The sequence below is a fragment of the Planococcus sp. 11815 genome (assembly GCF_051096385.1).
Classification (GTDB): domain Bacteria; phylum Bacillota; class Bacilli; order Bacillales_A; family Planococcaceae; genus Planococcus; species Planococcus citreus.
Window position 1 is genome coordinate 1050001 of record NZ_CP096991.1, and the last position, 115343, is coordinate 1165343.

Annotated in this window: 107 protein-coding genes, 18 tRNA genes, 2 rRNA genes and 1 other RNA gene (2 of these 128 only partly in view); 97 read left to right on the top strand and 31 right to left on the bottom strand. The window is 49.8% G+C overall.

Going from position 1 to position 115343, the window contains the following annotated elements; genetic code table 11:
• The 21 genes from M1Q06_RS05290 to M1Q06_RS05390 form a co-directional block, all read left to right on the top strand.
• Window positions 1-2703, top strand: a 23S ribosomal RNA gene (locus M1Q06_RS05290) (it extends 229 nt beyond the left edge of the window).
• A gap of 127 nt (window positions 2704-2830) precedes the next feature.
• A 5S ribosomal RNA gene (rrf, locus tag M1Q06_RS05295) occupies window positions 2831-2946 on the top strand.
• 10 nt (window positions 2947-2956) lie between these two features.
• Window positions 2957-3031 (top strand) — tRNA-Asn (locus M1Q06_RS05300).
• A 5-nt stretch (window positions 3032-3036) separates the two neighbouring features.
• Window positions 3037-3126, top strand: a tRNA-Ser gene (locus M1Q06_RS05305).
• Between the two features lie 21 nt (window positions 3127-3147).
• A tRNA-Glu gene (locus tag M1Q06_RS05310) sits at window positions 3148-3222 on the top strand.
• A 6-nt stretch (window positions 3223-3228) separates the two neighbouring features.
• Window positions 3229-3304, top strand: a tRNA-Val gene (locus M1Q06_RS05315).
• 42 nt (window positions 3305-3346) lie between these two features.
• Window positions 3347-3423: transfer RNA gene (locus M1Q06_RS05320), tRNA-Met, on the top strand.
• Window positions 3424-3426: 3 nt separating this feature from the next.
• Window positions 3427-3502 (top strand) — tRNA-Asp (locus M1Q06_RS05325).
• 17 nt (window positions 3503-3519) lie between these two features.
• Window positions 3520-3595: transfer RNA gene (locus tag M1Q06_RS05330), tRNA-Phe, on the top strand.
• Window positions 3596-3609: 14 nt separating this feature from the next.
• Window positions 3610-3685: transfer RNA gene (locus M1Q06_RS05335), tRNA-Thr, on the top strand.
• A gap of 3 nt (window positions 3686-3688) precedes the next feature.
• A tRNA-Tyr gene (locus M1Q06_RS05340) sits at window positions 3689-3772 on the top strand.
• Window positions 3773-3778: 6 nt separating this feature from the next.
• Window positions 3779-3852, top strand: a tRNA-Trp gene (locus M1Q06_RS05345).
• A 20-nt stretch (window positions 3853-3872) separates the two neighbouring features.
• A tRNA-His gene (locus M1Q06_RS05350) sits at window positions 3873-3948 on the top strand.
• A gap of 41 nt (window positions 3949-3989) precedes the next feature.
• A tRNA-His gene (locus tag M1Q06_RS05355) sits at window positions 3990-4065 on the top strand.
• A 7-nt stretch (window positions 4066-4072) separates the two neighbouring features.
• A tRNA-Gln gene (locus M1Q06_RS05360) sits at window positions 4073-4144 on the top strand.
• A gap of 5 nt (window positions 4145-4149) precedes the next feature.
• Window positions 4150-4224: transfer RNA gene (locus tag M1Q06_RS05365), tRNA-Gly, on the top strand.
• A gap of 7 nt (window positions 4225-4231) precedes the next feature.
• A tRNA-Cys gene (locus tag M1Q06_RS05370) sits at window positions 4232-4305 on the top strand.
• A 9-nt stretch (window positions 4306-4314) separates the two neighbouring features.
• A tRNA-Leu gene (locus tag M1Q06_RS05375) sits at window positions 4315-4398 on the top strand.
• Between the two features lie 214 nt (window positions 4399-4612).
• Window positions 4613-4696 (top strand) — tRNA-Leu (locus tag M1Q06_RS05380).
• Window positions 4697-5053: 357 nt separating this feature from the next.
• On the top strand, window positions 5054-7714 hold the full coding sequence (locus M1Q06_RS05385) for a cation-transporting P-type ATPase (protein WP_434402104.1): 2661 nt from the start codon (window positions 5054-5056) through the stop codon (window positions 7712-7714).
• A 28-nt stretch (window positions 7715-7742) separates the two neighbouring features.
• Window positions 7743-8792 (top strand): C45 family autoproteolytic acyltransferase/hydolase, encoded by a 1050-nt coding sequence (locus M1Q06_RS05390; RefSeq protein WP_434402106.1) that lies wholly within the window; start codon window positions 7743-7745, stop codon window positions 8790-8792.
• Window positions 8793-8817: 25 nt separating this feature from the next.
• Here M1Q06_RS05390 and M1Q06_RS05395 read toward each other — a convergent pair whose 3' ends face one another.
• A complete protein-coding gene (locus M1Q06_RS05395) occupies window positions 8818-9888 on the bottom strand; it encodes a C45 family autoproteolytic acyltransferase/hydolase (RefSeq protein WP_434402108.1) in 1071 nt (356 codons plus the stop codon).
• A 92-nt stretch (window positions 9889-9980) separates the two neighbouring features.
• The gene (locus M1Q06_RS05400) at window positions 9981-10643 is read right to left on the bottom strand and encodes a B3/B4 domain-containing protein (protein WP_434402110.1); all 663 of its coding nucleotides are present in this window, start codon (window positions 10641-10643) and stop codon (window positions 9981-9983) included.
• A gap of 65 nt (window positions 10644-10708) precedes the next feature.
• Here M1Q06_RS05400 and queG point away from each other — a divergent pair, with 65 nt between their 5' ends.
• The 3 genes from queG to M1Q06_RS05415 all read left to right on the top strand — a co-directional run bounded on the left by queG (window position 10709) and on the right by M1Q06_RS05415 (window position 12968).
• Window positions 10709-11854, top strand: coding sequence for a tRNA epoxyqueuosine(34) reductase QueG (gene queG / locus M1Q06_RS05405; RefSeq protein ID WP_434402112.1), 1146 nt, complete (start codon window positions 10709-10711; stop codon window positions 11852-11854).
• 10 nt (window positions 11855-11864) lie between these two features.
• Window positions 11865-12338 (top strand): tRNA (uridine(34)/cytosine(34)/5-carboxymethylaminomethyluridine(34)-2'-O)-methyltransferase TrmL, encoded by a 474-nt coding sequence (gene trmL, locus M1Q06_RS05410; protein ID WP_434402114.1) that lies wholly within the window; start codon window positions 11865-11867, stop codon window positions 12336-12338.
• Window positions 12339-12659: 321 nt separating this feature from the next.
• Entirely contained in the window at window positions 12660-12968 is a 309-nt protein-coding gene (locus tag M1Q06_RS05415) for a hypothetical protein (RefSeq protein WP_101189917.1), read from the top strand.
• 127 nt (window positions 12969-13095) lie between these two features.
• On the opposite strand, the gene M1Q06_RS05420 is transcribed toward M1Q06_RS05415, so the two are convergent.
• On the bottom strand, window positions 13096-14397 hold the full coding sequence (locus M1Q06_RS05420) for an NCS2 family permease (RefSeq protein ID WP_121301393.1): 1302 nt from the start codon (window positions 14395-14397) through the stop codon (window positions 13096-13098).
• Window positions 14398-14816: 419 nt separating this feature from the next.
• Here M1Q06_RS05420 and M1Q06_RS05425 point away from each other — a divergent pair, with 419 nt between their 5' ends.
• The gene (locus M1Q06_RS05425) at window positions 14817-15647 is read left to right on the top strand and encodes an aldo/keto reductase (protein WP_434402117.1); all 831 of its coding nucleotides are present in this window, start codon (window positions 14817-14819) and stop codon (window positions 15645-15647) included.
• A 36-nt stretch (window positions 15648-15683) separates the two neighbouring features.
• Here the strand turns inward: M1Q06_RS05425 and M1Q06_RS05430 are convergent, their stop codons facing one another.
• Genes M1Q06_RS05430 through M1Q06_RS05440 form a run of 3 tightly spaced genes read right to left on the bottom strand, consistent with a single transcriptional unit; the run spans window position 15684 to window position 17480 of the window.
• Window positions 15684-16529: an RluA family pseudouridine synthase gene (locus M1Q06_RS05430; protein WP_434402119.1), complete on the bottom strand. Its 846-nt coding sequence runs from the start codon at window positions 16527-16529 to the stop codon at window positions 15684-15686.
• A 53-nt stretch (window positions 16530-16582) separates the two neighbouring features.
• Window positions 16583-17053, bottom strand: coding sequence for a thioredoxin family protein (locus tag M1Q06_RS05435; RefSeq protein WP_058381324.1), 471 nt, complete (start codon window positions 17051-17053; stop codon window positions 16583-16585).
• 1 nt (window position 17054) lies between these two features.
• Complete coding sequence (locus M1Q06_RS05440) at window positions 17055-17480, bottom strand: disulfide oxidoreductase (protein ID WP_434402121.1); 426 nt, start codon at window positions 17478-17480, stop codon at window positions 17055-17057.
• Window positions 17481-17612: 132 nt separating this feature from the next.
• Between M1Q06_RS05440 and M1Q06_RS05445 the strand changes: the two genes are divergently transcribed.
• The 4 genes from M1Q06_RS05445 to M1Q06_RS05460 all read left to right on the top strand — a co-directional run bounded on the left by M1Q06_RS05445 (window position 17613) and on the right by M1Q06_RS05460 (window position 22783).
• The gene (locus tag M1Q06_RS05445) at window positions 17613-19157 is read left to right on the top strand and encodes a carbon-nitrogen hydrolase family protein (protein WP_121301389.1); all 1545 of its coding nucleotides are present in this window, start codon (window positions 17613-17615) and stop codon (window positions 19155-19157) included.
• A 75-nt stretch (window positions 19158-19232) separates the two neighbouring features.
• Window positions 19233-20933: a phospho-sugar mutase gene (locus M1Q06_RS05450; protein ID WP_434402123.1), complete on the top strand. Its 1701-nt coding sequence runs from the start codon at window positions 19233-19235 to the stop codon at window positions 20931-20933.
• Window positions 20934-21025: 92 nt separating this feature from the next.
• Window positions 21026-22135: a GAF domain-containing sensor histidine kinase gene (locus M1Q06_RS05455; RefSeq protein WP_121301387.1), complete on the top strand. Its 1110-nt coding sequence runs from the start codon at window positions 21026-21028 to the stop codon at window positions 22133-22135.
• A gap of 12 nt (window positions 22136-22147) precedes the next feature.
• The gene (locus M1Q06_RS05460) at window positions 22148-22783 is read left to right on the top strand and encodes a response regulator transcription factor (RefSeq protein ID WP_121301386.1); all 636 of its coding nucleotides are present in this window, start codon (window positions 22148-22150) and stop codon (window positions 22781-22783) included.
• A gap of 41 nt (window positions 22784-22824) precedes the next feature.
• On the opposite strand, the gene rsgA is transcribed toward M1Q06_RS05460, so the two are convergent.
• Entirely contained in the window at window positions 22825-23880 is a 1056-nt protein-coding gene (rsgA, locus tag M1Q06_RS05465) for a ribosome small subunit-dependent GTPase A (RefSeq protein WP_434402126.1), read from the bottom strand.
• A gap of 391 nt (window positions 23881-24271) precedes the next feature.
• On the opposite strand from rsgA, the gene M1Q06_RS05470 reads away from it, so the two are divergent.
• Entirely contained in the window at window positions 24272-25582 is a 1311-nt protein-coding gene (locus M1Q06_RS05470; RefSeq protein ID WP_434402128.1) for a DUF2254 domain-containing protein, read from the top strand.
• A gap of 69 nt (window positions 25583-25651) precedes the next feature.
• Window positions 25652-26710 (top strand): mechanosensitive ion channel family protein, encoded by a 1059-nt coding sequence (locus M1Q06_RS05475; RefSeq protein ID WP_121301383.1) that lies wholly within the window; start codon window positions 25652-25654, stop codon window positions 26708-26710.
• A 50-nt stretch (window positions 26711-26760) separates the two neighbouring features.
• Here the strand turns inward: M1Q06_RS05475 and M1Q06_RS05480 are convergent, their stop codons facing one another.
• The 3 genes from M1Q06_RS05480 to M1Q06_RS05490 all read right to left on the bottom strand — a co-directional run bounded on the left by M1Q06_RS05480 (window position 26761) and on the right by M1Q06_RS05490 (window position 29601).
• Window positions 26761-27324, bottom strand: coding sequence for a hypothetical protein (locus tag M1Q06_RS05480; RefSeq protein ID WP_434402130.1), 564 nt, complete (start codon window positions 27322-27324; stop codon window positions 26761-26763).
• Window positions 27317-28210 (bottom strand): cation diffusion facilitator family transporter, encoded by an 894-nt coding sequence (locus M1Q06_RS05485; protein WP_434402132.1) that lies wholly within the window; start codon window positions 28208-28210, stop codon window positions 27317-27319. Before M1Q06_RS05485 ends, M1Q06_RS05480 begins: the two co-directional genes overlap by 8 nt.
• Before the next feature lie 74 nt (window positions 28211-28284).
• A complete protein-coding gene (locus tag M1Q06_RS05490; RefSeq protein WP_434402134.1) occupies window positions 28285-29601 on the bottom strand; it encodes a hemolysin family protein in 1317 nt (438 codons plus the stop codon).
• A 234-nt stretch (window positions 29602-29835) separates the two neighbouring features.
• Here M1Q06_RS05490 and chrA point away from each other — a divergent pair, with 234 nt between their 5' ends.
• The 3 genes from chrA to kynB are packed head-to-tail and all read left to right on the top strand — an operon-like array spanning window position 29836 to window position 32939.
• Entirely contained in the window at window positions 29836-31044 is a 1209-nt protein-coding gene (chrA, locus tag M1Q06_RS05495; RefSeq protein ID WP_434402135.1) for a chromate efflux transporter, read from the top strand.
• 29 nt (window positions 31045-31073) lie between these two features.
• Complete coding sequence (kynU, locus tag M1Q06_RS05500) at window positions 31074-32315, top strand: kynureninase (protein WP_121301115.1); 1242 nt, start codon at window positions 31074-31076, stop codon at window positions 32313-32315.
• Window positions 32316-32939 (top strand): arylformamidase, encoded by a 624-nt coding sequence (gene kynB / locus M1Q06_RS05505; protein ID WP_121301003.1) that lies wholly within the window; start codon window positions 32316-32318, stop codon window positions 32937-32939.
• 49 nt (window positions 32940-32988) lie between these two features.
• On the opposite strand, the gene M1Q06_RS05510 is transcribed toward kynB, so the two are convergent.
• Window positions 32989-33426, bottom strand: coding sequence for a phosphatase (locus tag M1Q06_RS05510; RefSeq protein WP_121301004.1), 438 nt, complete (start codon window positions 33424-33426; stop codon window positions 32989-32991).
• Between the two features lie 172 nt (window positions 33427-33598).
• Entirely contained in the window at window positions 33599-34120 is a 522-nt protein-coding gene (locus M1Q06_RS05515; protein ID WP_121301005.1) for a universal stress protein, read from the bottom strand.
• Window positions 34121-34639: 519 nt separating this feature from the next.
• Between M1Q06_RS05515 and M1Q06_RS05520 the strand changes: the two genes are divergently transcribed.
• Entirely contained in the window at window positions 34640-36379 is a 1740-nt protein-coding gene (locus tag M1Q06_RS05520) for an ABC transporter ATP-binding protein (protein WP_434402138.1), read from the top strand.
• A gap of 1 nt (window position 36380) precedes the next feature.
• Window positions 36381-38132, top strand: coding sequence for an ABC transporter ATP-binding protein (locus M1Q06_RS05525; protein WP_434402140.1), 1752 nt, complete (start codon window positions 36381-36383; stop codon window positions 38130-38132).
• A gap of 123 nt (window positions 38133-38255) precedes the next feature.
• Here M1Q06_RS05525 and M1Q06_RS05530 read toward each other — a convergent pair whose 3' ends face one another.
• Entirely contained in the window at window positions 38256-38459 is a 204-nt protein-coding gene (locus M1Q06_RS05530; protein ID WP_434402142.1) for a YheE family protein, read from the bottom strand.
• Between the two features lie 77 nt (window positions 38460-38536).
• On the opposite strand from M1Q06_RS05530, the gene M1Q06_RS05535 reads away from it, so the two are divergent.
• From M1Q06_RS05535 to M1Q06_RS05545, 3 genes are all read left to right on the top strand, one after another.
• Window positions 38537-39685 (top strand): DUF445 domain-containing protein, encoded by a 1149-nt coding sequence (locus M1Q06_RS05535; protein ID WP_434402144.1) that lies wholly within the window; start codon window positions 38537-38539, stop codon window positions 39683-39685.
• A gap of 13 nt (window positions 39686-39698) precedes the next feature.
• Complete coding sequence (locus M1Q06_RS05540; RefSeq protein WP_121301008.1) at window positions 39699-40046, top strand: YlbF family regulator; 348 nt, start codon at window positions 39699-39701, stop codon at window positions 40044-40046.
• A gap of 87 nt (window positions 40047-40133) precedes the next feature.
• The gene (locus M1Q06_RS05545; RefSeq protein ID WP_434402146.1) at window positions 40134-40913 is read left to right on the top strand and encodes an enoyl-CoA hydratase; all 780 of its coding nucleotides are present in this window, start codon (window positions 40134-40136) and stop codon (window positions 40911-40913) included.
• Between the two features lie 80 nt (window positions 40914-40993).
• On the opposite strand, the gene M1Q06_RS05550 is transcribed toward M1Q06_RS05545, so the two are convergent.
• Entirely contained in the window at window positions 40994-41179 is a 186-nt protein-coding gene (locus M1Q06_RS05550) for a YhzD family protein (RefSeq protein ID WP_121301010.1), read from the bottom strand.
• 124 nt (window positions 41180-41303) lie between these two features.
• On the opposite strand from M1Q06_RS05550, the gene M1Q06_RS05555 reads away from it, so the two are divergent.
• From M1Q06_RS05555 to yhaM, 5 genes are all read left to right on the top strand, one after another.
• The gene (locus M1Q06_RS05555) at window positions 41304-42203 is read left to right on the top strand and encodes an ABC transporter ATP-binding protein (RefSeq protein ID WP_434402832.1); all 900 of its coding nucleotides are present in this window, start codon (window positions 41304-41306) and stop codon (window positions 42201-42203) included.
• Window positions 42196-43446 carry an ABC transporter permease gene (locus M1Q06_RS05560; RefSeq protein ID WP_434402149.1) on the top strand — a complete coding sequence of 417 codons (1251 nt, stop codon included), beginning with the start codon at window positions 42196-42198 and terminating at the stop codon, window positions 43444-43446. Before M1Q06_RS05555 ends, M1Q06_RS05560 begins: the two co-directional genes overlap by 8 nt.
• Before the next feature lie 99 nt (window positions 43447-43545).
• Window positions 43546-44760, top strand: a complete 1215-nt coding sequence (locus tag M1Q06_RS05565; protein ID WP_434402151.1) for a metallophosphoesterase family protein — start codon at window positions 43546-43548, stop codon at window positions 44758-44760.
• Window positions 44757-47594, top strand: coding sequence for an AAA family ATPase (locus M1Q06_RS05570; RefSeq protein WP_434402153.1), 2838 nt, complete (start codon window positions 44757-44759; stop codon window positions 47592-47594). Before M1Q06_RS05565 ends, M1Q06_RS05570 begins: the two co-directional genes overlap by 4 nt.
• Window positions 47591-48529 carry a 3'-5' exoribonuclease YhaM gene (gene yhaM, locus M1Q06_RS05575; RefSeq protein ID WP_112233607.1) on the top strand — a complete coding sequence of 313 codons (939 nt, stop codon included), beginning with the start codon at window positions 47591-47593 and terminating at the stop codon, window positions 48527-48529. Before M1Q06_RS05570 ends, yhaM begins: the two co-directional genes overlap by 4 nt.
• Window positions 48530-48813: 284 nt before the next feature.
• Here the strand turns inward: yhaM and M1Q06_RS05580 are convergent, their stop codons facing one another.
• The 7 genes from M1Q06_RS05580 to M1Q06_RS05610 all read right to left on the bottom strand — a co-directional run bounded on the left by M1Q06_RS05580 (window position 48814) and on the right by M1Q06_RS05610 (window position 53194).
• The gene (locus tag M1Q06_RS05580; protein ID WP_434402155.1) at window positions 48814-49743 is read right to left on the bottom strand and encodes a peptidylprolyl isomerase; all 930 of its coding nucleotides are present in this window, start codon (window positions 49741-49743) and stop codon (window positions 48814-48816) included.
• A 248-nt stretch (window positions 49744-49991) separates the two neighbouring features.
• A complete protein-coding gene (locus M1Q06_RS05585; protein ID WP_068868672.1) occupies window positions 49992-50177 on the bottom strand; it encodes a hypothetical protein in 186 nt (61 codons plus the stop codon).
• 59 nt (window positions 50178-50236) lie between these two features.
• The gene (locus M1Q06_RS05590) at window positions 50237-50782 is read right to left on the bottom strand and encodes a DUF3267 domain-containing protein (protein ID WP_121301016.1); all 546 of its coding nucleotides are present in this window, start codon (window positions 50780-50782) and stop codon (window positions 50237-50239) included.
• Between the two features lie 104 nt (window positions 50783-50886).
• Window positions 50887-51447, bottom strand: a complete 561-nt coding sequence (locus tag M1Q06_RS05595; RefSeq protein ID WP_083509225.1) for an HTH-type transcriptional regulator Hpr — start codon at window positions 51445-51447, stop codon at window positions 50887-50889.
• A 114-nt stretch (window positions 51448-51561) separates the two neighbouring features.
• Window positions 51562-52002 carry a YtxH domain-containing protein gene (locus tag M1Q06_RS05600; RefSeq protein ID WP_434402158.1) on the bottom strand — a complete coding sequence of 147 codons (441 nt, stop codon included), beginning with the start codon at window positions 52000-52002 and terminating at the stop codon, window positions 51562-51564.
• Window positions 52003-52125: 123 nt separating this feature from the next.
• The gene (locus M1Q06_RS05605; protein WP_434402160.1) at window positions 52126-52659 is read right to left on the bottom strand and encodes a tryptophan transporter; all 534 of its coding nucleotides are present in this window, start codon (window positions 52657-52659) and stop codon (window positions 52126-52128) included.
• Window positions 52660-52762: 103 nt separating this feature from the next.
• Window positions 52763-53194 carry an HIT family protein gene (locus tag M1Q06_RS05610; protein ID WP_101189945.1) on the bottom strand — a complete coding sequence of 144 codons (432 nt, stop codon included), beginning with the start codon at window positions 53192-53194 and terminating at the stop codon, window positions 52763-52765.
• 174 nt (window positions 53195-53368) lie between these two features.
• On the opposite strand from M1Q06_RS05610, the gene M1Q06_RS05615 reads away from it, so the two are divergent.
• Together M1Q06_RS05615 and M1Q06_RS05620 are read left to right on the top strand one after the other, a co-directional pair.
• Window positions 53369-54118: an ABC transporter ATP-binding protein gene (locus tag M1Q06_RS05615; protein ID WP_101189946.1), complete on the top strand. Its 750-nt coding sequence runs from the start codon at window positions 53369-53371 to the stop codon at window positions 54116-54118.
• Complete coding sequence (locus tag M1Q06_RS05620; protein ID WP_434402162.1) at window positions 54102-55322, top strand: ABC transporter permease; 1221 nt, start codon at window positions 54102-54104, stop codon at window positions 55320-55322. Before M1Q06_RS05615 ends, M1Q06_RS05620 begins: the two co-directional genes overlap by 17 nt.
• Window positions 55323-55376: 54 nt before the next feature.
• Here the strand turns inward: M1Q06_RS05620 and M1Q06_RS05625 are convergent, their stop codons facing one another.
• The 3 genes from M1Q06_RS05625 to M1Q06_RS05635 all read right to left on the bottom strand — a co-directional run bounded on the left by M1Q06_RS05625 (window position 55377) and on the right by M1Q06_RS05635 (window position 58203).
• Entirely contained in the window at window positions 55377-56543 is a 1167-nt protein-coding gene (locus M1Q06_RS05625) for a M20 metallopeptidase family protein (RefSeq protein ID WP_434402164.1), read from the bottom strand.
• A 78-nt stretch (window positions 56544-56621) separates the two neighbouring features.
• Complete coding sequence (locus M1Q06_RS05630) at window positions 56622-57620, bottom strand: sodium:calcium antiporter (RefSeq protein WP_121301023.1); 999 nt, start codon at window positions 57618-57620, stop codon at window positions 56622-56624.
• Between the two features lie 67 nt (window positions 57621-57687).
• Complete coding sequence (locus M1Q06_RS05635) at window positions 57688-58203, bottom strand: antibiotic biosynthesis monooxygenase family protein (protein WP_434402166.1); 516 nt, start codon at window positions 58201-58203, stop codon at window positions 57688-57690.
• Between the two features lie 221 nt (window positions 58204-58424).
• Here M1Q06_RS05635 and hemE point away from each other — a divergent pair, with 221 nt between their 5' ends.
• The 3 genes from hemE to M1Q06_RS05650 all read left to right on the top strand — a co-directional run bounded on the left by hemE (window position 58425) and on the right by M1Q06_RS05650 (window position 61029).
• Complete coding sequence (gene hemE / locus M1Q06_RS05640) at window positions 58425-59468, top strand: uroporphyrinogen decarboxylase (protein ID WP_434402168.1); 1044 nt, start codon at window positions 58425-58427, stop codon at window positions 59466-59468.
• 21 nt (window positions 59469-59489) lie between these two features.
• The gene (gene hemH, locus M1Q06_RS05645; RefSeq protein ID WP_121301026.1) at window positions 59490-60422 is read left to right on the top strand and encodes a ferrochelatase; all 933 of its coding nucleotides are present in this window, start codon (window positions 59490-59492) and stop codon (window positions 60420-60422) included.
• 151 nt (window positions 60423-60573) lie between these two features.
• Window positions 60574-61029 (top strand): FixH family protein, encoded by a 456-nt coding sequence (locus M1Q06_RS05650; RefSeq protein WP_434402170.1) that lies wholly within the window; start codon window positions 60574-60576, stop codon window positions 61027-61029.
• Between the two features lie 87 nt (window positions 61030-61116).
• Here M1Q06_RS05650 and yhfH read toward each other — a convergent pair whose 3' ends face one another.
• Complete coding sequence (yhfH, locus tag M1Q06_RS05655) at window positions 61117-61242, bottom strand: protein YhfH (protein WP_083509120.1); 126 nt, start codon at window positions 61240-61242, stop codon at window positions 61117-61119.
• 144 nt (window positions 61243-61386) lie between these two features.
• Between yhfH and M1Q06_RS05660 the strand changes: the two genes are divergently transcribed.
• From M1Q06_RS05660 to M1Q06_RS05690, 7 genes are all read left to right on the top strand, one after another.
• Window positions 61387-62379 (top strand): lipoate--protein ligase, encoded by a 993-nt coding sequence (locus M1Q06_RS05660; RefSeq protein WP_121301028.1) that lies wholly within the window; start codon window positions 61387-61389, stop codon window positions 62377-62379.
• Window positions 62380-62450: 71 nt separating this feature from the next.
• Window positions 62451-63155 carry a response regulator transcription factor gene (locus M1Q06_RS05665; RefSeq protein WP_434402173.1) on the top strand — a complete coding sequence of 235 codons (705 nt, stop codon included), beginning with the start codon at window positions 62451-62453 and terminating at the stop codon, window positions 63153-63155.
• A complete protein-coding gene (locus tag M1Q06_RS05670) occupies window positions 63155-64162 on the top strand; it encodes a sensor histidine kinase (RefSeq protein ID WP_434402175.1) in 1008 nt (335 codons plus the stop codon). The genes M1Q06_RS05665 and M1Q06_RS05670 overlap by 1 nt, the downstream gene beginning before the upstream one ends.
• Window positions 64159-64932 carry an ABC transporter ATP-binding protein gene (locus M1Q06_RS05675; protein ID WP_058381282.1) on the top strand — a complete coding sequence of 258 codons (774 nt, stop codon included), beginning with the start codon at window positions 64159-64161 and terminating at the stop codon, window positions 64930-64932. Before M1Q06_RS05670 ends, M1Q06_RS05675 begins: the two co-directional genes overlap by 4 nt.
• A complete protein-coding gene (locus M1Q06_RS05680; protein WP_434402177.1) occupies window positions 64904-66841 on the top strand; it encodes an FtsX-like permease family protein in 1938 nt (645 codons plus the stop codon). Before M1Q06_RS05675 ends, M1Q06_RS05680 begins: the two co-directional genes overlap by 29 nt.
• Window positions 66842-66980: 139 nt before the next feature.
• Window positions 66981-68534, top strand: a complete 1554-nt coding sequence (locus M1Q06_RS05685) for a fatty acid--CoA ligase family protein (protein WP_434402179.1) — start codon at window positions 66981-66983, stop codon at window positions 68532-68534.
• A 164-nt stretch (window positions 68535-68698) separates the two neighbouring features.
• On the top strand, window positions 68699-70678 hold the full coding sequence (locus M1Q06_RS05690; protein WP_434402180.1) for a prolyl oligopeptidase family serine peptidase: 1980 nt from the start codon (window positions 68699-68701) through the stop codon (window positions 70676-70678).
• A 51-nt stretch (window positions 70679-70729) separates the two neighbouring features.
• Here the strand turns inward: M1Q06_RS05690 and M1Q06_RS05695 are convergent, their stop codons facing one another.
• A complete protein-coding gene (locus tag M1Q06_RS05695) occupies window positions 70730-71506 on the bottom strand; it encodes an enoyl-CoA hydratase-related protein (protein ID WP_101189957.1) in 777 nt (258 codons plus the stop codon).
• A 100-nt stretch (window positions 71507-71606) separates the two neighbouring features.
• Here M1Q06_RS05695 and M1Q06_RS05700 point away from each other — a divergent pair, with 100 nt between their 5' ends.
• Window positions 71607-73223, top strand: coding sequence for an ABC1 kinase family protein (locus M1Q06_RS05700; protein ID WP_434402182.1), 1617 nt, complete (start codon window positions 71607-71609; stop codon window positions 73221-73223).
• Between the two features lie 210 nt (window positions 73224-73433).
• Complete coding sequence (locus M1Q06_RS05705) at window positions 73434-73799, top strand: hypothetical protein (protein WP_101805209.1); 366 nt, start codon at window positions 73434-73436, stop codon at window positions 73797-73799.
• On the opposite strand, the gene M1Q06_RS05710 is transcribed toward M1Q06_RS05705, so the two are convergent.
• Window positions 73796-74350, bottom strand: coding sequence for a competence protein ComK (locus M1Q06_RS05710; RefSeq protein ID WP_058381275.1), 555 nt, complete (start codon window positions 74348-74350; stop codon window positions 73796-73798). The genes M1Q06_RS05705 and M1Q06_RS05710 overlap by 4 nt on opposite strands.
• A 176-nt stretch (window positions 74351-74526) precedes the next feature.
• Here M1Q06_RS05710 and M1Q06_RS05715 point away from each other — a divergent pair, with 176 nt between their 5' ends.
• The 4 genes from M1Q06_RS05715 (at window position 74527) to M1Q06_RS05730 (ending at window position 81085) form a co-directional block, all read left to right on the top strand.
• Window positions 74527-74766: an IDEAL domain-containing protein gene (locus tag M1Q06_RS05715; protein WP_058381274.1), complete on the top strand. Its 240-nt coding sequence runs from the start codon at window positions 74527-74529 to the stop codon at window positions 74764-74766.
• 200 nt (window positions 74767-74966) lie between these two features.
• Window positions 74967-76949 carry an excinuclease ABC subunit UvrB gene (gene uvrB / locus M1Q06_RS05720; protein ID WP_434402185.1) on the top strand — a complete coding sequence of 661 codons (1983 nt, stop codon included), beginning with the start codon at window positions 74967-74969 and terminating at the stop codon, window positions 76947-76949.
• A 6-nt stretch (window positions 76950-76955) separates the two neighbouring features.
• Window positions 76956-79838, top strand: a complete 2883-nt coding sequence (gene uvrA / locus M1Q06_RS05725) for an excinuclease ABC subunit UvrA (RefSeq protein ID WP_121301039.1) — start codon at window positions 76956-76958, stop codon at window positions 79836-79838.
• A gap of 83 nt (window positions 79839-79921) precedes the next feature.
• Window positions 79922-81085, top strand: a complete 1164-nt coding sequence (locus tag M1Q06_RS05730) for a DUF4097 family beta strand repeat-containing protein (protein ID WP_434402187.1) — start codon at window positions 79922-79924, stop codon at window positions 81083-81085.
• 50 nt (window positions 81086-81135) lie between these two features.
• On the opposite strand, the gene M1Q06_RS05735 is transcribed toward M1Q06_RS05730, so the two are convergent.
• The gene (locus M1Q06_RS05735) at window positions 81136-81678 is read right to left on the bottom strand and encodes an N-acetylmuramoyl-L-alanine amidase family protein (RefSeq protein ID WP_434402189.1); all 543 of its coding nucleotides are present in this window, start codon (window positions 81676-81678) and stop codon (window positions 81136-81138) included.
• 164 nt (window positions 81679-81842) lie between these two features.
• On the opposite strand from M1Q06_RS05735, the gene hprK reads away from it, so the two are divergent.
• From hprK to M1Q06_RS05835, 20 genes are all read left to right on the top strand, one after another.
• Window positions 81843-82769 (top strand): HPr(Ser) kinase/phosphatase, encoded by a 927-nt coding sequence (gene hprK, locus M1Q06_RS05740; protein WP_121301042.1) that lies wholly within the window; start codon window positions 81843-81845, stop codon window positions 82767-82769.
• Between the two features lie 21 nt (window positions 82770-82790).
• Window positions 82791-83603 carry a prolipoprotein diacylglyceryl transferase gene (gene lgt / locus M1Q06_RS05745; protein WP_121301043.1) on the top strand — a complete coding sequence of 271 codons (813 nt, stop codon included), beginning with the start codon at window positions 82791-82793 and terminating at the stop codon, window positions 83601-83603.
• 19 nt (window positions 83604-83622) lie between these two features.
• A complete protein-coding gene (locus tag M1Q06_RS05750) occupies window positions 83623-84558 on the top strand; it encodes a nucleoside recognition domain-containing protein (protein WP_121301044.1) in 936 nt (311 codons plus the stop codon).
• The gene (ppaX, locus tag M1Q06_RS05755; RefSeq protein WP_434402192.1) at window positions 84555-85208 is read left to right on the top strand and encodes a pyrophosphatase PpaX; all 654 of its coding nucleotides are present in this window, start codon (window positions 84555-84557) and stop codon (window positions 85206-85208) included. Before M1Q06_RS05750 ends, ppaX begins: the two co-directional genes overlap by 4 nt.
• Window positions 85205-85717: an acyltransferase gene (locus M1Q06_RS05760; protein WP_434402194.1), complete on the top strand. Its 513-nt coding sequence runs from the start codon at window positions 85205-85207 to the stop codon at window positions 85715-85717. Before ppaX ends, M1Q06_RS05760 begins: the two co-directional genes overlap by 4 nt.
• A 139-nt stretch (window positions 85718-85856) precedes the next feature.
• On the top strand, window positions 85857-87020 hold the full coding sequence (locus M1Q06_RS05765; protein ID WP_121301047.1) for an ATP phosphoribosyltransferase regulatory subunit: 1164 nt from the start codon (window positions 85857-85859) through the stop codon (window positions 87018-87020).
• The gene (gene hisG, locus M1Q06_RS05770; RefSeq protein ID WP_101189964.1) at window positions 87013-87639 is read left to right on the top strand and encodes an ATP phosphoribosyltransferase; all 627 of its coding nucleotides are present in this window, start codon (window positions 87013-87015) and stop codon (window positions 87637-87639) included. The genes M1Q06_RS05765 and hisG overlap by 8 nt, the downstream gene beginning before the upstream one ends.
• Window positions 87636-88919 (top strand): histidinol dehydrogenase, encoded by a 1284-nt coding sequence (hisD, locus tag M1Q06_RS05775; RefSeq protein ID WP_434402197.1) that lies wholly within the window; start codon window positions 87636-87638, stop codon window positions 88917-88919. Before hisG ends, hisD begins: the two co-directional genes overlap by 4 nt.
• A complete protein-coding gene (hisB, locus tag M1Q06_RS05780) occupies window positions 88916-89503 on the top strand; it encodes an imidazoleglycerol-phosphate dehydratase HisB (protein WP_407951623.1) in 588 nt (195 codons plus the stop codon). The genes hisD and hisB overlap by 4 nt, the downstream gene beginning before the upstream one ends.
• Entirely contained in the window at window positions 89500-90129 is a 630-nt protein-coding gene (gene hisH, locus M1Q06_RS05785; RefSeq protein WP_101189966.1) for an imidazole glycerol phosphate synthase subunit HisH, read from the top strand. Before hisB ends, hisH begins: the two co-directional genes overlap by 4 nt.
• Window positions 90122-90850: a 1-(5-phosphoribosyl)-5-[(5-phosphoribosylamino)methylideneamino]imidazole-4-carboxamide isomerase gene (gene hisA / locus M1Q06_RS05790; protein ID WP_434402200.1), complete on the top strand. Its 729-nt coding sequence runs from the start codon at window positions 90122-90124 to the stop codon at window positions 90848-90850. Before hisH ends, hisA begins: the two co-directional genes overlap by 8 nt.
• Window positions 90844-91596 (top strand): imidazole glycerol phosphate synthase subunit HisF, encoded by a 753-nt coding sequence (gene hisF / locus M1Q06_RS05795; protein WP_434402202.1) that lies wholly within the window; start codon window positions 90844-90846, stop codon window positions 91594-91596. Before hisA ends, hisF begins: the two co-directional genes overlap by 7 nt.
• Window positions 91593-92216, top strand: a complete 624-nt coding sequence (hisIE, locus tag M1Q06_RS05800) for a bifunctional phosphoribosyl-AMP cyclohydrolase/phosphoribosyl-ATP diphosphatase HisIE (RefSeq protein WP_404337148.1) — start codon at window positions 91593-91595, stop codon at window positions 92214-92216. The genes hisF and hisIE overlap by 4 nt, the downstream gene beginning before the upstream one ends.
• A gap of 85 nt (window positions 92217-92301) precedes the next feature.
• On the top strand, window positions 92302-93828 hold the full coding sequence (locus M1Q06_RS05805) for a tetratricopeptide repeat protein (protein WP_434402204.1): 1527 nt from the start codon (window positions 92302-92304) through the stop codon (window positions 93826-93828).
• A 67-nt stretch (window positions 93829-93895) separates the two neighbouring features.
• Window positions 93896-94855, top strand: a complete 960-nt coding sequence (trxB, locus tag M1Q06_RS05810) for a thioredoxin-disulfide reductase (RefSeq protein WP_058381256.1) — start codon at window positions 93896-93898, stop codon at window positions 94853-94855.
• 206 nt (window positions 94856-95061) lie between these two features.
• Window positions 95062-95547 (top strand): NUDIX domain-containing protein, encoded by a 486-nt coding sequence (locus M1Q06_RS05815; protein ID WP_121301054.1) that lies wholly within the window; start codon window positions 95062-95064, stop codon window positions 95545-95547.
• Complete coding sequence (rapZ, locus tag M1Q06_RS05820) at window positions 95540-96421, top strand: RNase adapter RapZ (RefSeq protein ID WP_058381254.1); 882 nt, start codon at window positions 95540-95542, stop codon at window positions 96419-96421. The genes M1Q06_RS05815 and rapZ overlap by 8 nt, the downstream gene beginning before the upstream one ends.
• Window positions 96422-96425: 4 nt before the next feature.
• Window positions 96426-97421: a gluconeogenesis factor YvcK family protein gene (locus M1Q06_RS05825; protein WP_434402206.1), complete on the top strand. Its 996-nt coding sequence runs from the start codon at window positions 96426-96428 to the stop codon at window positions 97419-97421.
• Between the two features lie 21 nt (window positions 97422-97442).
• A complete protein-coding gene (gene whiA, locus M1Q06_RS05830; protein WP_058381252.1) occupies window positions 97443-98393 on the top strand; it encodes a DNA-binding protein WhiA in 951 nt (316 codons plus the stop codon).
• Between the two features lie 57 nt (window positions 98394-98450).
• Window positions 98451-98708, top strand: a complete 258-nt coding sequence (locus M1Q06_RS05835) for an HPr family phosphocarrier protein (RefSeq protein ID WP_434402209.1) — start codon at window positions 98451-98453, stop codon at window positions 98706-98708.
• 60 nt (window positions 98709-98768) lie between these two features.
• On the opposite strand, the gene clpP is transcribed toward M1Q06_RS05835, so the two are convergent.
• A complete protein-coding gene (clpP, locus tag M1Q06_RS05840; protein WP_058381250.1) occupies window positions 98769-99380 on the bottom strand; it encodes an ATP-dependent Clp endopeptidase proteolytic subunit ClpP in 612 nt (203 codons plus the stop codon).
• 166 nt (window positions 99381-99546) lie between these two features.
• On the opposite strand from clpP, the gene M1Q06_RS05845 reads away from it, so the two are divergent.
• The 15 genes from M1Q06_RS05845 to ssrA all read left to right on the top strand — a co-directional run bounded on the left by M1Q06_RS05845 (window position 99547) and on the right by ssrA (window position 113591).
• Window positions 99547-99618 (top strand) — tRNA-Arg (locus M1Q06_RS05845).
• A gap of 156 nt (window positions 99619-99774) precedes the next feature.
• Window positions 99775-100353: a LemA family protein gene (locus tag M1Q06_RS05850; protein WP_434402211.1), complete on the top strand. Its 579-nt coding sequence runs from the start codon at window positions 99775-99777 to the stop codon at window positions 100351-100353.
• Complete coding sequence (locus tag M1Q06_RS05855) at window positions 100350-101138, top strand: TPM domain-containing protein (protein WP_434402213.1); 789 nt, start codon at window positions 100350-100352, stop codon at window positions 101136-101138. The genes M1Q06_RS05850 and M1Q06_RS05855 overlap by 4 nt, the downstream gene beginning before the upstream one ends.
• Window positions 101139-101152: 14 nt before the next feature.
• Window positions 101153-101383: a glutaredoxin family protein gene (locus M1Q06_RS05860; RefSeq protein ID WP_121301059.1), complete on the top strand. Its 231-nt coding sequence runs from the start codon at window positions 101153-101155 to the stop codon at window positions 101381-101383.
• A 104-nt stretch (window positions 101384-101487) separates the two neighbouring features.
• Window positions 101488-102531, top strand: coding sequence for a sugar-binding transcriptional regulator (locus M1Q06_RS05865; RefSeq protein WP_434402215.1), 1044 nt, complete (start codon window positions 101488-101490; stop codon window positions 102529-102531).
• Window positions 102532-103539, top strand: a complete 1008-nt coding sequence (gene gap, locus M1Q06_RS05870; protein ID WP_121301061.1) for a type I glyceraldehyde-3-phosphate dehydrogenase — start codon at window positions 102532-102534, stop codon at window positions 103537-103539. It begins immediately after the preceding gene.
• 110 nt (window positions 103540-103649) lie between these two features.
• Complete coding sequence (locus M1Q06_RS05875) at window positions 103650-104834, top strand: phosphoglycerate kinase (RefSeq protein WP_434402217.1); 1185 nt, start codon at window positions 103650-103652, stop codon at window positions 104832-104834.
• A gap of 13 nt (window positions 104835-104847) precedes the next feature.
• Entirely contained in the window at window positions 104848-105609 is a 762-nt protein-coding gene (gene tpiA, locus M1Q06_RS05880) for a triose-phosphate isomerase (RefSeq protein WP_434402219.1), read from the top strand.
• Window positions 105602-107134: a 2,3-bisphosphoglycerate-independent phosphoglycerate mutase gene (gene gpmI / locus M1Q06_RS05885; protein WP_434402221.1), complete on the top strand. Its 1533-nt coding sequence runs from the start codon at window positions 105602-105604 to the stop codon at window positions 107132-107134. Before tpiA ends, gpmI begins: the two co-directional genes overlap by 8 nt.
• A gap of 317 nt (window positions 107135-107451) precedes the next feature.
• Entirely contained in the window at window positions 107452-108747 is a 1296-nt protein-coding gene (gene eno, locus M1Q06_RS05890; RefSeq protein WP_058381241.1) for a phosphopyruvate hydratase, read from the top strand.
• Between the two features lie 471 nt (window positions 108748-109218).
• Window positions 109219-109446, top strand: coding sequence for a preprotein translocase subunit SecG (gene secG, locus M1Q06_RS05895; RefSeq protein WP_058381240.1), 228 nt, complete (start codon window positions 109219-109221; stop codon window positions 109444-109446).
• A gap of 106 nt (window positions 109447-109552) precedes the next feature.
• Window positions 109553-110299 (top strand): alpha/beta hydrolase, encoded by a 747-nt coding sequence (locus M1Q06_RS05900; RefSeq protein WP_058381239.1) that lies wholly within the window; start codon window positions 109553-109555, stop codon window positions 110297-110299.
• A 26-nt stretch (window positions 110300-110325) separates the two neighbouring features.
• Window positions 110326-112644 (top strand): ribonuclease R, encoded by a 2319-nt coding sequence (rnr, locus tag M1Q06_RS05905; RefSeq protein WP_121301066.1) that lies wholly within the window; start codon window positions 110326-110328, stop codon window positions 112642-112644.
• 48 nt (window positions 112645-112692) lie between these two features.
• Window positions 112693-113157, top strand: coding sequence for an SsrA-binding protein SmpB (gene smpB / locus M1Q06_RS05910; RefSeq protein ID WP_058381238.1), 465 nt, complete (start codon window positions 112693-112695; stop codon window positions 113155-113157).
• A 79-nt stretch (window positions 113158-113236) separates the two neighbouring features.
• Window positions 113237-113591, top strand: a transfer-messenger RNA (tmRNA) gene (gene ssrA / locus M1Q06_RS05915).
• Between the two features lie 204 nt (window positions 113592-113795).
• Here ssrA and M1Q06_RS05920 read toward each other — a convergent pair.
• Together M1Q06_RS05920 and M1Q06_RS05925 are read right to left on the bottom strand one after the other, a co-directional pair.
• A complete protein-coding gene (locus M1Q06_RS05920) occupies window positions 113796-115268 on the bottom strand; it encodes an aldehyde dehydrogenase family protein (RefSeq protein ID WP_121301067.1) in 1473 nt (490 codons plus the stop codon).
• Between the two features lie 23 nt (window positions 115269-115291).
• Window positions 115292-115343 carry the 3' end of an SDR family oxidoreductase gene (locus tag M1Q06_RS05925; protein WP_121301068.1) on the bottom strand. It continues 683 nt past the right edge of the window, so 52 of the gene's 735 nt are visible here — the last part of the coding sequence; its start codon lies beyond the right edge, outside the window; the stop codon is at window positions 115292-115294.

Consider the following 115343-nt stretch of genomic DNA (forward strand, 5'->3'; position numbering starts at 1 on the left):
AATGCGATTCCCCAAGTAGCGGCGAGCGAAACGGGATCAGCCCAAACCAGAAGGCTTGCCTTCTGGGGTTGTAGGACACTCTATACGGAGTTACAAAGGAACGGATTAAGCGAAGCGACCTGGAACGGTCCGCAAGACAGGGTAATAGCCCCGTAGCTGAAAGTTCGTTCCCTCCAGAGTGGATCCTGAGTACGGCGGAACACGAGAAATTCCGTCGGAATCCGGGAGGACCATCTCCCAAGGCTAAATACTCCCTAGTGACCGATAGTGAACCAGTACCGTGAGGGAAAGGTGAAAAGCACCCCGGAAGGGGAGTGAAATAGATCCTGAAACCGTGTGCCTACAAGTAGTTAGAGCCCGTTAATGGGTGATAGCGTGCCTTTTGTAGAATGAACCGGCGAGTTACGATTGCATGCAAGGTTAAGGTGAGAAGCCGGAGCCGCAGCGAAAGCGAGTCTGAATAGGGCGAGTGAGTATGCAGTTGTAGACCCGAAACCAGGTGATCTACCCATGTCCAGGGTGAAGGTAAGGTAACACTTACTGGAGGCCCGAACCCACGCACGTTGAAAAGTGCGGGGATGAGGTGTGGGTAGCGGAGAAATTCCAATCGAACCTGGAGATAGCTGGTTCTCTCCGAAATAGCTTTAGGGCTAGCCTCAAGAAGAGAATCCTGGAGGTAGAGCACTGTTTGGACTAGGGGCCCATCCCGGGTTACCGAATTCAGACAAACTCCGAATGCCAGTGATTTATGCTTGGGAGTCAGACTGCGAGTGATAAGATCCGTAGTCAAGAGGGAAACAGCCCAGACCACCAGCTAAGGTCCCCAAATATCCGTTAAGTGGAAAAGGATGTGGCGTTGCTTAGACAACCAGGATGTTGGCTTAGAAGCAGCCATCATTTAAAGAGTGCGTAATAGCTCACTGGTCGAGTGACACTGCGCCGAAAATGTACCGGGGCTAAACGGATTACCGAAGCTGTGGATGGACATCGTAGATGTCCGTGGTAGGAGAGCGTTCTAAGGGCGTTGAAGTCAGACCGGAAGGACTGGTGGAGCGCTTAGAAGTGAGAATGCCGGTATGAGTAACGAAAGACGGGTGAGAATCCCGTCCACCGAATGCCTAAGGTTTCCTGAGGAAGGCTCGTCCGCTCAGGGTTAGTCGGGACCTAAGTCGAGGCCGATAGGCGTAGACGATGGACAACAGGTTGATATTCCTGTACCACCTCCCCGCCGTTTGAGTAATGGGGGGACGCAGAAGGATAGGGTGAGCGTGCCGTTGGTTGTGCACGTCCAAGTTGTGAGATGAGAAACGAGGCAAATCCCGTTTCTATGTACATCAAGCAGTGATGGCAAGAGGTTTAACCTCAGAGTCCCTGATTTCACACTGCCAAGAAAAGCCTCTAGCGAGGCGGGAGGTGCCCGTACCGCAAACCGACACAGGTAGGCGAGAAGAGAATTCTAAGGTGAGCGAGTGAACTCTCGTTAAGGAACTCGGCAAAATGACCCCGTAACTTCGGGAGAAGGGGTGCTCTGGTAGGGTGAATAGCCCGAGAGAGCCGCAGTGAATAGGCCCAGGCGACTGTTTAGCAAAAACACAGGTCTCTGCAAAACCGTAAGGTGACGTATAGGGGCTGACGCCTGCCCGGTGCTGGAAGGTTAAGGGGAGTGCTTAGCGCAAGCGAAGGTGCGAACCGAAGCCCCAGTAAACGGCGGCCGTAACTATAACGGTCCTAAGGTAGCGAAATTCCTTGTCGGGTAAGTTCCGACCCGCACGAAAGGCGTAACGATCTGGGCACTGTCTCAACGAGAGACTCGGTGAAATTATAGTACCTGTGAAGATGCAGGTTACCCGCGACAGGACGGAAAGACCCCGTGGAGCTTTACTGTAGCCTGATATTGAATTTTGGTGCAACTTGTACAGGATAGGTAGGAGCCAGAGAACCCGGAGCGCCAGCTTCGGGGGAGGCGTCGGTGGGATACTACCCTGGTTGTATTGAACTTCTAACCCACAAGCCTTAGCGGCTTGGGAGACAGTGTCAGGCGGGCAGTTTGACTGGGGCGGTCGCCTCCTAAAGAGTAACGGAGGCGCTCAAAGGTTCCCTCAGAATGGTTGGAAATCATTCGCAGAGTGTAAAGGCACAAGGGAGCTTGACTGCGAGACGGACAGGTCGAGCAGGGTCGAAAGACGGACTTAGTGATCCGGTGGTTCCGCATGGAAGGGCCATCGCTCAACGGATAAAAGCTACCCCGGGGATAACAGGCTTATCTCCCCCAAGAGTCCACATCGACGGGGAGGTTTGGCACCTCGATGTCGGCTCATCGCATCCTGGGGCTGTAGTCGGTCCCAAGGGTTGGGCTGTTCGCCCATTAAAGCGGTACGCGAGCTGGGTTCAGAACGTCGTGAGACAGTTCGGTCCCTATCCGTCGCGGGCGCAGGAAATTTGAGAGGAGCTGTCCTTAGTACGAGAGGACCGGGATGGACACACCGCTGGTGTACCAGTTGTTCTGCCAAGAGCATCGCTGGGTAGCTATGTGTGGCCGGGATAAGTGCTGAAAGCATCTAAGCACGAAGCCCCCCTCAAGATGAGATTTCCCATTGCGCAAGCAAGTAAGATCCCTCAAAGACGATGAGGTAGATAGGTTCGGGGTGGAAGCGTGGTGACACGTGCAGCTGACGAATACTAATCGATCGAGGACTTAACCAACAAACTGAACATGCGTTTCCAATGTCGATTTATCCAGTTTTGAAAGAATAAGATATTATTTTTAAAAAAATACTTGAAATAATCGGTATTATTGATATAATAAATCTTGTCTTTCAAATTAATACAGTCTAGTGATGATGGCAAAGAGGTCACACCCGTTCCCATCCCGAACACGGAAGTTAAGCTCTTTTGCGCCGATGGTAGTTGGGGGTTTCCCCCTGCGAGAGTAGGACGTCGCTAGTCTGGTTATTATTCCGAAGTAGCTCAGTGGTAGAGCACCGCACTGTTAATGCGATGGTCGTAGGTTCGAGTCCTACCTTCGGAGCCAATTATGGAGAGCTGTCCGAGTGGCCGAAGGAGCATGATTGGAAATCATGTAGGCGGGCAACCGTCTCAAGGGTTCGAATCCCTTGCTCTCCGCCAGTATCTTAAGCTCAAAATAAAGGCCCCTTGGTCAAGCGGTTAAGACACCGCCCTTTCACGGCGGTAACACGGGTTCGAATCCCGTAGGGGTCACCATTCAATGGAGGATTAGCTCAGCTGGGAGAGCATCTGCCTTACAAGCAGAGGGTCGGCGGTTCGATCCCGTCATCCTCCACCATTTCTTTCATGCATATAAAATAGAAGGAAACTTTAATATTATCGCGGGGTGGAGCAGTTCGGTAGCTCGTTGGGCTCATAACCCAAAGGTCGCAGGTTCAAATCCTGCCCCCGCAACCAAATGGTCCCGTGGTGTAGCGGTTAACATGCCTGCCTGTCACGCAGGAGATCGCCGGTTCGATCCCGGTCGGGACCGCCATTTTTATTAATTAATATGGGTCAGTAGCTCAGTCGGTAGAGCATTAGATTGAAGCTCTAAGTGTCGGCGGTTCGATTCCGTCCTGACCCACCATATTTTTTCTCCATGCCGGAGTAGCTCAACTGGTAGAGCAACTGACTTGTAATCAGTAGGTTGAGGGTTCAAGTCCTTTCTCCGGCACCATTAGGTGGGGTAGCGAAGTGGCTAAACGCGGCGGACTGTAAATCCGCTCCTTCGGGTTCGGCAGTTCGAATCTGCCCCCCACCACCAGTTTTTAGGGGCATAGTTTAACGGTAGAACAGAGGTCTCCAAAACCTCCGATGTGGGTTCGATTCCTACTGCCCCTGCCATTTTTTTAAATATTATGTTGGCGGTCGTGGCGAAGTGGTTAACGCACCGGATTGTGATTCCGGCACTCGGGGGTTCAATTCCCCTCGTCCGCCCCATGTTTTCTTGAAATTTTAATATCATACATAATAATAGCGTGGCGGTCGTGGCGAAGTGGTTAACGCACCGGATTGTGATTCCGGCACTCGGGGGTTCAATTCCCCTCGTCCGCCCCAGTATTATTGGGGTATAGCCAAGCGGTAAGGCAACGGGTTTTGATCCCGTCATGCCCTGGTTCGAATCCAGGTACCCCAGCTTTAGCGGAAGTAGTTCAGTGGTAGAACGCCACCTTGCCAAGGTGGAGGTCGCGGGTTCGACCCCCGTCTTCCGCTCCATTATCTAGGCGGCATAGCCAAGCGGTAAGGCATGGGTCTGCAACACCCTTACCACCGGTTCGAGTCCGGTTGCCGCCTCCAAACTATTTTGCCGGCGTGGCGGAATTGGCAGACGCGCGGGACTCAAAATCCCGTTCCTTCACGGGAGTGTCGGTTCGACCCCGACCGCCGGTATCAAATGATCATCACTCTGCCAAGTGATGAAAGCTTAAAACTCTGACTTTTATAGTCAGAGTTTTTTTCTTTATTTATACGAATGATTTGCAGTTGTATACAGCAAAGATTTTTTTAAAAAAATAGCTAATAACCCCTTGCAAAATAATCGGTTTACTAATATAATAATAAATGTTCCTGAAAGCAATGAATAATTGTTTCTGGATTCAATTTTGCCGGCGTGGCGGAATTGGCAGACGCGCGGGACTCAAAATCCCGTTCCTTCACGGGAGTGTCGGTTCGACCCCGACCGCCGGTATCATTTTCATTGCTCTGCCAAGCAATGTATTGAAAAGCCCTAACTTCAGTTAGGGCTTTTTTCTTTGTCTTAATTTGGTAACAAGAGTAGCACTATTATTAGAAAAACCACTAATGGAAAACTAGCTGAGGAGTAGCCTGTTATCGAACGAGACGGACGTGGCCGATGCGGTAAGTTGGAAGGGTAGTGATGGAAACATCTTAGGGGATCGGCTCTCTACACCGGTATTTTGAAAAAGACAGCTTCCTTTGAAGACTGTCTTTTTTACGTGTATTGGAATATATAATAGGATGCGGTAGGAGAATGGAGGCTGCGTGTTATAATAATCAAAATTACGATCTTGGCGGGGGTGGCAAGGTGGTTACAGAACAAGGATTTGATCAAGAGTTTACGACTATACTTGATAACCATGAAGTTCTGTTAAAAGAAGGGTTGAGTGAAGTTGAAGTTGTAGAGAGGTTAAAGATTTTTGGCGCCAATGAATTGCCTCAAGGAAAGCGAGAACCTGGAGTTATAAAGTTTTTTAAGCATTTTCATGATGTGCTGATCTATGTATTGTTGGCAGCGGCAGTTATTACAGTCGTACTTGGACATTATATTGATACAAGTGTCATTTTAGCTGTAGTTGTCATCAATGCGGCAATTGGCTATATTCAACAGAGTAAAGCTGAGAAAGCATTGGATAGTATACGTGAAATGCTTTCATTTAAAGCTGGAGTGCTGCGAGAGGGCAAACGAAAAGATATTCTGGCGGCTGATTTGGTGCCTGGGGATCTTGTTTATTTAAGGGCGGGTGATAAGGTGCCCGCAGATATACGGCTTGTAGAAGCGTCGAATCTTCAGGTGGAGGAGTCCTCTTTGACTGGTGAATCAGATGCAGTAAATAAACAGACTGAGAGGCTATCGAGCGATACGGTGCTTGGGGATCGTTCTAATATGGCATTTGCAGGAACTGCTGTTGCAGCCGGATCAGGGTTTGGGGTTGTCATTGCAACAGGAGGGGATACTGAACTCGGAAAAATCAGCAGCGCGATGGAATCGGTCGAGAAATTACAGACACCCTTATTAAAGCAGACCGCTCAATTCGGAAAAGTGATATCAGTGATTATTGTACTGAGTGCAATCGGCATGTTTTTCATTGGTTATTGGGTCCATGACTATGCCACAGCTGAGCTATTATTGGCAATCATCGGCTTGACCGTAGCCGCCATTCCAGAAGGGTTGCCAGCGGTATTATCCATTATTTTAGCTTTGGGTGTCCAAACGATGGCTGGGAAGAATGCTATTGTACGGAACTTGCCATCAGTCGAAACTTTAGGGGCCGTTACGGTAATATGCTCAGACAAAACAGGGACTTTGACGAAAAATGAAATGACGGCGACTTCTGTTATTCTGGCAGATGAAGAAATCAATGTTAGTGGGGTCGGTTATTCACCCGAAGGAATGTTAAAGAAAAACGGAGATGGCATTCGTTTAGCTGATCATCCTCGCTTGGCAAAGTTTTTAGCCTGTGTGAAAACAGTTAATGATGCGCATTTGTTCAAAGGGAAAAAAGGGAAATGGTCAATCAGTGGAGGTGCGACGGAAGGCTGCCTGTTGACGCTTGCAGAGAAAGCGGATGACGAAGTAGAGAAGTTGCCAGTGATTATGAAGATTCCGTTTGATTCTTCTTATAAATACATGGCTGCTTTGGTTGAAGATCGGGGAACTAAATGGATTTATGCAAAGGGGGCCCCTGAAAAGCTACTGGATATAATACAAAGCGAAGAGAGGGATGAATGGGAGGCGAAGATAGCCTCACATGCAAAACGCGGAGAACGCCTTTTAGGAGCTGCTGTTAAGCAAGTCGATTACACAGTGGAAGTCATAAATCACGAAGATATGAAGTGCGGGTTTGAGTTTCTAGGCATGGCTGGCATCATTGATCCTCCGCGGGAAGAAGTGATCGATTCAATTGTACAATGCAAGAAAGCCGGAATTCGTGTCAAGATGATCACTGGAGACCATAAAGACACCGCTGTGGCGATTGGAGCCAAGCTTGGAATCGGTGATGGGGCCAAGGCGCTTGAAGGCAGGGAATTGGATGGTTTAAACGCACAACAGTTAGAGGCTGCAGCCATGGAATATGACATTTTCGCGCGTACCAGCCCGACAAATAAATTGCAATTGGTTGAAGCTCTTCAAGCCAAGGGGCAAGTGTGTGCAATGACCGGTGATGGGGTCAATGATGCACCGGCTTTGAAACGAGCTGATATCGGCATTGCGATGGGAATCAAAGGAACAGAAGTATCAAAAGAAGCGGCAGAGATGGTGCTGGTTGATGATAATTTCAGCACGATTGTCAATGCAGTGAAGGAAGGGCGGCGCGTCTATGACAATTTGAAAAAGACCATCCTGTTCATATTGCCGACAAACGTATCCGAAGGGCTGCTCATTTTTATCAGCATTCTATTTGGCACTACGATTCCGCTCACTGCTGTGCAGATTTTGTGGGTCAACATGATTACCGCTGTGACGATTTCCTTGGCGATTGCATTTGAGAAGCTCGAGCCTGGTACGATGGAGCGGCCACCTAGGAAAGCCAATAGCCCGTTGCTCAGTGGCTATTATGTTTTCCGCATCGCTTTTGCATCGGCGATTATCGGAGGGGGCATTTTATGGATGAACAGCATGCTGGAAGCTAGAGATTATGACCAAGGCATCTTGCAGACCATGACTTTACAAGCCCTGGTCATTTCACAGCTATTTTATTTATTCAATTGCCGGAGTGAGCGGCGTTTTGCACTGAATCGTGATTTCTTTTCCAATAAAGCGGCTTTAATTGTCTCGGCCATATTAATCTTAGTGCAGCTATCGGTGACGTATGTGCCGTTTATGAATACGCTGCTTGGCACGGAACCGATCGGGCTCAGGTATTGGATTTGGCCATTGCTGATCGGGATGAGCGTCTTTATTATTGTGGAGCTTGAAAAATGGGTGGTGCGCTTGATGAGCAGAAATTCAAAACTTGTGAAATAATTATTAAAGCGGGAATGAAGGAGGAGTTATGAGACAGATACATAGTGAAGTCGTCGAATTCAGAGGAAGCCATTATGATTATGGAATGATGCAAGGAAATGCGCTTAAAGAATCGATTACGCTGCACAATCGCCGCGGGCAATGGAAGAGTAAGAGGCCACGTTTTGTCATCGATCCGGCAGAAGCGCAAGCTGCGTTCAACGAATACGCCCCGAAATTATGGGAGGAGTTGAAAGGCCTTGAAGATAGCCTCAAGCTGCCGATTGATGAGGTGCTTCGTGATTTTGGCGGTTACCGTATCGATGCGCCGCCGTCGGGCTGTTCAATCGTCAGCGGCGAAGACTTTTTGGTGCGCAATTATGACTTTCATCCACAGACCTATGAAGGCAGGTTCTGCTTGTTTCAACCTGAGGAAGGAAATGCCATCATTGGTCCGAGCCAGCGCATTTTGGGGCGTATGGATGGGATGAACGAGCATGGCTTGGTGATGGGCTATAATTTTATGCACCGGAAAAACCCGGGTGATGGCTTTGTCTGTTATATGATCGGGCGCATCATTCTCGAGAGCTGCGCGACTATCGATGAAGCTGTTGCTTTGGTCGAAGATATTCCGCATCGCGGGTCATTCAGCTACGTTGTGACCGATAAGAGCGGTGCCACAAAGGTTATGGAGGCAACGCCGCGTAAAGTGGTGGTGCGCGATGCAACGGCTTGTACGAATCATTTTGAAATCCAGCAGCATGAAAACCGCAATTATCTAAAGGATTCCTATGAACGCTTGTCAGTTATCGAACAGAATGCAGAAGATGCAGCGGAAGCGTATCGTGCTTATCGCTTGTTCAATGACACGGACCGCGGCTTGTTTTCGAATCTTTATAAGAGTTGGGCCGGAACAATCCATACATCTGTTTATTTACCGAAAGAGCAGGAAGTGTGGTTTGCGCTTGGGGGCGACCAGGAGCCCGAAGTATTTAAGTTTGGGGAATGGCTTGCAGGAAAGCCTGTCCGCAATACATCCGTCTATGGAAAGGTCGATACCGGCATCGGTTTCGCCCATACCGATGCTTTGTTTAAATAAAAAACGGCTGGAGCATATGAGTGCTCTAGCCGTTTTTTTGTTGCAATGAAGACAGGTCGTCAAGATACGGAAACGGGAAATGGGTGTCGATTTTCCCGTTGATGCGTTTTGCCAGCAAGCGCTCGCCTTGAAGCCATTTTTGGAAATCGAACATGAGCGGCAAGCGGTCAGGACCGATGGCGAAGCCGACTTCCAAGCTGTTTGGGAAATAGGAAGCTGTATGCAAAGTGCCGGAAGCCGTGCTGTATTTTGTTGAAAATACGCCCTGATCCGAGTCGTTCAATAATCGGAACGCTGCGTATGCGTCATTGGACGTTGTGGAATGCGTAAGAAGCGCTTCCTCGCGGCGTTTGGAATCGTCAATCTGGTAACGGTTTTCTTCCGATAACACTTCGAAATGGTTGGTCGAAACTGCCGCTTCCCGGACGATGACATTGCGCGGGGAAGTTTCGGCGACGACTGAACGTCCGCTCTTATCCAACAACACATAGCTGAACGACCGGCGGTGGGGCAATTCTTTCAATAAATCGACCGCTTCTTCGATCGATGCGCAATGCTCAAGGATCAGGCGCCCGATCATATTGCAGATAAACCCGTCCGCTGAATTGCGACGGTTGATGAAATTATAGCCCATTGCAAGCCCTTTTTCGTTTAGCCCGTCGGTTCGTCCGGTAATTTGCATGGACGGTCCGATGGATGCATAGCCCCCGTCAGTCGGCTCGTACAAGGCGAATCGGCCTTCATAGCCTTGCGGTGAGCTGTCATAGTTGCGGACAAGGAAGTCAGAACGGCTCAGGATCGAACAGCCGCTGCGTGTATATTCGATATAATAGCCGCCGAATTCTCGGAGGGCGTCGTAAAATGGCCATTTCAAGGCATCGGCTAAGCCTTCGATTTCTTCCCAAATGCGCGGGGCAAAGCGTTCGAGCATGTCGATGGCTTTTGTTTCGTCCACCAATAATTGCTTGCTATTCTCACTGCGCTGTATTTTTCGGTTCGGCAAAAGCAGTGAATCTCTCAACAATTCCCCTTGATGATAGCCGAAATCATAATGGCTGCCGCGGAATTGGATAACGTCGCTATGGACTTTCTTCATGTGGCATCCCTCTTTTTTATCTCAGTATCAAAAGAATACTAGAGTTTTGGGGAGAATAAAAAGAATATGCCTGAAGCGTATGCTTCAGGCAATTAAAGGACGTAGCTTATCGCTTCGCCGCCATTGATTCCGGTGAACATATTGCCGGCAGCGGTCAATAGCTGAAGGGCATTGTCGCGGTTCATGGACGGGCGGAGGTAAAACACGTGTACTGCGTCTGTTGTTTGCGGTGTCACAGCAGTGCGCTTTGAATCGACGTATGGGCTGCCGAAAGCGCCTTTTGCATCGCGTGTAACGATGATGTTATCGAGCGTATTGTCGCGGTTATTCAAACCTTCATAGCGGTCGTCAGGCTTGCCGAGGGCGATTTCGATATCGCCTTCAATTTGATCTGTATCGTACAAACCGAGTGGAATTTCGTACTGAAGCGATAGAAAACTGTTCATATCGATTGCTGAATTGACAGGGGCCAGATAGTTTTGCTTGCGCACACGGCGGTACAAGGCTTCCGCAGAAGGCCGGTAGCGGTTCGGATCGCTTCCGAGCGCTTTCCAGGCCAGCTTCCATTCGAGAAGGCCAGGGAAATCCGTCAATTCCTTATCGTCCATATCGAAGAACAATTGCTCCTGGAACAGTTGGAGGCGGCCTTTTAACATTTGAGGTGAATCCGAAACGGTGATATTGTTATAATGAATAATGCCGATTTTGAAATCAGGCACAATCTCTGTAATTTCAGGGTTTACGCGAAAGTCCACAGCAATCATCCTTTCCGTGAATAATAGCCTTATCTTACCATAAATTGGAGCAAGGAGTTATCGACATGAACTTGGATCAATTCCAACAACAACTGGTTGCGTATGCCGCGGAAATCGGGATTGATAAAATCGGCTTTGCTTCGGCCGAACCTTTTTTTAGTTTAAAGCATCGTTTGATCCGCCAGCAGCAATTGAATTTCCAGTCCGGTTTTGAGGAATCGGATGTGGAGAAACGCACGCGTCCGGAATTATTGATGGAAGAGCCTGTGAGCATCATTGCCATTGCGATTGCCTATCCTTCCAAAATGGAAGGGGCGACGCCTGGTGTCAAAGGGGCACGGCGTGGTATTTTCTCGCGTTCTTCCTGGGGCAAGGATTACCATGCGGCACTTCGGGACAGGCTGGCGCTGCTGGAATCTTTTATCGCCGCCCATTATCCGGAGGCGCGCATGAAATCAATGGTCGACACTGGCGAATTGTCAGACCGTGCCGTGGCAGAACGGGCCGGTATCGGGTGGAGTGCGAAAAATACCAATATCATCACGCCGGAGTTCGGGTCATATGTCTATTTGGGCGAGATGATCACCAACATCCCTTTTGAATACGACGAGCCGATGGAAGATCAATGCGGCGACTGCCGCTTATGTATCGATACGTGCCCGACCGGTGCGATTGTCGAGGGCGGGCAGCTCAATGCCCAGCGCTGCATTTCGTTTTTGACACAGACGAAAGGCTTCCTGCCGGATGAGTTCCGCTCGAAAATCGGCAACCGGATTTACGGCTGCGACACGTGCCAGACCGTGTGCCCGAAAAATAAGCGCAAGGCCAATCGCATCCATCCGGAATTCGATCCGGACCCGGAAATCGCCAAGCCTTTGCTCGAGCCGTTGTTGACCATTTCCAATCGGGAGTTCAAAGAGAAATTCGGCCATGTATCAGGTTCTTGGCGCGGCAAAAAGCCGATTCAGCGCAACGCCATTTTGGCACTTGCCCATTTCAAGGAGCAGCCGGCAGTGCCTGCATTGATCGAATTGATGAAGACGGATCCGCGCCCAGTCATCCGCGGCACGGCCGCTTGGGCGATTGGCCGCATCGGGACGGACGATGGAAGACAAGCGCTCGAATATGCACAGCAGCAAGAGAAAGATGAAGAGGTGCTGGCGGAGATCGCCAAAGGCCTGGCATTCTTTTCTGCAGAAACGAAAGGATAAGTGAAGAGATTTGGGAATACACATTGTGTTATATCAGCCATTAATTCCGGCGAATACCGGAAATATTGCACGCTCATGTGCGGGAACGGGCGTCAGCCTGCATTTGATCAAGCCGCTCGGATTTTCGACGGACGATAAAATGCTTAAACGGGCGGGGCTCGATTATTGGGAGCACGTGGACATCCATTACCACGATGGACTCGATGAGTTGTTTGCGGCCTATCCTGACGGCAAATACCATTACATCACCAAGTTTGGCACAAAGACATACAGCTCGTTCGATTTTTCGGATGCCGAGGAAGATTATTTCTTCGTCTTCGGTCAGGAAACAAAGGGCTTACCGAGGGAATTGATTGATGCCAACTTAGACCGCTGTTTGCGCATTCCGATGAATGAACATATCCGTTCACTCAATTTGTCGAACACGGCAGCGATCTTGATGTATGAAGCGCTGCGCCAACAGGATTTCCCGAATTTAAAATAAACGACAAAAAAGGACAGCGCGTGGGCGCTGTCCTTTTGCATTTCACATTATTGTCTTTTGTCTGTGCCTGGTTTGTCATCGTATCCAGCAGTGAAGATAGCTACCAAAAACGATACACAAATCCCCAAGATTAAGATCAAGTTCATGAATGACGACCTCCTTGAAATTTGCATCTGTGTTTAGTATAGCGTACCAAAGGGAAAAATGAAATATGGAACCCACTTGAAAATATGGACATTTTCCGTCCATCCGAAAAACCTGAAACTTTTTTGGATGTGATGCGTATATAGGGGTAGGAAGAAAAGGAAGGGATGAACTGATATGAAAATGAAGACATCCGTTGCACTGCTTTGGATTACGGGCCTTGCGGAGGCATTTCTGGCCATTCCGTTCATCGGAGGCGGATTTGTGATTTCTGCAGGCTATGCACCGCTCGGCATCATGTTCGTGCTGCACGCCATTACGTTGTTCTTTTGCTTTAAAGAATATTCACCGAAGTTCGGCTCGATTCTGGGGATCATTACAAGTGCACTCGCTTGGATTCCGTTGATCGGCTGGGCACTGCACTTATTGACAGCAATCGTGCTATTGCTCTCCGCAGCCATGTCCGGGCGTTCAGCTAGAGTCTAACAAGAAAAGCACCGAGAAATCGGTGTTTTTTTGTGGGCAAATGTAAAGACGATGAAAATTGGTTTGTAAGCGTCCCTTTCGATTAAGGTACAAAAAATCCCCTGCATAGAAAAATGCAGGGGATTTTTTAATGCGGTGCAATGAGAATCTGGATCGTGAACAGCACAGCAAAAATATAAAGGATCGGGTGGACGGATTTCCATTTGCCTTTGAAGATCTTCATGAGCGGGTAAGAGATAAACCCAAGTGCGATGCCGGTTGCGATGCTTGAGGTGAGCGGCATGGCCAGAACAATCAGGAACGCTGGGAACGCTTCATCGAATTGATCCCAGTCGATTTGCTTGACGGCGCCGATCATTAAGCTGCCGACAATGATGAGAGCGGGAGCGGTGATGGCGGCGACGCCGGAAAGCGAGCCGACGAGCGGCCCGAAAAAGGCAGCAGCGATGAACAGGATGGCGACGGTCAAAGTCGTGAGCCCTGTCCGTCCGCCTGCAGCGACGCCGGCGGAAGATTCGACATAAGCGCTGGTCGGGCTTGTGCCGACCATGGCGCCTGCACTGGCGGCGACAGAATCAGCGAGGAGCGCCTGGCGCACGCGCGGCATTTTATTGTCTTTCATGAGCCCTGCTTGTTTTGCGACACCGATCATCGTTCCAGTCGTGTCGAACAGCGTGACGAGCAGGAACGAGAACACGACGCCGTAGAGCCCGAATTCGGCGACGAGCAGGAACGCTTCGATGGGATTCCAGACGATGATGCCTTCCGGAAGCGACGGCAACTTCATGAAGCCTTCCGCAAATTTCAATTGCCCGGTGAAGAAGGCAATGATGCCCGTTGCGATCATGCCGAAGAAAATCCCGCCGTGAATGTTCAAGGACATGAAGATAAGCGTGATGGCGAGTCCTGCGAGCGTCAAAGCGACAGGCGGCGAAGTCAGGTCGCCAAGCCCCACGAGATTCGCTTCATTGGCGACGATCAATCCGCTAAGGCGCATGCCGATGAAGGCGATGAACAAGCCGATGCCTGCCGTGATGGCGTGTTTTAAGTTTTCTGGAATGGCTTCAATGAGGATTTTGCGCATTGAAGTCAAAGACAGTGCGACAAAGAGCAATCCGGAAACGAAAACTGCGGCAAAGGCAGTCGTATAATCAATGGCGCCGTCAGAAGCGAGCACCATGGAAGTGAAATATGCGTTAAGCCCCATGCCCGGCGCGATGGCAATCGGGTAATTGGCGAGCAATGCCATCCATAATGTACCGATGACTGCTGCAATGATGGTGGCGAGAAAAACCTGGTCGAACGGAACGCCGGCAGCACCTAAAATCACCGGGTTGACGATGACGATATATGCCATCGTCAGGAACGTTGTCATACCGGCTGTAATCTCGGTTCTGACGTCAGTTCCGTGTTCTTTTAACTGAAACATGGAATATCCTCCTTATAAACACGAACATTTTGAACAACACGTTTAATAATATTCGTTTTTAATATCGGATGCAAGAGCTTTTCTCAATCTAGTGGCGAATAGTCGAAATTCCTTTCGATAATTTCAAAGTGTTAAAGAAGTCTATTAACCAACTATGAATTAAAAAGGAATTATCTTTTCTTCATTCAAAAATCAAAGACTTATCTGAGTATCCGGAGAAGCGTTCGCTCGATTCCTGCGGGAAAAGCGGGTTTGAGAGACCCCGCAGGAACGAAGTGACGAGGAGGCTCGATTCCCGCCCGCGGAAAGCGAGCGATAAGCTTCGGGAAATACGGCCTCTTAACTTTTTCAACAAGCTGGAATAGTCGAAATTCCTGTCGACAATTTGTACAATGAAAAAGAACAGGAGGAGAATGTTTATGAATCTGACGATTGAATCAACAAAAACCTTACATAATGGAGTGGAAATGCCGCGTTTCGGCCTTGGCGTCTATAAGATGACCGATAAAGAAGCGGCGGTCGAAGCGATGGTAAAAGCAATCCAAACAGGCTACAAAGCGATCGATACAGCTACAGTGTATGACAATGAAGCAGAGGTCGGGGAAGCAATCCGCGCAGGCGGCGTGAAGCGTGAAGAACTGTTCATCACATCAAAAGTGTGGAACACCGACCAGGGCTACGACCAGACCTTGCGTGCATTCGAAGCTTCATTGAAACGGCTGGATATGGACTATCTGGATCTGTATTTGACGCATTGGGCAATTCCCGATACATTCGAGGAAACCTACCGTGCGATCGAGCGGCTATATGATGAAAAATTGATCCGTGCTGCCGGCGTCTCGAATCATCAGCAGCATCACCTGGAGAAGATCTTGGCCAAGGCCAATACGAAACCGATGGTCAACCAGATCGAGCTGCATCCGCAATTGACGCAGGAATCACTGCGCGAATTTTGTGCGGCACAAGACATTGCGGTCACTTCCTGGTCGCCACTTGCGAGAGGGCGTCTGCTCGAAGATCCGGTGCTGTCGGAAATCGGCGAAAAGCACGGGAAATCCATCGCGCAGACCATCATTCGCTGGCATCTCCAGAATGACCTGATTGTCATCCCGAAATCGGTGACGCCGTCGCGCATCGTTGAAAATGCCGATGTTTTTGATTTTGAATTAAGTGAGGAAGAACTGAAACAGATTTCAGCGCTCAACCAGGATTGGCGGAGCGGAACCCATCCGGACGAAATCAAAGTTTAATAAAAAAGGCCAGCGAATCCATTCGCTGGCCTTTGGTTATTGTTTTGCTTCGATATCGATTTGCTGCCCGGTGAACGGGTGTTTAAACGCGATGCGGAAAGCATGCAGGAAGTATTCGCCGTCTTCAGTCGGCGGCCCTCCGTACAATTCATCGCCGATGATCGGGTGCTTGACGTGCGACAAATGCGCGCGGATTTGATGCGTACGCCCAGTCTCCAAAGTTAAGTGAAGCAGCGAGCGGCCATCTGCGCGGTTGATGACCTGGTAATGGGTGACGGCGCTTTGCCCGTTCGGCGAAACGCGGCGTCGCGTCGCGTGATGGCGGTCGCGGCCTAGCGGGAAGTCGAGCGTTCCGGATTGCCCGCGAACGAGGCCTTTAACGAGTGCTTCGTATTCACGCTGCACAAGCTTTTGTTCAACCATTCGGTCCATGACGTTTTTGGCGATCGGGTGTTTGGCCAATAGCAACACGCCGGAAGTGCCTTGGTCAAGCCGGTGGATATGTTCGATATACGAACCGCCGGATTGCTGGACGTAAGCCATCAAGCCGTTGATGAACGTATCATCCTGGTGGTTATCGTTCGGGTGTGTTGCGAGCCCTTTCGGTTTATTGGCGATGATGAAGTGCTCGTCTTCAAATAAAATCTCAGGTTCGATCGATGGGTTTGGCTGGTACGGCGACTCAGCTTGGGGAATCGTAACAGTCAATTGCGTCCCTTTGTCGAGCGGTTCCTGCCAGCGGGGTTCTGTACCGTCTTCGAGACGGACGCCTTTTGCCATGCGCAATTCGTGCACGGTCTTTTTGCCGAGGCCCCATTCGTTTTTCAATAAGTCCGTAACGGTCATGCTTTGTTCCGGGATTTGGTAAGTCCAATTCATCATACAGTCCTCCATAAAAACGGGATCATGCGCGCGGCACATGATCCCGTTTCAGTTTATTTTTTCACGACTTCCTGGAAAAATTGTTCGATATTCTCTTTCGGCTGTGCGCCTGTCCAGCGGGCAACTTCCTGACCGTCTTCGTAATGGACCAGTGTCGGTGTCGCTTCGAGTGCATAATCAGACCAGCCTTGCTCAAATTCGAGCAGGTTGTACTGCAGCACATCGACTTCCATATCATCTGCAACAGGCATCAAGATCGGCGTTGTCTGCTGGCAGAATTGGCAAGTCGGGCTAAAGAAATAAACAGTCGTTGGCTCTCCGCTTTGGATCTGTTCATTTACGTCTTCTGGCAATGCGATGTTCTGATAGTTTTCGTCATCAAGCTGATCGATGGTGGCCGGATTCAGATCATCCGTGCCGTATGGATTGTCCGCCAGTTTCTCGTCTTGCGATTGATTGGTCAAGAAGACGATCAACGCAAAGATGGCAAGTACGACGCCGGCGATAATCAGCAATTTTTTCATCTTATTGTTCCTCCTTCAATGATTTCCACAGATAAACACTCGTTCCGGCAATCAAAGCGAATGCGATGAGTGCAAGAAACGGGATGGTGATGAATCCGAGGTAATTAATATATTCCCCTGTGCACGGGACTTGCCCACATGACGGTGCGGAATCCGACAAGAACCGGAGTTTTTGGATGCCGTAATGATACAGCGAAACCGAGCCGCCAATGACGGACAGCACGAGCGTAGTCATGGCGATGCGCGGATTTTTCTGCACATAGGCAACGCCGAGCACAAAGACGAGGGGATACATGAAGATGCGCTGCACCCAGCACAGCTCACACGGGACATACCCGCGTACCTGGGAAAAATACAGCGAGCCAAGTGTCGCAACCAGGGACACCGCCCACATGAACAGCAAACTGTTTTCTTGACGCTTCGTCATCTTTTGACCCTCTTTTCCGGAATGCTTTCCTTTTGAAGTATAATTCTTAACACCATACAAGTAAAATAATATCAACAACTGGGCGTATGGGCTATAATTAACTTTGAAACTTTTGTGAAGGAGCGCGGTAACGTGGCAGAACAATTCGATTTATCCCATTTTGAAAAAAGCATGATCATCCGTGAGATGAGCTATGCTGATATACCTGCCATTCTGGAAATGCAGCAGCTTTGCTTTCCGGGTATGGAACCTTGGAAAGAAGAGCAGCTTAGAAGCCATTTAGGCGTTTTTGCACAAGGGCAGATCGTCGCGGAACTTGACGGCAAAGTAATCGGCTCCTGCTCGAGCCTATTAATCAATTTCGACGAATACGATGACCGCCATACGTGGGACGATGTCACTGACGGCGGCTATATAACGAACCATAATCAAGACGGTTACAATATGTACGGCATCGAAGTCATGGTGCATCCCGAGTACCGCCGCATGCAAGTCGGACAGCGTTTGTACGAAGCGCGCAAAGAACTGGCGCGTGAATTGAACTTGAAGTCGATCATCATCGGCGGGCGCATCCCGAACTACCATAAACACGCAGACGAAATGTCGCCGCGTGAATACGTCGATTCGGTGTCACGCCATAAAATCTATGATCCGGTGCTGACGTTCCAATTGATGAACGGTTTCCAGTTGATGCGAATCAACCCCGGCTATTTACAGGATGATAAAGCATCGGGTAAATACGCAACGCTGATGGAATGGAACAATGTCGACTACAAGCCGATCTCGAAGCGACATTTCAAGACGAGTTTGCCAGTGCGCATCTGCGTCGTCCAGTACTTAATGCGTGCTATCAATTCATTCGACGATTTGGCGAACCAGGTCGAGTATTTTGTTGACGTGGCCTCTGACGCGCATTCGGATTTCGTCGTGTTCCCGGAAATTTTCACGACGCAATTGATGTCGTTCTTGAATGAGCCATCACCGAGCCAAGCCGTCCGCAAATTGACGGAATTCACGCCGCAATACATCGAGCTATTCACGGATCTCGCTGTGCGCTATAACGTCAACATCATCGGCGGCTCGCATTTCGTCAAGGAAGAAAATGATGAGATTTACAACATCGCATATTTGTTCCGTCGAGATGGTTCGATCGATAAACAGTACAAGATCCACATCACGCCGAACGAACGTAAATGGTGGGGCATTTCAGCAGGCGACTCCGTGCGCGTATTTGATACGGATTGCGGCAAGATCGCCATCCAGATCTGTTACGACATCGAGTTCCCGGAACTGGCCCGCATTGCCACAGATATGGGCGCCAACATCATCTTCTCGCCGTTTTGTACGGAAGACCGCCAAGGCTATTTGCGCGTCCGTTATTGTGCACAAGCCCGTGCGGTCGAGAACCAGATCTACACGGTCATTTCCGGAACGGTCGGAAACTTGCCACAAACAGAAAACATGGATATTCAATACGCGCAATCCGGAATCTTTGCGCCATCTGATTTCGAATTCGCGCGCGACGGCATCGTCGGAGAGACCAACCCGAACCTCGAAATGGTGTTGATCGGGGATGTTGACCTTGAAATCCTCAGACGCCAGCGCCAAGACGGCACCGTCAAGCAATTGAAGGACCGCCGCCACGACGTCTACCGTGTTGAATACAAACAAGATTAACTTTAGCCGCTCCGAATCGGGGCGGCTTTTTTGCGGAAAATTTGGTAAACTGATAAGTAATTGGAGGGATGAACCATGACATGGAAACAACGAATGCAAAAATGGCTTGGACACGAGGGGCTGGATGTGGATACGAAACAGCAGCTGCAATTATTATCGGAAGACGAGCAGCTGGCAGAAGATGCGTTTTATCAGGACTTGGTATTCGGAACAGGGGGGATGCGCGGCGAAATCGGCCCAGGCACGAACCGCATGAACGTCTATACCGTCAGAAAAGCATCAAAAGGCATCGCCGATTATATTGAAAGCTTCGGGGAAGAGGCGATGAAGCGCGGAGTGGCGATTGCGTTCGACAGCCGCCGCATGTCGCCGGAGTTTGCCGAAGAAGCGGCACGTACATTTGCAGCGGCCGGCATCCGTGCTTATGTGTATGAAGCGGGGCGCACGACACCGCAATTATCGTTCACGGTGCGGGAATTGAATGCCTTCATGGGCATCGTCATCACCGCCAGCCACAACCCGCCTGAGTACAATGGCTATAAAGTATACGGCGAAGACGGCGCACAATTGGATCTCGAAGCAGCGGACCAGGTCATCGGATTTGTTAGCCGAGTGGAAGATGAACTCGCAATCGAAAATGATGAGTATGATTCCTCCTTGTTGGAAATTCTCGGCGAAGAGCTCGACCGCGCCTATATCGACCAAGTGTTGACGGTGCAGGAAACTAGCGTTGAGCCAATCAGCGTCGTCTTTACGCCGCTTCACGGGGCATCAGGCGCGACTGTCCGCCGTGTGTTTGACGAAGCCGGTTATAGCGGCGTTAATTATGTGAAAGAACAAATGGCGCCGGACGGTGAATTCCCGACGGTAGAATCACCGAACCCGGAAGAATCATCGGCGTTTGACCTCGCCCGGAAATACGGCGAAGAGCAGACCGCAGATCTATTGATTGCCATCGACCCGGACGGCGACCGCGTCGGCGCGGCAGTTTGGACCGGTACGCAATACGAACTATTGACGGGTAACCAAACCGGCGGCATCTTGCTGGAATATTTATTGGGCCAGAAAAAAGCCAAAGGCGAATTGCCGGAAGACGGTCGCATCTTCAAGACCATTGTCACTTCCGGATTCGGGGAAGCGGTCGCTAGAAGCTACGGCGTAGAGAGCGAAGACGTGTTGACAGGCTTTAAATTCATCGGCGAAAAATTGCGTGAAAACGATGCGCAGCATGAATTCACTTTCTTATTCGGCTACGAGGAAAGCTACGGCTATTTGATCCGTGATTTTGCGCGCGATAAAGATGCCGTGCAAGCGACATTGCTATTGGTCGAAGCGGCTGCCTTCTATAAGAAGCAAGGCAAAAATCTGTACGGTGTATTGAATGAACTTTACGAACGCCACGGCTTCTACCGCGAATTGCTCGTTTCAGTGACGAAAAAAGGCATCGAAGGGGCACGTGAAATCACACAGCTGCTCGACGGCTTGCGCACAGCGCCGCCGCAATCCATTGCCGGCATCGCGGTCGAAAAAATCGAAGACTACGACAGCCGGACACGGACGCTTGTCGATATGGGGACGAGTGAAGCGATCGTCTTGCCGCAATCGAATGTCCTGAAATACTTCCTGTCGGATGGTTCGTGGGTCTGCGTGCGCCCAAGCGGCACCGAGCCGAAAGTGAAATACTATTTCGGCGTCAAAGCAGCAACCCAGCAGGAAAGCGACGAAAAGCTCGAACTATTGAAAGAATCATTTCTCGATATCGTTGCGAATCGGTGAAAAAGCTCCCCATAGAGGGAGCTTTTTCATTCGAAAGAATGAGGCAAACACCGGTTCTTATCGTTACAATAGCAACTAGGAGGGATCAGCCCATGGTGCCTGAACAGCATTCGGACGTCATTTTATTGAAAGAGATCGCGGAGTTGTTGAATGAAGAAACGAATATGGAGCGCATGCTCGGCGGGGCGATCGACAAGCTGCTGCAGAACTCCAATTTCGAGACGGCGTGGATCTTTTTCATTGACGAAAAAGGCAAGCACAGACTTGTGGCGCAAGCCAATTTGCCGGATGCCCTCGAGGAGCGGGATTGCCGCCATTTGACGAAAGGCGGCTGCTGGTGCGTCAAGCGCTACCACGACGGCGATTTAGAAAAGGCGTCGAATATCATCGCCTGCCAGCGCATCGAAAACGCCAAAGCGGCACATGGGAAAATCGGCAATATTTCGCATCACGCGACTGTACCGCTGCAATCTGGCAAGGAAAAATTCGGCTTGCTCAATATCGCTGCGGCCGATACGGTGCGTTTTTCAAAAGACGAACTGGCCTTATTGGAATCGGTCGCATTCCAAATCGGATCCGCCATCAAACGCATCGTCTTGACTAAGCAGGAACAAGAGCTGGCACTCGTCAAAGAACGCAATCGGCTCGCGCGGGATTTGCACGATTCCGTCAATCAGCTGTTGTTTTCGGTCACGTTGACGGCGAGGGGCGGCATTGAAATGGCGGAAGATGAAGCGCAAAAAAGCACGTTTCGGGACATCCAGCATCTCAGCCAGGAAGCGCTCAACGAAATGAGGGCGTTGATTTGGCAGTTGCGTCCAAAAGGGCTGGAGAGCGGCTTGATCGATGCCATCAAAGCGTACGGGGAAATGCTCGGGCTGTCGATGGAAACGAAAGTGACCGGCGTGATTCAATTGCCGTCGCGTACCGAAGAAACCTTATTCCGCATTGCGCAGGAAGCACTGAATAATGTGCGCAAGCATGCGGGAACAAGCGCTGCCCAAATTTACGTGACAATTACACCGACAGATGTCTTATTGGTCATCAAAGACGAAGGACTCGGTTTTTCTCCTGCACACGGCGCGATCCCGTCGATTGGCATACAAAGCATTCGCGACCGGGCGAAAGCAGAAGGCGGCACGGCCGATTGGTCTAGCGAATTAAGCAAAGGAACGGAAATCCTGGTACGGATTCCGTATTAAAGGAGTGGCAAGATGAGAGTATTGATTGCGGATGATCATCACGTAGTAAGAAGAGGGTTGCTGTTTTTCCTGAAAACCCAAAAAGACATTGAAGTGGTGGGGGAGGCTGCGAACGGCGTCGAAGCTGTCGAGATGGCGGGCGAGCTGCAGCCGGATATCGTCTTGATGGATCTGGTCATGCCTGAAATGGACGGCATCCAGGCAACTCGGAAAATCAAAGAGTCTCATCCGGATATCATCGTCTTGATGCTCACGAGCTTTTCCGACCGAGACCATATCCTCCCGGCGATCGAGGCAGGGGCGGCAGGATATCAGCTGAAAGATATCGAGCCGGACGAACTGGTCGAATCGCTACGCAGCTTGATGCGCGGGGAGAACACGCTGCACCCGAAAGCTTCGTCGGAATTGGCAAAAGCGCCGGAAGACCCACCGCCGCATGTGTTGCATCCATTGACGCCAAGGGAAGCGGAAGTGCTCGCGGAGCTGACCAAAGGGAAAAGCAACCGGGAAGTGGCGTCTGCTTTGTTCGTGACAGAGAAGACGGTGAAAACGCATATTTCCAATATCTTCATCAAACTCGAAGTCCAGGACCGGACGCAAGCGGCACTTTATGCGGTTAAACACGGCCTGACGGAATATGCCAATTGAAAACATTAAAAAAGCCTGCCGGATGAAAATCCGGCAGGCTTTTATTTTTTCTTAACAGGGCGGCTGCGGTATTCTTTCGTGCGCTGTTTCCACACTGCGCGTTCTGCCTGTTGTTTGGCAGCATCACTTTTTCGTTCGATATAGTCGAGCTCACGCAGCAATTTCAAATAGCTTGTGTAGCGGTCTTCCGGCAATTCGCCAGAAGCGAGTGCGGATTGGATGCGGCAGCCGGGTTCTTGTTGGTGGCTGCAATCGCGGAAACGACATTCGGCAGCGAAGCTTGTGATGTCCTGGAAGCTAGACTCAAGTCCGTCGGCAGAATCGGCCAGCTGGAATTCACGCATGCCCGGCGTGTCGATCAATAAACCGCCGCCCGGCAGCAGCACGAGTTCGCGGTGGGTCGTCGTGTGCCGCCCTTTGCTGTCGTCTTCGCGAATGTCCTGCACCGCCATTTTATCGCTCTGGGTTAAGGCGTTGATGAGCGATGATTTGCCGACCCCTGAAGAACCGAGCAGAGCGCCTGTTTTTCCGTCCGTTAAATAGCGACCAAAGGCCTCCATGCCAGCCCCAGTCAAGGCCGACACGGCAAATACATCGACGCCGAATGCAGTAGCGGCGACTTCTTTCAAGTAAACTGCAGGGTCTTCGCATTGATCGCTTTTCGTCAACACGACGACCGGCATGGCGCCGGAATCCCAAGCGGCGACCATATAACGTTCAAGGCGCCGGACATTAAAATCGTGATTGAGCGACATGACCAGGAAGACGTAATCGAGGTTGACGGCAATGGTCTGCACCTCGGACGTTTCCCCGGCCGCTTTTCGGGTAAAGCGCGATGTTCTCGGCAGGAGCTGGTGGATGATGCCTTTGTCTTCTCCAGGCATTCGTTCCAGCGCCACCCAATCCCCGACACTCGGGAATTCATCGCGGCTGTGGCTATGGCGGTAATTTCCGGATAAAGTAGCCGGCCATTCACCGAAATCGGTCATGACGCGGTAGCCGCTTTTATGTTCGAGAATGACGCGGCCCGGTATTTTGTGTTCAGGCAATGCTTGTTGGAATGATTCATTCCATCCGTATTGTTCGATAATTGACAATGTAATTTCCTCCTATAAAAACGCATAATAAAAAACCATGGCTGCAATGATGCCTGCCATGGTCTCCGCGCATAGGAAAGAAACGTATCGTCAGCGATACACAGAGGGAGACATCACAGCAAACATCATTAAGTTGCGGGTTGCACGAACTGAAATTGTCACCATACTGCCTCACCTCTTTCCATTAGTTAAGCTAATGATAATGGGAAATGAAGTTGAGGTCAACATTTTTTTGAGAGTATTTTGACAATAGCATCCAGCCGTTAAGGTTTGTCCCCTAATCGTCTCCACTTGCTTCAATAAAAGGGAAGTGTGAAATAGTACCAGCGTTTGCCCCAAATGGAATAGGGGAACAGGGGAATAGGCCATCATTCTTTTAAGGGGGGAAGTCATGAAAAAAGTCTTTTACAATTGGCGGGAAAAACTGTGGGTGACTCCTGCTATCTATAGCTTCCTTGCCGTATTATTGTCCATTGCGTTCTTCTATGTGGATTTATTGGTCATACAGCAATACCGTGAATTTATCCCGGACATCCTGTTGACGAATGTGCAATTAGCCCAAACGATCATGGGGGCGCTCGCAGGTGCGCTGTTGACGATGACGACGTTTACATTTTCTACGATTCTCGTTGTATTGACGATGTATTCTTCCCAGTTTTCGCCGAGAACATTAAAAAACTTCGTCCATGATCGCCTGACATGGCGTGTGTTAGGGGTATTTTTAGGCGGGTTCATTTACAATACGCTGTCGCTGATGTTCATGCGGGACGCGCTTTACACCCACGATGTCATCTCGACCTTTGTCGGCATCGTCATCGCCTTTTTCTGTTTATCGACTTTTGCTTATTTTATCCACCATATCGCCACGAATGTGCAGGTCGAGAAGTTGATTGAAGAGCTTGAGCAAGATGCCGAACGGATTATCGATAGCTATAGTGAGAAACAACAGCAAGATATGGAAATCGAATCGGAATGGAATCCTGATGGTTTTGCCAAAATGATTGTTGCCGAAAACGATGGGTATATCCAGTTCTTGTATTTTGACAAGTTGACGGAATATGCGGTGGAGCACAATCTGGAAGTCGAAATTCTTCATGGCATCGGTTCATATGTCCATGAGAATACGGCGTTATTCCGTGTCTATCAGCATCAGCAGAAAGATATTGATTTACATCGTTTTATCACCATTGGTACCGAACGGACGACCGATCAAGATCTTGATTTCGCCATACAAAAAATGGTCGAAGTGGCACTTCGGGCGATTTCCCCAGGCATTAACGACCCGAATACTGCGAATGGCATCATCATCCGAATTGGGCGGCTGCTCGGCAAATTAAGCCATCTGGAGACCGGGGCGATTACCATTACGGATGAAGAACAAAAAGATCGTGTGCGGTATCCTTTTTTTACTTTCGAACATTTTCTGTATCTTACATTCCATCAACTTATCCATTACGGAAAAGAAGATGTATCGGTGGTGGCTTCTATCGTTGAATCTTTGACGAATGCAACGCAGTTATCAGAATCAGCTCATCATGAAGCCATTTGGGAAACTCAGTTGCACTTGCTCGAACATTTGGAAGGCGCACCCTTTAAGCGTCTGGATCGGCGCTACATCCAAGGGAAGTTGGACGCACTGGCACAAGCGACGGATCGCAGACCTATCTTGCTTAGCGATTACCAAGTTGATCAGGAAGCATGAATAGCACTCAATGCATCGGCTTCTGATTAAAGGCAGCACATTCGGAACACTGTGGAGAAAGGAGGAATCATGAAAAATCCGCAATTATTTGAAGGTATCGGCATTTTGAGGGAGTTATCGGTCACTGAGTTTTTCTTATTCTTTCTTTATTTATTATTGATCTTCATTGGCAAATGGATTGCCCAAGCCGTGCTGAAACGAATCGTGAGGCATGATGGTTATCAAGAGCGGATTTATCCAGTTCTCGAAGACATTCTGAATTGGGTCGCCTTTTACGGCAGCATTATGCTGTTCTTGTTTTATTTCGGGCAGGAAGAATGGCTGACGACGCCTTTTTACGAAACGGAAGGGGTCGACGTCTCCATTTTGCTGATTGTGGTTGCCATCATGATCGTCACGTTTTCGAGCCGCGTCGTTAAAGCATTCAATAGTTTTGTCATGCCATATGTCTATGGGCAGTTCGATGTAGAAATGGGCATGAGCTATACGATCAACCGGCTCATTTATTATGCCGTGATGTTTCTGGCGATTGCAGTCAGCTTCACGCTCGTTGGGTTAGATCTGCGGGCAGTCGGCATTGTCTTCAGTGTGCTCGGGATCGGCATCGGTTTCGGCGTCCGAAACATCGCCGCGAACTTTGTCTCAGGTATCATCATTTTATTTGAACGGCCGATGGAAGTCGGGGAAATGGTTGAAATCGACAAGAAAATCGGGCGTATCACGAAAATCAAATTACGCTCGACAATCGTTGAAACAAATAAAGATGGGACGCTTGTTGTGCCGAACCAGTACTTCATCGAACAGATTGTCAAGAACCGCTCGGGCGCAAAGCTGTTCGCGCGTGTAGTCGTCAGTGTCGAGTACGGATGCGACACGGAATTGGTCTCGGAATTGCTGGTGCAAGCGGCGGAACGCGAAATCACGAAAGTTGCAGGCGTGCCTGATGAAAAGCCTGATGCCCAATTCATCGATTTTCGTAATTCCTCGATGGATTTCCAAGTGGAAGCGCGTGTCCTCAATGTCGAAATGAAAGACCGCTTAGAAAGCCGGATCCGCCACGGCATCGCTGCCTTGTTTGTAGAACACGGCATTCGCCTTGCGTCTTTACCGGGCGAAAGAACAGAATAAAAGCATGAGAAAAAACGCCTGATCTCAAAAAGATCAGGCGTTTTTCTCTGTTATTGTGGTTGGATACGGGTGAATTCGCCTCCTGCCGCTTCGACGCGGCGAGCTAAGTCGTTGTGCATTTCAAAAATCCGGCCGCTGGAGAATTCGACCATGTCGCCGTCGCGGAAATAATAGGCGACCGATTCGATCGAATTGGTCCCGTCTTGTTTTTGAAGTCGTTCTTCGATCCTTTCAAACTCTTCCCATGTATAGGTGGAGGAATTGAAGGAGAGAGGCGGGTTGTACGTGAAGCTATCACGGGTCATATAGTAATAATCGCCAAGCGAAAAGGCGATCGATACGAGCCCGATGATGGCGACAGCGCCAGATAATAGCCAGGATTTCACTGGTTGTTCAATCAGCGCTGCAATGAATAAAGAAATCGCAAGGAGCACAATGCCTGCGCCGCCAAGCACGAGCGACCAGAACGACGTGCCGACGATTTCCGCCTCCGGTGTAATGGTCACGACTTTTGCCGGGTAGAACACGGCAGCTGGAACAAATAGAGCGGAAATGAGTAATATGATACCGAATGTCACCAAAATAATTTTTTTCTGATCGTAAAAATCAACCATCCTCTTCGTCCTCCTCTATCGAGTAATCGGGTTCTATATGTACGAGGACGACGCAATTTGGTTTCACTTTCTGGATTTTCCGCTCGATTTCTTCGGTGATCCAATGGCTTTCGACCACATTCAAATATGGTGCGACGCTAACGGTCAAGTCGATGAACATGACATTGCCGTGGGTACGCCCTTTGAAATCACGCAAGTCCAGTACGCCCGGAACGCGTCGAATGACCACCGAAAGCGATTCGACGGCTTCTTCATCAAACGCGTCGGTTAAGGTCATCACCGATTCGCGGAAAATATCCAAAGCCGTTTTGATAATGATGAGCCCGACAAGAAAGGCTGTGATCGAATCGATTAGCGGCGCCCCGAGGATGGCCCCGATGATGCCGATCCCGGCGCCGATGCTGACAAGCGCATCCGAACGATTATCGTAGGCAGCGGCCCGGATGGCTGAACTTTTGATTTCCTGGCTCAACTTCAAGTTATAGCGGTAAACGCCGTACATGATGGCTGCCGAAAAAAACGCGACAATAGCGGTCAGCGGAGAAGGCGGTTCGAGTGCTGGGTTAAACACCGTCCTCACTGAATTCAACAGCACTTGAAGGCCGATGACAGCCATGATGAATGAAGCCAATAGGGATGCGATTGTCTCTGCTTTCAAATGGCCGTAATGATGGTTGTTATCCGGCGGCTTTTGGGAGATCCTCAATCCGATCAGCACAGCGACAGAAGCGACGATGTCGGTGACGTTGTTCAATCCATCTGCTTTCAACGCTTCAGATCCGCCCCAAAACCCGACGGCGAGTTTGATGGCGCTTAAAAACAGATAAGCTCCGATGCTAAGCCATGCGCCTTTTTCTCCTTTGCGGAGATTATCGTATAATTCCATTGCACTTCATCTCCAGATTGGATTGTGGGGAAAACGGAAACGACCCTCCAAAGAGGGCCGTATCGCAAATACTATTATACAGGAAGATCTTCAGCGGATGCTTTTTGAACTTCTAAATAAAGGATATGATGGCCATCGACTTCCTGGATGCGGAATTCGTAACCTTGCTCGATGATTTTCTGGCCTTCGACTGCATCGAAATGCATGTCCATAAACCAGCCGCCGATCGTATCGATATCTTCCTCGTCGATGTTAATCCCAAGAATGGCATTCACGGTACCAAGCAATAATTTGGCATTGAAAATATAATGGTCTTCACCGAGAATTTGGACGTCCGGTGCTTCATCGATATCGAATTCATCCTGGATATCGCCCACAATTTCCTCAAGTATGTCTTCAATGGTGACAAGCCCCGAAGTGCCGCCGTATTCATCACGTAAAATGGCCATGTGGATGCGTTCGCGCTGGATCTTCAATAATAACTCATTGACCGGCATCGTTTCGATGACTTGGATGACCGGTTGGATAAAGGCGGAAACAGGCAAGTTTCCGGTGTCGGAATTTTTCACGTAAGCGCTTAATAAATGCTTCATATTGACGACCCCAAGAACATGGTCTTTATCGCCGTCCGTGATCGGATAGCGCGTGAATTGCTCGATTCCTTCTAATGCAAACACATCGCGTAAGCCCAAGTCGTGGGCAATCGTGCTCATTTCCATCCGTGGCACCATGATCTCTTTGGCGATGCGTTCATCGAATTCGAAGATGCGATTGACATAATCAAATTCAGATGCGTTGATTTCGCCGCTTTTCAGGCTTTCGGATAACAACAATTTCAATTCTTCTTCGGTATGGCCCATTTCGCTGCGCGATAATTTTTGGATGCCGAACAACCTAGAAATCAAGCGGGCGATAGCACTGAATAGGAAAATGAATGGGAACAAAAGCCAGTATGCAAAAACAAGCGGTCTGGCGAACAACAGGATGATACGATCTGGATTGCGGATGGCGAAGGTCTTCGGAAACAACTCGCCGAACACGACCAATAGCAAAGCTACTCCCAGAAAAGCCGCCAAAAAGCTTATCCAACCAGCGCTTGCTGACGGCAATCCGAGATTTTCGGCAATGGGCTGGATCGATTCCTGTACGAGTGCATGACCTACCCAGCCGAGCCCAAGCACCGATAAGGCGATGCCTACTTGGCAGGCGAATAGATACGTATCGGCCTGCCCCGCAATTTTTACAGCGGCTTGCGCTTGTTTTTTATTAGTCGCAATCGATTCATCAAGACGCGCTGTGCGGATATTGACGATTGCGTATTCGCACGCAGAAAAAAATGCGGCAGAACCGATCAAAGCGGCGATCGCCGCAATTCGTAAAGGTATGTCCAAATGACTCCTTTGCGCCGGTCCTGTTAGGGAAGGACGCAAAGTTTGCACCTCCTGAAAATGAAAGATGATAGAAATGATGGCGATTCCCGCTAGCAAATGCATAGCATATCCATGGGGGGATCCCGTCCTTTTTGTGGCAGGTAGAGCTTTCTAAAAGTATACCACCAAAAAGACTAATTATTCAGTGAAAAACATTTACATGGATTTAATATTGAAACATATAAGCAAACCGTTATGATAGAGAAGAATCCAAAAGAGAAAGGGAGATGGATAGTGAAGCGAAAAGAACGCTGGGTGGAAATCCTGAAAGCATCGACCAAACTGGGTTTGACCTCGTTTGGCGGGCCGGCCGCCCATATCGGCTATTTCCGTGATGAATATGTACATAGAAGAAAATGGTTGGACGATAAAGCGTATGCAGACTTGGTGGCGTTATGCCAATTCTTGCCGGGTCCTGCCAGTTCGCAGGTCGGCATCTCGATCGGCATGCTGCGCGGAGGGATCATGGGCGGATTTTTATCCTGGCTCGGGTTTACTTTGCCTTCTGTCATTGCCTTGATGATTTTCGCCATGCTGATCAGCAGTGGTTCGGTCGATATTGCCTGGCTGCAAGGCTTGAAGATTGTCGCCGTCGCGGTCGTCGCGCATGCCTTGCTCGGCATGGGGAAATCACTGACACCGGATGTTCAGCGGCTGATGATCGCCTTTGGTGCGGCCATCGCCATTTTGCTGGTGCCGACCGCCTGGGCACAAATTATTGTCATTCTATTGACGGGCGTCATCGGATTTTTATTGTACCGGAGAGAACAGGCGCCTGAGGCCGTCAAGCTCGCCTTGACCTTCGGCAAAAAGACCGGTCTCGCCGCTTGGGGGATTTTCGGGGCATTGCTGATCGGCTTGCCGTTATTGCGACCGTTCATCGAATCGAGCGCGTTTGCGATTTTTGACATTTTCTATCGTGTCGGCGCGATCGTCTTTGGCGGGGGCCATGTCGTCTTGCCGATGCTTGAGCGTGAAGTCGTGCCTGAATGGATGACGGCAGACGCCTTTATCGCCGGATACGGGGCGGCACAGGCCGTTCCGGGGCCATTGTTTACTTTGTCTGCTTATTTGGGGCAATTGATGAACGGGGCTGGCGGCGTGTTGATCGCGGTCATCGCAATGTTCTTGCCGTCATTTTTGTTGGTCATCGGAACCTTGCCGTTTTGGAGCGTCATCCGCACGAAGCCCGGCATCCAAGCAGCCTTAAAAGGCATCAATGCTGGAGTTGTCGGCATTTTGCTGGCGGCGCTATATGACCCGGTTTTCACTTCCGCCATTCAAGGGCCGGTCGACTTCGCCATTGCGATTGCCGCCTTCGGAATGTTAGTCTATTTGAAACTGGCTCCGTGGAAAGTCGTTTTGATTACGGCGCTTCTCGGTGCGCTGGCTTATGCTCTATAGGAATGGAGAGATGAGATTTGGAAACGGCAATGCAGAGAGACCAACAAGATCCATTGGCTAAATTCAAAGAAGAGTTTTTTGTAGAACCAGGAACGATTTATATGGACGGGAATTCGCTCGGCCTGATGTCAAAGCGTGCTGAAACAAAGCTGATTGCGCTCATGGACAGCTGGAAACAATTCGGTATCGAGGGCTGGACAGAAGGCGAACATCCATGGTTTACGCTGGCAGAGACGCTGAGCGAGAAAGCAGCGCCATTGTTCGGGGCGAAAGCACACGAAGTGATGGTCACCGGCTCGATCACGTCGAATATCCACCAGATGCTGTCGACGGTCTATGCGCCGACTGATGAGCGTTTCGTCATCTTGGTCGACGAGCTGAATTTCCCATCGGACATTTATGCAGTGGAGAGCCATTTGCGCCTGCGCGGGCAAGATCCTGCCATCGCAATGCGCAAAGTATCAAGCCGTGACGGCTACACGCTCGAGCTGGAAGATATTTTAGCGGAAATGAAAGACGATGTGGCGGTCCTGTTGTTGCCGTCGGTCCTTTATCGAAGCGGCCAATTGCTGCCGATCCCTGAGATTACGCAAGCTGCACACAAGCACGGCATCATCGCAGGATTCGACTTGGCTCACTCAGCAGGCGCCATGCCGCATGACTTGCATGAAGACGGCGTGGATTTTGCTGTCTGGTGCCATTATAAATACATGAATTCAGGTCCCGGCGGTACAGGCGGCTTGTATTTGCATGAGCGCCATCACGATTTGAATCCTGGAATAGCCGGCTGGTTTGGTTCGGACAAGGCGAAGCAATTCGACATGGACCATAGCTTCACGAAAGCGGAAGGAGCCGGAGCTTATCAGGTCGGCACGCCGAATATCTTCAGCATGGCACCGCTAATTGGCAGCCTGGAATTATTCGAAGAAGCAGGGATCGATAAGATCCGCAGCAAATCGCTGGAATTGACGACGATGCTGCGCGAGAGGCTTGCGGCGCTCGTGCCTTCTTTAATAGATGTTACGCCCAAAGTGGATGGACAGCGCGGTGGCCATATCGCGCTTGCGCACCCGGAAGCGGCGCGAATCTGCAAAGCGTTGAAGAAAGCAGGGATCGTCCCGGACTTCCGTGCGCCGGATATTATACGCCTTGCGCCAATCGCCTTCTACACGAGTTTTGAAGATGTGGAGAAAGTAGCGCTCGCTTTGCAGGATATTATCGAGCACGAGCTTTACAAAGAATTCAGCAACGAACGAAATGTGGTGGCGTAAATGACAAAATCGATCATAGACATTTCGATGGCACTGGACAATTCAACTCCTGAATGGCCGGGAGATACGCCGTTTTCCTATCGTTTATCGGTCACGAAAGAAGAGAGCGGCTCGGTGAATATCGGCGAACTCAAGTCAAGCACGCATATCGGCACGCATATTGACGCGCCGTTCCATTACGATGAAAATGGCTTGAAGACTGACGAATTGCCGCTTGATGTCTATTTGACGACAGCTCAAGTGATGGACGTGTCGGGTCATGAACAAGTGCAATTGGCTGATCTGGATGAGCTTGCGCATGGCGTCAATGCTGTACTGTTGAAGACGGCCGCGTGGCAAGACCGCAGCGCGTTTCCTGGAGCTTGGCCGGTATTCGACCCGGCGATCGCCGAATGGATGAAAGAACAAGGCGTCCGCCTGCTCGGTGTCGATGTACCGTCAGTGGACCCTGAGACGAGCAAAGAGCTGCCGATGCATCATGCGATGAACCGCAACGAGCGCTTTATCTTGGAAGGCATTGTGTTGGATGAGGTTGCGCCGGGTGTCTACAAACTTGCTGCGTTGCCTTTGAAGATCCGCGGCGGGGAAGGAAGCCCTGTGCGTGCCGTGCTTTACACAGAATAAGGAAAAAGCCGCCATTCAAACCGAATGGCGGCTTTTTTGCTATAGTTTTTCATTGTGTAGGCTGTGACCTGAGAATCGGTTCCATTTGTTTGATGTTCATCGCAATGGCATCGCAGACTTCCTGGTATAAAGCCCATTTCTCGTCATTGTCTGTACTGCGGATTTCGGGGTTCGGGATATCCCAGCGCACCAATTTCTGCATCGGCAAATCGTCGGGTATATCAGCTTGTTCGAATTCCCCGTCATGCAGGGCAATAATCAAATCCGCCTGTTTCACCTCGTCCGGATTGTACAAGCGCTGCTCGACTGGCGGAATCTCCAAGATGATTTCTTTGAGGACTTCTATCGGAATGTCGTTGAAAGATGGTTGGTTCCATGCCGCACTTCTGATGTCCCAGTCCGGCAGCATTAAGCGGCTCGCCCAAATTTCAGCCATCAGCCCGCGATGTTGATGTGATGATAGAAAATATACAGTATGTCTCGGCATGGCTGACCCCTTCTTCCTTTCTTTATTTTCCAGCTGGTTTAATTAGTATTCTTTACCCATGTAGGGAATCCGGCAAACAGATAAATATATGATATTCATTAAATTATGTCAAAAATATGTCATAAAAATAAACATCCCCCTCAGGATGGGGGAAGTCCACATCCTAGGGGGATCATTTCACCACAAGAACGGTAGAATTTGAATCTTTGATCAGCTTGCTGCTGACAGAACCGACAAAGAATTTCTGCAATCCAGATTTCCCGCTATTGCCGACAATCAATAGATCGATATTTTGCTCATCGACAAATCCAGTGATTGTCTTGATGACCGGACCTTCCAGTGCAAGAACGGAAGCTTCGGCATTTTTTGCGTCGAGCTGCTGTTGAATCGAGTTGTGCATATGCTTCGAATATTCCGATGCGCGGGCCGTGTCCACTTCCTGCGGCGGCCGGTAGCCATCATCTCCGATTCCCTGCGGCATGAACTGTGCATATGAACTGTCGACGTTTGCAGAAGTGACCGGTGCGGAAGCATGCCCCACATCCATATAGCCTGTGCGTTCCTGCGCTTCTTCATTGACATAGATGACCGTCAGCTTAGATTCTGGAAGAATCTTGGAAAGTTCTATGCCTTTCTCCAGTGCCAGCCGGCTGCCTTCCGACCCGTCGTATGCGATTGCAATATTCTTATACATTTCTTTCACCGCCTCAATTTACTGTTATTCTCTTGTTCCCCCAAATATTGTAGCCGCAAACCTTTCAGGCACAACTGGCGGTAGTGGGAGGAGCAGCAGTACGACTTTTGGCTGAATTATTGTTTTGATTCGAAATAGCTTGACAATTCAAAAAAACGAGTGGTACTCTTGAACTAACAAATATATGGAAAAGGAGGTTTGGACAATGAAAAAAATTCAAAAGGCGTTAAACACCAATTGCATAGCATTGCCAGGCACTCCGATGATTTTTCATTGCTATTTACTTCGTGACTAGAAATATTCGGGTTGGGTCTGTGCATCCAGTCCTATTTTCAAGAGCGCATGCCTGAAAACAGGTATGCGCTCTTTTTGTGTGGTTTAAACAGCTTGGCTGCTTAAATAAATAATCGAAACTAAGGGAGAGAAGCATTATGGAAAAGCCTCATGTGAAAAAAGCACTGATCAAGGAATCGCTTGAAGGCGATTAGCAAAACTGAAAATGGAAAGAAGGCGTAATGTATGTTTGATGTTTTATGGAAATTAAAATGGTTTTTTAAAGAAAACTGGCTGCGCTACACTATCGCAGTGGTGCTCTTATTTGTAGCGAATATTCTCGAAATCGTGCCGCCGTGGCTGATTGGCGTGGCTATCGATGCCATCGCACAGCAGGAATTGACCAGTGAACTGCTGTGGCAGTATGTCGTCGTTTTACTTGTGGCGATGGTGCTGGCTTATGTCATTAATTTCATTTGGCAATACCAATTGTTCGGAGGGGCTTATGTCATCGAACGGCAATTGCGCTCAAGCTTGATGGGGCATTTCCTTAAGATGACGCCGACATTCTATGAGAAGAACCGGACGGGGGATTTGATGGCCCGTTCGACCAATGATTTAAAGGCGATTTCCGAGACGGCAGGATTCGGGATCTTGACGCTTGTCGACTCGACTTTATACATGGCGACGATCATCGTGGCAATGGGGATTCTTGTGTCATGGGAATTGACGTTTTTGGCCATTTTGCCATTGCCGGTGCTCGCGATTGTCGTCCAATTGCTCGGTAAGAAAATACACGAGCGCTACACCTTGGCGCAGGACGCATTCGGTGATATGAACGACAGCGTCTTGGAATCGGTCGGCGGCGTCCGCGTCGTTCGGGCATATGTGCAGGAACGTTCATCTGAAAAGGAATTCCAAGACATGACGCAAGATGTCTATGAAAAGAATATGGCGGTCGAGCGCATCGATGCCTTGTTCGCGCCGGTTACGAAAGTACTGACGGGCATCAGTTATGTCATCGGCCTCGGTTATGGCGCGTTTCTGGTGTCCGAAGGGACGATGACTTTGGGTGATTTGGTTGCCTTTAACGTTTATCTCGGCATGATTGTCTGGCCGATGTTTGCGATCGGTGAACTGATCAATATCCTGCAGCGCGGCAACGCATCGATCGACCGCGTCAATGAAACTTTGGATTACGAAGAAGACGTCGTCGACCCGAAAACGACAAAAGAAACCGGCTATCCGGAGCGCATCGGCTTCCGCGATTTCGGTTTCACATATCCACAGTCGACATCGATCAACCTTCAAGGCATCAATTTATCGATGAACAGCGGTCAGACGCTCGGCATCGTCGGCAAGACGGGAAGCGGCAAAACGACTTTCGTCAAACAGCTGCTGAAGGAATACCCAACAGGTGAAGGGTCGTTAACGATGAACGGCATCGAAATCAATGAACTAAGCAAAGCGCAATTGCGCGATTGGGTCGGCTATGTCCCGCAGGATCACGTCCTATTTTCACGGACCATCCTCGAGAACATCCTGTTCGGAAAAGCGGATGCGACAGAAGAGGAAGTGTCCCAGGCCATCAAGCTGTCCTATTTCGAAAAAGATTTGGCCATGCTGCCGAACGGTCTTGAGACGCTAGTCGGTGAAAAAGGCGTCGCACTATCCGGCGGGCAAAAGCAACGCATTTCGATTGCGCGGGCGATTATCAAAAATCCTGAAATCCTCATTTTGGATGATTCCCTCTCGGCAGTCGATGCCAAGACGGAAGCCAAAATCATCGAGAACATCCAACGCGAACGGGCAGGCAAGACGACGATCATCACGACGCACCGGTTGTCTGCCGTCAAACACGCCGATTGGATCGTCGTGCTGGATGATGGGCGCATCATCGAAGAAGGCACGCACGAGAAATTAGTGGCAAAACAAGGCTGGTATCATGAACAATTCCTCCGCCAGCAAATCGGGGAGGTGCAATAAGATGGGAACAGGAAAACGATTAACGAATTATGCATTGCAATTCAAGAGCGTCATCATCTGGGGCTTGGTGTTTCTTGCGGTGGCGGTGGCTGCCGATTTGGCTGCGCCTATGATTGCCATGGAAATCATCGATGAACATATCTCGGGTGACGGGGAAATCGAATTTGGCCCGATCGCACAGCTTTTGGCCTTGTTCTTCGGCTTATCTGTCGTCACGGCAGTGTTCCGCTATTTGCAGTATATTTTGCTGCAAAAAGGCGCGAACCGTGTCATCCGTAAAATGAGGACCGATGTCTTTGAACATGTCCAACGCTTGCCGATTAGCTATTTCGATAATTTGCCGGCAGGGAAAGTGGTCGCGCGCATCACCAATGACACCGAAGCGATCCGTGAGTTATTCGTCACAGTGCTTGCGCAATTCGCGACAAGCTTCATGTATATGGCTGGGATATATGCGGCCCTTTTCTATCTGGATTGGCGCATGGCGGCGATAGCCTTCGTGCTCGTGCCGCTCTTGTATGCATGGATGCTCATTTACCGGAAATATGCTTCGAACTTCAATCATATCGTCCGTGAAAAAGTCAGTGAGATGAATGCCATGATCAACGAATCGATCCAAGGCATGAGCATCATACAGGCGTTCCGGCGCGAGAAGCAGATGAAAGGTGAATTTGAAGAGCTCAACCAAAAGCACTTCAAATTCCAGCAGAAATTATTGGTGCTAGAAGCCGCCGCCTCGCATAATATGGTCGGCGTCTTGCGCTCAATGATTTTCGTTTTGTTCATCTGGTACTTCGGCGGGGCTTCCATGACCGGTAACACGGTCGTCACAGTAGGCGTGCTGTACGCATTTGTCGATTACATCATCCGCCTGTTCAACCCGATCAGCGGCATCGTCAACCAATTCAGCCGTCTGGAACAATCACTCGTGGCAGCTGAGCGCGTGTTCCGCTTGCTCGACCGCCCCGGGGAACCGGTCAGCGATGAGCGGGTCGAACGCTACCAAGGCAATGTGAGCTTTGAAAGTGTCTGGTTTGCGTATAAAGATGAAGAATATGTGCTTAAGGATTTGTCTTTCGAAGCGAAACAAGGGGAGACTGTTGCACTTGTCGGCCATACGGGATCAGGGAAAAGTTCGATTATGAACTTGCTGTTCCGCTTTTACGATGCGACAAAAGGGCAGATTTTAATCGACGGCGTCAATGTCAATGATCTGCCAAGGCAGGCAGTGCGTGAACATATGGGCATCGTACTGCAGGATCCGTATTTGTTCACCGGAACAATCGAATCCAATATCACGCTTGGGGACGACCGCGTCAGCCGTGAAAAGGCGCAAGCGGCACTTGCGGCTGTCGGCGGCGAGCGTGTCACGAAGCATTTGCCGAATGGCATCGATGAGCCGGTTGTGGAAAAAGGCAGCACGCTTTCTTCCGGCCAGCGCCAACTCGTATCGTTTGCCCGGGCGCTGGCATTCGATCCGGCGATTTTGATCCTGGATGAAGCAACGTCTAATATCGACACCGAAACAGAGGAAATCATCCAGCATGCGATGGATGTATTGAAGAAAGGCCGGACGACGTTCATCATCGCCCACCGTTTGTCGACCATCAAGAATGCAGACCGCATCTTGGTGCTTGACCGGGGCGAAATCGCTGAATCCGGCACGCACGATCAATTGATGGATCACGATGGCATTTATCGACAGATGTACCGCATTCAATCAGGGATGGCTTCTACCCAGAACGTTGGGTAAGGGGCCACCCCTTTTTTCTTTTTAAGAGGAAGCAATTCGCTATTGTTGTGAAACCGGCAGCTCTATCTTTATAATATAGCTACGGCATAGCCATAGAAAAAGCGCCGGAACTTTCCCGGCGCTTCAGTCGTATACATGATAGAGCATCAGCTCATGGACCATTTTCTTGATGGCTTCCTCATCCTGCGGCGGAGCAGATTGCCAAACAATCGACCCGTCCGGATGATACTCGCCGCGAATGCGTTCATTGCGGTAAAAGAATGAGATGTTCCAGCCGGGCAGCCGGCTGTCTTTGAACATCGGCTTGAATTTAAAATGCTGCAGCATCGGAATCCCCCTTTGATCGTCTCTTTCCATTATAGGGGAAGAGGCGCAATAGACAAAGAAGAAATGAGTGACCTTAGTTGAATATTCTACTGACATTAATGCTGATGGCCTTGATCGGTGCCTTGATCGGCGGCATGACCAACCATTTGGCCATCAAGATGCTGTTCTGGCCATACGAAGCGAAATACATCGGCAAGTTCCGCCTGCCGTTTACGCCAGGGCTCATCCCGAAGCGACGGGATGAATTGTCGCGCCAGCTCGGCCGTACCGTGGTCGAACATTTGCTGACGCCGGAAACCTTCAAAAAACGCTTTTTCAACGAAGCGATGCATAAGAAAACAGAGAACTGGCTGAATCGCCAGTTGGATCTGCATCTTTTTTCTTCACCCCGCACGTTCAACGAATGGCTGGACCTTGCCAATCAAAAAGGTGTGGACCGAAAGCTTGAAGCGAAGCTCGACGGGTTGGTTGACCGCAACCGGGACGCCATAGATGACTACATCGCCGGAAAAACCGTTCGGGAATTGCTTCCGGATGCCTGGAAGCCGGGAATCGAGGAAAAGATTTTTGGCGGCGTCAAATACGCCATCGACAGAGGCTCGGACTATTTTGCTTCGCCTGCAGGGCGACAGACGGTTAAAAGTTTATTGGACGAATTCCTAGTATCGCGTGGCCGTTTCGGGAATGTGCTCCACAATTTGTTCGGCGATTCCCAGTCAATCACGAATAAGACCCAATCGGAAATCATCAAGTTCCTTAATTCTCCGAAAACCTTTGAACTGCTCGGCACTTTGGCGTTTCGTGAGTGGGAAAAGCTGCAAGATAAGCACGCGGATGAGCTCTTGAAGGAATTCGACGCCGAGCCGGCGATTGCGGCCATCAAGCAGTATGTCCGCGACCAGGCCCGCATTTCGGCAAGACTAGACGCATCACTTGCAGAGACATGGCCTCGGGGGTTAGAATGGACAAGTGTCAATATTACGCCTCTCATCACGGACTTCGCGTTTGAAATGGGAGAGCAGAAGTTAGAAGAGACCATATTGAAAATCGACATGGAAAATATGGTCAGACAGCAAGTCGATTCTCTGCCGCTCAGCCGATTGGAAGAATTGGTGCTCGGGATTTCACGGAGAGAGTTCAAGATGATCACGGTACTGGGCGCATTTCTGGGGGGCTTTATCGGCATACTCCAGGGTTTGCTCGTCACGGTGCTGAATTTAGGGTAGAGGAGAGATTTACATGGCAGTAAACATTTATGACGACATCAACAAATTGGAATCATCGTTCCGTTCAACAGAGGAATTCCAAAAACTTCAAGAAGCAGTTGCACAAGTAACGGCAGATAGCGAAGCGAACGAATTGTTCAAGAAATTCCGCGACCTGCAAGTTACATTGCAGCAAAAACAACAGCAAGGCGAAGAGATCACTGAAGAAGAAATGATGGGTGCTCAAGCGACAGCGCAAGCTGCTCAGGAAAACCCGAAAATCTTGTCTATGCTCGAAGCTGAAATGGCCCTTAGCCAAATGATCGAAGAAGTAAATCGTGTTTTGATCAAGCCAGTACAAGAACTTTACGAAAGCATGTAATTCCAGCAAAAAAAGGGTTTACGGAAAAGACACCGAATACGTAAAGATGAATGCTAATTCATTTTTACGAAGGGGTGTCTTTTTCTTATGTATCAAACGATTATGCTGAAAAAAGATGGGCGTTTGGCGTACTTGGTGCTGAACCGTCCGGATTCAATGAATGCAATGAACGCGAAAATGATGGGAGAGCTCGCGGATTGCTTTGAAAGCTTGAAAAATGACCAGTCGGTTCATGCGCTGATTATTCACGGGGCAGGAAGGGCGTTTTCTGCTGGAGGCGATATTAAGGAAATGGTCGATCCCGACAACCCGATGGATATCGATGTGGTGATGGGAGACGTTAGCCGCCTGGCAAAAGCGCTTTATACCTTGCCGCAAGTGACGATTGCGGCTGTGCATGGCGCTTCTGCAGGGCTTGGGTTCAGCATGGCGCTTGCCTGCGACCATGTCGTGGCGGAAGAAAGCAGCAAATTGGCGATGAATTTCATCGGCATTGGACTCATCCCGGACGGAGGCGGCCATTTCTTCCTGAAAGAGCGTGTCGGCGTGCCAAGGGCGAAGCAATTGATTTGGGTGGGCCAAGTGCTGAAAGCGCATGATGCCCTCGCCAAAGGCTTGATCGAAGAAGTGACGGCGGAAGGCAGAGGCTTGGAACAGGCGGAGAAATACGCGCATGAAGTGCTGGCCTCTCCGGTTGCTGCGATGCTGAAATCTAAAGAAATCCTGCACGGCATGAAGCTGGCCGAGTTGGATGAAGTGCTCGCAGGCGAAGCAGCGGGGCAATCGGCGATGCGCAAAACAGCAGACCATCTCGATGGCATACAAGCCTTCGTTGAAAAGCGCAAGCCTGCTTTTAAAGGAGAATGAAAAGAGTGGCGGGTTTCCGCCATGCTTTTTTTTGCAGCAAAAATAGATCAAAAGAAAAAACACGGCGACTGCCGTGTTTTTTAAGTATGGAACAATAAGAGTTTGCCGGCTGGAGATGCAAGCCGGTGGGTTTTTTCAGTCAGCGCTTTTTCTTCGAGCAGCGCAAGCCCTTGTTCTTTCGCCTCGTCGTCAGTCTCCGCGGTGAAAGTTTCTTCTGTAATCAATTCGCCGGTTTTTTCGAAAGCAGTCAGTTTATAAGTTCTCATATTCGGCACCCCTTTCTGAACGGTTATTCAGTTTAAGTATAAAGGGTTTATAAGGAAATGTCCTGCAAATTTGAAACATTTCGGCTTTACTGCCGTATATAAAGGTGGAAAGGGGACGTGAATGATGACTTTATCGATTAAAAACGCAACAAAACAATTTGGCGACTTTACGGCTGTAGACGATATCTCCCTTGATGTAGCCGAAGGGCAGATGCACGGCTTTCTTGGCGCGAACGGGGCAGGCAAGACGACGACCTTCCGCATGGCGCTGGGGCTTCTTACGCCGACACAAGGAGAGGTGCTGTGGCAGGGCCGCCGGATCAGTTATGCAGACAGCCCGGACATCGGTTATTTACCGGAAGAGCGAGGCTTGTATCCGAAGATGAAGGTGCAGGACCAGCTCGTCTACTTGGCCAGGCTCCGGCGCATGGATAAAAAACAGGCGGAACAAGGCGCAAAGGAATGGCTGGAGCGCTTTGAAGTGCCTCATTACGCCAATAAGAAAGTGGAAGAATTATCGAAAGGCAATCAACAGAAAATCCAGTTGATCGCATCTCTCCTACATAATCCAAAACTATTGATTTTGGACGAGCCGTTTTCCGGGCTCGATCCCGTCAATGTGGAAATGCTGAAAAAAGCGATACTCGATTTCCAAAGACATGGGGCGACCATTGTGTTCTCCAGCCACCGCATGGACCATGTCGAAGAATTATGCGACGACATGAGCATCTTGGACAAAGGGAAGCTCGTCGTACACGGCTCGATACGGGAAGTGAAGCGCGCGTTTGGCAAACAGAATGTCCGCATCCACAGTGACGCTGACATCACCGCGCTCAGTGAATTGCCAGGCGTCGAGAAATTTACCGCTCAGCGCAGTGGCGGCGTGTTCCGTATTGCCGATGAAGCGGTCGGCCAGAACTTGCTCGCCCGTGCCTTAGAGCTTGGCCCAGTGCGCCAGTTTGCTTTAGAAGAGCCTAGCCTCGAAGAGATTTTCATTGAAAAGGTGGGGCGTGCCCATGTATAGTTTCTGGATCATTTTCAAACAGGCATTCAAAACGAAAGCGATGACGAAATCGTTCATGATCACCACGCTGGTCGTTGTCGCTTCATTTTTCCTGCTGGCCAATTTGCCGTCGATCATCGAGTCATTCGATGGAGACGACAATTCGCAGCAAACGATTCAAGTGGTGGACGGGACAGGGCAGTATACGGAAGCTTTGCAAACCCAGCTCGACCAACAAGACAGTGCCATTCAACTAGAAGCGAGCGCGCTTTCTGAAGAACAATTGAGGGCGGATGTGGAAGCAGGTGAAATGGACGCTTTTCTTGTTATCGAAGGCGATGATGAGATCACTGCCCGTTACATAGCGGAGTCCGCCACTGAATCGGCTCAAGCCGCAGAATTGGAAAACGCGCTTCAGAGCCTCCAGACAGCGAGGGTCGCCGAGCAGCTGGAGCTCGAAGCTACGGAGCTTGCCCAATTGTTTGCGCCAGTTGAAATGGAACGTGAAGCGCTTGCCGAATCTTCCAAATCACAGGAAGAGTTAAGCCAAGCGCGCGGCCTTGTCTATATTTTGATTATGGTTATCTATATCGCGGTCATTTACTATCCAAATATGATCGCCATGGAAGTGGCGAACGAAAAATCCTCGCGCGTCATGGAAATCTTGATTTCCAGCGTCTCACCAGTCAAGCATATGTTTGCGAAAATTGCGGGCATCGGCTTGCTCGGCATTTTGCAGATGATGATTTTCGCGCTTGCCGGATATTTGGCGATCCAAAGTTCAGGGTCGGACCTGACCGAAGGCGTATTTAGCGTCATGGGCTTTTCCGAAGTGAAGTTTAGCACCTTCTTTTATGCCATCCTGTTCTTTTTGCTGGGCTATTTCCTCTATGCTGTGCTTGCGGCATTGCTCGGCTCGCTCGTCAGCCGGACAGAGGATGTTCAGCAATTGATGCTGCCGATGATGATTTTGATCATCATTGCGTCATTCATCGCGTTCTCGGGCATTTCCATGCCGGAAGCGGGTTATGTAACAGTCGCTTCCTATATCCCGTTTTTCGCGCCGCTCGTCATGTTCCTGCGTGTCGGCCTGCTCGATATCCCGTTATGGGAGCCGCTGTTGTCAATTGCAATCATGCTATTGACGATCGGCTTACTTGGCTGGTTCGGCGCCCGGGTTTATCGCGGCGGCGTCTTGATGTACGGCTCATCGCAATCACTGAAAGATATCCGCCGGGCGATCAAGCTGGGCAACGAAAAATAAGGAAGATGCTGCTTGCGGGAAGTTTCCGCAGGCAGTTTTTTTTCGCACGCGAAAATGGTAAGATAAGAACAAATATTCGCTTTTGAAAAGGGGATCACGATGGCAAGCATTCGATTTATCCACAGCGCCGACCTGCATCTCGGCAGCCCGTTCAGCGGTATGAAAGGGCTTGGTGCCGAGCAATGGAAAACATTGCAGAACAGCACATTGGCCGCTTTTGAACGGTTGATTTCCTATACGCTTGAAACGCGGCCTGATTTCTTATTGATTGTCGGGGACATTTACGATGCGGAAGACCGCAACTTGCGTGCGCAGCATCGTTTTCAGCAAGGCATGGAACAATTACATGAAGCGGGCATCCCGGTTTTTTTGAGCCACGGCAACCACGATCATTTAAGCGGGGGCGGCGCGAGTTTTGACTTGCCGTCAAATGTCCATGTGTTCCAGGACAGCGTAGAGAATATGATGCTGCCGGTGAGAGGCGCAACAGTCAAAATTGCCGGATTCAGCTATGGCCGCCGCCATATCACCGAATCGATGATCGAACATTATCCAAGTAAAGAAAACGGCGTCATCCAGATCGGCATGCTCCACGGTTCTGAGGAAAGCGACACAGAGCACGCTGTATACGCACCGTTTCGCAAAGAGCAATTGCTGGCCAAAAACTACGATTATTGGGCGCTCGGCCATATCCATAAGCGGCAGCAATTGTCGCTGGATCCACCGATCGTCTATCCCGGGAACCTGCAAGGGCGCCACAGGAAAGAGTCCGGCCCTAAAGGCTTTTACGAGGTCGTACTGACGGATGGCCATGCCGAATTAGAATTCATTGGAGCAGAAGCGGTGCGCTTTGAGCGGATCGAAATCGATTGCAGCAGCGTCCAGCACATGAATGAATTATTCAGCATTGCCAAAGAACAGCTTGAAGCGCATGACGCTGAAGCGCTCGTGGCAGAACTGGAACTCCAAAATCTGGACGAAGCAACGATCCATATGCTTGAAGATATCCCGAATGGAGAGCTTGTATATGCTTTACGCGAAGCGCTCAGCGAGCCACAGCGCTTTGTCCATATTTCAACGGTTCAGCTTGACAGAAACGGCCTCTCTTCGGAATTATCGCCGTTCGGCAAACAGCTTGCCAGCCGCCTGGGAAACTGGCAGTCGAATGACTGGAAACAGGCGTTGAAAGAGCTTTACAACCATCCGAAAAGCGGGCGTTTCCTGCCGCAGTTGAACGAGGAGCTGCAGAGCGAATTGCAGGCCGAAGCGGTAGCGAAAATCCGCAAGATGATGGCATTGGAGGACCAGCAATGAAACTTGAAAAACTGATCATTTATGGTTTTGGCCGCCACGAAAACAGGACCATCGTGCTGAACAAACCGATAACCGTATTTTACGGAATGAACGAAGCGGGCAAAACGACCATCCAACAGTTTATCTTGCAGATGCTATTCGGCTTTTCAGCACGCAGCCAAGCGCATAAACGCTACGAACCGAAAGCGGGCGGCAAATACGGCGGCCAGCTACAGCTGAGCGATCCCGTTTATGGCCGTGTCGTGATCGAGCGGATCGCCGGCAAATCGGCAGGGGATGTGACGCTCTGGTTTGAAGACGGGCGCCGCGGGGGCGAGGCAGAACTGGCGGAGTTATTAAGAGGCTATGACAGGGCATCCTATGAAGCAATTTATTCTTTTTCGGTCCACGAACTCCAGGATCTCGACCAAATGACGGAACAGGAGCTGACGCGCACGCTGTTATCTTCCGGCACTGCCGGTGTCGACCATGCCGGGAAAATGGAAAGCCAGCTCGAACGCGAAATGGGCGAGCTGTTCAAGAAAGCGGGGAAATTACCGCTAATCAACCGTTTGACCGAAGAGTTACGGGAACTTGAAACGGAGTTGCGCGAATACAAACAGCGCGCCGACAGCTTCCGTCCGGCAACCGAGCGGCTGGAGCACATCAAACAGCGATTGGCTGAGCTGGGCCAAACTGAAAGCGTGCTAGTTCAAGAGATCAAAGAAGCGGAGAAATGGCATCAAACGGCGCCGCTATTGGCACGGAAGCAACAACTTGAGCGCGTGGCGGAAAGCGGCCCGATGAATTTTCCGGAATCGGGCATCCGCCAGTATGAACGCCTGCTCGACCAGAAAAACGAATTACAGGCCGAATCAGCTTTTCTTGAAAATGAAACAGGTCGATTAGAGCCGGTCCGCGAGCTGCCTGAAACAGATTCACTAACAGACCTGCTCGGACGCGAAGCCGAATGGCACCAGATAAATTCTTCATTGAAAGTGAAACAAGAAGAGCGCAGCCGATTGCAGGATGAGCTCGACCGGTTACTGAAATTATGCGGAATGAACAAAGAGCAGGCACTGCTCTCGGATGCCTCGCTCGAACAGGAAGACCGCTTGAAGACCGTATTGGAGGCGCTCCAAAGCGCAGAACAAGAACAAGCTTTCGGGCAGCGGCGATTGGCAGAAGAGCGGCAACGGCTGTCAGAAGCTGAACGCGCGTTAAAACAATACCTTGAAGCAGAGCCGCCCGCAGAACAGCGGCAGCGCGCAGAACAATGGGCCGACATCGAGCCGCAGTTGGCATTGGCCAAAGCGCAGCAAAAACGGCAAACGGGAACGGCTGCCAATAATCGCCTAGCCCAATTTCTGCTGGGGGCCATCGGGATTGTCGGCTTGATCATCGCTGCATTTTCCGCAGACGCTTTGACAGGCTTGCTTGCGGCGATGGCACTCGGTGCAGCAGTGTGGCTCTGGCTGCGCGATAGCAAATCACCATCTGGTACGGCGAAGGATGAATTAGTGGAACGCTACGGCGGGCAGGAAGCGGAATACGAAGCTTTGCTCATGAAGCTAGCGGAATATGATAGAGGCCTTGATGAACGATTTGATGCAATCGAGGCAAGCAAGCAGAAAATCGCTGCGCTGCCGCAGACAGACAGTAGCGAGGAATTGCAGGAATACCGGCGATTGCTGAAATCACTCGGCTTTCCGGAAGATACTTCACGCGCTACCGTCCTCACTTTATTCGATAAATTGCGTGACGTGCATGCAGCCGCTAGCCGGCTGGAGCGCGTCACAGAAGAAATAAAGAATTTGGAAGGCCAGCGAGAAGGATGGCTAGAGCAGGCGCAGCGTGCATGCGGCAAACCCGTAAGTGCAAGCAATGTTATCAGCGTGCTTCGTGCGGAATCGGAAGCACGCCAGCAGAAACTTCAGCATGCCGAAAAAATCCGTGAGAAAAACCAGCAGCTGGCGGAACAGGCCCGGAAATGCGCTGAGCGATTGGCCACGCTTTCCGAAGCGATGGATGAGCTGTTCAAAAGGGCTGCAGTGGCAGATGAAGATTCGTTTTACCGCGCTGCCAAACTATCGGAACAAGCAAAGTCCGCACAGGAACAATTGCAGATGGTTCAGTCGCAGCTTTCGACCATCGGGAAAGTGGAAAAGCCCGCTGCACTTGGTGACGAAGAAGAGAGTGCAGAACAATTTCTTGAGCGTTCGCAGCAACAACTGGATGAAATGCAGAATGAACGCCAGTCATTATGGGAAGAACAAGCAGAAAAACTTCAATTGACGAGGCATTTACTGTCGGATGAAGGGCATTCGATGAAACTTCAGGAACTGGAAGCGAAAAAAGCAGAGTTCCAGGATGCAGCCAAAGAATGGGCTGTCAACCGCGCAATCGTTGAAGTATTCAAGCAGACGATGGACGAATTGAAAGAGACAAAGCTGCCAGCAGTGCTGTCGCTTGCGGAATCGTACTTCACCCAATTGACCGCCGGCGAGTATGTGCGCTTGCTGCTCAGCCAGGAAGGAAACTTTGAAGCGCTGCGGAAAGACGGCTTACGCTTTCGCGTCATCGAGCTCAGCCAAGCAACGAAAGAGCAGGCATATTTGGCACTGCGCTTTGCGCTGGCATCTTCTTTGAAGGAATCTCACCCGTTCCCGATCATCATGGATGACCCGTTCGTCCATTTTGATCGCCGAAGAAGCCAGCAAGTGATAAAATTAGTGGAAGAGCTGCAGGCAGACCATCAGTTCATTTATTTCACATGCCACGAAGCGATGCGGCAAGCTTGGCCAAGTGCCCAGCAAATCGACGTGGCGAATCCTGAAAGGAGCATCCAAGCATGACAAAAGGAATAACTACCCGCGCTGTCGGGGAGACAGTCGATGATTTTCTTCTGATCAAACAATCGGTCAAAGGCGTCACGACGACCGGCAACCCATTCATGTCACTCGTTCTGCAGGACAAGAGCGGAGACATTGAGGCAAAGCTATGGGACACGAAAGACGAACATGAACGGATGTATGCGGCAGAAACGATTGTCAGAGTCGGCGGGGAAATCCATAATTACCGCGGTAAAAACCAGCTGCGCATCAAAAGCATCCGTCCGGCAAAACCGGAGGAGAACTTGACGATCGCCGAGTTTTTGCCTTCAGCGGCGCAAAGTACAGATGAATTGCACGAAGAAGTGACGAAGTTCCTGTTCGAGATGGAAAACCCGCAAATCCAGCGCATCACGCGCCATATCCTGAAGAAATACCAGCAGCAATTCCTGACTTTCCCGGCCGCGACGCGCAATCATCACGATTACGTATCTGGCCTTGCGGATCATGTCGTGTCGATGCTCAAGCTCGGGAAAGCGATTTGCGAAGTGTATCCGAGCCTGGATAAGGATTTATTGTATTCGGGGATCATCCTCCACGATATCGGCAAAGTTTTTGAACTTTCAGGGCCGGTTGCGACGACTTATACCGTAGAAGGCAATTTGCTCGGCCATATCTCGATCATGGTAACCGAAATCGCAAAAGCAGCAGAAGAGCTCGGCATCGAAGGGGAGGAAGTCATGGTCCTCCAGCATATCGTGTTGTCGCATCACGGAAAAGAAGAATGGGGCAGCCCGAAAAAGCCAATGATAAAAGAGGCTGAAATCCTCCATTACATCGACAATATCGATGCGAAAATGATGATGCTCGACCGCGTGCTCGGCAAAACGAAAGAAGGCGAGTTCTCGGAACGTGTCTTCGCACTCGACAACCGCTCATTCTACAAGCCGAAACTATAATACAGAAATACAGGAGGGGGAGCTATTCGAAAATCTGATGACAGGGCTTTCGGAAACGCCCCTCTTTTTATACTTAGTATATTACTGATGTCCATTACGACGGACGCTTTCCGCGGGCATGGCCTCAGCCGCTTCGTCGCTGGCGCTCCTGCAGGGTCTTCAGCTCATGTCGCTCCGTCGCTTTGCTCCGTCACTGCTCCCGCAGGAGTCGCCGTCTCCATTTCCATCACGAACCTCTTCAATATATAAAAACCCCCGACAAAGATGTCGGGGGTTTGCTTTGCTTATTCAGCCGGAGTTTCTTCCGTTTCTTCCTCAGTTGGGGCTCCTTCTTCAGGAGCTGGTTCTGTGTTAAGGATTTCATCAAGCGCGCCTTCAAGTTCTTCATCTTTGATTTCGATGTTGGCTTCTTCCATCAAAGCTGCGACTTTCGGGAGTAGTGTGGATTGATCCGCTTTGGACATGGCGATTTCAGAACGCAAAGCTTCGCGTTGGTCTTCAAGCGGCTCTTGGCCTTCGACTTCACGCTTTTCAGTCACTTGGATAATATGGAAACCGTGCTGGGATTGGACCGGTTCGCTGATTTCATCGACTTCAAGTGAATAAGCCGCATCTTCGAATTCAGGGACCATGGCGCCAGTGCCGAACCAGTCAAGTGAACCGCCATTAGCGGCAGATCCTGGATCAGTGGAGTATTCTTCCGCCAGTTCAGCGAAATCACCGCCATCGTCAAGTTTCGTTTTCACTTCATTGGCTGTTTCTTCATCCGCAACTAAAATATGACGCGCATTCAATTCAGTTCCTTGGCGTTCGTACCGCTGCTCGATTTCTTCATCCGTCACTTCGATGTCTTCCGTCAATGCTTTTTCCTGAAGCAAGTTCAGGCGAATGACTTTTTTGTAGCTTTCTTCCGTGTGGTTGTTTTGCGCTAGAAACTGTTCAAAGTTCTCGCCCATTTCTTCTTTGTTACTTTCGAGCTCCGCTTCTACTTCTTCGTCAGTCACTTCGTAATTCGCGCCTAACACTTTCTCAATCATCAGGATTTGGATGGCTTGGTCCCCGACAGAGGTTTTCATTTCCTCGTAAAGTTCTTCTTTGGTCACGTCTCCCGCTTCGGAAGTGACGAGCACTTCACTATCGGAACCGTTATCGCTGCACGCAGAAAGGGCAAGAACCGCCGCTGCGATGGAAAGGGTAAAGGCTGATTTCTTCATAAAAATATTCGCTCCTAACTTTCTTTCAATCTAAGTTGAATTTATAGGGGGGATGATTTTACACAAAAGGATAGCCGCTGCTGCATGATGGACAGCCGGATGTTTTTTGTGTTTGTTTTAAGTGATTCCGTAGTTACTATATCATAAACGAATGAAAAAATAAAAAGTTCCAAAAAATTGCGAATCCGTTAAAGAGTGGGGGATATTGGAGTGAATGCCATGAAAAAAGCACTTGCTCTGGCAAGTGCTTACGGGGTGAATTCGACCCCGACATATAATGAAACAAGCAGGATTAGAATCAATATGTTAATGGTACGAAAAATCTTTTCATGGTTTTCCTCGGGAATTTCCCGGGATGTAACAAGTGCTAATGTCATCCGATTGATCTGGAATAGATAAAATACGGAAAACATTACAACGAATGCGACTATCATGAGTTTCCTCCCCTCTGACCTTAACTTCCATTATAGCAAAATGGAAAGAAAAAAGCAGGTCAGGCAATTGGCTGCGGCACCAGGATCTCGAATCCAGTGTCCGTCTCTTCGATAAGTGCGTGCCGCGGCGAGCGTGCCAAGTTGCGGATATAGATCAAATCCGTAACGGACAAAGCGCTATGGTACGCAAGCAAAATGGCGAAATAGTGGCTGTAAGCCGGCCAAATGATGCTCAGCGCGATAATGGCTGTATTGATGACCGCAAACGGTGTAACAAGCGCTAGCAGGAAACGTGATTTCCGCACCGGTTCTTTGATATACAAAGAAATGGTCGGGCACATTTTCAATTGTTTGCGCATGCTGATTTTCAGGCATTTGCGGCTTCCGAGTAAAGGCAGAAGGTGCAAAAGTTTATGGATAGGGTAGATGGCCAGCATTCCGATCATGAACAGCAAAAAGTTCTGGTCGGATAACGGGTCGGCATACATGATGGCCAGCAGCATGTAATAGCTGGTGAACACCCCGGCGCCGATCAGCGCGGAAATGAAGAACAGGCGGTCAGAACCGTATTGTTTTTTGACGTTGATTGTTTTCCAGCAATGCATATGCGTATCTCCCATTGATGTATAGTGTTGTTGAGCCGATACATACAATACAACGTTTCCTGGGGGAATGCAAGCTTCTTCGGCGAAATTTTTCACCGTGTTTTTCAGCCGTTTTTATTCTCGGTTAACACGTGGTTTTCCTCATTGAAACGGTTCTCGATGTTTTTGAATGAAGCCTCGAAAATCTCCATGAAATCATCGCCGTAAATATTGCGGATGATGGCCATGACATCCATGAATTCGGGGAATTTCCCGTATAGATTGCGCAGTGGGAGCGAGCCGTCGACGACCGAATGGGGCGTATCGTGATAACGTTCGATCATCTCCTGCATCAACTCTTCACCTTTTTGTGTCAGTTCTACATATGTATTGCGTTTATCGGTATCGCGTTTCGAGAAGGACAGCAATTCACGTTCTTCAAGTTTTTTTGAAAAATTGAATGCTGTGGAGACATGCATGACCCCGAATTTCGCCACATCGGAAATGGACGCTCCTTTCAAATGGTAGGAAATCCATAAAATGTGATGTTCATTAATATTCAGGTCATAAGGTTTTATCCACATCTGCCAATCTTTCTCGACTGCTTTCCATAATGCTTTCGATAATTGCCCAATTCTTTGGCTGTACAGCATAGCTTCTTTCATTGTGTATTCTTTATCATTCACGCGAGCACCAACTTTCACCGGAAATATTTTCTTTATTATAGCAATAAAGCAAAGTGAATTAAAGTGAGAATAGTAAAATAATTTAGTTAAAAAAAACAACCTGACCTATGAAGGTCAAGCTGTCTCAGAATCGTCCTTATTTTCCGCTTTTTTTGGGTCGATTTTCGTCGGTTTGTCTTTTTTCTTCTCTTCCTCGTTTTTATCCTTGCTGATCGCCGCCTGCAGCTGCTCGATGGAATTCTGGATCGCTTTGATTTCCAGCTGCAAATGTTCTTTCGCGGGAGCTGTGCCTTCTTGCCAAGATTGGAGGGATGCTTTCAAGCCATCTACGGCTTCAGGTACTTGTGTTTTCGATTCTTCCGTCAAGTGGTTGATCGATTCCTTCAATTCATTGATGCGGGCTTTCAGCTCGTTCATCGATTCTTTCCATTCCGAGCCGCTCGATTTGATGGAAGTGCGCAATTCCTCACCGGATTTCGGAGTGGAGAGGATGGCTGTTACGGCACCAGCAATTAGTCCGGCACCAAGGCCTGCAAAAAAATTCGTAACTTTCATAAGTGTAAGCGCTCCTTTCGTATCTATCTTTCTTTTCCTTTATTTCACTTAATTAAAACATGGAATGAATCGCTATTCAATAAAAAATGCCTTTCCCTGCAAAAGGGAAAGGCATTTCAGGCATTAGCGAGCCTGCGCGGCTGTGGAACTTTGGAAGTTCGAGCGCTTCATGAGCCCTGTGACAATCGGGAACATGACCGCAAAGGCAACGCCATTCATGATAGTTGCCGGAACGACGACCGTTGCAAGCAGCAGCGTGAACGGAATATCGGCGCCCAGGATGAAGATGGCGGCCGACAGGAAAATGGTTCCTGACAGTACTGTTCCAATTGCAGTGAGCGCAATGCCGACCGGCAACTTGGCGGCATACTTATTCAATAACGACACAAGTGCGAAAAAGACGAATGCAGTGACGAATTTATCGATGATATTCGGGAAAAAGCCTCCCGGAAAGCTTGAAAACAATCCGGAAATAATTCCGGTGGTGACAGCGAGCAAAAAGACGCTTTTCACGTCACGGAATAGCAGTATGCCGATAAACATCATCGTCAGCATAAAGTCGGGTTTCATCCCGCCGTTGATGCCCGGGATCATTACGTACAATGTCGCACCGACGCTGACAAGCAGCGCCATTAACACAAGATTTTTCGTATTCATTTCTCATCTCTCCTCAGCTCAAGCTAGTTTCTTTTTCCCGGACGTGCCCTCGTGGCCGCCGGCGAAAAACGTATTACGATCTTATCTCGTGCAGCACAGAAAATCAAGCCTCAGAGGCTAGCTTGGTTTTTACCTGTTCAGCAAGCTCCTGGATCTTCTCCGTGGTGTACTCTTTTTCTTTGGTCATCCATTTCGCGCCAAATCCATCGCTTGCGCCGTAGCGCGGGATGAAATGCAGATGGAAATGGAACACGCTTTGCCCGGCTTTTGGCCCGTTGTTGTTCAATAAATTCATGCCTTCCGGTTCAAAGGTCTCTTTGATGGCGCTGGCAATCTTCGGCGCCACGCTGAACAACTGGCCTGCTTCTTCCGGCGTCATATCGTAAACAAACTCGCGATGGGTTTTCGGAATCAGCAGCGTATGCCCTTTTGACAAAGGCATGATGTCCATAAAGGCGTAGACATGCTCATCTTCGTACACTTTGACGCTCGGGATTTCCCCTGCAATGATTTTGCAAAAAATGCAATTGCTCATAAACTCATCCTTTCTGTAATGGGTTGGCCGTTCTTTTTTCAGTTTACCATATTCAGTGAGCGAGTCATTCTACATTTCAACTGGTCCCGACCGGGTTCATAAAGCGTCCCATTTCCCGAAAGAATTCGCCACGCAGTTTTGATACAATAGTAAACGAAGAAAGAGGTGTTGAAAGTGGCAATATTGGAAGTAGAAAATTTAACGGGCGGATATACGCGAAAGCCCGTGTTAAAAGACGTAAGTTTTTCTATAGAAAAAGGTGAATTGGTCGGCTTGATTGGCTTGAACGGAGCAGGGAAGAGTACAACCATCAAGCATATCATCGGCATCATGCAGCCAAAATCCGGGACGATCCGACTCAATGGCCGGACGTTCGGGGAAGACATTGACGCTTACCGTTCCGCTTTTTCCTATATTCCGGAAACGCCTGTGCTGTATGAGGAATTGACCTTGCGCGAACATCTCGAACTGACGGCGATGGCTTATGGCTTAGAACAAGAGGTGTTCGAACAGCGTTCCGCAGCTTTATTGAAGGAATTCCGCATGGAGAAGCGGCTGAAATGGTTTCCGTCCCATTTCTCAAAAGGGATGCGCCAGAAAGTCATGATCATGAGTGCATTTCTAGTCGACCCGGATTTGTACATCATCGATGAACCTTTCGTCGGGCTCGACCCGCTCGGCATCAAATCGCTTCTCGACCAGATGGAACAGCAAAAGCGCAGCGGCGCATCAGTGCTCATGTCGACCCATATCCTGTCGACAGCAGAACGCTATTGCGACCGGATTATCCTGCTCCACAATGGGCGCGTGCGGGCAATCGGCACGATGCCGGAGCTGCGCCAGGCATTCGGCATGCCAGATGCCTCACTCGATGATTTGTATATTGCGATGACCGAGGATGACGATAATGAAGAACCTGCATGAAGTATGGGACAAGCGGCTCCGTCGCTATACCGCTGAAGTCCAGAATTATTTAAAATTCATCGTCACCGGCCATATTGCGGTCGTCATGTTGTTCGCCATCGGGGCGGCCGGGTATGCCTATAGCGAATGGGTGCAAAATGTCCCGCCCGAATTTCCGGCAGCGCTATTGATGGCAGTATTGTTCGGGGCGCTATTGTCCTACAGCCCGCCGGTAACTTTATTGAAACAGGCGGACGGGGTGTATTTACTCCCTCTTGAAAGCCGGCTTGATGAATATTTGAAACCGGCACATCGCTGGACTTATGTGTCGCAGCTGTATTTGCCGATTGTCGTATTTATCGTCTCCTTGCCGCTCATCAACGCCTTATACGGCTTGCCTTCGTCTTATTTGATCGGGTTTCCGATTCTATTGCTGCTTGTGAAATGGTGGAATGTCAGGAGCGAATTCCACTGGCGAAAAGCAAGCGATGGCCATAAGGTATGGCTCGAGCGCGCGGTCCGCTTTCTGCTCGTTGCCGGGTTTGCCTGGTCGTATGTCGATGGATGGATTGTTGTTTCGGCCGTCTTTTTGTTCGCGATGATTTTCTACGGCAAATGGCTGGAACGCCGCGCTGCGGGAAAAGCATTTCCTTATGGCCATTTCATCGAATTGGAAGAAAACCGCATGCTGCGCTTTTACCAGTTTGCCAATTATTTCACCGACGTCCCGCATTTGAAAGGGAAGGTGAGGGAGCGCAGATGGCTCAACCCGGTTTATCGTTTGATCAAGAGCAAAGCTTCGAATGCCCATTTGTATTTGGTGAGCCGGACGTTCATTCGTTCGGATGAGCTGTTCTTTTTATGGGTGCGTTTGACGCTGGTCAACCTGGTCGGCGCTTGGCTCATCCCATTCCAAATCGCGATTGCTTTATTTGCTGGGGCATTGGCGTTCGCTTCCACGATCCAATTATGGCAAGGCTTGAATCAGTCCCAACATTTCCGCATGGACCAATTGTTTCCGCTTAGCACGCATAGCCGCGAAAAAGCGGTATGGAATTGGGTGCTCGCGGTCCAGTTGATCCAAACTGCAGCGGCATTGGTCTTGCTGCTGGCACTCGGACAGTTTGCAACAGCGCTACTTATCGCGGCAGTCATAGCCGTCGTTTCGGTCGTGACGCTTGCGGGCGCCAGAAGAAAATCTGCACAGCTGAACAAACGAAAATAATTTAAAAAAGGGTTGGAGAAAATGAAACTTTCTCCAGCCCTTTTGCTATGTCGTTTATTCGTGGCAAGTGACTGCGGCTTTGCCAAGCGTTTTTGCGGCAATCAGCATCGCTTCTTCTTTAAAGTCGAATTTCGGGTGGTGATGGGGATAGACTTCACCGTCCGGCATCGCGCCTGTGAAGAAGAATGTGCCCGGAATCTCTTCGAGGTAATAGGCGAAATCCTCGCCGCCCATTTGCGGCGGGCAATTGAAGACTTCCTCAACACCTGGCACATCTTCGGCAAGGTCTCTCAGGAATTCGGTTTCCTTTTCGTGAGTGACGACTGGCGGGTAGCCCCGGTGGAATTTAAAGTCGATGTCGCTATTAGTCGCGATGGCCGTGCCTTTAGCGACGCGCTCCATTTCCTGCTCCATAAGGGTGCGTGTTTCTTCGGTGAAGGATCTAACTGTTCCGTTCAGTTTCGATTGGTCGGCAATGATATTGAATGGGTTCTCGGCAATGAATGATGCAATCGTCAAAACTGCGGACTCGAGCGGGTCCACACGGCGTGCGACAAGCTGTTGCAGGCTAGTGACAAGTTGTGCCCCTGTCACAACGGCGTCGACAGTTTCGTGTGGCATCGCGCCGTGGCCGCCGCGCCCTTGGACAGTGATTTCAAAACGGTCCGCAGCTGCCATGATCGGTCCAGTCCGGTAATCGATCCGCCCGAATGGCGTTGTCGACCAAAGGTGGGTGCCGAAAATGACATCGACGCCGTCGAGCGCACCGTCTTCGATCATCGGTTTCGCACCGCCTGGCGCAAGTTCTTCTGCGTGCTGGTGAATGAGCACATACGTGCCAGGAAGTTCATCGCGCAAGCCGTGGAGGATTTTGCCAAGAACGAGCAAGGTCGCCGTATGGCCGTCATGTCCGCAAGCATGTACTACATTCGGCACAGTGGATTTATAGCTGGTTTCTTTCTGGTCCTGAATTGGCAGGGCGTCAAAATCGGCGCGCAAGGCGACCGTCTTGCCTGGCTTACCGCCGCGGATCGTCGCGATGACGCCATTGCCTCCCACGCCAAAGCGGATATCGACACCGAGATCTTCATAAAAATCGCGGATATATTTAGCAGTCTTGGTTTCCTGGAATGATGGCTCCGGGTTCATGTGCAGGTGGCGGCGGATTTCCACCATTTCGGGATAGGCATTATCGAGTTCAGCAAAGATCTTTTCAATCATTGGATCATATCCTTCCTAATTTTCTGTATTTTCTCTAGTTTAACATAGCAAAAAACAGAACGGGGAAGCCCCGTCCTGTCAGTATGTGAAATTCAGATATGAAGCAACGAAGTAAAGCAGCACCACCAAAATGGATGGCAAGCTATACGCCCATGTTGAAGCTGTCTTCGGCCGGTAAAGCGAGAACATTACCAGTACGCTCATGACGAGCACTGCGCTGGCGATGATGAAATTGGCGCCGGAAACTTCAGCAAGAATCGAGCCCTCCACGTAAATCGGGTCCGACAAAGCCAAAATGACCATGTTGAAGATATTGCTTCCGAGAACAGCGCCGACCGCCATATTGACATTAGACAGGCGGAGCGCGACGAAAACCGAAATCGCTTCCGGCAGGGAAGTGGCAGCGGCCACCAGGAAACTGCCGACAAAGCTCGAGCCGATGCCTGTCACGACAGCAATTTCATCGCCCGTAATGGACAGGGCGGTGCCTGCCGCCATGATGACCACAGCGACAAGCGCGAAACGGATGCCCGCGTGTTTCGGGGATAAATGCGCACTCGGATTTTTCGGCGCTTTGGCATCGACCGGCTCATCGTCCATATCGATCGTATCCAAGTTCGGCAATTTATTGATGATCAGCATGCCGATCACATACGTTATTCCGATTGCCAACGAATCGAGGCCGATTCCAAGGAATGTGACATCGGTGCGCAACCACAACGCCAACAATAAGAGCACAATCAGGAAGATGCCGAGCAGGGAAGAGTAGGTGTGGTCCTTGGATGCCCGCTCAAGCATGCGCCTGCGGTTCAGCAGCAAATCGAATCCCGCTAAGATAAATAAATTGAACAAATTCGAGCCAATCATATTGCCGACTGCGATATCGGCATTACCGATCGCGGCTGCCGAGAAACTTGTGGAAATTTCCGGGAGACTAGTGGCGCCAGCAAGCAGAAGCGTTCCGACCATCATGCCGCCCATCGCTGATTTTTCACTGATGACATCCGCATACTGGGACAGTTTAATGGCGGCGAACACGGTGACTGCTGCAGCCAGCAGAAAATAAATGAATACCAATAGATGTTCCTCCTAAACATGTTTCTTCTATATAGACAGCAAAATAGCCGGGCAAGTCGGCCATTGATTACTCGTCTTCTTCAGGTTTCGCTTTATACATAGTGACATAAGAAGAACCGGAGAAGATATTGGCACGCGGTTTTTCCGCTTCTTCCTGCGGTTTTTCAGAATGTGCTTTGGCAAAAGCTTGCGACTCTTTCCATTTCTCATAGAATGCCGGAGATTCCCATTCGGTCAGTACGACGTACGTATCGGAATCGAGCGGCCGCAAGACGCGAAAAGCGACATATCCAGGTTCATTTTCGATTGCCCCGGCACGGTTCTTGAAGCGGTGCTCAAAAACAGGACGCCCTTCATCGGCCACCGGGATATTATTCATGACGAAAAATCCTTTTTCGCGGAACTCGCCGGTGCCATCGACCACTTCAAAACTACGGGGAGTTTGGAAAATGGATTTGCCTTCGGTTTCGTGCAATAACAAAGTCGTGTTTTCGCCTTGCATCAGCACCATTGTCTCATCCGCATGCTTTTCGCGCATTTTTTTCATAAATTCGTAGGTTCCTGTCGTCATATAAACATTCATTGAAAAAGCCTCCTAATAATCGGGATACATTTTGAGTTGCTAGTTCACTTTTCCCGAAAACCCTGCGCTTGAAACAGAAGGTGTCAAATCGGTGAAGGCATTCGGGTCTAATTTATGACAATTGCGCCCAGATTCTATACAATAAGGAGCGGAGCGTCTATAGTATAGACGGATAATGAAGGATAAACTATAGCCGCAAAGACTGAAGGGATGAATAATTCATGACTTTTAATGATACGTACCTGCGCGCAGCGCGCGGGGAAAAGACCGACCATGTACCGGTATGGTATATGCGCCAGGCTGGGCGTTCACAGCCGGAATACCGCAAGATCAAAGAAAAGTATTCATTGGAGGAAATCACGCACCAGCCGGAACTTTGCGCTTACGTCACGAAACTGCCGGTCGACCAATACGACGTCGACGCAGCGATTCTTTACAAAGATATCGTGACACCGCTTCCAGCCATCGGGGTGGACGTCAAGATCAAGGCAGGCGTCGGGCCGGTCATCAGCAATCCGATCCGCACAAAAGCGGACATCGATAGACTTGGTGAAATCAATCCTGAGCAAGATGTCGACTACGTGCTGAAAACGATCAAATTGCTGACAGAAGAGCAATTGAACGTGCCGCTCATCGGCTTTTCGGGTGCACCGTTCACTTTGGCGAGCTATATGATCGAAGGCGGCCCTTCGAAGAGCTATAACAAAACGAAGGCAATGATGGTATCAGAACCGGAAATGTGGTTTGCGCTCATGGACAAGTTGGCAGACACAATCATTCCTTATGTGAAAGCACAGATCCATGCCGGTGCAAAAGCGATCCAGATTTTCGACTCATGGGTAGGCGCGTTAAATGTCGAAGATTACCGCATCTTCATCAAACCGGTCATGGACCGCATCTTCCAGGAAATCGGTGAAGAAGGCGTGCCGATGACGATTTTTGGCGTCGGCGCAAGCCATTTGGCGAATGAATGGCATGAATTGCCGGTAGATGTGGTTGGACTGGATTGGCGTTTGCCGATCACCGAAGCACGCGAAAGAGGCTTGACGAAAGCCTTGATGGGCAATTTCGATCCATCTTATTTGCTGGCGGATTGGTCTGTCATTGAAGAACGCACGAAAAGAATTTTGGATATGGGCATGCAGGATGATGGCTATATCTTCAACCTTGGGCACGGCGTATTCCCTGAAGTGCAGCCGGATACGCTGAAGCGTCTGACGGCATTTGTCCATGAATACAGTGCAGCATACAAAAAACAGAACTAACAAACTTTTGACGAGGTGATTGTGATGAAAAAGACAATGGGATTATTGGTAATGGCATATGGTACGCCATATTCTGAAGATGATATCGAGCGCTACTACACGCATATCCGCCGCGGCCGCAAACCGAGCGAAGAAGCGTTGCAGGATTTGAAAGACCGCTACAAGGCGATCGGCGGCATTTCACCGCTGGCTAGAATTACAGAAGATCAGGCAAATGGCTTGTGTGACCGCTTGAACGAATTGCAGGATGACATCGAGTTCAAAATGTATCTCGGCTTGAAGCATATCGAGCCATTCGTGGAAGACGGCGTGGAAGAGATGAAAAAAGACGGCATCGAAGAAGCGATTTCAATCGTTCTTGCGCCGCATTTCTCGACATTCTCCGTTAAATCTTACAACGGCCGTGCAAAAGAAACAGCTGATAAGCTCGGCATCAAGCTGACTTCCGTGGAAAGCTGGTACACAGAGCCGAAATTCATCCAATTTTGGAGCGAGAAAGTAAGCGCGGCATTTGCTGAAATGTCAGAACAAGAACGCGCGAAATCTTGCCTGATCGTCTCTGCGCATTCTCTGCCGGAGAAAATCATCGCAAATGGCGATCCATACCCAGACCAATTGAAAGAAACAGCTGACTTGATCGCCGAAGCGGCGGGTGTTGAAAACTACGAAATTGGCTGGCAAAGTGCCGGGCAGACGCCGGAACCGTGGATCGGGCCGGATGTCCAGGATTTGACGCGCGATTTGCATGAAGAAAAAGGCTATACTTCTTTCGTCTACACGCCAGTCGGCTTTATCACAGACCATTTGGAAGTCCTGTACGATAACGACTACGAATGCAAAATTGTTTGTGATGAAATCGGCGCGACATACCGCCGGCCGGAAATGCCGAACGTAGATCCGTTGTTTATCGATGGAATGGCCAATGTTGTGTTGAATAAATTGAACGAAAACTGATCCTGGCGAATTGTCTAGGATGTAAGCTTTCAAACAATAAACCGTTACTAAAACGCCGCTCAGCAGTTAACTGTGGCGGCGTTTTATCAATGAATGGGCAAAAATTTCGGCCAGTGGGAGCAATATGTGCCCACCGCAAGGAGGAAATCACATGAAAAAATGGATCGTACTTGTGCTGGTGATGCTGCTGCTGGCGGCATGCGGAGAAGAAGATTCATCGGCTGGTACGGGCGAACTGCCGCAACAAGTGGAAGTCGAGTTCAATACAGAAGAAACCGCCGAGCCCGGCGAAGAAGTTCGGCTATCAGCTACTGTCACCCAAGGCACAGAGGCAGTAGAAGATGCAGATGAAGTGGTCTTTGAAGTATGGCAATCTGGGGCTCGCGAAAACAGCGAAATGCTGGAAGCAACTCATACACAAGACGGGGTTTATGAACATAGCTGGACGGTGGAAGAAGAAGGGCTGTATTTTATTCAAGCCCATACGACGGCCCGCCGCATGCATGTCATGCCAAAAATGGAATTGACAGTAGGCGATCCGGATCCGGAAACGATCGTGCCTGACGATAGCGAAGACTCGGATGCCATGGAAAAGATGGGACATTGATTTTTTTATCTTTGCCACTGTTGCATAACAGTTCTAAGGTAACGCATAAAAAAACGGCCGGAGAATTTCTCCGGCCGTTTTATCTGTTTAGATTTCGTTACAGGTCTGGCAGTGATTGCCGTAGCACTCGTGCTGCTCTTCGATTTTCTCTCCGCAAGTGGCACACTGTTTCGGGGGCAAGTTCTTGAAGAATTCGACTACGTTCTCAATCATTTCTACCAGCTCCTTTTTGTTATAGTACTGTAAGTGATAAACACAGTGTATTATAACAGTTTAGATCCGTCAACCCTTAACCGTGATTATTTTGAAAAATTCCGTTAAAATAAAGATAGTCAATAGTAAAAAAGGAGAGAGATCATGTATTTCGTAGATAATAAAGGCATAACAGATCCGCGCATCAACCTGGCCATCGAGGAATATTTATTGAAAACGATGGATGTCGACCAAAACCCGTTCCTGCTGTTCTACATCAATGAACCGTCCATCATCATCGGGAAAAACCAAAACACAGCAGAGGAAATCAATACCGATTATGTGGATTCAAACGGTATCCACGTCGTCCGCCGGCTTTCAGGCGGAGGAGCCGTCTATCATGACCACGGCAATTTAAACTTCAGTTTCATTACAAAGGATGACGGCAACAGTTTCCGTGATTTCCGCAAGTTCACAGAACCGGTCGTCAAAGCCTTGCAGGATATGGGCGTCAACGCCGAACTTTCAGGGCGCAACGACCTTCTCGCTGAAGGGCGCAAGATTTCCGGCAATGCCCAATTCGCGACAAGAGGACGCATGTTCAGCCATGGCACGCTGTTGTTCGATACGAAAATGGATGAAGTCGTGTCTGCCTTGAAGGTCAATAAAGAAAAAATCGAATCGAAAGGCATCAAATCGATCCGCAGCCGCGTGGCGAATATTTCAGAGTTTTTGGAGCAGGACATGTCGGTTGGACAATTCCGTGAAGCTGTGCTGCATTCAATTTTTGCTGGTGAGGAAAATGTCCGTTTTTGGGAACTCACCGACCAGGATTGGGACAATATCCACGAATTGTCGAGAGAGCGCTACGCTAATTGGGACTGGAATTACGGCAAGTCGCCGAAATTCAACATCAAGCATTCGCACCGATTCCCTGTCGGCGGCATCGATGTCCGCCTCCAAGTGGAAAAAGGCATCGTCCAGGAAGCGCATATTTACGGCGACTTCTTCGGTGTCGGCGATGTAGCGGAAATCGAACAGGCACTCACTGGTGTGAAATATGAACGCGCAGCGCTTGCTGAAGCGATTGAAGAGATCGACATCCCGAAACTGCTCGGGGGGATCACGACAGAAGATTTCCTCAAGTTGATTTATTAAGATTTTCTGTGGAGCCTGCTTTCGAGCAGGCTCTTTTGTTAGAATAGAAAGAAACGGAAGGGGGAAGGGACATGGGTGAACAGCGGATATTCATTGTAGAAGATGATGCGAAGATCGCTTCGCTGTTATCGGATACATTGCGCAAATATCATTACCAAGTCGAAACTGCGAAAGACTTCGACCGCATCTTGGAGGAGTTTACCGCCTTCGACCCCCATTTGATTCTTTTGGATATTAATTTGCCTTCTTATGACGGCTATTACTGGTGCCGGCAGTTGAGGCAGCAGACAACTTGCCCAATCTTGTTCATTTCCGCCAGGTCAGGCGAAATGGACCAGGTATTTGCACTGGAAAACGGCGGAGACGATTTCATTACGAAACCTTTCCATTACGAAATCGTCCTTGCAAAAATAAGAAGCCATTTAAGAAGGTCTTATGGGGAATATGCACCAAAACAAGAAGAGCGCACGGTTCGTGCAGGACGGCTCGTTTTATATATGGAGCGGCTTGAATTGCATTGCCGGGAAACGGAGATCCCGCTCCAGAAAAAAGAAAGCACCATTTTAGAACTATTGATTGCCGCGTATCCGAAAGTGGTGACGCGTGAGCAATTGCTAGAGGAGCTATGGGATGACCAGGCGTTCGTCGATGAAAATACTTTGAATGTCAATATGGCCCGCGTGCGCAAGAAGTTGACGGATTACGGCATCCAGAGTTTCATTGAGACGGTGCGCGGCGCCGGCTACCGGTTGATCCTTGGCAGGGAGGAGCAATGATGCTGCGGTTATTCCTGCGTGAACATGCCGCATTTATCGTATTTCAATTCTTGCTCGTCGGGTTCATCCTGATGCTTTACTGGCTCGACGGATTCCGCAATACGGACACAGCCGTCTATTCATTCATCATCAGCTTATTGCTGCTGGCCAGTTTTCTCGGTGTCCGCTTTGCAATGCGCTACCCTTATTATGAGCGCCTACTGAGCAACCCGCCGAATATGGAACATGCTTTGCAGCGGGAAGGTCGTTCGGCTGAAACGGTGCAGACGGAATTGTATATGCAAAAATTGTACCGCCTTTACCAATACGAAGTGCAATCGCTTTATGCGGGGCAGACCCGCCACTTGCAATTCATCAATCAATGGGTGCACCAGATGAAGACGCCGCTATCGGTCATGCACCTGTTATTGCAGGAACCCGAAGAATTGGATAAAGCGAATATCCGCGAAGAAGTGGACCGCTTGCGCGCAGGGCTCGACACAGTATTGATGAACGCTCGCCTCGATACATTCGAGCAGGATATGCAAATCGAGCAGGCATCGCTGCGCGGCATGGTATCCGAAATGGTGACGGAAAATAAGCGCCTGTTCATCTCGCGCCGCGTCTATCCGGAAATCGACATCGAAGAACGCTACCAAGTGGCGACAGACCGCAAATGGATGAAATTCATCATCGGCCAATTGCTGACGAATGCAGTGAAATACACCTTCGAAGAAAATAAGAAACTATATATCCGGGCCAGCTGCCTAGAAGGTACTATTACCTTATCGGTGCAGGATGAAGGCATCGGGATTCCGCCATCGGATTTGCCCCGTGTCACCAAAGCCTTCTTTACAGGAGAGAACGGGCGCCTGAGCGGTGAATCGACCGGGATGGGGCTGTATCTGGCACAGGAAGTATGCAACCGGCTTGGGCATGAACTGGAAATCACTTCATCGAAAGGCCAAGGGACGACCGTCTCAATCGTCTTTCCTTATCAGGAACAGAATGTAGGGGGATCAACATGACAGTAGTGAAAATTGATGAAGTGACCAAAGTCTATGAAGGAAAAGTGACGCATCGTGCGTTGAACCAATTAAGCTTCGAAGTGGAAAAAGGGGAATTCCTCGCAGTGATGGGCCCTTCCGGAAGCGGCAAGACGACGCTATTGAACTTGATTTCAACAATCGATTCATTGACTTCTGGCACCATCCTCATCAATGGCATCAATCCGCATTCGTTGGATAAAGATGAATTGCCGCTGTTCCGGCGGCGCCAGCTAGGGTTTGTGTTTCAGGATTTCAATTTGCTGCAAATGCTGACGGTGGAGGAGAATTTGGTGCTGCCGCTGACGCTCGACGGCATGCCGATCAAAGAAATGGAAAGCCGCGTCCAGGAATTAGCAGCAAGGCTCCATTTGCAGCCATTTCTCCATAAGAAGCCGAATGAAATTTCCGGCGGGGAAGCGCAGCGTACGGCAATCGGCCGCGCGCTTATCCACCGTCCGGCGCTTATACTCGCGGACGAGCCGACCGGCAATCTCGATTCGAAAGCTTCGAAAGATGTGCTCGAGCTATTGAGCGGCTTGAGCCGTGAGGAAGGGACGACGATCATCATGGTGACGCACGACCCGATCGCCGCAAGCTATTGCGATCGCGTGCTGTTCATCAAAGACGGCGAGTTCTTCAATGAAATTTACGGGGATGACCGCCGCCAAACCTTCTACCAAAAAATCCTCAACGTGTTATCTCTATTGGGAGGCTCCGTTAATGACCTTTCGCCAACTCGCCTTCCGTAACGTTTTCAGGAATTTGAGAAGCTACGCAGCCTTCCTATTGGCCAGCGTCTTTTCGGTCATGGTGTTCTTCATCTACTCGATGTTCATCTTCCATCCGTTATTCGAAGAAGAAGGATTCCGCGTATTGGCTGTGCGTGGCATGTTCATCGCGGAAATCGTGCTGTACATTTTCACGCTGTTCTTCCTGTTCTATTCCTTGAGCGCGTTTTTACAGGCGCGGACAAAAGAATTCGGTGTCTTGATGCATCTCGGGATGAGCAAAAAGCAGCTCAATAAATTGGTGTTTTTCGAGACAATGATTCTCGGCGGCCTGTCGACAGCGGCAGGGATCATCTTCGGTTTCGCGTTCACGAAATTCTTTTTCATGATCGGGCGCGAAATCATGCAGTTGGAGGAGTTGCCGCTGTATTTCTCCTGGAAGCCGTTCGTCTTGACCATCGGCGCATTCGCCAGTTTGTTCATCATCATCTCGCTCATCAGCGTGTCCTTTATCCGCACGAAACGCGTCGTCGATTTACTGGTAGGCTTCTGGAAGACCGAGGAGGAGGCGGCGTATTCGCCAGCTTTATCGGCGTTCGGATTGGTACTTTTGGGTATTGCGTATTTCCTGGCGGCGACGGTATCCGACCGCACCGTTTACATCATGGTCTTTATCGTCCCGCCACTCGCGACGATTGGCACGTATTTGTTTTTCACGCATTCGATCCATACCTTTCTTCAATTGTATAAGAAACGCCGAAGCATCTATTGGCATAAAACACGCCTTGTGTCGCTTGCCGAAGCGGCGGTTAAGTTGAAAGACAGCGCGCAAATGTTCTTTATCGTGACCATCGTCTCGACCGTCGCCTTCCTGACGGTCGGTACGCTTGCCTCGTTCACTTCCTATACAGCAGAGTTCCGGCAAAGCAATCCGCTCGGGTTGATCTACGTTTCTTTTGAAGGCAATACACTCGAACAGCAGCAATTAGACCAGCTGAAGCGTGAGCTTGAACAACAGCAGCTTGCCTATACGCTCGTGCCTTTGGAAGTGAAGCGTCAGACATCGAGCGCAAGCGGCAATGACGTCGACATTATGTCCTTGTCGGAGTTCAACCGTCTCGCTGTTGCGCTCGGCCATGAACCGGCACGGCTTCAAGCCGGTGAAGCGATGTTCCTGCCGTTTTCACAGGAATCGCTCCGTGAACTGCAAAAAAGTTACGCAGAGACGGAATTGGTGGAGAGCGGGGTGGAGCTGACGATCGACCAGACTTACCCGCAAGTGCTGTTTCCGGCGCATACCTTGAACGCCAATACGATTATCATGAACAATGAAGATTTTAGCAAAGTGGATGAACCGTTGATGGGTTATCCGCCAGACACATCGGATTTTCGCTATTACGCTTTCCATGTGCCGGATTGGACAGAGACCGTGTCAATCGGCGAAAACGTCCGCTATCCGATCAGCGAGGCGATGGTCAGTGGAAATTTTGCTGGGCTCAATTATTATTTTGAGAATCCAGGATACGAATACCGCTGGTTTAAATCGTCCTTTGCGTTGTTATTGTTCATCGGTTTGATGGTGGCGGCTGTGTTCTTGCTGGCTGCAGGGAGTTTCATTTACTTTAAGTTGTATACAGGGCTCGAGCGCGACCGCAGGCAGTACCAATTGATGGTACGTCTTGGGATGACGGAGCGGGAACTCGGAAAAATCGTTAACCGCCAGCTTGTGCCGCTGTTTTTCCTGCCTTGGGCGCTTGCATTGCTTCACAGCGCTTTCGCATTCATTTCGCTTCAAGTCGTATGGGATGAGTTTGCGGAGCTGTCGATTTTGTCAGAGATGGCAATCGTGCTTGGTGGTTTCACGCTCATGCAGATTCTTTATTTTTTCTTGATTCGCTGGCGTTATATCGCCCATTTGAAAGCTTATTGACCAGAGGGAGCCGCCGGATAATTCCGGGGGCTTTTTTACTGGAGATTTTTGGCGGGCAGTTGTATTGTCTGAAGATTTATTTTATAATGAATAAAGTAAATATGAATGAGTATTCATTCAATAGAAAGAGGGATATTCAATGAATTTGGGAGAACGTGTTCACGAAATTGCACAACAGGAAGCTGGAAGAATTGCTTATACGTTCATGGGCAAAGACACAACTTATGGCGAATTCGACCAATCGGTATCGAAATTCGCTGGTGCATTGCAGGAACTCGGTGTGGAAAAAGGGGACCACGTCGCATTTCTTTTAAGCAACACCCCGCATTTTCTCATTTCGCTATACGCCACTTTGCGCCTGGGCGCGACAGCTGTCCCGGTCAACCCGATCTATAGCCCGGATGAAATCGCTTACATTGTCAATAATAGCGATGCCAAAGTAGTTGTAGCACTGGACGCTTTGCTGCCGCTTGTGGAAAAAGCGCATCAGGCTTTACCGGCAGTGGAAACATATGTCATTTGCGAGACGGATCCAGCGACTGCCGAAAAAATGGCGCAGCTACCGGAAGCGGTCAAAGGGAAAGTCCGTTCCTTCACGCAACTTCTCACAGCTTCCGATGCTTTTGGCGGGACTGCAGACATTTCACAGGATGACAATGCCGTCATTCTCTATACATCCGGGACGACAGGAAAACCAAAGGGAGCGATGTTGACCCATGGCAACCTGTATTCCAACGCGCGCGATGTCGCGGAATATCTCCAAATCACGCAGGATGACCGCGTAGTGGCGACGCTTCCGGTATTCCACGTGTTCGCATTGACGGTCGTCGTCAACGCACCACTTATGCAAGGTGCGACGATTGTGCTCGTTCCGCGTTTCACGCCGCAGGAGGTATTCGCAGCGACAAAAGCGTCCCAGGCGACGGTCTTTGCGGGTGTGCCGACGATGTTCAACTTCATGTACCAACTGCCCGATGTGGACCCGGCGGATTTCGCTTCTGTACGCTTGGCGATTTCCGGGGGATCTGCGATGCCTGTCGCGTTGCTGCATAATTTCGAAGACAAATTCAACGTGCGTATTTCTGAAGGCTACGGCTTGTCCGAAGCATCACCGGTCACGTGTTTCAATCCGATCGACCGCGAACGAAAAGCGGGATCGATCGGCACATCAATCATCAATGTCGAAAACAAAGTCGTCAATGAACTCGGCGATGAAGTGCCCGTCGGTGAAGTGGGCGAGCTGATTGTGCGGGGTCCGAACGTCATGAAAGGCTATTACAAAATGCCGGAAGAAACGCAAGCTGCGATCAAAGACGGCTGGCTGTACACAGGGGACTTGGCGAAGATCGACGAAGAAGGTTATTTCTTTATCGTCGACCGCAAAAAAGACATGATCATCGTCGGCGGTTATAATGTCTACCCGCGAGAAGTGGAAGAAGTGCTATTCGCTCACCCAGCGATTGTGGAAGCGGCAGTGGTCGGTTTGCCGGATGCTGACTTCGGCGAATCGGTCAACGCTTATGTGGTGTTGAAAGACGATGCAGTTTCCATTGAGGAGCTGCAAGCATATTGTGCGGAACATTTGGCGAAATACAAAGTGCCGCGCCATATGGAGATTCTTGATGAATTGCCGAAAAATACGACCGGCAAAATCCTGCGCCGTTCGCTGAAAGACCAGGCTGTAAAAAAATAATCATGAACCGCTTTCCGCTTTTCGCGGAAAGCGGTTTTTCTTTGTATTGGAACATACGGTATACATATTTTCAAAGGGCTTTAATTGAAAAGACAGACAATTACCGATATAGTGAAAAGGCAACTATTACGAAAAACGAAATAGTTATTCAGGAGGCTGAGCGTGTGTCGAAAAAAGCTGTTAAAATAGAAGATTTACTCGAATTAGTATCCGTGACCGACCCGAAGATTTCACCTGATGGGAAACGGGCGGTATTTGTCCAGACACAGATGGACGAAGAAGAAAATACATATCATTCGCATGTACATCATATCTCGCTGGAAACCGGCGAATCGGTTCCTTGGACTTATGGAGAAAATCGCAATAGCCAACCCGCTTGGTCAGCAGACGGCCGCCATGTCGCTTTTCTATCCGACCGCAACGACAAGAATCAATTGTACGTCCTGCCGGCAGGCGGCGGGGAAGCGCGCGCTGTGACGGATTTTGAAAAAGGGGTAAGCAGTTTCCACTGGTCGCCTTGCAATAAAAAAATCTGGTTCAATGCGCTGGTACAGGACGGAAAAACATTCACGGATCAAAAACCGGAAAAAGAGGAAGACGAGAAAAAGCCTGAACCCTACCGCACGACGATCATGAAATACAAAATGGACGGCAATGGGCTGGTCAAGCAGGACTACCACCGCCAGATCGGCTCTGTGGACTTGGAAACAGGCACGGTGGAGCAGTTGACGGAAGGGCCTTATCATTTCGGCTTGGAAGCCATTTCCCATGACGGCACGAAACTGGTATACGGCTCGGCCAAAGAAGAAATTCAGGATTTCATTTTCCGCCAGTCGCTCTACATGCGCGATCTGGAAACGGGAGAAGAAACGGCCATCATCGAACAAGACGGATATTACGGGGGCGCCGCATTTTCCTTCGACGATGCACGTTTGGCGTTTGTCGGCCATTCGCGCGCTTACGAAAATGCTACGCAAGCCGAACTGTATGTATACGATGTGGCAAATCAAACGACGCAATGTCTGACAGAAGGCATCGATGCACCGATCGGCGATTATGTCGTCGCCGACCATCAACAAGGCGCGCAGGCACCCGGCGTCGTCTGGACACAAGATGACCATTTATATTTCCAAGTGTCTACGGATGGCGATGTGCGCTTGTATTTCGCTTCGCTTGACGGCGCGGTGTATCCGGCTTCCCCGGAAGATGAGCATGTCTACGGCTACGACATCTCTAGAGACGGCAGCTTTGCGCTTGCCGCCATCAGCAACCCGGTGTCTCCCGGAGAACTTTACAAACTCGCCATTTCGACTGGAGAGCGCGAAGCACTTACTTCCTGCAATTCAAACTACCTAGAACAAACAGAATTGATTGCACCGGAAATCGTTTCGCATACAACGGAAGACGGCTTTGAAGTACATGGCTGGCTCATGAAGCCTCTTGGATTCGAACCGGGCGGAAAATATCCGCTCGTCGTCAATATCCACGGTGGGCCGCATGCCATGTACGCCAATACATTCGTCCATGAAATGCAGGTGCTTGCAGCAAACGGTTACGGCGTATTGTATGTCAATCCACGCGGCAGCCACGGCTACGGCCAACGCTTTGTCGATGCCGTGCGTGGCGACTACGGCGGCGGCGACTACCGGGATATCATGGGGGCACTCGACAATGTTCTCGCAGAAAATGACTGGGTGGATACAGAGCGGCTCGGCGTGACCGGCGGCAGCTATGGCGGGTTCATGACCAACTGGATCGTCTCACACGAAGGGCGCTTTAAAGCAGCTGTAACCCAGCGTTCGATCTGCAACTGGATTTCCTTTTTTGGCGTTTCAGACATCGGCTATTATTTCAGCGAATGGCAGCACGGAGCCGCCATGGACAATGTCGATAAGCTGTGGGAGCATTCTCCGCTGAAATACGCGAAAGACATCCACACGCCGCTGCTCATTTTGCATTCGGAAAACGACCACCGCTGCCCGATCGAGCAAGCGGAGCAATTATTCATCACACTGAAAAGCATGCACAAGGAAGCTGAATTCGTCCGTTTCCCGGAAGCCGACCATAATTTATCGCGCACCGGCAAACCGAATTTGCGTTTTGCACGTTTGCAGGAAATTGTCGGCTGGATGAAGCGACTGTAAGTATAAAAAAAGCCAGGCGGAGAAATTTCTCCACCTGGCTTTTTTTTCTTGTTAACGCCCTTTGAATTCCGGTTTGCGTTTCTCGCCGAACGCGAGCAGCGCCTCGACGCGGTCTTCTGTCGGGATGGTGATTTCGTATGCTTTCCGTTCGATTTGAAGGCCTGTCTGCATATCGGCGTTCATGCCATTTTTGATGGCGAATTTGGCCTGCTGCAAGGCGATCGGCCCGTTCGCTAAAATCGAGTCCGCGAATTCACCTGTCACTTGCGCCAAGTCATCGCCCGCAGCGAGGCGGGTGACGAGGCCGTAATCAAGCGCCTCCGAAGATTTCAAGCGGCGCGCGGTCAAGATCAGCTCCATCGCTTTCGCTTCGCCGATTAATCTCGGCAGACGCTGCGTGCCGCCAGCGCCCGGAATGATCGCAAGGCTCGTTTCGGTCAAGCCGAGCAGTGTGTCGTCCGACGCGATGCGGAAATCACACGCCAAGGCGAGCTCCATACCGCCGCCGAACGCGTAGCCATTGATCATGGCAATTGTCGGCTGCGGCAAGTTTTCGATGGTCGTGAACACTTCGCCGATCTTATAGATATTGCGCTTGACCTGGTCTTGCGTCAAGGTCTTGCGTTCTTTCAAGTCGGCCCCGACACTGAAAGCCTTGTCGCCGGCGCCGGTGAAGACGACGACCCGGATGTCCGGATTGATGCGGATCGCTTCTGCCACTTGGCCGAGTTCAGCGAGCATATCGTAATTGAATGCATTCATCGCATCCGGCCGGTTCAATGTGATGAACGCTAAATTTCCTTTTTGTTCATAATGAATTGTTTCCATATCCATCCCCCTTTGATAATCCATCCGTTAAAAACATACCACTTTTTGGACTAATCTGTCACCAAACTCTATAATGGGAACAACAGGGGGGAGCTCATTCATGAACCAGGTTACATATCTCCGTATTTACCGCATCGTTTCCATGGCGATCCGATTTTATTTGCAAGTGGCGCTGTTCCAAAGGCGCAATAGGGGCAAGTGGACTCCAGTCGTTGAACAACGCTGGAATGAGCTCGTCACCCGCCAGGCAAAAGAATACAAGGAACTGGCGCTCAAGCTGGGCGGCTTGATGATTAAATTGGGCCAATTCCTGTCAACCCGTGCGGATATCATGCCGCCGAGCTTCTTGGCGGAACTTGAGGGATTGACGGACCGCGTACCATCCGTGCCGCGAAAAAACATCATTGAAGTGCTGGAGCAAGAATGGAATGTCGAGCACGGCAATTATTTGGATGGATTATCGGATCAAGCGATCGCTTCCGCCTCCATTGGCGAAGTGTTCAAAGGCCGATTGAAAAACGGCACCGAAGTCGCTGTCAAAGTCCAGCGACCAGGAACCGACCGCATCATCCGCGCCGATTTCCAGGCGATGCGCATCGTTATCTGGCTCGCGAAAAAATTTACCCCGTTCACCAAACAAGTCGATTTTGACCAATTATACGTCGAGATGACTGAAACGATCGGCGCTGAACTGAATTTTGTCCGCGAACTTCAGAACGGCCGTGCTTTTGCGGACCGCTTCGCGGAAATGTCCGGTGTCCACATCCCGGTCTATTACGATGAATACACGACGCGCCGCGTATTGGTGATGGAATGGATTGAAGGCGCAAGGATCACCGACATCAGCTTTATCGAAGAGCATGGGCTTAACCGCCACGAAATTTCCGAGCGGTTGTTCATCCTGTTCTTAGAGCAAGTGCTGTACGGCGGCCAGTTCCATGCCGACCCACACGGCGGCAATATCCTGTTGAAGCCGGACGGCACCATCGTGCTGATCGATTTTGGCATGATTGGCACGATCTCCGAGCGCGATTCGCAAGCGATTCTATTGATTGCAGAAGGCATCCTGTTCAAAAACTATGAACAAGTGCTCGATGGCTTGGAAGATCTGCGTTTCCTGCTGCCGCATGCTGACCGCGACTTACTAGCGGATGCTGTAGAGCGGCTCGTCGCTGCTTACGAATCGAATGAATTGATGCAGATGGACAGCTTTGTCGTCGAAAGGCTATTGAAGGACATGCAGGATATTGTCCGGACGCAGCCGGTGCAACTGCCAGCCGAATTCGCATTCTTCGGCCGCGCCGCTTCGATCTTTGTCGGCGTCTTGCATGTTTTGGATCCGAACGTCGATCTATTCGCGCTGGCACGTCCGCGCGTTCTGGAATGGGCTTCGACCAAACGGGAAGGGAAAGGGATTTTCGGCAAGGAAGACGTCTTCCGCTGGATCCTTAATTCCACAGGGCCGGCGCGGGCATTCCCGAAAAAACTCATCAACTTTCTCGATGAACCGGAACGCATCCGCCATTACTTGGAGAACAAGGAAGGCAGGGAGCGCGAGCATCAGCGCAATCTGCAGAGCAGGATGTTCGCTGGCATCTTCTCGCTATTATCGTTTTCCGGGATTTCATTATCCGTCTGGTTCTGGCACGAACCGTTCCTCTGGGTTTCGTCGGTCTTTTTCGTCGGCTCCTTGTGGGCATTCCGTGCCATCAGGTAAACAAAAAATCGCCTTATCGAAATGCAGGTATTGGACCTGCATGCCGAAAGGTGATTTTTTTAGGCGGTGGACAAATTCTGCCCGGTTCTTCAGTTATAGCAAAAAATCAAACGAAATCGTCCTTTTTTAACTGGCGCCTCTTGCAATTTCCGAATTCCCGGTTAAAATGAAAATAAGAACACTTGTTCCTATTAACTGGGGGGTGAGGAAATGCCCCTGATTTCAAGGGCGGAAATAGCCGTGTTTGAGAAGCGGGTGCAATTGCCGATGGTGCTCCTCATTTTGGAACGGGATCGCGAGTGGATCCAAAAAAGCCCTTTCAAACTGAAAGCCCCTTATGTGGAATTATTAGACCGGGCGATCGAACGGGCAAAAGGCGACCTGGCCGAAACCATCGAGTTGATGAGGGCCAATGGCATGAAGGTGAGGCGGGGAGGTAAAGACGACAATTTCTCGGAATATGTATTTTGCCATGGCGGCTATGAAGACCATCGCCGCTATTTGAATATCCGTTTGAAAAATGCCGTTGAAGATCAATTGAGGCTTTACCTGACAGCAGCCGCTAAATCTTTTTAATCCAGCGGCTGCTGGCTGCGAGGCGGAAACGCACGTTTCGTTACATAATTCATCCGGTGGTTATGGACGCGCTGGGCTTTTTTGAAATAGCGGCGCAAAGACCCGGTGAATGAATGCTGGTTGCGAAGCGCGATAGGAGAGATGTCCGCAGGGACGACGACGCCATTGCTGAGCGATACCAAACTGCCACGCCCGCTGTCATCCGCAGCAATCAAATCGATGGCATCGAAATTGAACCAGATGGAATCCTTGTTTTTCGGAGAGTGGGTAGGAAAGAAAATCAACGGATTGCCGTAATACTCGCCGACGATGATCGGCGGCTTGTGTTTTACGCCAATCGCTTTTTGTGCGTAGAGTGTGGCGCTGGCGAGGGAGCCGCGATAGAAAGAGCACGATTTCGCCACAATTTTATAGACCGATTCCTCCACCAGGAATTCGCTGCGGTCTTCAATGACCCGTGTCAAGAGCCGGTGGCCGTCCATATACGGAAGCAGCGCATACGTATTGCTGCAAATTGTATAAGAGACAGGATATTGATTCTTCTTGCCCATGAATATTTACCCCCTAAATTTACTTTACATACATCATTATAATAAAAAATGGAAAATACACAATAATTATTTTTCGAAAAAATTATTTTTTCAATCTCGTTGTAATTTTCAAAAAACTCTTGCTTCTTCCTTGCGCTTTCGTGTATACTAATGAAAAGCATTCGGGGTGAAGAAGAATGGAAAACTATTATTCTTATGCTGACTTCATGAAAGCGATGGCTCAAACGAAAAAGATCACGGAAGCGGAAAAGCTGCTGAATGAGATCTATCTGGATCTGTTCTTGAAGCATGTTCACCGCGAACAGCAGGAAACGCAATTGCTGGCACTTATCGACGAAGCCCTGGATCATAACGACCGCAAATCTTTTGACACATATACTGCGCAGCTGCAAGAGCTGAAGCGGGAAGAAGAATAACAGAACCGCCCGGAGTTTCTCCGGGCGGTTTTTTTATGCCTTGATGACGGCAGCTGCACTTTAGTGAAATGGAAAATCCATCCTGCAAACAGCCGATAAGTTGAATATACTTCAGAAAAAACATACGTTCGCTTTTTGTTAGGGGAATTTTAGGGCATATGTTAAAGTAGAAGTAGTGAAAAATACGGGGGGACATATCCATGAAAAAGGAATTTAACCTGCAAGCTCCTTATGAACCGGCGGGCGACCAACCGGAAGCCATCGCCAAGTTAACGGAAGGCATCATCGACGGAAAAAGGTTCCAGACCTTGCTCGGTGCGACCGGTACGGGGAAAACCTATACGATGTCGAATGTTATTCAACAAGTGAAAAAACCGACATTGGTCATGGCCCACAACAAGACTTTGGCAGGCCAGCTTTACAGCGAGTTCAAGGAATTTTTCCCTGACAATGCTGTTGAATACTTCGTCAGCTATTACGATTATTATCAGCCTGAGGCATACGTGCCGCAGTCAGATACATTCATAGAAAAAGATGCGAGCATCAATGATGAAATCGACAAATTGCGCCACTCAGCGACCAGTTCCTTGTTCGAGCGCGACGATGTCATCGTCATCGCCTCTGTCTCCTGCATCTATGGCCTCGGTTCCCCGAAAGAATACCGGGAACTCGTCGTCTCGCTGCGCAAGGGGATGGAGATCGAACGCAACCAGCTGCTGCGCAAATTGGTCGACGTGCAATATGAACGCAACGACATCAACTTTATTCGCGGAACATTCCGCGTACGCGGCGATGTGGTGGAAATCTTCCCGGCTTCGCGCGATGAGCGCTGCTTGCGCGTGGAGTTTTTTGGTGATGAAATCGACCGCATACGGGAAGTCGATGCCCTGACAGGGGAAATCATCGGCGACCGCGAACACGTCGCAATTTTCCCAGCGTCCCACTTTGTTACGCGGGAAGACAAGATGGTCAGAGCCATCGAAAATATCGAAGCGGAATTGGAAGAACGCCTGAAGGAAATGCGTGCAGAAGATAAATTGCTCGAAGCGCAGCGGCTCGAACAGCGCACGCGCTACGATTTGGAAATGATGCGCGAGATGGGCTTCTGCTCAGGTATCGAAAACTATTCACGCCATTTGACGCTGCGTCCGGCAGGCGCACAACCTTATACATTGATTGATTATTTCCCGGACGATTTCCTGCTGGTCGTCGATGAAAGCCACGTCACTCTGCCGCAAGTCCGCGGCATGTTCAATGGTGACCAGGCGCGTAAAAAAGTACTCGTCGACCACGGCTTCCGGTTGCCGTCCGCCATGGATAACCGCCCACTGACGTTTGATGAGTTCGAAGAGCATATCGACCAAGCGGTGTTTGTTTCAGCAACGCCAGGCCCTTATGAACTCGAACATACACCGGAAATGGTGGAGCAGATCATCCGTCCGACGGGCTTGCTTGACCCTGAAATCGAAATCAGGCCGATCGAGGGGCAAATCGATGACCTAATGTACGAAATCCAGCAGCGCAAAGAGCGCGGGGAGCGTGTATTGGTCACGACCTTGACGAAGAAAATGTCGGAAGACTTGACGAATTACTTGAAAGAGGCAGGCGTCAAAGTCAATTACCTGCATTCCGAGATCAAAACGCTCGAGCGCATCGAGATCATCCGCGAGTTGCGGATGGGCGTATACGATGTGCTGGTCGGCATCAACTTGCTGCGTGAAGGTCTCGATATTCCTGAAGTTTCATTGGTGACCATACTCGATGCCGATAAAGAAGGCTTCTTGCGTTCTGAACGTTCCCTAATCCAGACGATGGGGCGCGCTGCCCGGAACGAGAATGGCCACGTTATCATGTATGCGGACCGTGTCACGGATTCAATGCAAAAAGCGATCGATGAGACGACCCGCCGCCGCACAATCCAGGCAGCTTATAATGAAAAATACGGCATAACGCCGGTAACCATAAAGAAAAAGATTCGCGACGTCATCCGTGCAACAGAAGCGGCAGAAGAAGCGGAAGAGTATGTCAGCAAAGCGGTCGAAGGCAAGAAACTCAAAAAAGAAGACCGCATGAAGCTCGTCACATTGCTTGAGAAGGAAATGAAAGAAGCGGCGAAAGCGCTCGATTTCGAACGTGCCGCAGAACTGCGTGATACAGTATTGGAATTGAAAGCGGAAGGATGATAGGACTTGAAAAACCAAGAGATACGCATACAAGGCGCGCGTGCCCATAATTTAAAAAACATCGATGTGACAATCCCCCGCGATAAGCTCGTCGTCATGACCGGCTTATCCGGTTCCGGAAAATCATCACTGGCGTTCGATACGATCTATGCGGAAGGACAGCGCCGCTACGTCGAGTCCTTGTCGTCTTATGCACGGCAATTTCTTGGCCAAATGGACAAACCGGACGTCGATTTAATCGAAGGTTTGTCTCCGGCGATTTCGATTGACCAAAAAACTACGAGCAAGAACCCGAGATCGACCGTAGCAACCGTGACGGAAATCTACGATTATATCCGGCTCATGTATGCGCGGATCGGCAAACCGATCTGCCCGAACCACGGCATCGAGATTTCTTCCCAAACGGTCGAGCAGATGGTCGACCGTTTGGTTGAATATCCGGAGCGGACGCGCATGCAAGTGCTGGCGCCGCTCGTATCCGGACGCAAAGGTACACATGTGAAACTGTTGGAAGACATTAAGAAACAAGGATACGTCCGCGTCCGCGTCAATGGCGAACTGATCGACTTGGATGACAATATTTCGCTCGATAAAAACAAAAAGCATTCCATTGAAGTGGTCATAGATCGTGTCATCATGAAAGACGGAATCGCCCCGCGTTTAAGTGACTCGCTGGAGTCGGCTTTGCGTCTTGGGGAAGGGCGAGTGCTGGTGGATGTCATGGACGAAGAGGAATTGCTGTTTAGCGAACATCACGCCTGCCCGATTTGCGGATTTTCCATCGGTGAATTGGAGCCGCGCATGTTTTCATTCAACTCGCCATTTGGGGCATGCCCTGAATGCGACGGGCTAGGCATGAAATTGGAAGTCGACCCTGAACTGGTCATTCCGGATTGGGATGTCAGCCTCGCAGATCACGCCATCGCCCCATGGCGTCCGACGAGTTCCCAATACTACCCTCAATTGCTGCAAGCAGTATGCAGCCATTTTGGAATTGAAATGGACGTGCCGATGAAGGAATTGCCTGAAGATCAGGTGAATATCATCCTTCACGGTTCGGCTAATGAAAAAATCCGTTTCCGCTATGAAAATGATTACGGCAAAATCCGCGACAGCCATATTTTCTTCGAAGGCGTGCTCGCGAATGTCGACCGCCGCTACCGGGAAACCAGCTCCGATTATATTCGGGACATGATGGAGAAATTCATGGGCCAGCAACCATGCCCGACATGTTCAGGCTACCGGTTAAAACCGGAATCATTGGCTGTCAAAGTCAATGACTTGCACATCGGTCAAGTCGTTGAATATTCCATCACGGAGGCACAAGCGTTTTTCGACAGCTTGACGCTATCGGAAAAAGACCGCCAGATTGCTACTATGATCCTTCGCGAAATTCAAGAGCGTGTCGGTTTCTTGATCAATGTAGGGCTCGATTATCTGACATTGAACCGCGCATCTGGAACATTGTCAGGCGGCGAAGCACAGCGAATCCGTCTTGCAACGCAAATCGGCTCAAGGTTGACAGGCGTTCTTTATATTCTCGATGAACCTTCAATCGGCCTTCATCAACGCGACAACGACCGATTGATCAGCACATTGAAAAATATGCGCGACATCGGCAACACGCTGATTGTAGTGGAACACGATGAAGATACGATGATGGCAGCGGATTACCTGATCGATGTCGGTCCTGGAGCTGGCGTACACGGCGGCGAGATCATTGCTGCCGGAGCGCCCGAAAAAGTGATGAAAAACAAGAAGTCGTTGACCGGCCAGTATTTGAGCGGCAAGAAGTTCATTCCGCTGCCGGCTGAACGCAGGCAGCCGAACGAACGGAAGATTTCAATCCGCGGAGCTTCCGCGAATAACTTGAAAAATGTCGACGTCGACATTCCGATCGGGTTGTTCACAGCGGTCACCGGAGTTTCGGGTTCTGGGAAAAGTACCTTGATTAACGAGATCCTTTACAAGTCGCTTGCCCATAAACTGAACCGTGCGCGGGTGAAGCCTGGCCAGCACAAGTCGGTGGAAGGTATCGAGGAACTGGAAAAAGTCATCGATATTGACCAATCACCGATTGGGCGCACACCGCGTTCCAACCCGGCGACCTACACAGGCGTATTCGATGATATTCGGGATGTTTACGCGACGACCAATGAAGCGAAAGTCCGCGGCTATAAAAAAGGGCGCTTCAGCTTCAATGTCAAAGGCGGACGCTGTGAAGCCTGCCGCGGCGACGGCATCATCAAAATCGAAATGCATTTCCTGCCGGATGTCTATGTACCGTGTGAAATCTGCCACGGCAAGCGCTATAACCGTGAAACGCTGGAAGTGAAATATAAAGATAAAAACATTGCAGACGTGTTGGAAATGACAGTCGAAGATGCGTATGCATTCTTCGAGAATATCCCGAAAATCAACCGTAAATTGAAAACCATCGTCGATGTCGGGCTTGGCTATGTAACGCTCGGCCAGCCGGCGACTACATTATCCGGCGGTGAAGCACAGCGCGTCAAACTGGCTTCGGAGTTGCATAAACGCTCCAATGGCAAGTCGTTCTATATTTTGGACGAACCGACGACCGGCCTCCATGCCGATGATATTTCACGTTTATTGAAAGTGCTGCAAAGGCTCGTGGATAATGGAGATACCGTGTTGACGATCGAGCATAATCTCGATGTCATCAAAACGGCTGATTATTTGATTGATCTCGGACCGGAAGGCGGAGACAAAGGCGGCACGATCTTGGCCACTGGCACGCCGGAAGATATCGCCAAAGTCGAAGGATCCTATACCGGCATGTACTTGAAGCCAATTCTTGAGCGGGACCGCGCGCGCATGAAAGAACTGGTCGGAAAGGCCAGCGCTAAGAAAAGAAAAGCAAAGTGAAACTTTCCCTCGATCCAAACGTATCATTAAAGTAGAACAGGAATTTCTGCGAGGGCAGAAATCCGAAGAGGAGGCCAAACGATATGCAAAGTGAAAAAGAACGCATTTTGGACATGGTTGAAAATGGCACAATCTCGGCACGTGAAGCGGTTGAGCTATTGAAAGCGGTCGATGGCGGGGAAACCGGCAATGCTTCAAAAGACTACGGCCGTGAAACCTACCGCAGTTCGCGCGGCAAGCGTGGATTCTTCCGTCCGGAAGACATGTTCAAAAAGTTCTCGAAAGATCTTTCGAAGGATTTTTCCAAGAACATGTCCAAGGATTTCAATCAACTTGGAGACCGGATGATGCATTTCATGCAGACGTCCGCCGATAAGTTGAAAACGATGGAATTCGATTCGCCATTTGGTGAAGCCGTTCGTTTTGAACACACCTTCACGGAAGAAAGTGCGGATCTCCACACGATCATTGCCGATATCGCTAACGGGCAATTGGAAGTTTTCCCTTCACAGGACGGTTCGATCCGTGCAGAATGCAGCGTAAAGGCATTCCGTGCAGAATCTCCGGAGCAGGCAAAACAGGATTTCCTGGAGAAATTCGTCTTCATTGCGGATGACCGTAAATTGCGCATCATCAGCGACTTGAAAACGACGCAAGTGAATCTTGTCTTGTATGTGCCGGCAGCGGCATTCGAACAAATTGTCGTCCGTCTGTTCAATGGCGGCTTTACGATGAAGCGCCTGGATTCGGCATTGATCAAAGTCAAAACAGCAAATGGCAAGATTGACTTGAAAACGATCCAATTTGAAGAAGCCGAGCTTGAAACGGCTAACGGCCCAATCCAGATGATGGAAGTGAAAGGCCGCGAAGTCGAAGCAGAAACTTTGAATGGCCGCATTTACATCGATGGGGATATCGAAGACATCGACGCGAAGTCCTTAAACGGCAATGTCGTCGCGACGACGCGCAGCAAAGAAGCGAAAAAGCTCGAAGCGAAAACTTTGGCAGGCAATGTGGAGATTTACATCCCGCAGCATTTAGCACTGCGAGGAGAAGTCTCTTCGAACCTCGGACGCATGGACGTCATGCTGCCGGACATCAACAGCAGCCACGAACAAGGCCAGTTCATGCAGAAGAAAATGCATTTCACGAAAGCAGGAGATGTGGAGTCAGCAGGCGGGCCATTGCTTGTGTATGGCGAAACCAAAACCGGTTCTATCCTCGTGCGTTATTTGACAATCGACTGAACCACATAAAAAAGCCCAGTGGAGAATTTTCTCCACTGGGCTTTTTTGCGTTATCGTTCCATACAGGTGATGGCAAAGCTGATGGCGCGTGCACAGCGCTTGCGGTATTCAGCGGATTGCAGCAAAGCCGCTTCATGCTTATGGGTCATAAAACCACATTCCACTAGAACCGCGGGCATGGTGGTATCCCGTAGCATGGCGAAATCCGCTGTTTTCAATCCGCGGTCTTTCCGCTGGGTCGATAAGATCAACGAATCCTGGAGCAACTGCCCAAATTTGCGAGTGCGTGCAGGGGCTGTGGGATAAATGAAACTTTCGATGCCTTGTGCGGGGCTATAGCTATTTCCTGCCGCATTCGCGTGGATCGACACCAAAAGTTCTGCGCCGGACCGATTGGCGAAGCTCGTCCTTTCCTTCAAAGGGACGTCACGGTCTTGCTGGTGGCTGAACAATACCGTGTAGCCGTCCGCTGCCAAGCGATTTTTCACTTCTTTAGCGACCGCGTTGTTGAAATGGAATTCGCGCATTCTGCCGTCGGGCGTCCGTTTGCCGATCGTCCCCGGCCCGTGTCCTGCATCAATGATAATCTTCATATAACATTCCCCCTTCATTCCCTATATAGAAGGAAAGGACGAGAAAGGGGACGAAATTCTTCAATTTCTTTTTTTCCATGTTAAAATAAAAACAAACCGACCGCAAAATGAAGGAATTATTTGGAAGATCTAATTTGCGCAGTCGGGGGAATGAGGGAAAAACTATGGGACAAGTAACAGTGAAACAAGTAATGGAGACGTTCGGCTTGAAACTGATCAGCGGCCAGGAAGGCATCGGGCGCCATATTGCCATCAGTGATATTTCGAGACCGGGACTGGAAATGGCAGGCTATTTCACCCATTATCCAGCGAATCGTATGCAATTGCTCGGGAAAACGGAATTGTCGTTTTTCGCCATGCTGAAACCGGAAGAACGACTAGACCGGATGATGAAACTGTGTGCGGAGGATACGCCCGCCATCATCGTTTCCCATGGTGTCGATGTGCCGGAGGAATTGGTCATCGCCTCTTCCGAAAAACATGTGCCGGTGCTCGGGACGAACATGACAACCACGCGGTTTTCCAGTTTGTTGACGAACTTTTTAGAAAGCCGGCTGGCTCCGACGACCGCTGTACATGGCGTGCTGGTCGATATTTACGGAATCGGTGTGCTCATCACCGGAAAAAGCGGCGTCGGTAAGAGTGAAACCGCTTTGGAATTGGTTAAGAAAGGCCATCGCCTTGTAGCGGATGATTGTGTGGAAATTCGTCAAGAAGGCGAAAGTACACTTGTTGGGCATCCGCCAAAGCTAATTGAATATCTGCTCGAGATTCGCGGTGTCGGCATCATCGACATCATGACTTTATTCGGAGCGAGTGCTGTACGTAACTTTAAGCGTATTTCACTTGTCATTGATCTCGAGATTTGGGATCAAGATAAAACTTACGATCGTCTCGGCCTTGAGGAAGAGACAATGAAAATCATTGATACGGATGTGACGAAGCTGACGATTCCTGTACGTCCAGGACGTAACCTTTCTGTCATTATCGAAGTAGCCGCGATGAACTACCGCCTGAAACGGATGGGGGTCAACGCTGCTGAGGAATTCTCCAAGCGGCTTGATGATGTCATCTCGCAAGATACAAATTAAGCGAATGGGAAGGTGCATTATATGTATTCAGTTTTAGCAGCGATCGATCCAGTGGCGTTTTCACTCGGGCCGATCGACGTCCGGTGGTATGGCGTCATCATCGCGACCGGCATCGTCATCGCATTTCTCGTCGGCCAAAAAGAAATGGTCAAGCGCGGTTTGCATCCGGATTATCTGACCGATCTATTGATCTGGGCTGTCCCGCTCGCCATTGTTGGCGCGCGCATTTATTATGTGATGTTCGAATGGGAAAATTATAAAGACCAGCCCGCCCAAATCATCGCCATTTGGAATGGCGGGATTGCGATACACGGTGCATTGATCGCTTCGGTCATCGTCGCCTATATATTCACGAAACGCCGCAATACGCCGTTTTTGAAAGTGGCGGATATTTTGGCGCCGAGTATTTTGATTGGCCAGGCCATTGGGCGCTGGGGCAATTTCATCAACCAGGAAGCGCATGGCGGAGAAGTATCGCGCCAGTTTCTTGAGAATCTGTTCATCCCGGATTGGATCATCACCCATATGTACATAGATGGTGCTTATTACCACCCGACTTTCCTCTATGAATCGATGTGGAGCTTGGTGGGGATCATTATTTTGCTGCTGCTTAGAAAAGTCAATTTGGTGCGCGGGGAAATGTTTTTCTTCTATATGATCTGGTATTCAGTCGGCCGTTTCTTCATTGAAGGAATGCGCACCGACAGCCTGTACGTCATTGGCGAATTGCGCGCTGCACAACTTGTATCGGTCATCGCGATCGTCATTGGGCTTGCGTTCATCATCTACCGGCGCGTAGCCATCAAAAATCCGCCGCGCTATTTGGATAAATAACTAGGAAAGAAGAGATTGAATGTCGACAGTGAAAAATGGCTTGAAAGCCGGATTAAAGACTACGTGGTCACTCGGAAAAATCATTTTTCCGATCACTTTGCTCGTCACCATGCTGCAATTCACGCCGGTATTGCCATTTATCATCGATTTAATCGCACCGGTCATGGGAATATTCGGCTTGAGCGGCGAAGCGGCTGTTCCGCTTGTGCTCGGCAACGCGCTCAATCTGTATGCCGGAATCGCCGGAATTTTATCGCTTGAACTGACCGTGAAAGAAGTATTTATCCTGGCGGTCATGTTATCGTTCTCCCATAACATCTTTATCGAAACCGGAGTCGCCTTGAAAGTCGGCGTCCGTTTGTGGGTCGTCTTGGTGGTGCGTTTCGGTCTTGCGGCTTTGTCCGGCATCTTGATTAACTTGTTCTGGTCGGGCGGCGGGGAAATTGCGCAATACGGCTTTGCGCCTGAAGTCGCCGCTGCTCCGGAAACGTGGCTTGGCATCTTCTTGCTCGGCTTGGAAAAAGCAAGTTTTGGTGTGCTTCAGCTGGCGATGATCGTCATCCCGCTTATGCTGATGATCCAACTATTGAAAGATCGCCATTATTTGCAGAAAATCTCGAATATGATGGGGCCGCTCACTAAGCTGATCGGCGTCGAGAAAAATGCCTCGTTGACGCTCGCCTCCGGATTGATTTTCGGGTTGGCGATGGGCGCGGGCGTGATGATCCAAGCTGTCCAGGAAGACGGCGTTAGCCGCAAAGATGCGACACTCGCCTTTATCTTCCTTGTGGCGTGCCACGCGATTGTCGAGGATACCTTGATTTTCATTCCGCTCGGCATCCCGATTTGGCCGCTGCTGCTGATTCGGGTCATCACCGCCCTCGCCTTGACGATATTCATCTCTTATCTATGGCGTCGGGCTGAAGACAATCGGAAGGAAGTGCTCTCTACATGAACAAAGATATAACGACTTTATTGTTTGATTTTGATGGAACCTTGCTCGATACGAATGAATTGATCATCCAGACATTCCTATCGGTGCTCGGCGAACATTTCCCGGGCGAATACGGACGGGAAGATGTCTTGCATTTTATCGGCCCTTCATTGGAACAGACCTTTACAAAAATCGCACCGGGCAAAGTCAGCGAACTGAGCGATCAGTACCGCCGCCTAAACCGGACGCTCCATGACGAGTTGGTGTCTGAATACGACGGGGTTGCAGAAACTTTACGGACGTTGAAATCCAGAGGCTTGAAAATGGCGATTGTTTCCACTAAACGGGAAGAAACGATCTTGCACGGCTTGAAGTTGATGGGCGTGCACGATGTGTTCGATGTCTTGGTGGCGTTGGATCATGTGCAGAACCCGAAGCCGCATCCCGAACCGCTTGAACTGGCATTGCGTTTATTGGAAGCGGATCAGCAGGGAGCCTTGATGATCGGTGATAATTCACATGACATCGAAGGCGGTAAAAATGCCGGCATCCGCACAGCAGGCGTCGCATGGACTGCAAAAGGAGAAGAGTTTTTAGCGAGCTTCGAACCGGATTTCATGCTGCAGCATATTTCCGACCTTTTGGAATTGACGAAGGCGGGCGTAAGATGAGACGCACTGAGCGATATCCTGTCCAAGGGGCGAATTCGCTTTGGCATATCTACAAAACTGTGCCGTTCTGGAAAGTCGCGAAAAACTTTCTGGTCATCCAGACCGCGCGCTATACGCCGTTTTTGCCGATGAAAAACTGGTTGTATCGCCAATTTCTTGGCATGAAGATCGGCAAGGAAACGTCATTTGCGCTGATGGTCATGCCCGATGTCATGTTTCCGGAACGCATACAGGTCGGGGCCAATACCGTGATCGGCTATAATACGACCATTCTTGCGCACGAATACTTGATTGAAGAATACCGGCTCGGTGACGTCTTGATCGGCGACCGTGTCATGATCGGAGCAAACAGTACGATTTTGCCCGGCATCAAGATTGGGGATGGCGCCATCGTCTCCGCTGCCACGCTCGTCCATAAAGATGTACCGGCTGGGGCTTTCGTCGGCGGCAATCCGATGAAAATCATTTATACAGCCGAAGAAATGGCCGATCGACAAGCAAAATCCTGAAAGCTCAGTGCTTTCAGGATTTTTTATATCCTCCTTGCTTGACGGGCCAAAGCGGCTTGCGCTAAAATAAGAATCACTTTAACGATTCATCACTCTAGCGAACTAAAGTGAAATAACCGATAATAGGAAGTGTTCAACGATGACCATCGAAATGTTTGAAAAACCATTAGGCATGCGTGACGATTTTCCTTTAATTGCAAAGCAAAAAGCAGATTTGAGAAAACAAGGCACTCAATTAATCGAGCGGGCAGGGTATGAACTGCTGCAAACGCCGACTTTGGAATACTACGAAACGATCGGGAAGATCTCCGCGATTTCAGATGACGCGTTATTCAAGCTGCTAGACAGCCAAGGCAAGACGCTCGTCTTGCGGCCGGATATGACATCCCCGATCGCACGGGTTGCGGCATCGAAATTATTGCGCGAAAAAATGCCGATCCGCCTCGGCTATTACTCCAATGTGTTCCGTGCGCAAAAGCGCGAAGGCGGACGCCCTGCAGAATTCGAGCAGATGGGCGTCGAGTTGATTGGCGATGATTCCCTTTATGCGGATGCGGAAGTGATCAGCTTGGCTTGGGACATTCTGAAGGAATTGGACGTTGGTTCTGCACGCACCGTCATCGGCCACACGAGGCTGCTTGAACTGATATTGGCAGATTTCGGGTTGGATGCGGAACAAAGCGGCAAAGTGCGTGAACTGTTTGTCGCGAAGAACGGTGTAGGGGTCGAACAATTGGCAAAAGAGCTGCCGATCCCTGAAGGCAAACTGGCATCGTTCCTGAAATTGATGCAGGCAACAACAGTAGCTGATTGGAAACAGTGGATCAACGAAGAAAACGAAGAACAACGCGAGCTTTACCGCGACATGGAGCGCCTTGAACAATTGCTTGGACGCAATGGACTCGGGGATGCAGTCACTTTCGATATTTCCTTCAGCAGCCACATGACCTATTACACAGGATTGGTGTTCGAGTTCTACGGAGCCGGCAGTGGATTTCCACTCGGCAGCGGCGGGCGCTATGACGGCTTGATGGAGCAGTTCGGCTTGCAGGTCGGCGCGACCGGATTCGGGTTGCGGGTCGATCGTTTGCTGGAATCGGTGACACCTGAAAAAGCGGAGCAACCGCACACATTGATCTTATTCGATGAACAAAACGAGCAATATGCATTCGATAAAGCACAACAATTAAGAAATTCAGGAAAACGAGTGACCTTGCAGTATGCACCGGCCGTTAAAGCGCTGGAGCCATTCACTGCCTTGTTCACCGAAGTCATCAGAGGGGAGGAGCTGCACAATGGATGAATTGACGATTGCCATGCCAAAGGGCAGAATCTTTGAAGAAGCCTATGAACTATTAGTCGGTGCGGGATATGACCTACCGAAAGAGCTCGACGACTCGCGCAAGCTGATCGTCGAAGCGCCGAATGAAAAATTCCGCTTTATTCTGGCGAAGCCTATGGATGTGCCGACTTATGTCGAGCACGGGGTAGCGGATATCGGCATTGCCGGAAAAGACGTCTTGCTCGAGCACGATAGAGACGTACACGAATTATTGGACCTCGGCATCAGTGCATGCTATATCGCGACTGCCGGATTGCCGGATACGGAAATGGACGAAGTGACGCCGCGCATTGCGACGAAATATCCAGCGGTGGCTTCTCATTATTACCGCAGCAAAGGCGAGCAAGTCGAAATCATCGAATTGAACGGCTCGATCGAATTGGCGCCGCTGATCGGCTTGTCCGACCGCATCGTGGACATCGTATCGACCGGCCGCACATTGAAAGACAATGGCTTGGTGGAATATGAGAAGATTGCGGACATCACGTCGCGCCTCATTGCAAACCCGGTAAGCTACCGCTTGAAACAACAGCGCATTACAGAATTGGTCGATAAACTGCGGGAGCAGGTGGAACGATGAACATCCAGCGCCTGACAGACGAGTTGTCGATTCGGCGCCAATTAGCCGATGGCACAGAACAGCAATTGCAAGCGGTAAAAGAAATCATTCAAGCGGTGCGTACAGAAGGCGATGCAGCATTGTACCGCTTTGCAAAAAAATGGGACAAAGCGGAGTTGTCCGCATTAAAGGTGACGCCAGAAGAAATCCAACAAGCAGCGAAGCGTTTCGATCCCCAATTGCTTGCCGACCTGACAGAAGCTGCGGATAATATCCGAAGCTATCATGAAGGCCAACAGCAACAAGGCTATCGCCAAGACCGGGCGGACGGGTCGTATGTCGCGCAGCGTGTCACAGCGATCGAATCTGCTGGATTGTATGTTCCAGGCGGCACGGCGGCCTATCCATCCTCCGTCTTGATGAATGTCATTCCGGCACAAGTCGCAGGAGTCGGGCGCATCGTCGTTACATCACCGCCTGATAGCGAAGGGAATTTGTCGGACGGCGTGCTTGTTGCGGCGCATATCCTTGGCATTGAAGAACTATATAAAACTGGCGGGGCACAAGCAATCGCGGCACTCGCTTACGGGACGGAATCGATCCAACCGGTCGATAAGATTACGGGGCCCGGCAATATTTTCGTAGCGCTCGCAAAACGTGAAGTGAATGGTGACGTTGCAATCGATATGATTGCAGGGCCGAGTGAGATCGCCATCATTGCCGATGACAGCGCGTATGCTGATGAAGTGGCGGCGGATTTATTATCCCAAGCAGAGCACGATCCGCTGGCAAGTGCTGTATTATTGACAGAGAGCCGTGCGTTTGCCGAACAAGTCGCGGCGCAAGTGAAAAGCCAATTGGCCACTTTGCCGCGCGAAGCGATTGCCGCGGCTTCAATCCGTGACCACGGCGCTATTTATGTGGCGGACAGCCGCGCTGAATTGATCAACGCTGCCAACCAATTGGCTCCAGAGCATTTGGAGATCATGACAGAAGATGCGGAAGCGGTAGCGGAACAAATCGATCACGCCGGCGCGATTTTTATCGGCCGTTATTCATCGGAACCGATCGGCGATTATTTTGCCGGCACGAACCATGTCTTGCCGACCAATAGCACAGCGCGCTTTTCAAGCGCCTTATCCGTCTATGATTTTGTTAAACGGACGAGCATCGTCCATTACAGCGAGCAGGCATGGCGTGAAAACCAAGAGAAAATTGCAAGGCTCGCACGGCTGGAAGGCCTCGAAGCACACGCACGTGCAGTCGAATCGCGCGCTTGGAAAAAGGAGAGTCAATCATGAGGAAATCGGACATTACGCGAAAAACCAATGAAACGGAAATTGCCGTCAGCTTCTCACTCGATGGAAAAGGGCAGGCGGATATCAATACAGGGGTGCCATTCATGGACCATATGCTGGACCTTTTCATCAAGCACGGGCAATTTGACGGGCGTATCCACGCAAATGGCGATACCCATATCGATGACCACCACACGACAGAAGACATCGGGATTGTCCTTGGCCAGGCAGTGCTTGAAGCTTTAGGCGATAAAAAAGGCTTGCGCCGCTACGGCAACGCCTTTGTGCCGATGGATGATGCGCTCGCGCAAGTGATCATCGATTGCTCGAACCGCCCTCACTTAGAATTCCGGGGAGATATCCCGAACGCCAAAGTCGGCGCATTCGATACGGAACTCGTCCACGAATTTTTGTGGAAGTTTGCGTTGGAATCACGCATGAACGTTCACGTCATCGTCCATTACGGACGCAATACGCACCACATCATCGAAGCGGTCTTCAAGGCGCTTGCCCGCGCGCTCGATGACGCGACGATGATCGACCCGCGTGTAGAAGGCGTCCCGTCGACAAAGGGGCTATTAACATGATCGTCGGTATTGTCGATTACGGCATGGGCAATTTATTCAGCGTCGAACAGGCATTGAAAAAACTCGATTGCACCGTCATCACCTCAGACGATGCACAAGTCTTGGCAGAAGCGGATGCGATCTTACTTCCGGGCGTCGGCGCATTTCCGGATGCGATGAAGCGCTTGGATGAAAAAGGCTTAGCTGAATTCATCCGTTCGCTGCCGGAGCAGAAGATCCCATTGCTCGGGATTTGCCTCGGTATGCAATTATTATATGAAGACAGTGAAGAAGGCAGGGCGGTTAAAGGGCTTGGTTTATTGAAAGGGCATATCCGGCGCTTTCCAAAAGGCGCTTACCGCATCCCGCATATGGGATGGAACCGCCTGAGTTTCACGCAACAGCCATATTGGCTTGAAGATGTACTGGAAGATACACATGTCTATTTTGTCCACTCGTTTCTCGCGACAGAGACGGCTCGCGCAGAAGTCTTCGCGACTGCCGAATACGGCGGGCTTGAAGTGCCGGGTGTTGTCGGCGGCGGATTGATTACGGGGATGCAATTCCATCCCGAAAAATCGGGCGAGTTCGGGCATTATTTATTGGCGCAGTGGATTGCAAATGTCAGGAGGGATTTCCATGAGTGAATTTCAAATATATCCGGCGATCGACTTAAGGGGCGGAAAATGCGTCCGCTTGTTCCAAGGAGATTACGGCCAGGAGACGGTCTATGCAGATTCGCCGGTTGAAATGGCGAAAAGTTTTGTGGAAGCCGGGGCCAAATGGATCCACATGGTCGATTTGGACGGCGCGAAAGATGGCAGCCGAATCAACGATCAAGTGGTCATCGAAGCGGCGAAACTCGATGCCAACATCCAAGTGGGCGGCGGCATCCGCAGCCGTGAAGACATCAACCATTATTTATCGAACGGCGTTGCCCGTGTCATTATCGGCAGCCTGGCCGTGCGGGAGCCGGAACTGGTTGCTTCATTTATCGAGGAATTCGGCGCAGAGCGGATCGTCATCGGCATCGATGCGAAAGACGGCATGGCGGCGACAGAGGGTTGGATCGAAACTTCGCATAAGCCGGCATCTGAAGTGGCCGCTTATTTTGCTTCAAAAGGGGCAAAGCATTTCATCTATACCGATATTTCGACGGACGGCACGCTTGCTGGCCCGAATATCGACGCTAACCGGAAGCTCGTCGCCGACGACGCTTCGCAAGTCATCGTATCCGGCGGCATCGGAACGCTCGATGACGTAAAGAAAGTGAAACAAGCGGCTGCCGACAGCCCGATTGCCGGACTCATCATCGGCAAAGCTTTGTATGAAAACCGTTTTACGCTCGAGGAGGCGCTATCATGCTGACAAAACGCATCATTCCGTGCCTCGACGTTAAAGAAGGGCGCGTCGTCAAAGGCGTGAGTTTTGTGGAGCTTCGGGATGCGGGAGACCCTGTGGAACTCGCCAAATTCTACGACCAACAAGGCGCGGATGAATTGGTCTTCCTCGACATCTCCGCTTCACACGAAGGCAAAGAGACGATGATCGAAGTAGTGCGCATTGTCGCCACCGAACTATCGATTCCATTTACCGTGGGCGGAGGCATCCGGACGCTTGATGACATGAAACGCATGTTGCGTGCAGGGGCAGATAAGGTATCCTTGAATACAGCAGCGCTGGACCGGCCGGAATTGATCAAAGAAGGCGCGGATTTCTTCGGATCGCAGTGCATTGTCGTCGCTATCGATGCGAAAAGAAATGGCGATAGCTGGGATGTCTACACGCACGGAGGCCGCAACCGGACCGAATGGGATGCGATCGAATGGGCGAAAAAAGCGGTCGCTTTAGGTGCTGGGGAATTGCTTTTGACCAGCATGGACAGCGACGGCCAGAAAGACGGATTTGATGTCGCGCTGACCAAAGCGGTGCGTGATGCCGTGGAGGTGCCTGTCATCGCAAGCGGCGGTGCAGGAAACCGTGAGCATTTCAAGGAAGTATTCGAACAGGCAGATGCTGATGCAGCACTTGCGGCATCGATCTTCCATTATAAAGAAACGAGCGTCAGAGAAGTGAAACAGTATCTGCAGCGAGAAGGAGTGAATGTCCGGTGACAAATGTGAAATACGATGAAAACGGGTTAGTGCCCGTCATATTGCAGGATGCAACTACAAAACAAGTGCTGACTTTGGCTTATGCCAACGAAGAAGCGGTCAAGCGCACGATCGACACGAAAGAAACCTGGCTGTACTCAAGAAGCCGCAAGGAACTATGGAATAAAGGCGCGACCAGCGGCAATACGCAGCGTGTCCAATCCGTGCAGATTGATTGCGACGGCGATTCCTTGATTTATGAAGTGATTCCGAACGGCCCGGCCTGCCATACTGGGGAGACGAGCTGCTTCCATGAAACCTTAGCAGGGGAACGCACGGCTTCAGCATCAGACATGATTACAGAACTTAGCGCTTTGATCAAACAACGCGAAAGCGATTTGCCAGAAGGCGCTTATACGACTTATCTGTTTGAAGAAGGGGTCGATAAGATCTGCAAGAAAGTCGGGGAAGAAGCAGCAGAAGTCATCATTGCTGCAAAAAACCGTGATGCACGAGAACTGGCAACGGAAAGCGCAGACCTGCTTTACCATCTACTTGTTTTGCTGCAGGAACAGAAAGTTGATTTTAAAGAAGTGACGGGCGTGCTCGAAGAACGCCACGCTGCGAAAAAGGACAAGTAAATAATAGGGAAATATGCTATAATAACAGCACATTTAGGGATAGGAACGATTTCGATCGTTCCTTTTCCTGTTACGGAGGCATATTTTGGAGAAAAACAAAAGAAAAAATTTCGATAATGTCGTATCATTCATTCCGACAGGGGAATTTTACTATCAAAAAGCACTCAAGGAGCTGCAGCGCGAACAATATGATAAAGCGTATAAGTATTTGCAGCGGGCGAAAGAACTGACTCCGGATGATCCGCTTATCCTCATGCATTACGGAGTGGTGCTGATGGAGCGGCAGGAATTCGAGCTGGCGATGGATGAATTGCGCACTGCCCACAAGCTCGATCCGGAAGAACCGAATATTTTATTCTTTTTAGCTGAAGTCCATGCACATCTGGGCTTGTTTTTTGATGCCCGGAAATATGCCAAGGCTTATCTCGAAAAGGATACCCGCGGAAGCTACGCGGCGGAAGCAATGGAAATCATCGATTTTGCCGAACAGGAAGACTGGCAGTTGTTCGATGATGAAGGCGAAGCCCATAATAGCGAGTATTATTACTTACAGGAAAAAGCGCGCCGGTTGATGGAACAAGGCAAGTTTCCGGAGGCGATCGAGTTATTGGAAGAAGTCATCGAAGAAAAGCCGGATTTCTGGGGGGCCTATAATAACCTGGCGCTGGCGTATTTTTATGTCGGGGAAACGGAAATGGCGAAATCGCTGCTTCATGAAGTGCTCCGCAGAAACACCGGCAACTTGCACGCCTTATGCAATTTAGCGGTGTTCCATTATTATGAGAAAAATGATGAGTTGGACGATATCCTTGGCTTGCTGAAAAAGATCCAGCCATATGTCTTTGAGCATCGCTATAAATTGGGCGCGACCTTCGCCTTGGTCGGAAAATACAAGGAAGCGTATCGTTGGTTGAAAAGCTTGCAAAAACGTGGGTTTGACGGAGACCCCGCGTTTTATTTCTGGTTGTCTCATGCAGCGTACCATTCGGGCCATGAAGAAACCGCAAAGTATGCGTGGGAGCAATTGAAGCGGATGGACCCGGCAAAAGAAGGGTACGAGCCGTGGGGAGAGCAGGCTGTAATGCCGCATGTCGATGCGCTTGAACATGACCGCGATTTTCTCATCCACAAACTTGACCATCCTCATTTAAGCGAACGGATTTACGGTTTGTTCTTGCTTGGGAAATCTTCCCACAAGCAAGAAATCATTTCGCATCCGAATTGGCTGAAATCCGAGCAGCCTTCCGTTTTGGAAACCTATATGCTCGGTTATGCGCTTGGCCATCCATTCCGCGAATCGGTCAAGGAAGAAAAAGCCTTTTTGCGTGCAATGGAAACAGCAGAGCGTCTGTATTACCAGAAAGGGATGGTTGACCGCGAAAATGACGCCATCTTCCAATTATGGTTCATGCTGGCGGAACGGGCTTTCGATGGCGATTATGCGTTCCGCAATCCAACAGCACTTGCCGCTGCCGTCAGCTATATGGTTGAATCAGCGGAAAAACGGGAAACGACAAAAAAAGCAGTCGCCGTGAAATTCGGTACTTCTGCCGCTACGATGTCCAAATATGTCGATGAATTGAGCGGGTTTTTGCCGAATTTCAAGGACTAGGCATAAAAGTTGAAGGCGGCAGTTTATTGCTTTACGATTTAGCTAGTGATAACGAGGAGGGCCTATAATGACAGAAACGACTAATATTTATGATGTGTTAATTATCGGTGCAGGGCCGGCGGGCATGACAGCGGCGGTCTATACGTCCCGAGCGAATCTTTCGACGCTCATGCTTGAGCGCGGGATCCCTGGCGGACAGATGGCCAACACCGAAGAAATTGAAAACTACCCAGGATTCGACCACATTCTCGGTCCTGACCTATCCACCAAAATGTTTGAACATGCAAAAAAATTCGGAGCCGAGTATGCTTATGGCGACGTGACTGAAATCATCGACGGCGATGAATTCAAAACTGTCAAAGCCGGTTCGAAAGAATACAAAGCCCGCGCCATCATTTTGACGACTGGAGCCGAGTATAAGAAAATGGGCATTCCAGGCGAAAACGAACTTGGCGGCCGCGGCGTCAGCTATTGCGCAGTGTGCGACGGCGCATTCTTTAAAGGCAAAGAACTGGTCGTTGTCGGCGGCGGGGATTCTGCCGTAGAAGAAGGAGTCTATTTGACACGCTTCGCGGATAAAGTGACAATCGTCCACCGCAGAGATGAATTGCGCGCGCAGAAAATCCTCCAAGACCGCGCATTTGCCAACGATAAGATTGACTTTATCTGGAGCCACACTGTAAAAGAAATCCACGATAAAGACGGCAAGGTCGGCAGCGTTACCTTGGTATCGACAAAAGACGATTCCGAACGGGAATTCGAAGCGGACGGCGTGTTCATCTACATCGGCATGCTGCCATTGACAAAACCATTTGAATCACTGGGTATCCTGAATGACCTAGGTTACATCGAAACAAATGAAGAAATGCAAACTTCGGTGCCGGGAATCTTCGCGGCAGGCGATGTGCGGGACAAAACTTTGCGCCAAGTCGTCACTGCGACTGGCGACGGCAGCATCGCCGCGCAAAGCGTCCAGCATTATGTAGAAGAGCTTGCCGAAAAAATTGCTTCAAAAGCGCAAGCTTAACGCTTTCTTAATCCCTTTGTAACAGCATTGTCATGCAAAAGAGGTATAGTAAGTAATGTAAATCAACCCCCTTTTTATATAGTTATTTTTGACAGGCTGCTTTCCGGATTGTCCGGGGAGTGGCCTCTTTTTTTGCATTCTTTTGCATGACACGCCAGGATAGATGTATAATGAAAATAGTTTATATTAGATGCGGAGTGGCAAATGTGCAGCGAATCGCGAATTTATTGCTAATAGAGAATGGCAAAGTATTATTGATGAAAAAGCCGCGCAGGGATTGGTACGTAGCTCCTGGCGGCAAAATGGAAAGCGGTGAATCGATTTATGAAGCGGCCATCCGTGAGTTCAGGGAAGAAACGGATACAGAGCCGTTGGGCGTTCACTTGAAGGGCGTCTACACCATGATGATCCAAGAAGGCGGACAGACAGTGGATGAATGGATGCTATTCACGTTCCGGGCGACACAGTTCCGCGGGATCCCATTCGAAGAAACGCGTGAAGGGATTCTCGAATGGCATCCAGTAGAAAGTCTGCATACCCTGCCGATGGCGGAAGGGGACCGGACAAACCTATTGTTTGCGGCTTATCAGGAAGGGGTCCAATACGGGACCTTCTATTATACGCCAGAGTTCGAACTGCTAGAAGAGAACATCCAATCATCGACTGAAGAGGTGAACCGCCAGCATGGATAAGCATATCGAAGAAACCGAATTGATCATTATCACCGGCATGTCCGGTGCAGGCAAGACAGTGGCGATCCAAAGTTTTGAAGACCTCGGTTTTTTCACGATCGATAATCTTCCACCGGCACTCCTCCCGACATTCATCAAATTGATGCGGGATTCGGGCAAATCGATGAAGCGCGTCGCAGCAGTCATGGACCTTCGCGGCGGCGATTTTTTCGCCAGCCTCGTCGATGCAATCGATGACCTCTCCAAAGAACCGGAAGTGGCGATCACGATCCTGTTTCTCGATGCGGAAAACCAGACTCTCGTCAGCCGTTATAAAGAAACACGCCGTTCCCACCCATTATCGCCGGGCGGACTTGTGCTTGGCGGCATCAAAAAAGAACGGGATATGCTGAAAGACTTGCAAGGACGGGCCCATTATATGTATAACACGTCAGAAATGAGCCCGCGCCAGCTGAAGGAGAAAATCACGTCGGATTTCGCTTCGAAAACGAGCAATGTCTTTACGGTCAATTTGATGTCTTTCGGCTTTAAACACGGTATGCCGATCGACGCTGACTTGGTTTTCGATGTACGCTTCCTGCCGAACCCTTATTATATAGAAGAATTGAATCCGCAATCGGGCTTGGATCAGCCGGTTTCCGATTATGTCTTGAAGTGGCAGGAAACGCAGACGTTGGTGAGTAAGCTTGAGGATTTATTCGATTTCATGATTCCCCAGTACAAACAAGAAGGCAAAGCACAATTGGTCATTGCTTTTGGCTGCACAGGCGGCCAGCATCGATCCGTGACGCTTGCCGAGTATTTCGGGAAATACCTATCGAAAAACAACAAAGTCAGCATTACGCATAGAGATGTGAAAATCAGAAAGGGCTGAGCATATGGAAAAAAGTCTCCAGCAAAAACGAGTCGTAATCATCGGGGGCGGAACCGGTCTGTCCACTTTGCTGAGGGGCTTAAAAACTTTTCCGCTCGACTTGACGGCAATTGTGACAGTGGCAGATGACGGTGGAAGCTCCGGGCGTTTGCGCGATGACTTGGATATCCCGCCGCCAGGAGACATCCGCAACGTCATGGCTGCGCTGTCGGATGCCGAACCATTGGTGGCTGAAATGTTCCAATACCGCTTCAAGCATTCGCTTGATTTGGAAGGGCATTCATTGGGCAATCTGATGCTTGCGGCATTGACTGATTTGACAGGCGATTTTTCACACGCGGTCCGGGAAATGAGCCGTGTTTTGAACGTCAACGGCACGGTTTTGCCTGCCGCCAATCAATTGGTCACATTGAACGCAGAGCTTGAAGATGGAACCATCATCAAAGGCGAGTCCAAAATCCCCGCCTATTTGCAGCCGATCAAGCGCGTATTCCTGGAACCGGCCGGCGTCAAGACCTTGCCGGATACCATACAGGCGATTCAATCTGCGGATGTCATCGTCATCGGGCCGGGTTCCTTGTACACGAGCATCTTGCCGAATTTGCTTGTGAAGGATATCAAAAAAGCGCTGCTTGAGGCGAAGGCAAGAAAAATCTATATTTGCAATTTGATGACCCAGGCGGGTGAAACATACGGCTATACGGCCTCGGATCATGTGAAAGCTCTGTACGAACATGTAGGTGTGAACTTTCTCGATGCCATTTTGATCGATAAAGTCCAAATGCCGCAAGGAGTGGCCGAAAGATACAAAAAAGAAAAAGCATGGCCGGTGGAATACGATGAAGAACGCCTGAAAAATATGGGGCTTGAAGTATATCGCCATGACATTGCGAATATTTTCGGGGAAGCCGTCCGGCATGAACCGATGAAAGTGGCGAAATGGCTTTTTGAATACACCAGCAGCGAATCGCAGGAACCCTCGCAGCGCCGGTATTCCTAAAGCTTGAAAGGGGGGGCATAATTGTCTTTTGCATCAGAAACAAAAAAAGAAATGACCCAGATTGAAGTAGACGATTGCTGCGGCAAGGCAGAGCTGTCGGCGATGATCCGCATGAACGGTACGCTGTCATTTTCCAATCGCCAGTTAAGCCTGGATATCCAAACGGAAAACGCAGCCATCGCGAGAAGGATCTATACTTTGCTCAAGCGCTTCTACAAAGCGTATCCAGTGGAACTCTTGGTCCGTAAAAAAATGCGTTTGAAAAAGAATAATGTCTATATATGCCGCTTGCGGGAAGGCGCGAAATTCGTGCTTGAGGATTTGTTGATCTTGTCGGAAGGCTTTCAATTTCAGCAGGATATCTCCCCTGAGCTGATCTCGACGACGTGCTGCAAGCGCTCTTATTTGCGCGGTGCCTTTTTGGCCGGGGGGTCGGTCAACAATCCCGAAACCTCCTCTTATCATTTGGAAGTGTATTCTTCCTATAAAGACCACGCTGAAGCGCTGGTCATCCTGATGAACCATTTCCAATTGAACGCGAAAATGATCGAGCGAAAAAAAGGATTTGTGACCTATTTGAAGGAAGCGGAGAAAATTTCCGATTTCCTCAGCCTGACAGGTGCCCATTCGGCGCTATTGAAATTCGAGGATGTCCGAATTCTCCGCGATATGCGCAATAGCGTCAATCGCTTAGTCAATTGCGAAACGGCCAATTTGAATAAGACCATCGATGCGGCGCTGCGGCAAATCGAAAACATCCGCTTTATCGACCAAGTGATCGGAATCGACCAATTGCCGGACCGCCTGAAAGAGATAGCCCGCTTGCGTGTGGAGTACCAGGATGTCACACTGAAAGAACTGGGCGAGATGGTATCGACAGGAAAAGTGAGCAAATCAGGTGTCAACCACAGGCTACGGAAAATCGATGAGATTGCCGAGTCGTTGAGAAAAGGCGAAACGATCAGCCGGTAACAGGGCTGCTCTTTTCTATAGATTGCGTGAGAGTCAAGTTTTCGGAGGAGGATATGCATGGTAGAAAAACAAGTGGAAGTGCAATTGAAATCAGGATTACAAGCGAGGCAGGCAGCATTGTTCGTACAGGAAGCCAACCGCTATAGTTCGGATGTCTATTTGGAAAAAGACGACAAGAAAGTCAATGCCAAGAGCATCATGGGCATCATGAGCCTAGCTGTCAGCAAAGGCACGAATGTCACGATTTCAGCAGACGGCGCTGACGAAGAATCAGCCGTCGATGCGTTGGCGCAATTGATCGATAAAGAAGCTTAAAGCCAAGCGCTTTAAGCACCAAAAAAGAGCTGCCCCGCGGGGCAGCTCTTTTTGTCTAGCTTATTCTTCTTTTTCGTGGTTTTCCGGCAATTTGTTGCGCGTGATGATTTGGTCGACGAGACCGTATTCCAGTGCACGTTCTGCAGTCATGAAGTTATCGCGGTCTGTATCACGTGAAATCACTTCAAGCGGCTGGCCAGTGCGTTCAGATAGAATTTGGTTCAATTTCTCGCGCAAGAACAGGATGCGTTTTGCGGCGATTTCGATTTCAGTCGCTTGCCCTTGAGCTCCGCCAAGTGGCTGGTGGATCATGACTTCAGCGTTCGGTAATGCATAGCGTTTGCCTTTTGTGCCGGCTGCCAGAAGGAAAGCGCCCATGGATGCAGCCATGCCGATGCACACTGTCTGGACATCTGGCTTGATGAATTGCATAACATCGTAGATCGCCATGCCGGCCGTGATGCTGCCGCCTGGGCTGTTGATGTAGATGGAAATGTCTTTTTCCGGATCTTCAGCTTCAAGGAATAGCAATTGCGCGACGATGGAGTTGGCGACGTTGTCATCGATTCCGCTGCCGAGCATGATGACGCGGTCTTTCAATAGGCGTGAATAGATATCGTATGCGCGTTCGCCTCTGCTTGTCTGTTCGATTACTGTAGGGATTAAATTCATGGATAATTTCCTCCTTCGGGTAAATGTAAGTGCTGCTGAAACACTGTTCAGCCGTACATTCATCATACACATCATGGTCAATGAAGGTCAAATCTAACGAATTGAAAATAGGCGCTTGAAATACGGGGAAAGCTTTTGTATAATAGAAAAGTCGCGAACAACATTTGCCCTCGTAGTGTAAAGGATAACACGTAAGATTCCGGTTCTTGAGATGGGGGTTCGATTCCCTCCGAGGGTGTAAAAAATGAAAAACCGCACAGCCTGCTAAAGGCTGTGCGGTTTTTTGTTGAATCTTTTTAGCGGCTGAAACGTAGAATCAGGTGTATTGGGTTTCAAGGAACGGATAGTCAGGGAAAACAAAAAATATTATTGTAAAAGAAAAGGAGACGGGAAAATGAAAAAATTACTTATTCCATTGCTGTTGGTGATTGGGCTGATCGTCATTGCCGTTGCCGTATTCGGTTCAAGCTATAATAATTTCGTTCAATTGGAAGAGGACGTCAACCAATCGTACGCGCAACTCGAAAGCCAATTGCAACGCAGGCTCGATTTAATCCCGAACTTGGTGGAAACGGTGAAAGGCTTTGCCGACCAGGAACAAGAGGTCATCGATAGTGTCACGGAAGCCCGTTCAAGCATGGCGAATGCCGGCTCGGTTGAAGAACAGGCCGAAGCAGATGCAGAATTGAGCGGGGCGCTCAGCCGCTTGCTGGTCGTCGTCGAGAACTATCCGGAAATCCGCTCGAGTGAGAACTTCCAACAATTATCCGATGAACTGGCCGGAACGGAAAACCGGATCGCAGTCGCACGCCAGGACTATAATGGCTCAGTGACGGAATTCAACCGGGAAGTCCGCAGTTTCCCAGGCAATATGGTAGCGGGGATTTTCGGCTTTGACGAAAAGGAATATTTCGAAGCTGATGCTGGAGCGGAAGATGCGCCGGATGTGGACTTTGGGACTGACGAAGAATGATCCGAAGAATTCCTGTTTTGCTCTTGTTGCTGCTGATGATCGCCGGAACCGCGCAGGCGGTAGAATTTCCGGAGTTGACTGATGATATTTACATCCAGGATATCGCCGGCGTCTTAAGTGAAGAACAGGAAGCCGAGATCAAGAACTTGGGGGCTGGTCTGGAAGACGCGACAACTGCACAGATTGCCGTCATGGTCGTCGATTCCCTGGAGGGTGAGCCGATTGAAAGCTACGCTAATGAGGCTTTGCGCCATTACGGCGTAGGCTCAGCGGAAGAGAACAACGGCGTGCTGGTCGTGCTGTCGATGACGGACCGCGAGATCTATATCGAAATCGGCTACGGCCTTGAAGGCGCGCTTCCTGACGGAAAAGTCGGGCGCATTTTGGATGATTACGCCGTTCCGTATTTGCGCGAAGACCAGCCGGACGAAGCAATCCTCAATACGTATCAGGCTCTGTACAGTGAAGTTTCTGCAGAATACGAGTGGGACGGAGAAGCGGTCAGCCCGCAGCCTCTCAATGAAGTGACACCAGGCAGCGAAGACAGCGAAGGCGGCATCATGCAGCCGGTCATCACCTTTCTGATCGTACTCGTATTACTGTTCCTGTTTACGGGAGGAGGCGGCGGCCGTGGACGTCGCGGCCGCGGCAGAACCATGAGGCGCGGCGGATTTTTCGGGCCCGGCAGTTTTGGCGGCGGCTTCGGCGGCGGTTCCGGCGGTGGAGGTTTCCGCGGCGGCGGTGGCGGCTCTTCAGGAGGCGGCGGAGCCGGGCGAGGCTTCTGATAAGGAGGAATAGCATGTATACGCTCTACACACGGCCGAATTGCGGGCTTTGCGAAGAGGCAAAGTCTGCACTGCGGCTATTGCAGGAAGATTACCCAATTGACTTCCGGGAAATCAATATTGAAGAAGATGAACAATTGCACGAACAATATATGCTGATGATTCCGGTGCTCACGAAACAGGAAAATGTACTGCTCTACGGAAATTTCGGCTATGGTGAACTTTTAGAAGCGTTAATTCTTTAACGCTTCTTTTTATTTGCATAAATCTAATAGCTCGGCTACAATGAATCTAGTGGGACGTATTTATATATAGTGGGACAAAAAACGTCCAACAAAGGGGTGGAGCGATGGATCCAGTTCTGCAAGCGCAAGTGCATTTATTGCCTGAACTGCCAAGCTTGCTGAAAAAGCGCTATAGCATCCTCGAGCTGATTCAAACTGAACAGCCCGTTGGAAGGCGCACAATCAGCGAGATGACAGGCGCAGCCGAAAGGGAAATCCGCAAAGAGACCGATTTATTGAGGGACCAAGCCTTGATCGAAATGAGCAAGAGCGGCATGAGCCTGACGATGCTGGGGGACGATGTTCTTGACCAACTCCGTGAGCTGGTCAAGGAATTGGCCGGGACTGCAGAGCTCGAAACGGGGCTGCAAGCGAAACTCGGCATCAAACAAGCAGTCGTCCTGCCAGGGGATAGCGACCGGTTATCATCGGTCAAAGCCGCTATCGGCAGGCAAGCCGCGCGCATCGCGGAGGAAATGTTCGAAAGCTGCCGGACGATCGCCGTTACTGGCGGCAGTACGATGGCCGCCGTAGCAGCTGAAATCCGCACAGCGAGAAAAAATCCCGCCATGCAGTTTATCGCTGCACGAGGCGGTCTTGGGGAAGAAATGCTTCACCAGGCGAACACCATCGCTTCATCCTTTGCCGAAAAAACAGGCGGAGCTGTCCGCACGCTTTATCTGCCTGAGCATTTGAGTGCGGAAGCGCTCGAAATGATGATGAAGGAACCTGTCATCAAAGAAATGATGGAGCTGTATGACCGGACGGATTTAGTCATCCATGGAATCGGCGATGCAGAAGAGATGGCCATCAGGCGCCGCTCTTCCGTGAACGAAGTCGAGAAGATCAAAACAGGCGGAGCTGTCAGCGAAGCCTTCGGTTATTATTTCGATAAAACCGGAAAAATAGTTTATCGCATCCCAACAGCGGGCATTCAATTAGAGCAGGTCCAAAAAGCACCGGGCATCATGGCAGTCGCCGGAGGACGCACAAAAGCGCGTGCCATCGAATCTTATTTCCAGGCCGCGCCTGAACGCACCATCCTCGTTACAGACGAAGGAGCAGCAAGGGCAATACTCAACCAAACAACAAAATTGGAGGAATTATAAATGACTTTAAAATTAGCAATCAATGGTTTTGGCCGCATCGGCCGTGTCGTATTCCGTGAAGCAATGCAAAACAGTGAAGTGGAAGTAGTAGCAGTCAATGACCTAACAGATGCAGCTATGCTGGCACACCTTTTGAAATACGATTCAGTTCACGGAACATTGGACGCTGAAGTTACAGCAGAAGGCAATTCAATCTTCGTCGATGGCAAGGAAATCAAAGTATTCGCTGAAAAAGACCCAGCGCAATTGCCTTGGAAAGAGCACCAAATCGACATCGTTCTGGAATCGACAGGAATCTTCACAACAGAAGAAAAAGCTTCTAAGCACATCGAAGCTGGAGCTAAGAAAGTCATCCTTTCAGCTCCTGGCAAAAATGGCATGAAAATGTTGGTTATGGGCGTTAACGAAGAAACTTACAACCCAGAAGAGCATCACGTCGTTTCCAATGCATCTTGCACAACAAACGGCTTGTCCGGCATCTCTAAAGTGTTGAACGAAAAATTCGGCATCAAGAAAGCCATGATGACAACGATCCACTCTTACACGAACGACCAAGCATTGCTTGATGCGCCTCACTCTGACTACCGCCGTGCGCGTGCAGCAGCTGAGTCGATGATCCCGACAACTACTGGCGCAGCGAAATCCGTTGCAAAAGTATTGCCTGAACTTGAAGGCAAAATCGATGGCATGGCGATCCGCGTTCCAACACCGAACGTTTCATTGATCGACCTTGTTGCTGAACTTGAAACAGAAGCATCTGTTGAAGAAGTGAACCAAGCGCTTAAAGAAGCGACTGAAAACGAGTTGAAAGGCTACTTGGAATACAGCGAACTTCCGCTTGTCTCACGCGACTATAACGGCAACACAGCTTCCGCTACAGTAGATGCTCAATCTACAATGTCTCTAGGCGGAAACATGGTGAAAGTTCTTGCTTGGTATGACAACGAATCCGGCTACTCTGCACGCTGTGTAGACTTGGCTGTACACATGTACAAAAAAGGGCTGTAAGCTGAAAATCATAGCTTAATTACCAATGAACCTCTATAATAAAGAGGGTAAAAGGGGTGGGGAATTTACCCCACCCCTTATTTTTTTGAATATAATTAGGAGGTATTTTCATGCTGCAGAAAATGACCATGAAAGACTTGGATTTGAAAGGGAAACGCGTATTTTGCCGTGTAGATTTCAACGTACCGATGGAAGACGGGAAAGTGACAGACGACACGCGCATCCGTGCCGCGATGCCGACGATCGAGTATTTGGTCGAACAAGGCGCAAAAGTCATCTTGGCAAGCCATCTCGGACGCCCGAAAGGCCAAGTTAACGAAGACATGAGATTAGCTGCGGCAGGCGCACGGTTGGCCGAATTGCTCGGCAGCGACGTGAAATGCCTTGAAGAATCCGTAGGGGACACTGTGGAGCAGGAAATCGCTTCTCTTGAGTCAGGCGAAATTCTGTTGCTTGAAAACGTCCGTTTCCATGCAGGCGAAGAAAAGAACGATCCGGAACTCGCGAGACAATTTGCGGCTCTGGCTGATGTGTTCGTCAACGATGCATTCGGCGCTGCGCATAGAGCGCATGCTTCCACTGCAGGAATCGCCGAACACTTGCCGGCAGTATCAGGCCTGTTGCTCGAAAAAGAGCTGGATGTTCTCGGCAAAGCTTTATCAGAACCGGACCGTCCGTTTACTGCCATCATCGGAGGGGCGAAAGTAAAAGACAAAATAGGCGTCATCGACCATCTGCTCGACAAAGTTGATAACTTGATTATCGGTGGCGGTTTGTCTTATACCTTCATCAAAGCGCTCGGCCATGAAATCGGCAATTCACTTGTGGAAGAAGACAAACTCGACCTTGCCAAATCATTTATCGACAAAGCGAAGGAAAAAGGCGTGAAGTTCTATCTGCCGGTTGATGCGACAGTCGCGAACGAGTTCTCAAAAGACGCAGAGACCAAAACGGTGAAAATCGAAGAAATTCCGTCCGATTGGATGGGGCTGGATATCGGGCCGGAAACAGCTAAGTTGTATGCCGATGTCATCAACCAGTCGAAACTCATTATCTGGAACGGGCCGATGGGCGTGTTCGAAATGGAAGCTTTTGCAAATGGCACGAAATCCGTCGCTCAAGCAATGGCAGAAACTGAAGGCTATACAGTCATCGGCGGTGGCGATTCCGCAGCGGCAGTCGAGAAATTCCATGTAGCAGATAAAATGGACCACATTTCAACAGGCGGCGGAGCTTCTCTGGAGTTCATGGAAGGCAAGGATTTGCCAGGCGTCACCGCATTAACCGATAAATAAAGGGAGTGTTTTTGTGAGAAAACCGATTATTGCAGGTAACTGGAAAATGTATAAAACAGCATCACAAGCGAAGGAATTTGTAGAAAAAGTAAACGGCCTAGTGCCGGATGCTGAAAAGCTTGATTCTGTCATTTGTGCTCCGGCTCTATACTTGACGCAATTAGTCGATGCTGCAGAAAACAGCGCATTGAAAATTGGCGCACAGACGATGCACGATAAAGGCGAAGGCGCATTCACTGGTGAAATCAGCCCTGTACAATTGGCAGATATCGGCGTCAGCTACGTCATTATCGGCCATTCTGAACGCCGCCAGTATTTCAATGAAACCGATGAAACAGTCAATGCAAAAGTGAAGTCGGCATTTTCGCATCAATTGACGCCGATCCTTTGTGTCGGTGAAACGGACGAACAGCGCGAAGCGGGCCAAATGGAAAGCATCGTGGAATCGCAAGTCGAAAAAGCAGTAGAAGGATTGACCGATGCACAAATCGCTGAGCTAGTCATTGCTTACGAGCCAATCTGGGCAATCGGAACAGGCAAAACAGCGACAGCTGAAGACGCTAACGAAGCTTGTGGCATCGTGCGCAAGAAAATTGCATCGCTTTACAGCGATGAAACGGCTGAAAAAGTCCGCATCCAGTACGGCGGAAGCGTGAAACCTGCCAATATCCAGGAATTACTCTCGATGGAGCATATCGACGGCGCATTAGTCGGCGGGGCGAGCTTGGAAACGGAATCGTTCGTCAAATTGTTGGAGGCGGGTTCAAATGCGTAAAACGGCACATCCGGCAGCGTTAATCATCTTGGATGGCTTCGGCTGCCGCGAAGAAACCGCTGGAAATGCAGTTGCACAAGCGCATAAACCGAATTTCGACAGACTTTGGAACGACTATCCCCATGAATTGCTGACTGCTTCCGGTGAAGCGGTCGGTTTGCCGGACGGGCAAATGGGCAATTCCGAAGTCGGCCATTTGAATATCGGTGCGGGCCGCATTGTTTACCAAAATTTGACACGCATCCACAAATCGATCAAAGACGGCGATTTCTTTGAAAATGCCGCATTCCTGGATGCTGTCATGAACGCCAAAGAAAACGGTAAAGCTTTGCATGTCATGGGCTTGCTTAGCGATGGGGGCGTCCATAGCCATTATGAGCACCTGTTCGCTTTATTGCGCCTCGCGAAACAGCAAGGCTTGAGTGAAGTCTATGTACACGGATTTTTGGACGGCCGCGATGTCGGGCCGAAAACCGCGCTCCATTATATAGAAGAAACTGAAAAACAAATGCAGCAAATCGGCATTGGGCGTTTTGCCTCCATCAGTGGGCGTTATTATGCTATGGACCGCGACAAGCGCTGGGAACGCGTCGAGCTCGCGTACCGCGCGATGGTCGACGGAAGCGGACCAAGTGCCAGTTCCGCTGCGGAAGGTGTAGAAGCATCTTACGCGGAAGGAATTGTCGATGAATTCGTCCTGCCGTTTACGGTCGTGAAAGAAGGGGAAGCGCCTGCTGTCATCGAATCAGGGGACTCCGTCATCTTCTTCAATTTCCGTCCGGACCGGGCCATCCAGTTGACGACCGTATTGACTCGTCCCGATTTTGCCCATTTCCCGTTGAGCATCCAGCATCCGAAAGATCTGGTGTTCATCAGTTTCACGACTTACAGTGAAGAATTGAAGACCCGTATTGCTTACGGCAACGTCAATTTGGTGAATACCATCGGGGAAGTATTATCGGTGAACGGCATGACGCAATTGCGCATTGCCGAAACCGAGAAATACCCGCACGTCACCTTCTTCATGAGCGGCGGGCGGGAAGAGGTTTTCCCAGGGGAAGACCGCATTCTCGTGTCATCACCGAAAGTGGCGACTTACGATTTGCAGCCTGAAATGAGTGCCTATGAAGTGACCGACCGTCTCGTCGAACAAATCGATGCAGGCGCACACGATGCAATCATCTTGAACTTCGCCAATCCAGACATGGTCGGTCATAGCGGCATGCTCGAGCCGACAATCAAGGCAGTCGAAGTCGTGGATGAATGTCTCGGCCGTATCGTTGAAGCACTCCACCGCCAAGGCGGATCGGCGCTCATCACTGCCGACCACGGCAACGCAGACGAAGTGCTGACAGAAGACGGCTTACCGATGACGGCACATACGACTAACAAAGTGCCCGTCATTTTGACGAAGCACGGCGAAGTCTTGCGCAGCGGCGGCATTCTAGCGGATCTCGCACCAACGATCCTCAAACTGCTCGATGTTGAGCAGCCGGAAGAGATGACTGGAAAACCGTTGTATTAGAAAGTTTAAAAAGTTATAGAATGTTTGTAAAAGAGAGTGATGAACTCGTTTCAGGCGGACGCTTTCCGCGGGCACGGCCTCAGCCGCTTCCCTCGCTTACGCTCAGTCCAGGGTCTTCAGCTCGTGCTGTTCCCGCAGGAGTCGCCGCCTTACACTCTTTCATCTGTCCTACTCAATGCAACTGTTTTGTGGAATATCATTTGTATTGAAATAATATGGATAAAACTTATCATTAACTCATAAAGTTTAAAATCTGCACATTTCGAATAACTTATAAACGAAATTGAACAAACCATTTGAAAAGGGAGCTGTTGACATTGCCAATTATTACACACATCCAAGCACGCGAAGTACTCGATTCTAGAGGGAACCCAACTGTTGAAGTTGAGGTATTCACAGAAAGCGGCGCGTTCGGCCGTGCAATCGTGCCATCTGGCGCATCTACTGGAGAACACGAAGCAGTTGAACTTCGCGATGGCGACAAGAGCCGTTACCTTGGTAAAGGCGTCCTTAAAGCAGTGGATCACGTAAACAACGAGATCGCTGATGAGTTGGAAGAAAACTATTCAGTACTTGATCAAGTATCCATCGACCAAGCGTTGATCGAACTTGACGGAACTGAAAACAAAGGCCGTCTTGGCGCAAACGCGATTCTTGGCGTTTCCATGGCAGTTGCCCATGCAGCAGCGAACTATTTGGACTTGCCTCTTTACCAATACCTTGGCGGATTCAACGCCAAGCAATTGCCGGTACCGATGATGAACATCCTTAACGGCGGTGAGCACGCGGATAACAATGTCGACATCCAGGAATTCATGGTAATGCCAGTAGGCGCTGAATCTTTCCGCCATGCGCTTCGCATGGGTGCAGAAATCTTCCACAACTTGAAAACTGTACTGAAAGACAAAGGCTATAACACATCTGTAGGCGACGAAGGCGGATTCGCACCGAACCTTGGCTCGAACGAAGAAGCGCTTGAGACGATCATGGTTGCGATCGAAAAAGCCGGCTTCAAGCCAGGCCAAGACGTCTTGCTCGCAATGGACGTAGCTGCTTCTGAAATCTACGACAAAGAAAAAGGCGTTTATACATTGGCTGGGGATAACACGGTCAAGACTTCCGCTGAAATGGTCGACTGGTATGAAGAGTTGGCAAATAAATACCCGATCGTCTCTATTGAAGATGGATTGGACGAGAATGACTGGGATGGCTTTAAGCTATTGACAGAACGTATCGGCGATAAAGTACAGCTAGTCGGAGATGACTTGTTTGTTACGAACACGAAGAAATTGGCGCAAGGCATCGAGCAAGGCATCGGCAACTCGATCCTGATCAAAGTAAACCAAATCGGTACATTGACAGAAACATTCGATGCAATCGAAATGGCGAAGCGCGCAGGCTACACAGCGGTCATCTCCCACCGTTCAGGCGAGTCGGAAGATGTGACGATTGCAGACATCGCAGTCGCGACAAACGCAGGACAAATTAAAACAGGCGCACCGTCACGTACGGACCGCGTAGCGAAATACAACCAATTGCTTCGCATTGAAGACCAATTGCACGACACAGCGAAATACTTGGGCGTTAAGACTTTCTATAACTTGAAGAAATAATAGTGAATAGGTGAGGAAGAGCTGCCGGAGATTTTTTCCGGCAGCTTTTCTGTTACAGTGGATAAAGATTCCGCTACAGGGGGACGCTTTCCAGAGGGCTCGCATTGAGCCGCTTCGGCGCTTCGCAAAACCCACCTGCTCAACTCTCATGATGTTCGAGCTTCGCAAACGAAAACGCTCAATGCCTTTCGCGTTTCTGCTTGCAGGGTCTCAATTGTCTCGCTGTTCCTCTTGGAGTCGCCCCCTTCCGCTTCATCTATAGCGGGTTTGTAAAATAGAATTAAAATAGATTATTATTGTTTTCAGGCTAGATATTGCAAATGTTCCTCATCAACAGATTAAAAAAAGAATGAACAGAAAAAGATGAAATGGTCTAAACTATTTGTATTTTTTAGGGGCTCTATTGCTTGAGGTTTCAATTTTTGGTAAACTAGAGTTTGTTGTGAAGGTTCTTTTCAGGAGGTGGTATTTATGCATACATTGTTAATGACATTACTTCTTATCGTCTCGATCGCTTTGATTGTTGTCGTTCTATTGCAATCAGGGAAAAGTGCAGGCCTTTCAGGAGCCATCTCCGGTGGAGCAGAGCAACTTTTCGGCAAGCAAAAAGCCCGTGGGTTGGATCTTGTCCTACACCGGGTGACGATCGTCCTTGCTGCCTTATTCTTTATTCTGGCTATCGCCGTAACGAAAGTATAATGTAGAGCACATCGCCTGACCATTTAGTGGTTGGGCGTTTTCTTTTAGGGGAAATTGGGCACAGGCCTATAAATATAGTAAGTAAATTTAGTTGGAGGGAACTTTTATGCGCATTTCACAACCAAAACCATTCTTCTTTGAGCAAGGGCCGCGTGCGGTGCTGTTATTGCACGGCTTTACCGGCAATTCCGCAGATGTCCGGATGCTCGGGCGATTCTTGGAAACAAAAGGCTACACAAGCATCGCGCCGCATTACGCAGGGCATGGCGTGGCGCCGGAGAAGCTGGTGGAGACAGGCCCTGTGGATTGGTGGAAAGACGTCGAACAGGCGTATCAAACACTGGTCGACAAGGGATACCAGGAGATTGCGGTGGCCGGCTTGTCGCTCGGCGGCGTATTCAGCTTGAAACTAGGGTATACAAAGCCTATCAAGGGCATTGTGACGATGTGTGCGCCGATGCACATGAAATCTACCGACCTGATGTACCAGGGCGTTTTGGAGTATGCCCGTGAATACAAGAAATATGAAGGAAAAGATGATAAGCTTATCGAAGAAGAGATGAAGAAGTTCGAGGAAAAGCCGATGGAAACACTCGCTGAACTGCGTGAGTTGATCGGTGAAGTACGGAATAACGTCGATCATGTCTATGCACCGCTTTTCGTCGTCCAAGGCTCATTGGACAAAGTCATCAATACAGAGTCTGCGAACATCATCCACGACGAAGCGGAGTCGACTGACAAGCGCATCAAATGGTACGAGAAATCGGGCCATGTCATTACGCTGGATCAGGAGAAAAAGCAATTGCATGAAGATATATACGAGTTTCTCGAATCGCTCGACTGGAGCGTGTGAGACGGTCTCAAAAGGAGGAGTTAGGATTGGGCAAGAATGAACAGTCATTGGATCAACGTTTATTGGCCTTTATGCGCGAAGAAGCATACAAGCCTTTAACGGTGACAGAAATTGAAGAACAGTTCGGCTTTGAAGACGCCGACGAATTTAAGGAATTGGTGAAGACGCTCGTCAAGCTCGAGGAAAAAGGCGAATTGGTGCGTTCACGTTCGAATCGCTACGGTGTGCCGGACCGAATGAACTTGATGCGCGGCAAATTCATCGGCCACGCCAAAGGCTTCGGCTTTTTTGCGCCTGAAGAAGCTGGACTTGACGATGTCTTTATCCCGCCGAATGAAGTCAACGGAGCGGTAAACGGCGACACAGTCATGATCCGTGTTTCTGAAGGGTCATCTGGAGACCGCCGCGAAGGATCCGTCATCCGCATCTTGGAACGCGGCACAACGAAAGTCGTCGGCACGTTCCAGGCGAACAAAGGCTTCGGCTTTGTCGTCACGGATGACAAGAAAATGAATATGGATATCTTTATTGCGAAAGACGATACACTCGGTGCCGTCGACGGCCATAAAGTCGTCGTCGAAATCACCGGCTGGCCGGAAGGGCGTTTGTCCGCAACAGGCATGGTTACACAAGTGCTCGGACACAAAAACGACCCGGGCGTCGATATATTGTCGATCATCCATAAATACGGCATCGAAGTGGAATTCCCGCAGGATGTGCTGGACCAGGCAAATGCTGTCCCGGACCAAATCGATCCTGAAGACTTGAATGACCGCCGTGATTTGCGCGATGAGCAGATTGTGACGATTGACGGGGCGGATGCGAAAGATTTGGATGATGCTATTCAAGTCAAGAAGTTTGAAGATGGCACATACAAACTCGGCGTCCATATTGCAGACGTCAGCCATTATGTGACGGAAGGTTCTGCCATAGACCGTGAAGCTTACGACCGCGCGACCAGCATTTACTTGACGGACCGCGTCATTCCGATGATTCCTCACCGCTTGTCGAACGGCATCTGCTCGCTCAACCCGCAAGTTGACCGTTTGACTTTGTCTTGTGAAATGATTTTCAACGACAAAGGGGAAGTGTTGTCCCACGATATTTTCCAGAGCGTCATTAACACAACGGCACGCATGACCTATACCGACGTATACGAAATTCTTGAAAAAGACAATCAGGAATTGAAAGAACAATATGCTGAACTGGTTCCGATGTTCGAATTGATGAAAGAACTTTCAGCTGTCTTGCATCAGCGCCGTATGACACGCGGAGCGATCGACTTTGACTTTAAAGAGTCCAAAGTAATTGTGGATGATGAAGGTTATCCGATTGATATTGTCGTTCGTGAGCGCACAGTTGCTGAACGTTTGATCGAAGAATTCATGCTCGCAGCGAACGAAACCGTCGCGGAACATTTTCATCGCATGGATGTGCCGTCGCTATACCGCATTCACGAAGAACCGAAAACGGAAAAATTGCAGCGCTTTTTCGAATTCATTACGAATTTCGGTATTACTGTGAAAGGTTCAGGGGATGAAGTTTCTCCAAAGGCTTTGCAGGAAATCATCGAATCTATCGCAGGCAAGCCTGAAGAGCCCGTTGTTTCGACGATGATGTTGCGCTCGATGCAGCAGGCGAAATATTCTTCACATAGCCTTGGCCATTTCGGTTTATCGACGGAATTCTATACGCATTTCACGTCGCCGATCCGCCGCTATCCGGATTTGATTATCCATCGTCTGATCCGCACGTATTTGATCGAAAAAGACTTGTCGAAAAAGACAATTCGCCATTGGGAAGCGGAAATGGATGATATCGCAACTCACACATCTGACCGTGAACGCCGTGCAGTGGAAGCGGAGCGCGATACGGATGCACTGAAGAAAACACAGTATATGGCAGATAAAGTCGGAGAAGAATTCGACGGCATTGTGTCATCTGTGACGAACTTCGGCATGTTTGTCGAGCTGCCGAATACCATCGAAGGTTTGGTCCATGTATCCAACTTGACGGATGATTATTATCAGTTTGATGACCGTCAGATGATGATGATCGGCGAACGAACCAAGCGCCAGTTCCGCATCGGTGATGAAGTCAAAGTACGGGTTATCGGTGTCAAACCGGAAGAGTCATCCATCGACTTTGAAATCGTCGGCATGACGCAAAATACGCGCCGCAGTTCGCGCAAGGAAACACCGAAAGTGATTCGCAGCGGACGTAATGGCGATAAGCCAAGAGACGGCAAAAAGCGTGGCGAAGGCGGGGCAGACCGCAAGCCGAAAAACAAGAAAAAGTTTTATGAAAAGCCTGCCAAACAGCAAGGCCGTAACAAGAAGAAATAAAAAAAGCGGCCGCGTGCCGCTTTTTCCAACAGTTTGAGGTGAACAGAAATGGCCAAAGGAGAAGGCAAAGTAATTGCCCAGAATAAAAAAGCGGGATTCGATTTCGCGATTGAAGAAACGATCGAAGCGGGGATTGTCCTGCTCGGTACGGAGATCAAATCCGCGAGAAGCGGCAAAGTGCAGATCAAAGATGCATTTGTCCGCATCCGGAACGGGGAAGCGTGGATTTCCAATATGCACATCTCGCCGTATGAACAAGGCAACCAGTTTAACCACGATCCGTTGCGCTCGCGCAAGCTCTTGCTCCATAAAAAGCAGATCAACGAACTGGTCGGCAAATCGAAAGTCGAAGGTGCGGCAATCGTTCCGCTCAAGATGTATTTGAAAGACGGATATGCCAAAGTGCTGCTCGGCGTCGGTAAAGGGAAGAAGAAATACGACAAGCGCGAAGACTTGAAGAAGAAAGACGCGAAGCGGGCAATCGACCGCGCGCTCAAAGAGAGAAGCCGTTAAACTTGAACTCTGACCTGTTTTGTCCTATACTGGTAACAGTACACCGAAGCTAAACCACTTCCGTGTTCTCTTTTAATGAGGGGACGTTACGGATTCGACAGGGATGGTTCGAGCTTGGGTTGCGCGTCGGAGGATCGGCTTCGTCATCAACGTAACTTATAACAACTGGCAAAACTAACAACAACCTAGCATTCGCAGCGTAAGCTCGGATCTGCTTTATGTAACCATCGCCCATGTGGCTGCATAGAGCTCACTTTTAGTGGGATACGGCAGTCAGTGCCGTTTGAGCTGACTGCAAGAGATTCTCGAACTAGCCCTCATGACGCCTGCTTGTCGGCAGATTGAGCGGCGAAACTCCAATAGATAAGCTACACGCGTAGATGCTCAAGTAACGGAGTCTCTGGACGCGGGTTCGACTCCCGCCGTCTCCATAGAATTTTATGGAGTTTACGAAACGCCAAAATCCTACAAAAGGATTTTGGCGTTTTTGTTTTGTGAAAAGCTAATATGAGAACTATCGATATCACTTGATGCATGAAATGTGTCTATATTAAAACTCTTTTAATATAATGATTATTTGTACTGTGTAAATATTAAAAAACCGGCAACTCCATTATAGGGGTTGCCGGTTTCACATTTTATTTCTTCGTATTATCCACAAATGCCCCGTACTGTCTGCGCTGATGTTGCACGGACAGCCATTTTAAGGTAGTGAATTCCTCAAGCACCCATTCGCCGTTAAAGCGGCCGAGGCCGGAGTCTTTTTCGCCCCCGAATGGCATATGCGCTTCGTCGTTGACCGATTGGTCATTGACGTGGATCATGCCTGTCTCGATCTGGTGAGCGATGTTCGTGCCGTGTTCGATGTTCGCTGAATGCACAGCACCGCTCAAGCCAAACGGATATTTATTGGCCTGTTCAACCACTTCCTCGTCGCTTTCAAACGGAATGAGAATGGCGACAGGGCCGAAAATTTCGTTCTCTGCAAGCGGCATGTCGTTTGTAACGCCGGTCAAGACTGTCGGTTGGAGGACATTGCCGTCCGCTTTGCCGCCGAGGCGGATCTTCGCACCTTGTTCGACCGTGGCGTCAATGTCTTTTAGGATACGGTCGACTTGGTCGCGGTTGATAAGCGGCCCGACTTGCGTATCTGCTTCTGCAGGGTTGCCGTATTTCAACTTGCCGGCACGTTCAATGAACTGCTCGGCAAATGTGTCGTAGATGTCCTTGTGGACGAAAATACGGTTAATCGACATGCAAATCTGGCCTTGGTGATAGAATTTGCCGAATAGGGCAGACTCGACTGCCTGGTCGACATCAGCATCTTCAAGGACGATGAAATTATTATTGCCCCCAAGTTCCAAAGCGGTTTTCTTCAATGTACCACCAGCCAGTTCGCCGATGTGTTTGCCGACTGGCGTCGAGCCGGTGAATGATATCAAACGCGGAGTTGGGTGGGTGACGATGTCATCGCCAATTTCAGAACCGCGGCCGACGACAACATTGAGCAATCCTTTAGGTAGCCCAGCTGCTTCGAACAGGCTCGCGAACAATAGCCCGCCAGTAACAGGCGTATCGGTCGCTGGTTTGATGACGACGGCATTGCCAGTGGCAAGTGCCGGCGCGATAGAACGAATCGCCAAATGGAACGGGAAGTTCCATGGGCTGATAATGCCGATGACGCCAAGCGGGTTGCGGTAGACGCGGTTTTCTTTGCCCGGTTGCTGGGAAGGCATAATTTTTCCTTCCATGCGGAACGGGAAAGTCGCCGCTTCTTTCAGGATATTCATCGAAGCGCCGAATTCGACTGTCGCTTTGATCTTCGTACTGCCGGCTTCTTTGATGAGCCATTCGATGATCAATTCTTTGTTTTCCTTCATGACTTCGATAGCTTTTTCCATGACGGCTTGTTTCGCTTGCGGCAATTCCTTCGCCCACTCAAGTTGGGCGGTTTCTGCTGCTTTATAAGCGGCGTCCAAATCGTTCTTATCGGCTGCTTGCGTGGTGACCAGTTCTTCACCGGTGAACGGATTGGTGTTTTTCATTTGGCTATCGCTGGACCCGGAAGTCCATTCGCCGTTTATAAAAATCTTGGAAAAATCGGTTTTCATTTAAATCGTCTCCATTCTTTTTCTTAAGGCTGTTGTCTCGGGCGGATCAAGATTTCGTTAACGTCGACGTGTGAT

Excerpts from the sequence above, each read along its gene's own strand:
- M1Q06_RS05600 (WP_434402158.1), bottom strand. The coding sequence starts at position 52,002 with ATGAAAGTTACGAATTTTTTTGCAGGCCTTGGTGCCGGACTAATTGCT.
- chrA (WP_434402135.1), top strand. The coding sequence starts at position 29,836 with ATGATAGAGAAGAATCCAAAAGAGAAAGGGAGATGGATAGTGAAGCGA.
- M1Q06_RS05560 (WP_434402149.1), top strand. The coding sequence starts at position 42,196 with ATGTATAGTTTCTGGATCATTTTCAAACAGGCATTCAAAACGAAAGCG.
- M1Q06_RS05470 (WP_434402128.1), top strand. The coding sequence starts at position 24,272 with ATGAAAAAAGTCTTTTACAATTGGCGGGAAAAACTGTGGGTGACTCCT.
- M1Q06_RS05425 (WP_434402117.1), top strand. The coding sequence starts at position 14,817 with ATGAATCTGACGATTGAATCAACAAAAACCTTACATAATGGAGTGGAA.
- hemE (WP_434402168.1), top strand. The coding sequence starts at position 58,425 with ATGACTTTTAATGATACGTACCTGCGCGCAGCGCGCGGGGAAAAGACC.
- ppaX (WP_434402192.1), top strand. The coding sequence starts at position 84,555 with ATGAACAAAGATATAACGACTTTATTGTTTGATTTTGATGGAACCTTG.
- M1Q06_RS05685 (WP_434402179.1), top strand. The coding sequence starts at position 66,981 with ATGAATTTGGGAGAACGTGTTCACGAAATTGCACAACAGGAAGCTGGA.
- M1Q06_RS05550 (WP_121301010.1), bottom strand. The coding sequence starts at position 41,179 with ATGAGAACTTATAAACTGACTGCTTTCGAAAAAACCGGCGAATTGATT.
- M1Q06_RS05715 (WP_058381274.1), top strand. The coding sequence starts at position 74,527 with ATGGAAAACTATTATTCTTATGCTGACTTCATGAAAGCGATGGCTCAA.
- M1Q06_RS05435 (WP_058381324.1), bottom strand. The coding sequence starts at position 17,053 with ATGAAAAAATTGCTGATTATCGCCGGCGTCGTACTTGCCATCTTTGCG.
- M1Q06_RS05865 (WP_434402215.1), top strand. The coding sequence starts at position 101,488 with ATGGATCCAGTTCTGCAAGCGCAAGTGCATTTATTGCCTGAACTGCCA.
- M1Q06_RS05735 (WP_434402189.1), bottom strand. The coding sequence starts at position 81,678 with ATGAAGATTATCATTGATGCAGGACACGGGCCGGGGACGATCGGCAAA.
- hisD (WP_434402197.1), top strand. The coding sequence starts at position 87,636 with ATGAACATCCAGCGCCTGACAGACGAGTTGTCGATTCGGCGCCAATTA.
- M1Q06_RS05415 (WP_101189917.1), top strand. The coding sequence starts at position 12,660 with ATGAAAATGAAGACATCCGTTGCACTGCTTTGGATTACGGGCCTTGCG.
- M1Q06_RS05730 (WP_434402187.1), top strand. The coding sequence starts at position 79,922 with ATGCAAAGTGAAAAAGAACGCATTTTGGACATGGTTGAAAATGGCACA.
- M1Q06_RS05530 (WP_434402142.1), bottom strand. The coding sequence starts at position 38,459 with ATGCTGCAGCATTTTAAATTCAAGCCGATGTTCAAAGACAGCCGGCTG.
- trxB (WP_058381256.1), top strand. The coding sequence starts at position 93,896 with ATGACAGAAACGACTAATATTTATGATGTGTTAATTATCGGTGCAGGG.
- M1Q06_RS05900 (WP_058381239.1), top strand. The coding sequence starts at position 109,553 with ATGCGCATTTCACAACCAAAACCATTCTTCTTTGAGCAAGGGCCGCGT.
- M1Q06_RS05660 (WP_121301028.1), top strand. The coding sequence starts at position 61,387 with ATGTATTTCGTAGATAATAAAGGCATAACAGATCCGCGCATCAACCTG.
- M1Q06_RS05680 (WP_434402177.1), top strand. The coding sequence starts at position 64,904 with ATGACCTTTCGCCAACTCGCCTTCCGTAACGTTTTCAGGAATTTGAGA.
- M1Q06_RS05390 (WP_434402106.1), top strand. The coding sequence starts at position 7,743 with ATGAGACAGATACATAGTGAAGTCGTCGAATTCAGAGGAAGCCATTAT.
- kynB (WP_121301003.1), top strand. The coding sequence starts at position 32,316 with ATGACAAAATCGATCATAGACATTTCGATGGCACTGGACAATTCAACT.
- M1Q06_RS05710 (WP_058381275.1), bottom strand. The coding sequence starts at position 74,350 with ATGGGCAAGAAGAATCAATATCCTGTCTCTTATACAATTTGCAGCAAT.
- gpmI (WP_434402221.1), top strand. The coding sequence starts at position 105,602 with ATGCGTAAAACGGCACATCCGGCAGCGTTAATCATCTTGGATGGCTTC.
- M1Q06_RS05665 (WP_434402173.1), top strand. The coding sequence starts at position 62,451 with ATGGGTGAACAGCGGATATTCATTGTAGAAGATGATGCGAAGATCGCT.
- M1Q06_RS05620 (WP_434402162.1), top strand. The coding sequence starts at position 54,102 with ATGAAGAACCTGCATGAAGTATGGGACAAGCGGCTCCGTCGCTATACC.
- hprK (WP_121301042.1), top strand. The coding sequence starts at position 81,843 with ATGGGACAAGTAACAGTGAAACAAGTAATGGAGACGTTCGGCTTGAAA.
- M1Q06_RS05510 (WP_121301004.1), bottom strand. The coding sequence starts at position 33,426 with ATGCCGAGACATACTGTATATTTTCTATCATCACATCAACATCGCGGG.
- M1Q06_RS05855 (WP_434402213.1), top strand. The coding sequence starts at position 100,350 with ATGATCCGAAGAATTCCTGTTTTGCTCTTGTTGCTGCTGATGATCGCC.
- M1Q06_RS05705 (WP_101805209.1), top strand. The coding sequence starts at position 73,434 with ATGCCCCTGATTTCAAGGGCGGAAATAGCCGTGTTTGAGAAGCGGGTG.
- yhaM (WP_112233607.1), top strand. The coding sequence starts at position 47,591 with ATGACAAAAGGAATAACTACCCGCGCTGTCGGGGAGACAGTCGATGAT.
- M1Q06_RS05670 (WP_434402175.1), top strand. The coding sequence starts at position 63,155 with ATGCTGCGGTTATTCCTGCGTGAACATGCCGCATTTATCGTATTTCAA.
- lgt (WP_121301043.1), top strand. The coding sequence starts at position 82,791 with ATGTATTCAGTTTTAGCAGCGATCGATCCAGTGGCGTTTTCACTCGGG.
- M1Q06_RS05450 (WP_434402123.1), top strand. The coding sequence starts at position 19,233 with ATGACATGGAAACAACGAATGCAAAAATGGCTTGGACACGAGGGGCTG.
- hisA (WP_434402200.1), top strand. The coding sequence starts at position 90,122 with ATGAGTGAATTTCAAATATATCCGGCGATCGACTTAAGGGGCGGAAAA.
- M1Q06_RS05650 (WP_434402170.1), top strand. The coding sequence starts at position 60,574 with ATGAAAAAATGGATCGTACTTGTGCTGGTGATGCTGCTGCTGGCGGCA.
- M1Q06_RS05430 (WP_434402119.1), bottom strand. The coding sequence starts at position 16,529 with ATGATGAATTGGACTTACCAAATCCCGGAACAAAGCATGACCGTTACG.
- M1Q06_RS05545 (WP_434402146.1), top strand. The coding sequence starts at position 40,134 with ATGTATCAAACGATTATGCTGAAAAAAGATGGGCGTTTGGCGTACTTG.
- M1Q06_RS05920 (WP_121301067.1), bottom strand. The coding sequence starts at position 115,268 with ATGAAAACCGATTTTTCCAAGATTTTTATAAACGGCGAATGGACTTCC.
- M1Q06_RS05520 (WP_434402138.1), top strand. The coding sequence starts at position 34,640 with ATGTTTGATGTTTTATGGAAATTAAAATGGTTTTTTAAAGAAAACTGG.
- rapZ (WP_058381254.1), top strand. The coding sequence starts at position 95,540 with ATGGATAAGCATATCGAAGAAACCGAATTGATCATTATCACCGGCATG.
- hisF (WP_434402202.1), top strand. The coding sequence starts at position 90,844 with ATGCTGACAAAACGCATCATTCCGTGCCTCGACGTTAAAGAAGGGCGC.
- yhfH (WP_083509120.1), bottom strand. The coding sequence starts at position 61,242 with ATGATTGAGAACGTAGTCGAATTCTTCAAGAACTTGCCCCCGAAACAG.
- M1Q06_RS05475 (WP_121301383.1), top strand. The coding sequence starts at position 25,652 with ATGAAAAATCCGCAATTATTTGAAGGTATCGGCATTTTGAGGGAGTTA.
- M1Q06_RS05605 (WP_434402160.1), bottom strand. The coding sequence starts at position 52,659 with ATGAATACGAAAAATCTTGTGTTAATGGCGCTGCTTGTCAGCGTCGGT.
- M1Q06_RS05765 (WP_121301047.1), top strand. The coding sequence starts at position 85,857 with ATGACCATCGAAATGTTTGAAAAACCATTAGGCATGCGTGACGATTTT.
- M1Q06_RS05585 (WP_068868672.1), bottom strand. The coding sequence starts at position 50,177 with ATGATAGTCGCATTCGTTGTAATGTTTTCCGTATTTTATCTATTCCAG.
- M1Q06_RS05440 (WP_434402121.1), bottom strand. The coding sequence starts at position 17,480 with ATGACGAAGCGTCAAGAAAACAGTTTGCTGTTCATGTGGGCGGTGTCC.
- M1Q06_RS05875 (WP_434402217.1), top strand. The coding sequence starts at position 103,650 with ATGCTGCAGAAAATGACCATGAAAGACTTGGATTTGAAAGGGAAACGC.
- M1Q06_RS05420 (WP_121301393.1), bottom strand. The coding sequence starts at position 14,397 with ATGTTTCAGTTAAAAGAACACGGAACTGACGTCAGAACCGAGATTACA.
- M1Q06_RS05580 (WP_434402155.1), bottom strand. The coding sequence starts at position 49,743 with ATGAAGAAATCAGCCTTTACCCTTTCCATCGCAGCGGCGGTTCTTGCC.
- M1Q06_RS05860 (WP_121301059.1), top strand. The coding sequence starts at position 101,153 with ATGTATACGCTCTACACACGGCCGAATTGCGGGCTTTGCGAAGAGGCA.
- hisH (WP_101189966.1), top strand. The coding sequence starts at position 89,500 with ATGATCGTCGGTATTGTCGATTACGGCATGGGCAATTTATTCAGCGTC.
- M1Q06_RS05675 (WP_058381282.1), top strand. The coding sequence starts at position 64,159 with ATGACAGTAGTGAAAATTGATGAAGTGACCAAAGTCTATGAAGGAAAA.
- queG (WP_434402112.1), top strand. The coding sequence starts at position 10,709 with ATGAACTTGGATCAATTCCAACAACAACTGGTTGCGTATGCCGCGGAA.
- secG (WP_058381240.1), top strand. The coding sequence starts at position 109,219 with ATGCATACATTGTTAATGACATTACTTCTTATCGTCTCGATCGCTTTG.
- smpB (WP_058381238.1), top strand. The coding sequence starts at position 112,693 with ATGGCCAAAGGAGAAGGCAAAGTAATTGCCCAGAATAAAAAAGCGGGA.
- hisB (WP_407951623.1), top strand. The coding sequence starts at position 88,916 with ATGAGGAAATCGGACATTACGCGAAAAACCAATGAAACGGAAATTGCC.
- gap (WP_121301061.1), top strand. The coding sequence starts at position 102,532 with ATGACTTTAAAATTAGCAATCAATGGTTTTGGCCGCATCGGCCGTGTC.
- M1Q06_RS05485 (WP_434402132.1), bottom strand. The coding sequence starts at position 28,210 with ATGGAATTATACGATAATCTCCGCAAAGGAGAAAAAGGCGCATGGCTT.
- uvrB (WP_434402185.1), top strand. The coding sequence starts at position 74,967 with ATGAAAAAGGAATTTAACCTGCAAGCTCCTTATGAACCGGCGGGCGAC.
- M1Q06_RS05635 (WP_434402166.1), bottom strand. The coding sequence starts at position 58,203 with ATGAATGTTTATATGACGACAGGAACCTACGAATTTATGAAAAAAATG.
- M1Q06_RS05460 (WP_121301386.1), top strand. The coding sequence starts at position 22,148 with ATGAGAGTATTGATTGCGGATGATCATCACGTAGTAAGAAGAGGGTTG.
- M1Q06_RS05555 (WP_434402832.1), top strand. The coding sequence starts at position 41,304 with ATGACTTTATCGATTAAAAACGCAACAAAACAATTTGGCGACTTTACG.
- M1Q06_RS05590 (WP_121301016.1), bottom strand. The coding sequence starts at position 50,782 with ATGCATTGCTGGAAAACAATCAACGTCAAAAAACAATACGGTTCTGAC.
- M1Q06_RS05480 (WP_434402130.1), bottom strand. The coding sequence starts at position 27,324 with ATGGTTGATTTTTACGATCAGAAAAAAATTATTTTGGTGACATTCGGT.
- hisG (WP_101189964.1), top strand. The coding sequence starts at position 87,013 with ATGGATGAATTGACGATTGCCATGCCAAAGGGCAGAATCTTTGAAGAA.
- clpP (WP_058381250.1), bottom strand. The coding sequence starts at position 99,380 with ATGAATTTAATCCCTACAGTAATCGAACAGACAAGCAGAGGCGAACGC.
- M1Q06_RS05455 (WP_121301387.1), top strand. The coding sequence starts at position 21,026 with ATGGTGCCTGAACAGCATTCGGACGTCATTTTATTGAAAGAGATCGCG.
- kynU (WP_121301115.1), top strand. The coding sequence starts at position 31,074 with ATGCAGAGAGACCAACAAGATCCATTGGCTAAATTCAAAGAAGAGTTT.
- M1Q06_RS05570 (WP_434402153.1), top strand. The coding sequence starts at position 44,757 with ATGAAACTTGAAAAACTGATCATTTATGGTTTTGGCCGCCACGAAAAC.
- M1Q06_RS05700 (WP_434402182.1), top strand. The coding sequence starts at position 71,607 with ATGAACCAGGTTACATATCTCCGTATTTACCGCATCGTTTCCATGGCG.
- M1Q06_RS05525 (WP_434402140.1), top strand. The coding sequence starts at position 36,381 with ATGGGAACAGGAAAACGATTAACGAATTATGCATTGCAATTCAAGAGC.
- M1Q06_RS05540 (WP_121301008.1), top strand. The coding sequence starts at position 39,699 with ATGGCAGTAAACATTTATGACGACATCAACAAATTGGAATCATCGTTC.
- M1Q06_RS05760 (WP_434402194.1), top strand. The coding sequence starts at position 85,205 with ATGAGACGCACTGAGCGATATCCTGTCCAAGGGGCGAATTCGCTTTGG.
- M1Q06_RS05850 (WP_434402211.1), top strand. The coding sequence starts at position 99,775 with ATGAAAAAATTACTTATTCCATTGCTGTTGGTGATTGGGCTGATCGTC.
- M1Q06_RS05610 (WP_101189945.1), bottom strand. The coding sequence starts at position 53,194 with ATGAGCAATTGCATTTTTTGCAAAATCATTGCAGGGGAAATCCCGAGC.
- M1Q06_RS05825 (WP_434402206.1), top strand. The coding sequence starts at position 96,426 with ATGGAAAAAAGTCTCCAGCAAAAACGAGTCGTAATCATCGGGGGCGGA.
- M1Q06_RS05565 (WP_434402151.1), top strand. The coding sequence starts at position 43,546 with ATGGCAAGCATTCGATTTATCCACAGCGCCGACCTGCATCTCGGCAGC.
- M1Q06_RS05625 (WP_434402164.1), bottom strand. The coding sequence starts at position 56,543 with ATGATTGAAAAGATCTTTGCTGAACTCGATAATGCCTATCCCGAAATG.
- M1Q06_RS05515 (WP_121301005.1), bottom strand. The coding sequence starts at position 34,120 with ATGTATAAGAATATTGCAATCGCATACGACGGGTCGGAAGGCAGCCGG.
- M1Q06_RS05395 (WP_434402108.1), bottom strand. The coding sequence starts at position 9,888 with ATGAAGAAAGTCCATAGCGACGTTATCCAATTCCGCGGCAGCCATTAT.
- M1Q06_RS05750 (WP_121301044.1), top strand. The coding sequence starts at position 83,623 with ATGTCGACAGTGAAAAATGGCTTGAAAGCCGGATTAAAGACTACGTGG.
- M1Q06_RS05835 (WP_434402209.1), top strand. The coding sequence starts at position 98,451 with ATGGTAGAAAAACAAGTGGAAGTGCAATTGAAATCAGGATTACAAGCG.
- M1Q06_RS05695 (WP_101189957.1), bottom strand. The coding sequence starts at position 71,506 with ATGGAAACAATTCATTATGAACAAAAAGGAAATTTAGCGTTCATCACA.